The following is a 115,343-nucleotide window of genomic DNA, read 5'->3' as shown; positions in this document are numbered from 1 at the left end:
AATGGCAGGCTTTGTAATCTCATGAAAAACAATACGTTTCGTATTCTCATCCTTAAGACCTAACGTTTCGTATAAGTGCCATGAAATAGCCTCTCCCTCGCGGTCCTCATCGGATGCTAACCATACTGTCTCTGCAGATTTCGCTAACTTTTTCAATTCACTGACAATCGCCTTCTTATCGGCAGGTACTTCGTACTTCTGCTTAAAGTTGTTTTCCGTATCAATTGCATCATCAGTCTTTACCAGATCTCTGATATGACCATAGCTGGACTTCACAAGAAAATCCTTCCCTAAATACCCTTCAATTGTTTTTGCTTTTGCCGGAGACTCGACTATCAATAGATTTTTCGCCATTTAATTTTAATAGATTTCATGCAAAGAAAATGATTTCAAAATGGAATGCAAATTAAATTTTATGTGCATTTCCTAAAAAGTGAGCAATATCATGCCTTATATAAAGGCGATATCCAGTAAGTAAAAGACCATAAAAACCACTGAGGCAATACCATTAGTGGTCATAAAAGCACGGTCTACCCTACTTAAATCTGTCGGGCTCACAATTCGATGTTGGTAGATCAATAAACTACCATAAAAAAGTAATCCTATATAATAGAACCAGCCTGTAGGCATAAAGAATACAGGCAGACTAACGAATATAAAAGACAAAACGTGTAGGACTTCCGAAATACGCAATGCTTTCGGACCGCCAAAATTAGCGGGAATTGAATTCAGTCCATTCGCGCGGTCGAATTCTTCATCTTGTAACGCGTAGATGATATCAAAGCCACTGACCCAAGTCAACACAGCCAAACCGTAAAAGATGGGAACAATACTGAACGCTCCGGTCACGGCTAAATAGGCTCCGACAGGTGCCAAACCCAATCCCAGCCCTAATACCAAGTGGCATAATGGCGATATCCGCTTCATGTATGAATAGAATAATACGACGAACAAGGCCACAGGCGCCAATACCAAACACATAGCATTGATAAAATAGCAGGCAACCATAAAAACAATACAATTGATGATGGTAAAAGTCAATGCTTGCTTTGGCGATATTCTTCCCGCAGGAATGTCACGGACAGCTGTACGTGGATTTAAAGCGTCGATATCACGATCTAAGTATCTATTAAAGGCCATTGCGGCATTTCTTGCAGTGACCATACAGACCAGCATTAAAACAAATAACTTCCAATCGAATTGGAAGCCTGTTGTTTTGATTGCCAAGAAAAATCCGATTATAGCGAAAGGTAGTGCGAAAATACTGTGTGCAAATAGCACCAACGACATATACTTCTTCATGGATTACTCGATCGGCGCCTCAAATTGTTGGTTAATAGCATCAATGTTCTCTAACACTTGTTCGCAGCCTAATTTCGTTTCAGACGATGTTAGGAAATGTACGGGTAGCTCCTCAAACCATTTTTTCATCGCTCGGCGGAACTTCGCAATATTCTGGTCGGACTTCACGCCCGATTGTTTGTCCGCTTTGGTAAAGATCATCTGAAAGGGTATTCCCTGCTCGCCCAACCAACAAACAAAATCCAAATCAATTTTCTGAGGCTCTAATCTGCTGTCAATCAACACAAATACACATTGCAGGTTAACGCGATTGATTAGGTAGGCGCGAATAAATTTCTCCCAAGTACTTCTATTCTTCTTAGATGTCTGTGCGAATCCATAACCAGGCAAATCCACCAAATACCAAGTTTTGTTAATCAGGAAATGGTTGATTAGTTGTGTTTTACCAGGCTTTTGAGAAGTCTTAGCCAAACCCTTTCTACCGGTCATCGCATTGATTAACGAGGACTTACCCACATTAGAGCGGCCTATAAAGGCATATTCAGGTAGATTGGCAATAGGCAGCTTGTCAATTTCCGTATTGCTGCAAATAAATTCTGCGTCTTTTACGATCATGGCACAAAGGTACGATTTCTAAAAACTTTTTCCTCTTTTCTCAATTTTTAAGATTTTGTTTCATGTTAACGGCATTTTAATTAATTTAACCACAAAAAACCGAACTTATGCTAGATATTCGTAACATCGTCAAGCAGTATGCAAACCATCGTGCTTTAGACGATGTGTCCATATTTATTCCTAAAGGCAAGATATTCGGGCTCTTAGGCCCAAATGGTGCCGGGAAGACATCCCTAATCCGTATTATCAATCAAATTACCGCGCCCGACGCTGGTGAGATATATTTTGATGGCGAACTGCTATCTCCAAAACATGTAGAACGAATTGGTTACCTGCCGGAAGAACGTGGCCTATATAAGAAGATGCAAATTGGAGATCAGATGATCTACTTAGCACAATTAAAAGGATTATCGAAAAACGAAGCCAAGCAACGCCTAAAGTACTGGTTCGAAAAGCTACAGATAGAATCCTGGTGGGATAAAAAAGTTGAAGACCTCAGTAAAGGGATGCAACAGAAAGTACAGTTTGTAGCTACCGTACTCCACGAACCCGACTTAATCATCTTGGACGAGCCATTCTCTGGATTCGACCCGGTTAATGCACAGATCATTCAAGACGAAATATTAGAATTAAATAAAAAGGGCGCTACGATCATCTATTCTACTCACCGCATGGAGTCTGTAGAAGCTCTATGCGATAATATCGCCCTCATTCACAAGTCGCGCAAAATATTAGATGGCTCTGTTCGGGAAATCAAGAATGAGTATAGAAATCAAACCTATACTATTTCCTACGCTTCCCTCAGCAACGATCCTATTCATCAAGAAGAATTATACCAGGTCCTTAACCACGAACAACAGGACGAAGAACAAAAGCTAACGATACAGATTGCCGATAATCGCAGTCTGAATGATGTATTGACGGTTCTTATTCCTAAAGTCGAGATACATCAGATCTTCGAAATCATCCCATCGATGAATGATATTTTTATTACTCGAGTTAAACAACACAACTAACATAGATCTATATATATGAACAAGATATTATTAATCGTACAAAGGGAATATTTAAGTCGGGTAAAGAAGAAATCCTTCTTACTTACCACTTTCCTTGTTCCCTTATTCTTCATTGGTCTCTATGTTGGAACCTTTTTATTAACGCAAAAGAGCTTTGAGGACTCGAAGGCCCTGGTATATGTCCTGGATCAAACAGACTCAGTACAGCAACAGTTAACAACAAACGAGCGCATTACCTATGCGAAATCCAATACCGAGCTGCAAGAACAGCTAAAAGAGGTTAAGGAAAAGGGCGACAAAACCAGTTTATTGATTATTCCAGAGGATTTCTTTCAAACTCGAAAGATAGAATTCCTATCCTCAGGAAAGCCTAATATTAAGATTCAATCGGAAATCGAAAATGAGTTAGAGAAAATCTTATTGGCTCATGCCTATAAGGAGCTCAATATAGATGCAGATAAAATTAAGAACATCAATACGCAGGTTTCCACCTCAGCTAAGGAGATTACCGAATCCGGCGATACAAAGGACAGTGATACCCGAATTGCAATGGGTATTGCTATGGGTTTATCCATTTTGATTTACCTATCCTTGTTCCTCTACGGAGCACAAGTAATGCGCGGAATTATTGAAGAGAAATCCAGCCGTATTGTCGAAGTCATTATTTCATCGGTGAAACCATTTCAGTTGATGATGGGTAAGATTATCGGCATTGGATTAGTAGGAATCACGCAATTCGTACTATGGATTGTCCTATCGTTTACCCTTTTTACCGTAGCCACCAATACGTTGATCAACAAGGAAGATCTTCAGAACCAAATGCTTGAACAGGCGAATGTAGAAAATGCAGAGCTCTCAAGCTCCAGTGCATTAGCAATGGATATACAGACGGCTTTGAACGGCGTGAATGTCGCAGAATTATTGATCTGCTTCTTCCTATTTTTCCTTTTAGGCTATATGCTTTACAGCGCTCTATTTGCGGCTGTAGGCTCAGCTGTAGATTCTGAGACAGAAGCGAACCAGTTCACTATGCCGATTACGATGCCTCTGCTACTCGCCTACTTACTATCCTTTGGCGTATTGATCAATGATCCGCACGGCAGTATTGCAACCTGGCTGAGTTTTATCCCATTAACTTCGCCGATTGCGATGTTGGTCAGAATTCCTTTTGGCGTGCCAACCTGGCAAATCATCGTCTCCTTCTTACTCTTGGTAGGCGGATTTCTGGTTACCACATGGGCAGCAGCAAGAATCTATCGTGTCGGAATCCTGATGTACGGTAAAAAAGCAAGCTTCAAAGAACTTATCAAATGGTTCAATTATAAAGATTAAGAATTAAATCAAGACATTAAGGCTAGGCCGTTAAATCGCATTAAAATGAGCAGTTTAACGGCCTAGCTTCATTCTGAGCGGTAAATTTAAGACAGGTTTGTTACCCTAATCATATGGGTTTTTGCCTAGCAATCCCTTTCTTTTTTATATATTTACCCCTTTATTTTTCACATTCCATACGAACTATTATTCAAAAAATAATGGCAAATCTGATTAATCTAACGGTTTTCAAAAGGTTCCTTTCGTCGAACTATGCAGGAGGTATCCTCCTATTTTCATGTGTTATCATTTCCTTGATTATTGCGAACTCCCCATTTGCCGAAGGTTTTAATCAATTTTTCCAACAGGTCATTGGCTACGAAAGTGAAAGCATACAATTAAAATACTCGGTCAAACTATGGATCGATGACGGTTTAATGGCGCTATTCTTCCTTTTGGTGGGTCTGGAGATCAAACGCGAGCTTGTCGAAGGCGAGCTTTCATCGCCAAAGAAAGCCGCTTTGCCTATTGTGGCTGCAATCGGCGGTGCCCTGGTACCGGCAGGAATCTACATCGCGTTAAACTTTAGCGAGCCTACTCATCATGGTTGGGGTATCCCTATGGCTACCGATATTGCTTTCGCATTGGCGATTATCACCCTTCTAGGTAAGAAGGTTCCAGCGAGCTTAAAAATATTCTTAGCTGCCTTAGCGATTGTAGACGATTTATTGGCCATCCTAGTAATCGCCATCTTCTACTCTTCAGACATGCACCTTACCTACCTGATGTATGCCGGCGGAATCATGTTGCTTCTTATTGCCTTTAACCGCTTCGGCGTTAAAAATATCTGGGCCTATTTAATTCCTGGCGTTTTCATCTGGTATTTTGTTCACCATTCCGGAATCCACGCCACAATTGCGGGTGTATTGGTCGCTATGACACTTCCTACGACACCAGACGCTACGGAATCTCCATTAGAGAAATTAGAGCATGCCCTCGTAAATCCTGTAAACTTCTTTATTATCCCATTATTTGCATTAGCAAATACCAATATCACGCTTCACGAAGAAATGATCAGTGGGTTAACCTCTCCACTCGGATTAGGAATTATCTTAGGCTTATTCCTTGGAAAAACCATCGGAATCTTCCTGACCTCCTATATCTGCGTAAAGACAAAGCTTGCTAACCTTCCGGAAGAAGCAGGCTGGAAACATATGATCGGTGTAGGGATGCTGGGTGGTATCGGATTTACCATGTCAATCTTCATCTCCATGCTCTCCTTCAAAGATCCGCTATTCATCGAAGAAGCTAAATTCGCAGTCCTAATCGGATCTTTGATCTCTGGACTTTGCGGATACTTCTTCCTAAGCTCCTTGGCGAAGAAGGCTTAATAGATTTTAGATATTAGACATAAGATATTAGAGTATGGCGGCTAGAGATGGTCGTCATATTATTTTTTAGATGTCAGACATTAGACATAAGATATTAGAGTATGGCGGCTAGAAATGGTCGCCATATTTTTTTTTAGATATTAGACATTAGACATTAGACATTAGACATAAGATATTAGAGTGTAGCGGCTAGAAATGGTCGCCATATTTTTTTTTGATAGTGAAGATTGTTTCGTTTTATGAAGTTTGTTTTGAACCAGGAAAAAAAGGATTTAAGGATGGGCAGGATCCTGTATATCCTTGCATCCTTCCTTTTCTGGTTCAAAGACAAAACATCCTGCCCATCCTTGTATCCTTCCTTTCCTGGTTCAAAGACAAAAAATCCTGTTTATCCTTGCATCCTTCCTTTCCTGGTTCAAAGACAAAAAATCCTGTTTATCCTTGCATCCTTCCTTTCCTGGTTCAAAGACAAAACTTCCTGCCCATCCTTGCATCCTTCCTTTCCTGGTTCAAAGACAGTGCATTTTTTCTTTCAACAGGATCCTGCCAATCCTTGTATCCTTCCTTTCCTGGTTCAGAAATAGTATCTAGTAGTTAGTAATGCGAATTAAGGGTTGAAATATATTGGAAAAAGCTTCTTAAAAAGAAGGGTGAAAACTTGCATAAAAGCCTTATTATCAGTATATTTATAATGTTCCTTACGCATTATTAAACAACATGATCAATCAGGCCAAGGCTCTAAAATTAATAAAATTATACCAGTATGTTTGTGATAAATATGACAGTGAACTGCAATATTACTGTCAGCGATTTTCAAACAATAACAAACCTGACTTTACTGATCAGGAGGTTTTGACCATCTATTTATTCAGTGTGCACGAGGAACAGCGGCTAAGGATCAAGCAGATTCATAAATTCGCCTCGGATTATCTGATGGATTGGTTTCCCAAGCTAACTTCATACGTAGCATTCAACACCCGTATCAACCGCCTTTTTGATGTTTTGAGATCTCTTTGTCAGTCAGTTATAGAGGACTTTGCACCAGAGGAGTGCTCCAGAGAATTTTCCCTACTGGACTCTATGCCCATCATAACCTGCAGTGGGACTAGAAGGGCAAAGGTAGCTCTGGAGATAACGGATAAAAGTTTCTGCTCAACGAAGAGGCTTTGGTATTTTGGATTAAAGCTTCATGCGCTCAACAGCTATAACAAATCCACGCTGCCTCGTCCGGAAAGCATTGTAATAAGCAAGGCATCTGAAAGTGACCTGAACATATTTAAGGAGAATTGGGCATCCATCGCAGGTAGGACGTTCTTTGGTGACAAGATATACCGTGACGCCCCGTTCTTCGAGTGGTTTTATAAAGAAAAAAAATCAATTATGTATACTCCGATAAGGGAAACCCAAGGAAAACCAGATTGTTTAAAAAACAGGGATCGTGCTTATAATGACCTGTTTTCAAGAGCAGTATCTAAGGTAAGACAACCAATCGAATCCTTTTTTAATTGGATAAATGAAAAAACACAGATACAAAACGCAAGTAAGGTCAGATCTACCAAAGGACTATTAGTACATGTGTTCGGTAAATTAACAGCCTGTTTCATAAAGCCTATTTTCAACCCTTAATTCGCATTAGTACTTAGTATTAAGACCTAAGGCTAAACATCCTACCCATCCTTGTATCCTTCCTTTCCTGGTTCAAGACAAATCATCCTGCCAATCCTTAAATCCTTTCTTTCCTGGTTCAAAACAAATTGCCCTTTCTAAACCAAAGGATTAAACAAACTATCCTGCCAATCCTATAATCGTTCCTTCTCTGATTCAGAAAATTGCTTCCGAATCACAATCCGCCCTACTCTAATGTCTAATATCTAATCTCTTATATCTAGATTACATCCTTCTTTGGGTTTCAGTTCATTCACCCCCACTTCAAACCCCAATCAAACCCAATCTGAATTGGGTTTGATTGGGTTATGTATTGGGTTTGAAAGGGCTTAGTAAGGGTTATAACTTGAACTTGTCCGCATGCGGACTCGGACTGCTCTATTTTTTAACTGACACCTACGATTTCTTAATATTGAACATCCTTTAGCGCTATTAGATAACAATTTCTTTCAAATAAGTTAATACAGAAAAACTAATATTGCTAGTATGGGGCCATATTTATTACTTGTAACTGCGCAGATTGTCGTTTTTTGCTTTTTCTTTTCGAAGACATTGAAACGAAAGGAGAATAAAGACCAGATACTGTTCATTATTTTATTTTGCTGTAGCTTAGGGCTGCTCTCCAAATTGATTATTCAGTTTTCAAATTTACCGGTCAATTTTGAGTATGGCATTTCTTCAACCATCGGCTTTTCTACTTTTGCCTTTCTCTATATCAAGCATATTTTCTCGGAGAAACCCATCCGACGAATTGAGCTTATTCTTTTCTCTATTCCTTTTTTTAGTACTGCAATTATATTTCTCATTGAATTGCTCTTCAATAAGCACATTGCCAATCATCCAGGATTGGCTAGACTTATCGATATGTATGTGCTCAATTTCCGCAGATTTACGATTGTGGCATGTTTTCTAGGCGATATCTATTTGCTGGTTAGATATTGGGATAGCGTAAAAAAGCGTATTCGCTCAAACGAAATTGGCTTGGCATTAAGCTTCATCTGCTATAATTTTCTGCTCTGCTTTCTTATTTCAAGTTCCTTGCTATTTAAGCCTTTCGATTATCAGGTCATTCTCTATCTAGGATTGGCAAGCTCTTCGATAATCGTCCTACTGATTGTGTATTTTAATTTTATCAATACCTATAAAGATTATTTGGGTTTATCTATGCAGTCTGCAGGCAAACTTAGTCGTGTTCTTACGAAAACCAACGATGAAAAGTATCAGAAGAATAGTGCTAAGATCGAGGGATTAAAACCTCTGGTGGCTCAAATTGATGAGCTGATGAAAAGAGATAAACCTTTTCTCAATCCTGAGTATGCGCTCTCCGATCTTGCAAATAGTTTAGCCATCAGCAATCATGATCTCTCGATTATCCTTAATAATTTAATGAACACTACTTTTTATCAGTATATCAATTCAAGACGAGTATCCTATTTCATTGCTCACTCGCAACGCATTGTTCAAGAAGATCAGAATATTTTAAATCTTGCCTACGAGTCGGGATTCCATTCCAAGAGTACCTTCAATAAATATTTTAAGATGGAGACCGGTCAATCGCCGAGTGAGTTTCTTAAAGAAAAGATCAAGCAGATTTCCTAATAATTTGTTAAAGGAAACTTAACAACAATTAAAACCCTGATTATCAATATTTTATACGTTCGCGGACGTGCACAAAGTTTCTCCTAATTAGCGCGGTCGATAACATTTCAGATTTCCTATCTCTTTGTGGCATCAAATCAACATGTGATGAAAAGAATTTTTTACTTCTTATTTTTTCTTGTATTCCTAAGCTGGCATACTGCTTTTTCACAACAGCAATACAGCATCACGGGAAGAATTATTGACGGGAAAGCAGCACTTCCCGGGGTTACTATTAAAACAAAAGACAACAGTATTGCTACGCAAAGCAATCTGGATGGAACATTCCGGATCACCGGCATCAAGCAGGGTAACTATGAACTGGTGTTCAGCTATCTGGGTTATGAGCCGATTGAGAAAACAGTGAGCGTTTCGGAGAAACCATTCAACGTTTATCTCGGCGATCTATCCTTTAGTGGAAATGATGCTCAAGACATCGATGAGGTTGTCGTACAGGGTATTATGGCTAATACCCAGGCCAAAGCTTTAAGCATTCAGAAAAGTAGCCCTGCAATTATGAACGTTATCGCTTCGGATTTGATTGGCAAGTTGCCCGATCGCAATGCTGCCGAAGCTGTTCAACGTATTCAGGGTATTGCTATCGAGCGTGATCACGGCGAGGGTCGCTATGCGAGTGTGCGCGGAACGCCTATGCAATGGAACTCGACCTTGGTGAACGGTAATAGAATGCCAACTTCGGAAGGTACGTCTGACAATACTTCGGGCAGCAGAACTTCGCCTTTGGACATCTTTCCTTCTGAAATGATCGAGTTTGTACAAGTTTCGAAAGCTATTACGCCAGACATGGAGGGCGATGCGATAGGCGGTTCTATTAACTTCGTCACCCGTACAGCTCCTGTGAGCAAAACCTTAAAGGCTTCTTTAGGGACCGGTTATAACGGACAGGCGCAAAAGGGAATTTACAGTGGTAGTTTTATGTATGGAGACCATTTCTTCAATAAAAAATTAAGTCTAATTATTGGTGGATCCTATTGGAAAAGAAATTGGGCTACGGATAATACCGAAGCTGTTTATAATCAAGAGGATTTTGCTATGGAGAGCTTCGAGCTACGAGATTATAAAGGTGTTCGTACGACAATGGGATTAAATGCCGGATTAGCATATCATATCAACCCAAGCCATAAAATCTTCTTTCGAGGCATCCGGACAGACTTCCAAGATCAGGAGACAGCGCTAGAACATACCTTTTCTTATACAGGGAAAACTTTGACACAGCGTCGTCGTGAAGGCGTTATCGGTATTGGATTGCTTGGTGCTGAAATTGGCGGTACGCATAATACCTTGGGCGAAAAGCTGAATATACATTGGAAGCTAAGCAACTACGAAACTGATATGGAGACAAGGAAGCCGTCTCATGCCGACAATCCTAAAAACACCTATAAGTTGAGCATGTTTGCTAGCAAAGTAGACTTTGCGAACCGTGCAGCCGACGGTAAGATGTATTTGGATATGGATGCACCGGCTGGATTTCAAAGTTCGAATTATCAATCATTCGTACCGCAATTAAAGTCTGCAGTTAAGACTTCTGACTTAAGATTAACGCAATTGATCGAATTGCAGACGCAGAGCTTTGAACGCGATAGAATCGCAGAATTAGACCTGAAATATCAATTGAACAATAACATCTATTTTAAAGCCGGTGGTAAGTTTAAGGGCAAATACCTGCGTCGTGGTAGTCCGATGGATATTTACGTCAATAGAGGCGCCAATATCACCGTAGAAAGCCTAGCGACAGAAGCCTATGATTATAATGGTGGCTTTATGAAAGAAACAGGAGCTGATTACCATTCGGTATTGCTTGACGGAATTACATTAACGCAGGTAGACCAATTGTTAACGGATAGCTATATCAATGAAAATAAATTGATGCATATCGCTAGAGGTGAATCAAGCCCTGATGCTGCTTCCTCATTCTATACCGGAAATGAAGATGTATATGCAGGCTACGGTATGTTTGACATGAAGCTATCCGACAAACTACAATTGATTGCCGGAGCGCGATACGAGCACACTGCTTTAACCTACTACGGTAATGAAGTAATCCGCAAAAACGTTGATGGGAAACCTACTGCTGATATCAATAAAGTGGAAAACAGCAGCAAGTTTGGTTCTTTATTACCAATGGCTCACTTGAAATATCAACCCATCGAAGCGATGAATATCCGCTTAGCCTATACGAGAACATTTGCGAGAGCTAATTTTTCGGATCTTAATCCAACAGAGAATATCAACTTGATCTTCACGCCTCCGGTTATTTCTCGCGGAAATATTGCTTTAAAGCCTACTTTCGCACATAATTTTGATTTCATGTCGGAGTATTATTTTGACGATATCGGGGTTGCCAGTTTCGGTGTATTCTATAAGAAACTGAGCAATGTAATCTATTCCTCGCAATCCTTCCAACAAATCGATGGCACTACTTACCGTATTACGCAGCCTGAGAATTCGGAGAATGGATGGTTAGCGGGATTTGAAGCTGGAATATCGAAACGTCTTTCTTTCCTTCCGGGTTTTTGGAGCGGATTTGGTATCGAGGCGAACTACACGATGACGACTTCGGAAATGGAGGTGCCACGCTTCAGTTTGGACGAAAAGGGTCAGGTAACAAAGACTATTGCCAAGGAAGTACTACCAAATCAATCAAAACATCTTTTTAATACGGCAATTTTCTACGAAAAAGGTAAGTTTATGGCACGCATTGCCGGCAATTACAAGGGATCGGCGTTAGCGATTGTTCAAGGCAACCCGGAGAATTATCGTTGGTATGGTGAAAACTTCACCATGGATTTCTCAGCCAACTATAGATTTAACAAGAAGGTTTCTGTTTTTGCCGAACTGAACAACTTAACGAATGCGCCATTACGCTATTACCATGGTGATTCTCGCCGTTTGGAACAGCTGGAATATTATTCATTAAGAGGACTAGTTGGAATCAATTATCAAATATTTTAATCAAATTATCATGAATATCAATAAATATATCGCATTTACATCCATTCTTATGCTTGGATCATTAAACATCATAGCACAAACTCCAAAGGTTAGCAGAACATTGGAGGAAGCTTTAAGAGCCGATCGCGTAAATAGTACATCTTATAGAATTTACGCAGGACAGAATATGCAAGGGAATTATTTTATCGGCAAGACCGTAGAGACAATCGACTATAGCAAACCTTTCAGCTTAGCAAAGGATAGCATTGTAGCTGTTGAGGAGAATGAGCGCTTATATTTTGCTTCGATTCTGGCTGGCGACACCATTCTTATTTCCGAACGCCTAATTCCTCTAGAAGGTCCTAGCAACTTCCGCGATATTGGCGGCGTAAAGACCAAAGATGGCAAACAAGTAAAATGGGGTCAGTTTTATCGTGCCGATGCTTTAGGAAGCATTCAGGAAGATGAGTTTCCATATATCGAGAGCTTAAAAATTAGTAAAGTATATGACTTGAGAAGCGATGAGGAAATTGCCACATCAAAAGATAACTTGCCTGCGAGCATCCGTTGGATACACCACCCGATCTTTAATGGTGATAATTCTGCACAAATGAATGCCGTAATGCAGAAGATTAAAAGCGGGGATATGACTGCCGAAGATTCCAGAAACTTGTTGATTACGGCCAATAAGGAATTTATCAATTCGAATTTGGATGCTTTCAAGGTATTAGTTCGCGAACTACTGGATAATGAAGAACCATCTTTGTTCCACTGTACTGCGGGTAAGGATCGAACAGGTTTGACTTCTGCCCTTCTACTATCTGTATTGGGTGTTGACAAAGAAACAGTAATCAATGAGTATCTGATGACGAATTATTACACCCTACCAAAAATGGCGCGTAAGAAAGACCCTAAGATGGCCGCTGCATTTGCTAACATCGATCCACAAGTTATGTTGCCATTAATGTCTGTAGATCGTAGCTACCTCGAAGCAGCATTTACCGAGATCGAAAAGCAATATGGTGATATGGATAAATTTATTCGAGAAGGATTGGAAATATCGGATGCGGAAAGGATGGCATATCAAATGAAGTATACGTATTAGGATTTGGGTCTGAATATTTGATTTTTTCACCAGGACGCCAGTCAATGGCCAGTTCATATTAGCTGACCAGTATGTCGGGAGCCCTTTAGTGAAAGGGCTCTACGCATTGGCGTCATATATGGCGCCAATAAATTCCAATCAAACTGTGCAGGCGTTAACTAGGACGAACTGCGTAGAGCCCTTTCACTAAAGGGCTCAAACTATGTAGGCTCAAATTATTTAGACTCTATTAATGCAAGGATCTCATTTACGTTAATTTTCCGATGTCCAGTATTTCGGGAGCCCTTTAGTGAAAGGGCTCTACGCATTGGCGTCATATATTGCGCCAATAAATTCCAATCAAACTGTACAGGCATTAACTAGGACGTACTGCGTAGAGCCCTTTCACTAAAGGGCTCAAACTATATAGGCTCATAATTGCTAAATCTTTATAGCACAAAACAAAACAGGTTTTTTATTTGTCAAAAACCAAGAATATTCCTATTTTGTTTACTAATTAAGATCTAACGCATAAACCTATCCATAACCTGTTTCTTTATGAAAAGATATTTGCTTACTTCGATTCTTCTATTTACTCTAATTATTGCGAAAGCCGAAATCGTCCTGTATGTTTCCCCGAATGGGAATGATCAACATGCGGGCACTCTGGAGCAACCACTACAGACCTTGGAAACTGCGCTTGCCAAAGCTAAGGAGATGAAGCAAAGGCAACCGCAGGACGGCATAAAGATTTATTTGCGAGGGGGTGAATATCCTTTTAATCGGGCGGCAAGAATTGACCGAACACTTTCTGGAACAGCGGGCAAACCGACGATTATTGCTGCTTATGAAAACGAGGAAGTCGTGTTCACTGGAGCTATCAAGATTAAAGGGTCGGATTTTACTCCAGTTAAGGATCGAAAAGAACGTAGTTTCTTGCATAAGACCGCTGTAAACAAGATTTTAGTAGCTGATGTGAATGCTTCGGGTGCTTCTTTAGACGAAGGACTCTTCCCGCACGGCTTCGGTTACAGCATTGAGGAGTTGGTTCCTTCAAGCAGTATGTTGTTTATCGATAATGAAGCTTATGATTTAGGTCGTTGGCCAAATGATGGCGAACCTATTGTCAAGATTGCAGACGTACTGAATAAAGGTTCCATCGCTCGTTACGGCAAAGTAGATAATCCGTATGGGGCACAGTTTAAATATCTCGGTGATATTAAGAATTGGAAACAAAAAGATAATATCTGGATTTATGGATACTTTGCCTACGGTTATGCGGATGATAATGTAATGATTCAGTCTATAGATACCAAGAAGAAGACGATCAACACAGCACATCCCCATATCTATGGATTTCATTCCAGTGCTGACACCTCAGATTGGGGTTTGAAGCATTCTCATAAGATTCGTGGTTTTCATTTCTATAATATTCTAGAGGAGGTCGATCAGCCCGGCGAGTATTTTTTCGATCGGGATGCGAATCGACTTTTTGTGTACCCGAACAATACCATTGCGGGCGATACGGATGTTCGATTGACTCAGTTTGCTGAGCCTTTCCTGATGCTCGAGGGGGTAAATTACTTGAACATAGAAAATATAGACTTTAAATTTGCACGTGGACTGGGTGTTTATTTGGGATATGTTAGTCATGTGAACATTCGGGACTGCCGTTTTGAGAATCTCGGAGGACGCGCGATTTCGATGGGTGACACTTATCCTACTGATCTGAAGACAGAAATCGATAATCAGAATTTGAATAGTTTCGTACGAATCGAGAATTGCTATATCAACAATATGGGATCTGGTGGGATTTATATCAACGGTGGTGACAACAGAACGCTGACTCCCGGAAATAATTTGGTTCAAAACTGTGAGATTTCCAACTTCAACCTATTCAATAAGACCTATGCGCCAGCGGTACGGGTAACCGGTGTTGGGCATACGGTAAGACATTGCTATGTGCATTCGGCCCCGCATATGGCGATCGGCTTTCAAGGGAATAACCTGCTTTTTGAGTACAACAAGATTGCCAATGTTTGTCAAAATGCTTCTGATATGGGTGCCATGTATACCGGTAGAAACCAAGCAGAGCAAAACAATACGATCCGCTATAACTATTTTGAGAACGTTTATAAGGATGATGAGAATCGCGTTTGTGCGGTATATCTAGACGATGGTACGGTTGGCCATTACGTTTATGGCAATATTTTCAATCGATGCGGTAACCCAACGGATAAAGGTTCATTCGGCGCGGTGCATGTCAATGGCGGCTATAACAACTATTTCACAAACAATATCTTCATCAACTGCAAGCAAGCTCTAGGCAATAGCCCATGGACTATCGAAAAGTGGAAAACCGACCTCATGGCGGCCGATCTTCAGAATAAACTGACAGAGCGCGTCGATATTCGTTCGGATGCTTACAAAGATGCTTACCCTCAATTGCATACTATTCTAGATACAGCTGTTGTGCCGATGCGGTACAACTTCTCTGATAATAATATCGCTTTCCTATGCGGTAATTTTGCTTCCGGTAACTACGTAAATTCTAATATGTTATTCCTGAAAGATAGCGAGAAAAGCGATCCATTCGTTGATTACAAAAACAAGAACTTCAATCTAAAAGATAGCGTCAGGATAAAAGAGGTGCTGCCGAAGTTTCAGGCAATTCCTTATGATAGGATTGGATTAATTTTGAGAGATTAGATTTTAGATGTCTTTGAACCAGGAAAGGAAGGATTTTAGGATGATCAGGATCTTTGCAGTGCGCTATTTTTACCCCTATTTTTCTTTCTGATCATGGTCATCCTTTCATTGTTTTTTTGCTGTCTTTGAACCAGGAAAGGAAGGATTTTAGGATGATCAGGATCTTTGCAGGGCGTTATTTTCACCGCTATTTTTCTTTCTGATCATGGTCATCCTTTCATCCTTTTTTTCCTGGTTCAAGACAACCTTCATTTTTACTCACTTCCATTTTTTATCCGCAAAGTTCAAATAACAGTACCAATCGTATGAGTTTACATCGTGGATTCCGGCGCGGATGTGGTATCCAATGTCATTGTAAATTGGTTGATGTAGATTTGGATGGATTTCGCTGGGGAGTCCTTTCTTTTTGTATAAGGCGTAGACTGGGCCGGCATGATATGCCGCGAGGTATTCTCCTTTTGGGTCCGCCCAACGATCTTGTTCGGCACTCGCGACATAGACCGCTCGCGGCGCAATCAAGGCAATGAGCATATGCTGGTCGAATGGCATCTCATCGATTTTATGGTGATAGGCGTTGAGGTTTTTGGCAAACCAGGCGGGCTTAATGTTGCAGACAATCTGTAAGGTTTCGCCGTAATTTCTGCGGGCGAGTGCTGCGCCACCTTCACCGGAGTTGTTGGAGATAACGATACTGAACCTAGGGTCTTGTGCGCCTGCCCAGAGTGCGGCTTTCCCCTGACGGGAATGTCCAAGTAAGGCAAATTTGTTTTTATCTATTTCGGGTATGGTTTCCAGGTAATCGACGATTCTTGAGGATCCCCATGCCCATCCACCAATGGCTTCCCAGTTATCCCCTTGCTCCTTTCGAGATTCGTAATCGGAGAATAAAGCCGCAATGCTGTAGTCTTTAAAACCATCTTTATCAGGGAAGATATCATGATAGCACATAGTTGCTACACCGTATCCTCTTTCTATGATTTGTTTGTAGTCCCAGCGCTGTGCTTGAACGCCACGCTTCCAATCCAAATGATCAGGCTCACGAACGAGCTTAAAGTTGTCACTGTATAGAATTGTGGAGTCGTTTATCGTGCTATGATTGCCTTTAAAGTTATAGCCTACAATCATGGGAATCTTCTTTTTGACATGGTTGGGTAGCATCAATAATAGCAGGGCATTTACCGTTTTACCGTTCTTGGAGAAGGTCATCTTGACTTGCCGCATGGTCGCTTTTCCATCCAAAGCCTGCTTATTTTCGGTAAGAAGTTGGTAGCTGACAGGGATGTCTTCGGTCGGAGTTCTGCCGTAGACGAGATTGCTGTACATCTCTAAAATCTCTGGGCGTCTGATTTGCTCCCATTTTTGTTTATTGTTGACTTTGAGTCCTGAGTTTGAAGTCAGAAGATCAGGGAGTGTGTAAGCTGTAACGAGGGATTCGTCGTAGTTAACTTTCTGACAAAGTCCTTTATAGGGAACAAGACTTATGAAGATAATTAAATATAATATAGTTTTCATCGTTTTTTCTATAAAGGTTTAGGAGTTTGATTGTTTTCTGAACCAGGATAACCGATATTTTGATTGATTATTCCTTTCGTGTTTGCATTAATTGCGGCGGCCGGAATTGGCCAAAGGATGTGATGGTTACTAATTTTATATTCAGCCCATCTATGCTTTACACCTTTGTTATAAAAATTGTTCTTTTCATTGACCCAATCGAAATAAAAATTGTAGCCGGATTGTTTATTATAAGACGACCCAGCCGGTCCTGATATTGTCTCTAATTTGTAAGTTCTACCAAAATATTCACAATTTTTACCAGTTTTGGCGTATATAAAAGCAATTCGGCTTAATTCTAAATGTCTATTTTCTTCGAAATATAACTCTCTCGCTCTCTCGTCGACAATTGAACCAATGTTTATGTCTGAACTTGAAAGTAAATTAGCATTTGATCTTGCTCGAACAACATTTAACATCTCAGCTGCTCCAGCTAAATTGTTCATCCAATAATATGCTTCAGCTATAAGTAAATATACCTCAGCCGATCTGTATATATACATCGGTGTTTCGCCACCCCAATTCCAGTCTCCCGATAATGGATCAGGAACAAATGTTTTATAATGCGGCCATTGGTACCAACTTCGTATAGAATCCTCAACAGACATCGCCGGGTTTTTAACCAGATTTTTTCCATAATAAATATTTCCACTATTTTTTAAATTGGGATCATTATATTTTAAATCTGCTGGACTTACCCAACTATCTCTGTTATGAACTCCTCTAATGTCGTTCTTTTCTTTAGATGTCCAAATCGTATATTGATAATAATTTGTCAAACGTGCTCGCCCTATACCTCGGCCGTATTTGTTATTAATATCCAAAGCTGGTTCTACTGATTTATCAAAAGCTACTCCTGTTTTACCATCGGGTGTAGTCACGCCCACAATCCGTGGAATTAATTGACGACCGAGTTGAGATCGAATTGATCCCAAAACATTGGGATAAGACATAACATATAAAATTCCTTCAGTGTTACTTAAATCAATTTTTGCCGCTACGCTATGTAAATCATGCATCAAATTTGTATTGGCTTTAGATTGATTTGGGGTAAAACGGTTCGTCATTAGTGGGTGTGCACTTACAACCTGTTTTCCTATATCAACAGCTTTCTGAAATTCTCCTATTGATAAGTATATTTTTACCAATAACGTACCAACTGCTCCCTTGTTAACCCGCCCTCTATTTGTTGATTGTGGAACATCTTGATATGCAGTTTCCAATTCAGACTTCAATCTATTTAATATATCCCAGCGACTGTTTGTAAAATAATCGGTTCGAGGTTCGTTTATTTCGTGTTCAATATATGGTACATCTCCGAATTGGTGAACTAATTTATAATACCAATAAGCTCTATGAAAATATGCTTGTCCAATAATTCGTTTCTTTTCAACCGGGTCTTTGAACTCTAGATCAGAAACTCTAGAAAGAATTATATTTGCATATTGAATCGCTTTATACGCGTTTTCCCAATACCAGCCAACTTTCGTGAAGTCTATATGATTTAAATTAGCATCTGGAAGTAAGGTAATGTCGATATCCATTTGTGGTCCGGCTTTATCAGTGGTTCCTTCGACAGCAATATCAGACAAAATCATTTCAGTCAATTGAGGCATCCCGTCACCATTAAATTCAGACCGCATAATATTTTCGCAAGCAGCTAATGCCGCGTCAAAGCCACCTTCCTTATCGAATGTATTTTCTGGTGTATAAAATGAGAGTGGTTTCGGGTCTAACCATGATTTCTTGCAGCTGGCATTAAGCACAACGACGAAAATTATAATCTGTATTGTAATATTAAATCGTTTCATAATATTTAGATTTTAGTTAGAGTGTGAGATTAATTCCAAAATTTAGAGTCCGAGGAGTTACAGTTTCACTTTCCGGATCCCAAAAGGACCATTTTTTTGCCATGACAGCGACATTTTGCATTGTAAGATTGAGTCTTAAATTCTGGATTTCTAACTTGTTTAAAATGGATTTTGGCACATTATAGGAAAGGGTGATATTTTCCAATCTTACGAAAGATTTGCTTACCCAATTCGTTCCGATATTTTTCGATCCTATTCTAGCATAATCATCGATTGGATTTTCTTTCGTCCATCTTGGAAAATCGTAATCTGATGTCCGATCTGGAAAGGAATAAGTGTTTGCTGCACGTTGAAATGCGCCATAATATTTTAAATAGGAATAAAGAACAAAGGAGAGATCGAAATTTCTGTAATTCAATTCGTTTCTTAGGGACCACCGTATTCTTGGCGTTCTATATCCTTGAAATATTTTATCCTTGTTATTCATTACGCCATCTTCATTTTGGTCTACATATTTAAAATCACCAGGCTGTAGTCCATATGTTTTAGCTATTTCAGATTCATCATATTGCCAAACACCTCGACGCTCATACGCCCATACACGATCTGGATCCTGTCCAATAAACCATTGGTTAGCCTCATCATCGGCTTCTCTTGATTCAATCACATTACCGTTTTCATCTACAACTGAAATTATGTCGCCATAGAGCGACTCGATTTTTCTTCGGTTAGAAGAAAGATTTCCAGAAAGCATCCAAGAAAACGTTTCATTTTTGATCATCGTTCCATTAAGCGTCAATTCGATTCCACGGTTACTCAACTTTCCAAGATTTGACATGACGTCGCTAAACCCTGTGATATTGGGCAGTGACCGCTCCATTAGAAGATCAGTTGTCGTGGCAAGATATCCTTCTAGCGAGCCAGTAAGTCTATTGTTTAGCAACCCGAAATCTAAACCAACATTGTAAGTTCCTGTCCTCTCCCACTTTAGATTATAGTTGGCCATTGTTGTTACATATATCTGTGATGTTGTAAAGAAATTTCCGCCCGTGTTTAAATATGGGAACAAACTAGACTGCATTTGTGACAAAGCAGCATATTGGCCAATTTCGCGATTCCCATTTTCACCCCAAGAAAATCTAAGCTTACCATAATTGAAGACTCCAGATTTATTAAAAAAATTTTCTTCAGAAAATACCCAGCCTAACGCTACAGCACTAAATAAAGACCGCGGGTTCTTTTTACCAAAAGCAGAATATCCATCTCGACGTATCGACGTCGTTAGCAAATATCTATCTTTGAAAGTATAGAATAATCTTCCCATTAGGGCATCCGCGGTCTTATAAGTATCATTACTTTTTACGGTCGCAGTTGCTCCGGCATTCATAAAATGGTAGCCTAAATGGTCGTTTGGTGTAAATCCGTAAGCATAGGTGGAAGTTGACCAATACTGTCCTTTTTCTGCATTTGCCAAAAGAGTTATTTCAACCTTATGATCATCGTGAAATTGCTTATTCCATCGCAGTATGTTATCAACCTGCCAATTATATGTTTTAGAATGATTCCGATCAGCGGATCCTCCTAGAGCACTCCAATTTTCTCCTTGAGACGAATAATGGTTATAATAATTATACCAATTGAGGTATGGTGTAAAGTTTATATTATATTCAATTCCGAACGGAAGCTTAACTTTTGCATACACAATTGCGTTTATATTCTGATTTAATTGTTCCCTATCAGTAAACGCATTATCATAGAATGGATTGATTGGATCCAATCCTGTTGGTCTCCTTTGATATTTACTTGTAGGATCCCCTATATTATTCGATCCGTATGGCGATATCATTGTCATTTGACTCCAATTTGCTTTTAAATAGCCTTCATCCCTCGACGCAAATTGAACATTGAGTCCAGTAGTTAAATAAGACGTAATTTTAGATTCAACATTGACACGAGCACGTAAGTTCTTATACCGATCGCCGACAATTACTCCTTCTCTACCCGTGTATCCGGCTGATATATACTGTGATACATATTCGGAAGAATTCGATACGCTTAAATTGTAATCTTGCTGAAACGCATTTTGAAAAACTAACTCGTCCCAACGTGTGATATTATTTGCGAAATAGTTCTCGATTTCTGGCGTAGTAAAATTGAGTCGAGAAAGCCATTTCGTCGTTAATTCTTCTTGAGTGACATTTGAAACAGGGCTTGCTTGATCGTAATTATACCAAGTAAGAACATCTACTTTACTTAATTTTGTCGGGTCGACAAACATTTCCGGATATTTAGCTAGGTATTCGTCCATTACGCGTCCTTCGTTATAATCTTTACGAAACAAGAGAAAGCCCGCAGGATCTAATATTTTCGGCTGATTTGCGGACTTAGCAAAACCATTGTTCGCTGTCAAATTAATTAGTGGCTTACCGACTTTTCCTCGCTTTGTTGTAATAACAATAACTCCGTTTGCAGACCTTGAACCATATACAGCGGCAGAACTAGCATCTTTCAGCACATCAATGGTTGCAATGTCATTTGGGTTGATATCAGCCATCGCGCCGTCATAAATCACATTATCTAAAACGATTAGGGGGTTATTGCTAGCGGTCAGTGATCCATCCCCACGGATTCCGACAGACGCTTCGGCCTTTGCATCAGTTCCAATTCCAACTTGTAATCCTGAAGCATTTGACCTCAAAAGGTCTTGGACGTTTCTAGGAGCTTGGGCACTTAAGGTTTCAGCTTTGATACTGCTAATAGCGCCGGTGAGATCTTTTTTCTTCGCAGTGCCGTAACCAATTACTACCACCTCGTCAAGGTCCGATTCAACTGGTTGTAGCCTAATTAATAGGGAATTATTATTGTTCTCTGACACAATAAAATCGCTAATTAATTCTTCCTTAAATCCCAGATGTATAACTCTGATAAGATAACTATTGGTGGAGGATAGATTATTTAGAGTAAATATTCCGGATTCGTCTGCCACAACTTTTTGTATAGCTCCGGTCTTTACATCCTTAATCTCAATGGTCGAGCCTGCAATGGGCTCACCATCAATTGTGATTATTCGCCCTTTGGTTGTTATTTGTCCCTGAGCTGAGACATTCAGCATCAAACTGACGAAAATAACATACATCAAAAAATGAAGTGTTTTTCTCATAATTGTAGGTATTTAAATGGTTTTAGATAGAGTTTAGATTATTTCAATTAGATGGATTCTTAGGTAGGCTCCGCTTCCATCTGCGATATCGTAATAACATTTTTATCAATCGTATAATGTATGTTCATCAAGACAGCAAGGTTTCGTAAGAGTTTCTCCAAATTATCGGTTCGATATATTCGACCGGTAAAACTATTAAGCAAGACTCTATCCGACTGTACAAATATCCTCACGTCGAACAATTGTTCTATTATATTGAATACTTCCTGAACCTCTATCTTATGAAATGAGACGTTATCATTTGTCCATTGGAGATCTGTGGAATTATTGATAAACGATTCTGACGCTTCATTTGGCCAGTCAGGTAAAATGTTCCTTTTGTTTTGGCTGTGGATTATCGTTTGGAATTCCTTGTCGAAAACAATAAACTGGCCAGGTTTCAAATAAAATTTTAAGTTTTGTTTATTGCTCTTGTCAACTACCCTCACACTACCCTCATGTAATAATACTTTAGCTCGATAATCTTGCCCAGCTTCGACTGTAAAAATCGTTCCTATTGCTGTTGTTAAAATATTGTTCATTTCAACAACAAATGGCGATTTAGAATTATGTAAAACATAATAAGTTGCTGTTCCTCTTTCTTGGCGTATTCTTCTTGCTACCTTAAAATTTGTAGGAAATGTAATGCTGGTATTCGGCATTAATATTAGGTGTGATGAATCTGGAAGAATTGCGTAAGACTCGTCTTCTCCAGGATTAAAATAGGTTGTGGTCCTTGATAGCGTAAAGTGTCCTTCATCTATTTTTATCGCACCACTAGTTAATGCGAAGAATATAATTGCTACTGAAGCAATCCGTGCCAATGGAAGAAGGGATTTAAATTTTCTATGAGGGAAGTATTCTAGTTGAAGTCGTTTTTTGAATATTAAATCTGCGTGGTTATAGTCGTCGTAAGTAAGATTATCAAAAAGATCAATGTCGTCAATCGATGTTCTATTTTTTAGAATATCATTTATAATCAGTTTAGCTTCTTCAAAGGAGCATTGATTATTCAGAAACTTTTCAATATTAGGCTTTTTCAAGTGTTAGACGTTTCTATTAAGTTCGTCTGCAGGGCCAAAAGTACTCACTCGAAAAAAAAATTATTGAAAATTCTGATAAATCATTATAAGACATAAGATTTTTCTAAGTTTTTTCAATGATCTATATAAATGATTTTCAGCAGTTCGAACAGAAATGTTCAATTCTGACGCAATATCTTTGGTTTTAAATCCATCTATATATGCCATTTTAAACACTTTTTGTCCCACGTCGGGAAGTTGTTGAATGGCCATTTCCAATTGATCTCTCAGCTCAAAATTTAATTGGTTCAAAATGGTAAATTCTTCGAGATGAAGATCCTTTTTTCGTTCTCTCAGATATGCTTCGTGTCGTAACCAGTCTATATAGACAAATTTTGCCTTTCGTAGTAGTTGGATTCGAATCGGAATATCAAGATCTACCGATGCTCGATATGTCCAAAGCTTTATAAAAGTTATTTGGGTAAGATCTTGACTGGTCTCATGCGATTTTGTTTTGCGGAAAAACCCCGCATATATTAAGTCAAAATATTCGTCGAATGCTATCTCGAAAAGTTGTTTGCTAAGACCACTCATTGTGCCGGGTATTGATTAAATAGGTTAATTTAGGTTTTAAGGGTATTAAATTACATTCTAATTTAACGAAGATTTTCGTATTTTCCCGACATAAAGCAATATCTATGATCAAATTACTACGTTCCTTTAATCTCCATTATGGCGAGGAGTCTAGAGAGGTTGTGTTGGAGAATGTGAAATCGAATATTTCCTTTAAGGGGGCTAATCTATGGATTTTAGCATGTGCTATTGTCGTTGCATCGGTTGGATTAAATGTGAATTCTACGGCGGTAATCATTGGTGCGATGTTAATTTCCCCACTAATGGGGCCTATTGTTGGGGCTGGATTTGCATTAGGAACTTATGATTTTGATCTGTTGAAGAAGTCGGCAAAAAACTTAGGCGTTGCTACATTGGTAAGTTTGTTTGTATCTTTTCTATACTTTTTGCTCAGTCCATTCAAAGAGGCACAGTCGGAATTGTTAGCCCGGACTGCTCCGAATATCTATGATGTATTGATTGCATTTTTTGGAGGTTTGGTTGGCGGAATTGCGATTACGCGAAAAGAAAAAGGCAATCCGATTCCAGGCGTGGCAATTGCAACAGCATTAATGCCGCCGCTATGTACAGCAGGCTATGGACTGGCAATCGGTAACTTTGCATATTTCTCAGGGGCAATTTATTTGTACACGATCAACTGTTTCTTCATCTGTATTTCTACACTTTTCATCGTAAAGCTATTAAAGTATCCAAAGATCAAATTTGTGGATGCACAACGCGAGAAACGTATTACAAGAACGATTACAGTTCTCTTGATTATTATGTTAGTGCCAAGTTTCTATTTAGCGTACAGTCTATTGCAGGAAAGAAAGTTCACTCAAAATGTCTCTACTTTTATCCAAAATGAGTTTGCGGCTAAGGGATACACTGTGATTTATGAACGCACGCAATTTAACAGCAGAGAGAAAAGAATTGAATTAGCATTCCTTGCGAAGCGTTTCTCGGATAGTGAGCTTAAAGATTTAAATGATCGATTAGGAAATTATAATTTGGATAATACGAAATTACTGATCCGTCAAGATAGCGTGGATCTTAAGAAAGATATCCTCGCAGAGATCAATAAACAATCGCAGCACGTATCTGAAAAAGATATTACCATACAGAACCTTCGGAATGAGCTTGCAGCTTATACATTCAACGATAAGGCTCTCATTGAGGAGATTACAACCTTATTTCCGCAAGTATCCCCGTTTTCTATTGGTAAACAAAACGTCTATGTCAATAAGGATAGTTCCCATCTGCAAACGATTTTAATGATCGATGGAAAGAACAAGTTAAATGAGGGCGATCTAAATCGATTGGAGAGCTGGCTGAAGGTAAAATTGAAAACTGACGCGGTTTCTGTAATTACAAGAGACAACTAATATAAAATTTGGCTTTTGTCGTTCAGAATGCTTATATTATAGGAAAGGAACGCTTCCAAGGCGTTCCGTTAAAACCATATTTATTTTAACTCTTATGTCCTATGAGAAAGTCCATATTAGTACCGATTGATTTTTCTAATAATGCATTTATCGCTGCGCAGTATGCCCGAGCATTTGCAAAAAAATACGGATATGATTTACATTTTGTTCATGTCTATCAAGCATTTAAATCGGCCTTTCAGAGTCGTTCTACAAATGAAAAAGACAGCGAACAAGCGAGCAGCAGTTCACAAGCCAAATTGGATGCCTTCGAATCCAAATTAGGTATCCCCTCCACGGAAGCAACCTTTTGTTGTGTTCAAGGCACGTTCATCAGCAGTATCCAAAATTACATTAACGAACATCAAATTTCCTTAGTCATCATGGGGACACACGGAGAAACTGGAGCTAGAAAAAATGTCTTGGGTAGTAATACCTACGACGTGGCTAAGGATATTAATTGTTCTTTATTGATCGTCCCAGAACGTTCTCATGATTTTCAACTGTCGCACGCAGTGTTGTTTACAGATTATCAAAAAGGAGATGAAAATACGCTGAAATCTTTTATGGAGGTTGTTTCGGACGACAAATTGAAATACAGCATTGTCCATATGCATCCAGAAGTTAAGGACCCTACTGTGTATGAAGAATTGAAACTGGAAGAACATCGTTATCATCTACAGAATAATTTGGGAATAGAACAGCTTGAAATGCAATTGATCCGCAGCAAAGAGAGTTCGAATTTGGTTAGGGAGGTCGTGGAGGAATTGCAGGCTGACGTACTCCTGCTTACTTGGAATAGTGATAAGAATTTCTTCGAAAAACTCTTTAGCAAAAGTTTAGCAAAAGCAATTATCATGAACCCAATGGTTCCAGTATTTCTGAGTGGTAGATAGAAAAACTATTTATAGCAAAATAAGCTGCGATAGGGATAGCGCAGCTTATTTATTATTTCTCTCCCCTACTGATCAATAGCTGATTTAGGAACGCAGGACTTAACTTGATTTTCTTACTAGCAAGATATTCTACATATTCCTTGCCTAATCGCGTATTGATATGTGTGCCTAAGACTTGCTTATTGATTTCTATAAATTTATAAAGTTCAAAGGCATCAAATTGGTATTTATCTTGAATTCGAGGACTGTGTATAGTTGTGTTACTAAAAATAGTTCCTAAAGTTGCTTTATAGTCACAACGAACTTGTTTTAACTTGTTCACATTGGGCGCAAATTTGGAGTGATCTAGATAGAGTTCTCCTTGAAGCTCGCCCTGTTCCCCAAACTCGAAACGTGAGATACTTGAGTTTCTCACTTTAATTTGCATAGGTACAGCGTCGGCTTTGAGCTGCAAGTCACGCGATTTAATAAATTCAATTTCGATAAATGCCGAGTGTTCATCGACATCAATATCGTCGCTTCCTACAAAAGAGAAGTGGTAGGGATTATTTGAATTGATCAAATTCTTTCCATCAAGTAAATCTACTCGATCGATTCTTACCTGTACATTGGGTTGGAAAAAATAGCTATCAAAACTACCTTTCTTGTCCACATAAAACCCTTGTGGCTTCAGTAGCTGAAATCCTTTAACTCCGGATACTGCCCCCCGACAAAACACATTGCTGAACTCAATATAGCTTGGAAAGGCTACGCGTTCTCCATGGTCCATTTTCGCGAATTTCGGAAAGTTGATGAGCTGAATTTCCGCCTTAGGATTCATAGAGGTACTATCTATTTGAATGTTCTGAACAATAATAGTTCGTCCCAATACGATTGGATAGTGATAATTGAAATTGGAAGGGCTCATTTCTAACAAATTGGCGGATGATGGAAATGACGGTTTAAAATGAACGTTTTCAATGCGAATATCGCCATCCCACTTCGAACCAAAGTCTTGTCGGAAATTAATAATGTTTCTTCCTTCAATGACGCAATCTCTAACTGTTAAATCACCACCGCCGGTAACAGATATACCGCGATGGCCAATATGGGTATTGTGGATACGAAGATTCCAACAGTGAAAATGAACATCCACACGGTTTAATCGGCATAGTTCAATCGTGAAATTCTTGTTCATATTCGTGCCGAAAACGCCCCAATGTACCTTTCCCCCTTCTGCGGTAACATTTCGAAAGGTTCCATTTAAGATGCGATCTCCCGAAATTCCGTAGGTTCCTGCCGGAACATCATGTTCTGTACCTTCTCGATCTTGCTCGTAAGGGATAAGTTTGATATCCTCTAATCGAACCTCGTAGACTTTATGAAAATTATAAAAACCGGTGCGCGCATTTGGCGCTATGTCAACTGCTCCTTGGGCCAACCGAACAACCTGTTTCGAGATAATCGTTCTGCTGCGGCGTATTGCAATCCCGTTTTTGGTATATCCTTTTCCTGAACTATTTCCAGATAGGGCAAAACATCCGCCACTGATCGTAAGGTAAGTATCATCCACTGGTATAATTTCGAAACTAGTGAAATCTTTAAAAGTATATGCGATATCGCCGATCACCTTTCCATGATCTTCCACAAAAAAGAGTTCCTGCTTCGCCCAGGACTGCCCATCGAAACGCGCTCCTGCACGATAACCAATGCGATCATTCTTATCCTCCACATAAATAAGATTACCGCGGAATTGATTTAATGCCGCAAGTTCAGTAACACCCGGAACTAGATGCTCGACTAAGCTGGACTTGTCATTGGCATCCAACCGATGATCTTTAATTGCTCTTCTTGAGGTAATATTAAACTTGAACGCTTTTGGAGTATTAAATTGCTCATCAATATGAAATACTGTTGCACCCCATTCGACAGAAGTTTGAATGTTGATGTCATTGGTTGCTTTTATCCAGAACTCGCCATGCCTATTGATTACCGGGATGTTATATTTGTTTGCATATTCATGTGCTGATTCTATGGCCATACCATCATCAAATTCTCCATCGGATTTCGTGCCGAACATTTGATAATTTACCGAATTGCTTTCCAAGAGTTCCGCGACCAACCCATTCTTTAAAATTATTGCACCAGGTGATTCTTGACCTTTCTTTGTAATTAGGTAGAGAGCTCCCCCAGCGTCATGCTCGTGATAATAGCCCAATGTTTTAAATATCTCTCCTTCAACGGCCCCCTTTTCTAAGATTAGCTCCTGCGTGCTCGCAATAATCTTGATCGCACGCGCTACTAATCGCTTACCCTTTTCCTCTGCATTTGCGATTCCCTGTATCCCAGCTACAAGAACGCCCGCTCCTAAGCCCTTTAATAGATTTCTTCTAGAATTCATAAGAATTAATGAGGTTGATTTTTGGCAATCTGTGCTTTTAACCAAGCGTATGTCTTATCCACTTGTTCGGGATAAATCTTATGCACTCCTTCTGGGATAATAAAAAGCTTTTTCTCTCCCTTGATCATATTGTATGCGGAATAAAACGATGTGGGTGGAGTAGTGACATCATTGAAGCCCCAAGAGAATTGCATAGGCACCTTTATATTTCTCGCGAAATTGACAACATCGTAATACGGAAGCGTTTCTATCATTTTAGTTCTAGTATCCTCATCCAATGCATCGTTTAGGAAATAGTGGGGCCAACCTCCGGCTCGTCCATGCAGATAGCCGGTATAATCGCTCATCGCAGGGCATAATGCCACAGCATATTTAATTCGCGGCTCTAACGAAGTCGTTATGATCGACAGCGCACCTCCTTGACTAGAGCCCCAAGCAACTACATTTTCCCCATCAAATTGCGGAAGAGAATACACTAGATCCAACGAACGAACACAACCTAGAATCACATTTTTATAGTAAGAGGAATCTCTATTAGTTGTTCCCTTGAATTGGTAATCTTTCAATTCATTTTCTTGAAGATCCTTATAATAGGCTAAGTCTTTATTTACGGGTTTTCCATGGATATAAAGGCTTAAACTAATGTATCCTTGCTCAGCAGTCTTTATGTCTCCATTTAATGGTACCCAGCCAGCTCCAGGAAACCGAATGATTGCAGGGTACTTTCCTGCCTTCTTCGGAATGCATATTACACCATAGAATTTTCTATCGCCTTTATTATTGAATTGATACTCAACCTGAAAAACATCAACTACTTCCGATCCTTGGTTATCCATTGGTGTGAGCTTAGTATTTAAAGCTGTTTTCTTAGAATCAATGATAGCTTTTCCCCAAAAGCTGTTGAAGTCTTCCGGGTTAGCTATTGTTGGCAAAATCTTCTCTGGAGCTATGCCGGCCGTCGCAGTTGCGGTATGTTGTTTCCCATCCTCATCAATGTTTACTGTACAGCGGATAAATCCAGGGGCACTGAAGCTTCCCGCCGGAATGCGCAGTTTTCCGTTGCTGATTTTCAATTTTCCGGATTTCATCGGCTTCATGCGCTCTAAACCATAAGCGTAGGATACTTCAATGGGTTCCTTTTGAGTACCATTGTACTGCACTTCAAATACTACGTCTTCTCCAGTATTGTACATCCAATTTTTATGGTCTAAGCCAATGGTTAAAATCTGCTGTCCCTTACTAAGCGTTGCTCCTGGGTCTTGAACATCGATCCCCATGGTGCTGATCTGCGCAATGTTGGATTCGAGAAAGCCACATTGTAGGCACGCGAGCAGTACGAGGATTTTTGCTAAGCGATTTACTATCATTATTCTTCTATGGTTAGGTTAATTTCTTTGATGAGTTTTTTCTCGCCATTTATCGAGGTGTTCATTGCTTCGAATACCACTTTATAAGTGCCTGCTTTGTCGAAAACATATTGGAAATCGTCGATTCTCGCGTCGGAATAGGCTTTGATTGTAATTGGCTTATCTGGCCCATTATCAACCGATAGCCCTGCTGGATAACCTTTGCTTACAAAGTATTCCTCGGTATATGTTGTGTTTGTATAGGTAATTCCCTCAACAGTTGCATTTGCATTGTTCCACATCACTAGGTTTGTAGAGCGATTATCAGATCGATAAGGATTTTTGTCCTTGCTGACTGCTGCATACAATGGAAAATCATTCAATAACGATGAACTTAATGTTTGTTTTCCATTCTCTGTGGTACTAGTAACTAGTACGGTATTAATCCACATGACCGAACCGGCACTACCTTTTTTTGGATCGAATATATATTTAAATGCAAAATGTAGAGGTTTGCCTTCAACGACCAGGTCTGACACATTTACGATTCCCGAACTAATATAGGCATCCTCTCGTTTTATAATACAACGATCGGTAATATCAGTCCAAGTCGCTGCATTTACGTCAGCCAATGAAGTCCTTTCTCCTTCGAAATCGGAAGAGGCTAGCACTGCAAACTCGCTACCAGTTCTGGTCGGATAATTATACCGGAGATTAAAAGAGAACTCAATTTCGCCAGGCGACACAATGCGACCCGAGATGGAATCGTAATCATTTCCAAACTGTCCCGAATAAAAGTTAATGAGTTTTGGATTGCCTGTTATTGTAAATGGGATTTGCTCTCCAACCTTAAATACACTTTTTGTTGTTGATACAGAGAAATCTTCGACTTCTTCTGCATCCAAAACGTCTTTACAGGAGCTTAAGCAAATCAATATGCTGAAAAGATAAATTAAGTTTTTCATAACGTCTAATTAGTTTACCAACCTGGATTTTGTACCATTGCTTTGTTCATTGTCATCTCTATTGAAGGGATCGGCCATAACAGATGTTTTTCATCTTGAGCATTAACAAACCGTTCCTTTGCATAAAGATTTGCTGCATTTGGATTAACCACGTTCATTCGATCGACCACCGAACGCATTTCAAGAAGGAAAGTTCCCCATCGGATTAAATCAAACTTTCTAAGTTGCTCAAATGCAAACTCGCGCATGCGTTCGTCTCTCAAAGTGGTTTCAAACTCAGAAGCGTCTATTTGCAGACTAATATCATGCTCTGCTACATTTTCCGCTTCAGGTTTGAGCTTTCCGTGCGCTCTTCTTCGAACTTGGTTTAAGTATTCAATCGCCGTTGCAGTTACGGTTTTATTTGAAGCATAGAAGTCTGCTTCCGCATACATAAGGAGTATATCAGAAAAACGTAACAGAGGGAAATTTTGCGGTGTTTGCCCAGTTGCTTTGGGTTTCAATGTTTCAAATTCTCGACGCCATTTTGCGGCCTCACGATTGTATATTGCTCCCTCGGCAGTTGAGGTTAGCATATTTTTATTCCCTTCCGGTCCAGAGTTAACATAGGTAAAATTGGCAATAGTCCAATCGCGACGTTCATCGTCTGGAAGGTATTTGAAGTAGAGTTTTGCAGTAACTTTAACACCACCAAAACCGTTGCCAGTCAATGCATTGCTGGTGATTGGTCCATTCGCAAATCCTACAAACCCTGTCTCCGTATAAGTATCTGTTCTATTTCCCCAAAATTCTACTTCCCAAATACTTTCACCAATATCATATTGGTCTCTCGCATAGTTTTTAAATACTTCTGTAAAATCAGGGTTCAATTTATGTGCTGCAGACACGTCGTCTATCACTTTTGCAGCCCATTCTTTTGCTTCAGCATATTTGGCAACATCCTTTAAAGGTTCACCAGCCATATATAGACAAACCCGAGCCAGCATTCCCCTTACAGCTGATTTGGTGATGCGCCCTCCATGTTTGACACTACTTATATCAGCCACCAAGCTTTCTGCAGCCTTGAAATCTATAAGAACTTGGTCATAAATCTCTTTTGCAGAAGTGCGAGGAATGTCCATATTTTCATTTGAGTCCTTGGTTGCCTGTAGAATTAGAGGAACTCCACCGAACTGTTGCACAAGCATAAAGTAGAAGTGAGCTCGCAAGGCATAAGCTTCTCCCCTTATTCTATTTCTAAAATCTTCATTGATGCTTGTGTTTTTATCAATATTCTCCAAAAGAAAATTAGCACGGAAGATCCCTTCGTAGAGCGTTCTCCAAATTACAGCTACATCATTATGAGAAGCTGAAAAATTAAAGTTTTGGGGGCCTTGAGGTAAATTATTACGTGCATAATAACCTTCATCAGCCTCTAGTCCTAAACGGTAGAGCCATACCGATCCGTATATGCCTGCAAGACGATCATATACGCCTGCAATTCCTGCCGTAAGTTCTTTTTCTGTTTCATAGTAGCCAACTGGAGAAAGGTCATACGGTGTTTTCTCCAGAAACTTTTTACATGATAGCGCACTTGTACAAATCAACGCTGCCAGTATATATTTTATTGATTCTCTCATGATAATCTGGAATTAAAAAGTTGCTTTCAATGTTCCAACAATAGTCCGCGCCATAGGATAAGCTGAATAGTCAAAGCCTGGCATCAATGTCGTATTACGTGTGGAAACTTCAGGGTCCATACCACTATATTTTGTCCATGTGACTAAATTTTGTCCCGCAACACCTATTGCCAGTCCTTTAAGTTTAACGGCTTTGATGTATCTAGCTGGGATGTTATAATCAATCGCTACAGTTTTTAGACGCAGATAAGATCCGTCTTCGAGGACTCTAGAGGAATGCCATCCAATAACTCCCTGCCCGTTAGCTCTGAATATATCTGAATCAGGATTTTCTGGCGACCAACGATTTTCATACGATGCGTATTGATTCAAGTTGGTTCGAACATTCCCGTTTCCTTCATAATGAAGTCTGTTAGCATTGTAGATATCATTTCCGAAAGACCACTGAAAGAATACAGCCAATGACAAACCTTTATAAGTAAATTGGTTATTCAGACCTCCAATATGTATTGGGAGTCCACGTCCGATAATGGTTAAGTCCTTACCGTCGATCGTCAAGTCGCCGTTGATATCTTTATATTTGATATCCCCTGGCGCTACATTGGCATTTCCGTTATTCGGTATATTATTTTTAAGCGTGTATACTCCTTCGGAAGGATTGTTAAAGTCATCGTATTTATAGGTCCCTTCCCACACTAATCCGTAAATCATTCCGACAGGTCGCCCTACTTCAGATATATATAATGGATTCGTGCCATACTGTGAAATGAAGCTTGGGAAACTTAAAATCTTATCCTGATCACCATTAAGAGCAAGGATTTTACTTCGGTTAAAACTAATATTAAAGTCTGTAGTCCATGAAAAGTCTTTTTTATCGATATTTTTCGAACTAATTGTAAACTCTAATCCATCATTCCTTACTGAGCCGACATTCTTCATCGCGAACGAAAACCCTTGACTAGTCGGTATTTGGGTATTCATAAGTAAGTCGTGGGTATTTTTACGATATAAGTCGACAATTAATTCCAATCTACCTTTTAAAAAACTGAGATCCATTCCGACATCGATATTTTCGGTTGTTTCCCACTTAATTTCTTGTGATGGCAAAGCGGTCATAATTGCACCGAGCGTCGGTGATTCATTACCCCATGAATATGCGCCACCAATTGGCAATGATAACATTGGGAAACGCGTGTATTCACCAATCCTATTATTTCCATTCATACCGTAGCTTACGCGTAACTTAGCGGTATTAAGAACCTTTTGCTGCTTAAACCATTCTTCATTAGTCGCATTCCAGGCCAAAGCTCCTGCAGGGAAATAACCCCAACGGTTGGCCGGAGAAAATTTTGATGAACCATCTGCACGCAGGGTTCCTGTAAGGATGTATTTAGACTTATAGCTGTAATCTAAACGCCCGAAGAAAGAGAATAGCGAATAATCGGCCCAAGTTGAGCGAATATCAAGTGGAATTCCTTGTTTTACCCCTGCCATGCCTAATCGTTCATTCGGCAACTGTTGTACTGAGAATCCATATGATTTGACATTCGATGTTTGGATTTCCAATCCAGCTAGCGCATATAATTTGTGATGTTTATTGTATGTTTTTGTGAAGTTTAGCGTGTTGTTCGTAGAAAAGGTGTTACGACCACCCGTATTAACGCTCGCATTTACACCTTTACTATTGAAATAGCTAATCAAAGTTCCTTGAGGGGTTTTTGAATTATAGAAATCGTCGAATTGATATTGATTACTACTGTAAATCAGGGTACTCTTAAATTTCAATTCCGGTAGGATTTGATAATCAATATAGCCGTTTGTTATAAGATCGGTGTAGTATTTCATGTTGTAGGAATTTTCCTGTGTAACAACTGGGTTGAATCGAGCATCGTATTGATTCTCTGCATCAGCATCCATATCTTCTTCTAATAGATTGGATCCAGAACCAGTTACTGGACGATATGCCCAAACACGGCTTAACAGGTGAGAGGTAATTGTGACACCCTCTCCTTCCCGAATGACACCTCCGAAGGTCTTTCTTTTCGTGTAATTTGCCGTAAGGCCAACTTTTAGCTTCTTGCCGATATTCTGATCTATTGCCATCCGACCTTGATATCGCTGATATCCAGTATAAATAATAATACCGTTCTGATCATTCACAGAGCCTGAAATCGAGAACTTAGTTTGCGAATTCCCACCACGAATACCTAAATTATGTATCCTATTTAAAGAGCTTCTAAAGATTTGATCTTGCCAATCGACACCTGCTATCCCGCGATAATCTTCAACTGTTCGATTCATGGAATCTAAATACATCGAATTTGCATTTCCTAAGTGTAATTCTTTTTGATATTTAACAAATTCATAGGGGTCCATCATATCGATAGTTTTTTGAACTTGCTGCACTCCAATTGAATTATTAAATGTAATCACAGGTGCACCGGCACGCCCTTTTTTAGTTTCTATTAATACCACTCCATTGGCTCCTCTTGCACCATAAATACTGGTTGACGAGGCGTCTTTCAATATGCTAATTGAAGCAATGTCATCTGGGTTAATACTTGAACTTGCAAAGTCCTCCATTGGAAATCCATCAACGACATACAATGGGGAATTGTCTTGAGTCAGCGAATTACCTCCTCGTATGACAATATTTAATCCTTCCCCCGGTTGACCATCTGTTCCGGACACTTGAACGCCCGCGACGCGTCCTTGAAGTGCCTGATCGATATTAGGAACAGGAGCCTTTTCAATATCTTTCATTTTTACTTGAGCTACCGCTCCTGTGAGGTCTTGTTTACTAATCTGTTGCCCATATCCCATTACAACCACCTCTTCCATCTTCTCTTCTACTGGTTGCAAGGTAATGTTGTATTGCCTTGCAGCAGAAATGGTGACAGTTTTACGAACATAGCCGATAAAACTTATCTCAAGCACATCCCCGGATTTAGCTTGAATTTGAAATTTCCCCAATTCGGCGGTACTGCTGCTTTTGTTGGTTGATCGCACTTTTACGAGTGCTCCAACTAACGGTCGTTTCGTTGTTTCGTCGATAATTGTCCCGTTGATAGTTCGCTCAGCCTGCGCAAAAAGTAGGAAGGGAAAGAAACTATACAGAATAATAATTAACAACGATTTCGATAAAGAATACTTAGTCGATTTCATAATTTTTCATTGGTTTAACGATTTTGGGAGGTATTTGAGAATCCTCCTTTTGATTGATTGGCATGTCACAATATTCAACTGTGTACGTACACGAATGTAAAGTAAAAAAAATATACTACGGCGATTTCTTCATAATCTGACTTATTTTGGTAATGCGTAAGAATTGGTTAATTGACATGAAGATAAAATTAATCTTTCCTTAACCCAAATATTTTTTCATAAAAATACTGACAGGTAATTTTCTAACTAATAGATAATTCAGAAAATTATACTGTATCATCCGACACAAATCAGGCTCTATTTCAACAATTCCAGAACTTTCTCAATTGGTCTACCAATTATTGCTGTTCCATCTCTCACGACGATTGGGCGTTCGATCAAAATAGGATTTTGTATCATAATATCAATCCATTGCTCATCATCTAATTCCATATCTTCATAATTCTGCTTAAATACTTCTTCATTCTTACGAATGAGATCGATTGGTCTTATACCGAGCATTTTTACAATCCCTTCTAACTCCTCTTTCGAAGGAACTTGATTCAGATATTCCGTCACTACAAACTCCTCTCCTCTTTCTTCTAATAGACTCAACGCAGCGCGGCTTTTACTGCACATTTGATTATGATATATTTTGATCATGTTTAAATGGTATTAGCTAAGTTATGCGAAAATACAAAATTGCAATTCTATCCATCTCATTGAGCATAAACAAACGCCATTAGCGGCTTTAGAACATTATTGAATGAAGAAAGTAATGATAGTAACAGTGAACTTAAAACGTTATATCGCCGGTTGCCATTAATTGGATAAGCAATTTTGCAAATGCCATGTTATAGCGCACTTGTATGGTTTCACTTTCAGCATTCAGGAGGTTTGCTCGGGAAGTATTCAGGTCGTATATGCTTATTTTTCCAGCGTCAAAACTCTTCTGGCTGATATCAAAAGCCAATCGAGTATTATCTAGCGCCTCATTGCTTAAAGCAAGTTGGTTCTCGTAGTTTTTATAATCCAAAAGATAACCTTGCATCTCTTGATTAAATTGCTGCTTTCCAAGCGCTAGTTGTTCCGCATTTTGCTGAATTACAATCTTATTTTTCTGAAGATTATACTTTACACTATTCCGATTATAAATTGGAACATTTAGTGAAAGTGTTACTTGCTGAGAAAAGTTATTTTGAATCTGTTCCATGTAAGGGAGCTTTCCGAACCCCTGAGTCAGATTATTGAAGTAAAAACTCCCGACATTTACACTCAAGTCGATACTCGGATAAAGACTGGAACGAATGATTTTATTTTCAGCAATGACAGATTCATTCAAATACTGATACTTCTTGATTAGCGGATGTTCATTCCAGATCATATTTGAATATAAATCAACCTTTACATCGTTCCGGGAGAGCTCCTCGACAAACGAAATCTTATCATCAATACGGATTTCTTGATCCTCCTGCATGTTCATGGCATACTTAAGTGCCAAAATAGCCTTATCGATTTGTTGATTAGCAGCAGCTTTTTTCTGCACATCGCGACTGTAATTCGCTTTTGCTTCATATAAGACAGATAAGGCAGTAACACCTAAGTCTGTGGATCGTTGTATCTTCTGCAACTGCAAGCTGGAGAAAATAGCGCTAGAATCTATCAATCGAGCCATTTCTTTCTGTAGAAGCACTTGTAAGTAAGCTTGGGCAACCTGCATGCGCGTATTGCGCCTAGCGAGCTCAACATCCTCTTTTGAAGCATTGACCAAGGCTTCAGTTTTGATTACACTGTTCTTAATACGTCCGAAGTTAAGGAGAGAAACAGAACTTGATAGCCCAATGCTATTACTAAAATTGTCGTTCCTAGCATTGTTTCCAAAGATATCTTGTGACTGTCCGAAATTACTAGAGATATTACTGAACGCATTTAAGTTAGGTAGCTTTTCGCGCTTCGCAATCTGAATATCGATTGATTTATTTTCAACATCCAACTTGGATAGGGCCACGTTCCTATTTTGTTGTACAGCATAGTCCATACATTCTTTCAGAGACCACTCTTCCTGCGCAAAAACACGGTTCGCTAACGACAGGATAAATAACGCACAGAAAGCAGCTAATAATTTTTGTTGCATATGCTAATCGTTATTCTGGTACTTTAATACACTTCGCAACTGGTCAAGAATCCTTTGTGCAAGCGTTAGTTCTTCCGTTACGATGTCTGCATTGCCGGTAAGTTCCTGATCAAAGCTCAACTGCTTGTCGTATGAGGTGTTAAGGCCATTCGGCAGTGCCACCTCAACATAGTACTTCCCGTCTTTGTCCGGTGTCAGCGAGAGCGATTGAATACGTCCCGTAACGATGCCAAATTCCTGGTATTTGTAGTTGTCAAGCTTAATTAATACGCGTTGATCTTTCTGTATCTTCCCTTGATTCTGTGCAGCAATCAGCATTTGACCAATAATGATGTCCCGATTCGCAGGTAGAATACTCAGCAAATTTGAGCCAGCCTTGACAAACTGATTTTCTCCCAAAAACTGTAAATAGCTAACTTTCCCGTCGATGGATGCCCGAATAAGAAAGCTTCTCTCCCACTGTGTGATCGATTTTCGAAGTCGCTCTAACATTAAAATACTACCGCTAGCGTAATTCGATTCATCCTTAGTCTTATTAATCTGAACACCCGCTTGTATCTTCCTAAAATTTAGCACACTCTCCTCTAACTGCGCAAGCGATAATTGCGTATTTTTAAAGTTCTTTCGTTGCTCTAGCAATCTTATTTTTTCGTTTTCCAAATCTAAAGCCGAGATCACGCCCTGTTGCTGCAGCTGTTCCGAACGTTGGTAGTTCTTTTCCGTGAGCTCCATTTTAGCCTCTTCGATCGTGTATTGCTGCTTCATGTTGGCAATTCGATTCTCGTAGTCATTAATATTCTTACCTGCTGTTAATCCCTCAGTATCATAAGGTTTCAGCTTGGCAAATAGCAACTCATCCTGTACAGCTTTGGCAAAAGCCGTATAATCTTCCTGTACTTCGCCCAGTCGAAAAGTGGATGTCAATGCGATCGGAAATTGAGCTAGGGAATTTGATTTGACGCTATCTAGCAACTGCTTTAAGCGAAGAATATCCTCGTAGTTCGCATTCGACTGTAATACTAAAATAGGTTCCCCTTTCTTCACCGTTTTCTGATCGGCAACAAATATTTTTTCAATCCTCGAGTTTACTGTTGCTTCAATCTTCTCCGGCGGATTCTGCGAACTGATGACGATCGATCCCTGAATAAACTCAGGGTATTTGATGATACAGGCAAGCGTAAAAAATAAAACAATCACCAAACAGATCACCGTACTTCCCCAACGAATCAGCCAATGCGGTGGATTCTCCAACACATCGTTCACCTGCTCTGAACGAAGATGGATATTATCTAATGTATTTCTATTAGTTTCCAAGTTCCAACTGATTTTTAACTAAACGATAGTATTCTCCTCTTCTAGCAACTAACTCGGCATGGCTACCCTCTTCCACGATTCGGCCACGATCCAACACCACAATCTTATCTGCATTTTTCACGGTAGATAAGCGGTGAGCTATGATCACCGCTGTTTTACCTTTCAAAAAGTGGTTCAAGTTGTCTGTAATAATCTTTTCAGTATTCGCATCCAAAGCACTCGTAGCCTCATCAAAAAACACAAACTTAGGTTCTTTATATACCGCCCTTGCGATGAGCATCCTTTGTGTTTGTCCGCCACTAAGGCCTAAGCCTTCATACCCTATTTTTGTATTATAGCTTAAAGGCAAGCTTTCGATAAATTCTTTAATATTCGCCACTTCCACTGCTTGACCCAATTTCATTTTATCTACACTATCATCCCCTAAAGCAATATTATGAGCAATACTTTCATTAAAGATGTATCCATCTTGCATAACAATGCCACAGTTCGCCCTCCAAGTATGAACAGAAATATTCTTCAACTCCGTAGGGCCAATTTTTACGGTTCCCTGATCAGCATCGTAAAACTTCGCCAATATCTTCATCAAGGTCGTTTTGCCACTTCCGCTCGCACCTACAATTGCAGTTGTCTTTTCGAAAGGAATGGTTAAGTTGAGCCCTTCGAATACCGATGTTTTTGAGCCGGTATAACGGAAAGAGACATTATTAAGTTGAATATCGCCTTCCGGTAGGTCTGTAAGTTTTGCTTGATCAAGCTGTTCTTCATCGTCTTTCTCATGAATCTCATTCAGACGTTCCAAAGCAATTTTCGCATCTTGAAATTGACGAATAAAGCTAACGAGCTGAATCAAGGGCGTATTTAATTGCCCGATAATGTACTGCACGGACAACATCATCCCCAAAGTCAATTTCCCTTCAACAACCAAACTAGCAGCAATAAAGCTGATCAATACATCTTTAAGTTGACTAATGATATTACCGCCGATCGTTTGCACTTGCTCTAATTTCAAAGCCTTGATCTTAATGCGGAACACTTTGATCTGAGTGCCCTCCCATTGCCAGCGTTTGTAGTTCTCGGCATTGTTCATCTTGATCTCCTGCATACCATTGATCAGTTCCATTACCTGGCCCTGTTCTTCCGATAGCTGGGAAAACTGCTTATAGTCCAATTCTCGACGCTTCTTTAAGAAAAAGGTTATCCATAACACATAGGCAATAGCACCGAAAAAGAAAACGAGGAAAAGCTTATAATTATAGATCAACAGCACCATCCCGAAAATGATGAAATTGATAAGCGAGAACAGCGTTTGCAATGAGCTATTGGTCAACAATTGCTCGATTCTGGAATGGTCTCCAATTCGCTGCATAATATCAGCTGTTACGCGTGTATCGAAGAACTTAATAGGCAATCGCATCAGCTTGATAAAGAAGTCCGATACAATGGAAATGTTAATTCTTGAGGATAAGTGCAGCAGTATCCACGCCCGAATCATCTCAATGCTCATCTGCCCCAAATACAACATAATTTGTGCAAATAGCACTAAATAAATGAAATTGAGATCCTGATTTTGGATACCGATATCAACGATACTTTGCGTCAGAAACGGGAGTACTAAGGCGAGCAAGCTTCCACCGATAAGTCCGATTGCTAGCTGAACAATATATTTCCTATATTTTGAGAGATAGTGTTTAAGGTATTTATAGATAGAAAATTTCTTATCCGTGTTCTCTTCCACTTCATCAAAACGCGGCGTAGTCTCCAGCACCAAAACGATGCCTTCTTCGGTCGTTTCATTGGCGCCTTTCCCAATCCAAGCTTCCAGAAACTCTTCTTTCCTGTAGGTTATCAATCCATAGCTGGGATCGGAAATATAAATTTTATAATCATTAGCAGATTTCTCGACTTTATAAACGACCACAAAGTGCTGCTTTCTCCAAAAAACAACACAAGGCATCGGCACATCTTCAAAAAGCGTATTAAAGTCGATCTTTACCGCTAGTGTTTTGAATCCGATCGCTTCCGCGGCGCGGCTAAGTCCCATAAGACTGGACCCCTCTCGTGTTGTTTCTGAAAGATCGCGCAACATCTGTAGAGAAAGCGACTTCCCGTAATGTTTGCTGATAATTCGCAAACATGTCGGTCCACAGTCCTTGGCATCGGGTTGTTTATAAAACGGAAACTTTGCCATCCTACGCTTTATCGATTAAATCTTCCATTTGATAGAAAGAGATGGCGTCTTGTTTCAACGGATTCTGCGACCAATCTTCCCATGAATTATTGTAGGGGTCATAACCACATTTCAATGGTTTTGATCTATCGCGTCCATCCTTGTCGACATGCGTTCGTTCTGTGAAAGCTCTACAATCCGTGCAGACATGACGGAATTCGCAATCTTTGCAGACCTCAATACTGTCTTTATTGATGAACCAATCCTTCCTAAAGCCGGGATCTGCAAGGATGTCTGCTAAAGACGTATCTAAGAAATGACCATAGTTTTCTTTCATCGATGGGCAGTTCTTTATGAAGCCATCCTTGTCTATTGACAATTTCCTATTTAGACAAGTATTGTGAAGTTGGCTTTCGGAAAACAACTCTATGCTCGTGCTGAAATAAGAAGGTTGAATAACCCCACATTGCAGGTTTGAGTTCAGACTACTTTGACTGTAGACAATTGACGCGGAATCTCTGAACAACTTAACTTGCTTTGTTTTCGGTGCTCCATGAAGTACAACCGTATTGAGCCTGTAATCTGTCTCCATTAAATCTTTTATCCGCTTTTCTGAATATTCCTTGGACCAAGCGGTAATCAATTTGATAGACAAGATCTTGCTATATTTAAATAAGGAAAGTAGCTGAACTGTTTCGGAAAAAGGAATCGGCTCGTAGCTTCTTAATTCAACCGCCGATAAGTTCAGCGAAAGTAAATCCTGAATAAAAGCGACATCATAACTCGTTCCTGGCTTAAACTCGAGAATAACATTGGTAATTTCAGAGAAAGCATCCCACTCTAACGACAAAGGTACCAGCTCTTTGATAATGTTGTCATCCAGAAGACCCATGTCCATTTTCAACACAAAATTGATATAGGACTGTATTGTCCCCTTGTTTTCAACTCCAAAAGTCTCTATTGCTTCTTCCACCGAATGGTCTGCTAGAAATACCAGCACTTCAGCCATGTCGTTTGGAATTTGATAGTATTTTCTAAGCTGTAAATCGCAAAGCAGCGACATGCTAGCCCCTTTGACAAGCTTACAATTTGCGAAGATATTCAGATAGCGCATAACTAAAGTTTTGAAACCGGTTTGTAATAACTAATCACCCTATAGCCTTTGGAATTGATATCTTTGGCTTCTTCTAATTTATAGGGCGTCTTGTCCGAATCCATTTGATCCCTCTCCAGAAAATAGATTGAAAGAGGAAGACCCTCCATCTTTTTGAGTTTTTTGATAAACCTATGCTTCATTGGAAATCTTCTCTTTAAATATTAATGCCATTTCTCGTTCTAAAAAGTAATTACAAGGATGAGAAACCATACCAAATTGACCTTCTGGATTAATCTCTAAGAAAACGTAATCGCCTTCCGGCGTAAGAATAAGGTCGATCGAGCCTGTATTGAATCCTAAGCCTTTCATCAGGGCATCCAGCTTGCGCTCTAACCCTTGCGGTAATTTATAAGGAACTGTTCTATTTGGGCGTTGATGATCGTAGTTACGGAAATCGGTTTTGGTGTTTTTATTATTTTGCGAATAGATTGCCATCGAATAGAATCGACCATAAAGGTAGAATGCCCTGATCTCCATCTTCTTTTCAATCGCTTGCTGTACTAAAGATGGAAAGAATTGCTGAGGAACATATTTCAACGTCTTCTCATCGATAACCTTCGACAACATATTGAAGTGCATATCCCCCTCATCTTGTAAGAAAATCACTTCGCTGAGTGGTTTAAGAATAAGCTTCTTGTAGGTAGCAAGAAACCCCACGAGAGCAGTCTTGCTGGTCATCACCTCCGTCTTTGGAATCAGAATACCCTGTTCTTCAGCAGCCTGCAATACATGTAGCTTATTAATCCTATTGAATACAAAGGGATTGTTCACCCATTTATTCAGGTCGATCTTCTCAAGAATATAGAAGAATAAGGCTCTAAATTCCGTGTTTAGGAAGTCACGAAGCGTTCTATCGTTCTCAAAATGCTCTTCTCTGAAACTATATCCGACATTCGGGAACTTATGAATACGTCGTCTATACCATACCACGGCATAGTCATCATTTTGCGGCAATTCGGATAAACTGTTTATCATAAACAGATCCTCTCCATTTAAGCGTTTATACGGAGTAGCATAATACCCTAACCACTTACAGAGGTAGTCTGTAGAGGTCTCAAAACTAGCCTGGCTTAAGATTAATACTTTGCTCATTCTTCCTTCATTAGTATGATCACCTTCAGCTCTTTCTGCAGGAATCGCTTTACTGTGTGAAAATAGAATAATAGCAATTCAAAAAAACCGGGGTTAAATAAGCTGCTAACCATCAATCAATATTCGTAGGCTTTGAAAGTATATTCGTAAAGCGGGTTGTAGTATTTAGTAGTTAGTATTTAGTAGTTAGACCTATGACGGCTTGGATATACTTTTTGAGATTTGTTTAAAGCTTCTTGATATTATACCAAAACGAAAACCCATGCATACCCATATCAAAGCCCTTTCCGAGCGGTTTTGAAAGGGTTCATAAAGGGCTTATCATTGGGTTTGAAAGGGCTTTAAGCCGAGGAAGTCTATATTGATTTGTATTGAGGTATTGGTGGACTGAACGATTAAGGTAAACTTGTTTTGAACCAGGAAAGGAAGGATTCAAGGATTGTCAGGATCATGTTGAAAGAAAAAAAGTTTTTCTGAACCAGGAAAGGAAGGATGCAAGGATGGGCAGGATCTTTTTGAAAATAAAAAGGTTTTCTGAACCAGGAAAGGAAGGATGCAAGGATGGGCAGGATCATGTTGAAAGAAATAAGGGGTTTCTGAACCAGGAAGGAAGGATGCAAGGATGGGCAGGATCATGTTGAAAGAAATAAGGGGTTTCTGAACCTTTGGTTTAAACAGAGAGTAATTGATGAATAAATACTTAATAGAAGATATAAGGTATTACCTAACGGAAGCGTTAGGATGAATAAGGCAGGTTGAACATTATTTTGAAGTAGTCGTTAAGGACTTTTCCTGGTATCTGTGCCTACCTTATTCATTGCCTAAGGCCAAACTAGAATAGTTTTATTATCAAAGGTACTTCAAAGGTACTAGGTAACGGGCAATTTTTCAATCATTTACATTAAAAAGTTTAGATCATGAAAAAAGATCGTATTACCTTAGGTGTCGACGTTTCTAAGAAGACATTGGACATCTGCCATTGGGGCACACATGATTTCATTAAGATCGAGAACAACAGTTCGGGATTTAAGCAATTGGCAAAGTGGATGCGAGGGAAAGGTTTTGTATCAAGCCAAGTCTTCTTTATCATGGAATATACTGGTGGATATGAATATAGATTCCTGCAGTATTGCGAGTCAAAAGGTCTTTCGTATACACGCAAATCTGGTCTAGAGATCAAGAAGTCGATGGGCATGGTCCGTGGCAAGAGCGATAAGCAAGACTCCTTTAGGATTGCCCAGTATGGGGAAGAAAAGGCTTATATGCTCGAACCAAGCGGTAAATTGAATTCTACAATATTTGATCTTAAGCAGCTGATCTCCTTTCGTAAACGTCTAGTGAGAGAGATGGCCGGTTACAAAGCGAGCAGCTCTGAGCGCAAGGCGATGTACGGGAAAGACGCAGGGAAGGTGATCCTGAAGGTCAGTAAAACAATGATAGATGTTTATAAGAAAGAGATCTACAGAGTAGAACGAGAAATCTTACAGCTCATCGAAAGCGATGAATCGCTCAACAGGAACTATCAGATCCTCAAAAGCGTCAAAGGGATAGGCCCGGTCAATGCCTGGATGACGATCGTTTATACGGAGAATTTCAAGGCTTTTACCGATCCCCGAAAATACGCTGTCTATGCCGGTGTGATACCATTTGAGCACACTTCTGGGACCAGTATTCGCGGTCGAAAGCGAGTCTCGCATATGGCCAACAAGGCCATAAAGCAGGAGTTGAACCAAGCGGCAAAGATTGCCATTACACATGACAAGACGCTCCGAGAATATGCGCAACGGAACCTCACAACCAAAGCTTACCCGTTGGTCTTGAACAATGTGAAATTCAAGCTGATTTTGATCATGTTTTCCTTGATCGGACGACAGGAGATGTATCGGGAAGATTATCATTATGCAGCGTGATAGAAAAAATATTAAAGAAAATTTGCATATGTCAAAAACCTAGAATACCAGGAAAGGAAGGATGCAAAGATTTACAGGATCATGTTGAAAGAAAAAATGGTTTTCAGAACCAGGAAAGGAAGGATGCAAAGATTTACAGGATCCTGCTAATCCTAAAATCCTTCCTTTCCTGGTTCAAGACAAACTATCCTTCAAAGACAAAACATCCTGCTAATCCTAAAATCCTTCCTTTCCTGGTTCAAAACAATACCCTTTTAAATAAACTGTACACGATCCTGCTAATCCTAAAATCCTTCCTTTCCTGGTTCAAGACAAACTATCCTTCAAAGACAAAATATCCTTCAAAGACAAAACATCCTGTAAAACCTTAAATCCCTCCTTTCATGCTGCAGACACAATTCTTGATCTAGCAAAAAAATAAAGGAGCTGCCCTCGATGGACAGCTCCTTTAAATTAGCTGATTACAAATACTTAATTGTTATCAGGAGCATGGTCACAAGTGTAGTGCTCTACTAAGCGACCTTTTGTCGGTCTGTGCTCTGTTGTTGGAACTGATCCTCCGTCTACTACATCTACTGAGAAGTCAACGAAGATGCCTGCGCCACCTTTAACTTGCTCAGTATTTGCAAGTTTGTTTGCGTTTAGTTTTTCTAACTTTTTCATAAGGTATTAATTTATAAGTGTATGTATTTAGTTTATTCGTTTTAATTACGGTCTTGTGCAACCATCGTCAATGTGGTCTGCAACTGTAGTGTCTCCAAATAGTTCGTTTGAACTACTCATTGTCGGAAGAACCCCATTGTCGATGCCATTTGTTAAACCGCGTCCGCCAAGAATGCCACCTTTAACTTGGTTTGTATTAACCAATTTGTTTTGTTTCAATTTCTCTAATTTTTTCATGGTTTTATTAGTATTAATGTGTGTGTGTGTGTGTACTTCTGTTATAAATCGATATAGTCTCTCCAGTTATCTGCCACTACATAGCCCGTGCTTTTATTGCAGGTCGGATCAACGCCGCCAGTGACAATACCTGTATCATTACTAAAGCTTGATTGGAGTCCGATCGAGCCACCTTTAATATTCGCTGTCGCTAATATTTCTTTGGTTTCAATTTTCTCTAATTTTTTCATCTCTGACTTGTTTGTTGATTTAAATATCAAGGAATATTTTTAAGTTTTTTGATAGAATGAAGATTGATATAGGTATCAATCAATAAGCGTCAAGTATTAGAGAATATTCGAAGTGGCGACGATTGGCAAGCTATAGAAAGGACTCGTCTAAAATCAAAAAACGCACTGAAAAGTGCGTTTAAACAACTAAAAATTAAAATCAAGAGTTAGGTAAGTCTTTCAATAAACTGCATGATCGCTTCTCGTTTTCTATTAGAGACAGGGATTTTTTTTCCATCTCTCATTTCCAATTGTCCGTCTTTATAGTATTTATGAATAAAGTGCGAATTGATTAGATAGGATTGATGACAACGGATAAATTGTTCTGGTGGCAACATCGCTTCAAAATGCTTTATTACCTTAGACACCATCAAGTTTACACCATCTTTGAGGTTGAAGGTGGTATAGCCCTTATCGCTATAACAATACAGAATGTCTTCCACATTCACGATCTGCGTAAATTCAAAGGTCCGTAGGGCAATCTTTTTGGGTATAGACGGATGCTTCAGATGATTTTCAGCAATCTTAAGCTGTAGCTGATTGAATTTAAATTCCGATGTTTTTTTATAGCACTGCTCGATCTTCTCGACAAGGAGATTTGGGTCTATCGGCTTTGTTAGGTAGCCTATAGCGCCGAGGTTCAAGGCCTCCATCGCATATTGATTGAATGCTGTGATGAAGATAATATGTGTGTCTAGATTTAGATTTGCGAGCAATTCCAAACTGATTCCATCTTTCAGTTGAATATCCGAGAGAATAAGGTCGGGTAATTCCCGAGGGATTTCTATTTGCGCCTTTTTAATAGAAGCTGCGGATCCCACTACAGCGACATATGGAATTTCGTCAAGAATAGTACGGATGTAGCGAAGTATGTTTTCCTCATCTTCAAGTATATAGATCTTCAGCATAATTTAATCAAAAAATAAAGTTAGTGGTATGTATATTTCGACTTTATACCCTGAGCCATCGGCTCTAAAATTTGGGAAAGTCTTTAGTCCTGCGGTCTTAGTATCGTTTCCATAAAGCAATTCTATGCGTTCCTGCGTAATTACATGGGAAAGAGATTCTTTTTCAAAACTTTTGACAGATTCTTCCGTCGCCCCTTTTCCGTTGTCGGTAATCTCGATATGTAAGGTTGCTTCATTCTGATAGAACTTTACCTGTAAACATCCCTTGCGATCGAGATTCATTAACCCATGTTCAATTGCATTTTCAACAAATGGCTGAATTAGCATCGGTGGAATAAGGATATTGTCAAGATCTAAATCAACCGATTCTACTTTGAAATCGAAGGAATGACTAAAGCGCATCTGCTGCAGATTGACGTAGTTCTGTAAACTTCTGATTTCCTTTTCTAAAGGGATAAAGTCCTTTCTATTCAGCTCGAGCATATCTCTGATTACTCTCGTCAATGTGATCAAATATTGATTGGCTTCCTGCTTTTGATTGGTACTGATGAGCCCTTGTAGGTTGGCGATGGAGTTATATATAAAATGAGGATTTAATTGATTCTGTCTATTCTTTTGCTCTAAAAGAAGCTGTTTATTTTCTAACAGCAATTTATCATGCTGTGCTTTAAAGAGCTTCTGTTTGTAAGAATTGAACAAAAAGAAGCCTAACAAGGCGAGCAAGGCGATTGATATACTGAAGGTCCAGCGCTGCTGTAGAATTAATTTATCGCTCAATTCATTGTTGGTTTGAAGCGATTGTATGGCTTCGTCTTTCTTTTCCGCATCATAACGGGCAGTCAGTTCCGCAATTTCAGTCTTCTGAATAATTTCGTTGGCTTCTTTGTAAGCCTGATTTTCTTTTTTGCTGTATTCGAATGCTCGCTTAAAATCACCTTTCATAGCGTATGATTCACTATATACTATAGTAAGTCCCTGCCAGATCCTTAGTATCATTTTTCTGAATCGAATCCAGTTTAACACCTTGGTTCAAATAAAAAATTGCTGAGTCAGGCTGACTATTGGCGAGAAATAATTCTGCGAAGTTAAGATAACGCTTTAAAGCATTATATCTTTTTGTCTCATTCGCAAATTGAAAATACACCCTTGCCTTTTCGACAGCCTCTTTCGTCCTTCCCGTTCGCTTCAGCCATTGCGCTTCGAAATCGTAAGATCGCATCAGCGCAAGCGTGTCGTTTAATGCAATCGCCAAGGATTGGCAGCTATCTAAAAACTCTTTCGTTTTTATCTTGTCTTTGAAATTTAGCGAAAGCATGAAACGTATATCGTAATACATTTGCCTAAATCTAGGATGGTCGGCATAAAGATAATTACGCTTCATCCACTCGACATGTGTCAACGAATTCTCGGTATCGCGATTCGAATAATAGGACATCGCTAAAAGATTATCTAGCTCATATAGATAGATGGAATTGAGCTTTTCTGCTTCTGCACGGACTTCGATCAACTGTTTTAATACGGCTGAAGGATTAATGTCTCGATCGTTGGATTTACTTTTTAATAATATTATTTGTTTAAGAACCCATTCCTCGGGTTTCGATTTAGGTATGTCAATGGCGTCCACGATATTGACGAGCGTATCATTTTTGAAACCATAATTCAATTTCCCTACTTTTGTCGTCCAATAATATATGTTTTTTCTAAAACCATCTGTTCGCTCATAGGCTTTCAACAAAGTGTCCGCGTCAGCATCTCTAGGTTCGGAGGCAAGCGTAAAATATTTTAAAAATTCACGCTTGGCGATGCTATCCAATCGCTGTTGCTCGCTTGAAGATAAGCTGCTGCTTTGATCTGTTTGACAACTGAAGACCATTAGAAGAATGCTCAAGGAGAGAGCAATCCATAGGATGTTTGAGCGTAAGAGAAAGTTGCGAACAATCAGATTTTGGTTCATAAACATAAAAATGATTTATTAAAACATACTAATTGGAGTTAATTCGATATTCGTCAGTCCTTGGTCCATATTCGACAATGCAGCAGCCATATTTCATAGAATATGTTACTCAGGTATCCTAATTATAAAGAATGCGATAGCTTCAAGAAGAGCTAGATAGAGGTTTGCCCCGTTAGTGTGTTCTCAAATATATTGAAAATATATAAATCTAGTTTGATAGAAATTTCGTTGCAAGTACCCACCAAGCGCATTGAATAATCGAGAACCGCGATATTTTAATTAACTTTGCAGCTACACATTCATTAAAAAAATCAACAGTGTCTTTAGATAAATTAAAACTTAGCAAGCGTCTTTATTCGAACATGAACGAATTAGGTTATTTTACTGCGAAGGAATTCCAGTTAAAAACCCTTTCCAGAATTGTTGGAGGTCATAGTCTAATTGGTATTGCTCCTGAAGGCGCCGGCAAAACGACAACGTATATTTTAGGAGTGTTGATGCGTTTAAAATACACTGATGATGAGGCTCCTAAAGTTTTAGTTTTAGCGCCAAATGAGGAGCGGATCGAAGAAATTGTTGAAGCATTTTATGCCATTAGCAAAAATAAGAACTTGGCTATAATGGGCTTAAAGTCTTCGGGAAGTATGGAAGAGGAAATCGAAGATCTTGTTCGTGGTGTGGATATCGTTGTTGCTACTCCTACTCGCGCGCGCGCGGTTTATCTGAAATTAGGATTGAACCTGAATCGTATACAAACGTTTATTGTGGATGATGCGGAAGAAATTGTAAAACAAGGCATGTCGAATACCGTGCGAGAACTTGCTCAAAGCTGTGGAAAGGTGCAGTACCTAGCATTTAGCACCGTGGAGCATGAAAAGCTTCACGCGATGATCGATGTTTTCATGCCATTTGCTACATTGATTGAAGTTGAAGATTTGGGCGATCATACGCATGATACGCATGAGCTTTTGCTGTATCAAGTTCCTAACTTTACGACGAAGATCAATTTGTTGAATGATTTGATGCGCGACGAAGAGGTTTTTGATAAGGTGATTGTGTTTGTTAATACTGTACATACAGCTCGCAAATTACTCGAAAGACTTCACGTCAAGAAAGGCGTTGCAGCATTATATCAGGGTGTCAATCCACAAGATTATAATATTGATGATGTCAACATCTTTAAACAGTTGCCGGAATGCCGAATACTTCTTGTTGCAAATGAAAACACTTCGGATGTTGATTTGAGCGGCATCCCTTTTATTTTCCATTTCGAAATTCCTGAGGAGATTGAACGCTTTGTGAAACACGTTTTAAAATCTTCTAATGAGGATGCTATCGCAATCAGCTTTGCTACAGACATCGAATTGCCGGAAGTAAAGAAGATTGAACAATCATTGGGTAAGAAAATTCCTGTAGAACCCTTGCCGAAAGATCTGTTGATCTACACCCCTTCTGATGCCCCAAAAGAGAAGCCGGTTATTGACGAAAGTCAGGGCGGTGCTTTCCATAAAAAGAAGGAAAGTAATAGCAAAACCTACAATTATGGAGGTGGCGCCAAGGCGAAAATGACAATGAAGAATAAAAGAAAATAGTCTTAGATAAGGAAAGGGGGAATTGTTGATTCTCCCTTTTTTTATTTAATGCTGTGTTGGAATACCTTCATTATTCCTTGAGAGGTAAATATTCCAACAAATTCTTACATTTGATGCGCTTTAGCATTTTTGATAAAAAGAGTTTGCTGAAGCTAAAGTAACTATACCAAACTAATCCATTTTAACCATGAATTTTAATAAATCAATTTGGTTTATCTCAGCGGCTTGTGCTGCCCTAATCGCACAATCTTGTAACTATGCAAAGTCTAACCAACAAGTTGTGGTATCTAGCGACTGCGGTATGACCTGGAAGAAAATTGAGGCGGGAGATGCTGTCCCGAAAGCCGGTCTGAATATGTGCTACATGAAGGTCGTTATTCCTAATTTTCCAATGCAGGGTGAAGCTCGCTTTATCTCCAATTTAAAAGATAAGGTAAGGGCGAATATTCATATTGATTATGATTATTCGATTACCGATGCGTTGTCGTTTATTAAGCAAGCTAAATTCTTAGGGAAAGCGAATGTGGATGCGGATAATGAAGATGCGTTGGGTAAATCCTTCGAAATGGCAGAGAATATGGTGATCGATAAACGGATAAAGGATGTAGCAAAACGGATATTCGTAAATGAGGATATCGTGGAATTGGACCAATCGGATATCGAGAATCATTTGCTTGAGGAAAGTAATAGAGAACTGGAAAAGCTTGGTGTAAAGTTGAATTTTATCACGCTAGCTTTTGATCTGGATGAGCAAACAAGACAGGCTATCGATGTGTCAACGGCAATGAAGATCTATGAGAGCAAAGGTCTTCAGGATGTTGGGAAAGCCGTGATGATCGAGCGCGCTGGTGCTACGAAGATTAGTGTTAAGAATCAATTGCCGACTTTGCAGAGTGGAGAGTAAGGAAGGAGGCGTTAGGGAAAAAAGAAAGCAGTGGAGTCTTGTCTGGACTCCACTGCTTTCTTTTTTTGGGGGGTGCTATTTTATTGAGATATCTGCCCCCATGACTGTTTTGTTATTTCTTGAAAGGTTATTCTGGTCGAGAATTAAATAATCGGGTTTTATGGCTGGTAAATTAATTCCGAGTATCTGTAGTTGCAATGCTGTCATACCATCGGTAGTTGCGGGCGAAGAACCTTTTAAAGGGATTGTCTCACCGTAGCCACCATTTTTTCCGAACGTACTGAAAGCTGTTGTTGGATCGAAGGCTTTTGTGCTTACTTTTCCGTCATAATCATATACTTGAGTCGACAATATAGAAGATTTAATACTATATGATGCAAATGTTTGTCCCCCAAGCTCTAAACTACCCGTGCCTATATTTCCAGAAATGATGGAATTATATATGAACAAACTATTGTTACCAGCGGAAGCATTTTGAACGGCAAAACCACCAACTGCAGCATTATTCATTCCTCCTTGATTTCCCGATACTGTCGAATTGATTAAGTTCATCTGTGTACCTCCATACAACGCGATGCCGCCTCCAAAACCGTTTCCACCGGCCTTGTTTCCATAGATTGTTGAATTGATCACATAGAACAATGATTTTTCACGTGCATAAATACCGCCCCCAACAGCGTTGGATCCTAAAGCACCAGCAACATTGTTTGCTATGGTGACGTTGTAAAGAATATTCACGCTTTCGACTGAAGAGTTGAGACTATACAATCCTGCTCCAACTCCCCCTGTCCTATTACCAAGAATCTCTGAATCAATCAGCTGTAATTTCGAACCGTCATTCCAAATACCCCCTCCGTTAGAAGCCGCAATTGTCGAGTAGTTATTTGTTATACTCACGTTCTTCATAAGAACGTCAGCCGCAGCTGTGATATAGATCCCTGGATTGTGATTAAATGAACTATTATCGGTAACTTTCATATTCTTCATCTCGACGACAGACCCTGCAATTAGGATACCCGCTCCGTGCTGACGACTTATATTTATACCATTTACTGCAACTGAGCCTGTACCACCAGCTTTACCTTTAGTAATCGTAAATCCGTCTAATTCTACTTTATGACCGTTACTTTTTGGAGCGACAATTGTTAGTACATGGGTCGCGCGGTCGTCGCCGTTCAATTCAGTTTTGTTGTTGGCATTAGCAGCTGCACCTGTAGTAGCCTGAGCGGGATAACCACCAATTAGTTTCACATTCTGTGCGATTTCGAATGTGATATCCCCCGCTTGTGAGGCACCTGATAAATTAACCGCAGGTTTATAAACACCTGCTGCTACATGAATAACATCACCATTCTGCGCATCTTTTAGGGCCATATCTAGAGTTGTCGCCTTCTCCCATGACAAACCATCAGAATTTGAACTTGCACTTGATTTCACGTAAAAATGCTTTACTTCAGTCGATACCTCTCCAGCCTTTTGAACAATCGTTAAGCTAGTTTTTACGTCATCAGTGATATAAGCTTCAACCATGCCAGTACGTTCGCTGAGTTCTCGGTTTCTTGCCACTATAATTTGTACTGTACCGGATTCCAAACTGTTCGCTTTAATAAAACTAATCCAACTGCTGGCCGTTTTTAATCTAAATGGTAGATTCGACTGGACTGCTATTTCGATTGTATCGAGTTGACTTGAAACCTCTAAATTGTTCTTTTCGAAAGAAATAGTCCCATTTTCTGGGGCAAAACTTTTAAGATCAAGCTTTTGACAAGAGGTCAAGCAAATTAGTAACACGATTAACAACTGCGTTAATTTATAGACTTTCATTGACTTATTTTTTGATAATTAATATACCATTGGCGACAGCGCGCTCCATTCCACCGTTATCCGATGGCCAATTTCTAATTTCAAATCTATCATCCGTAAAGTTTGGAGTGTTACGGACGAAAAATGTGCTTGAGCCACCGCCATCCAAGTTTATGGCGTCGTAAGCACCCATGGCCTTTAAACATTTACCAAGTTCATCATAAGCCATTCCGTTTGAATAATGGAAGCGGCGTCCGTCAACAACCAAAATATAAACTTTGCTGCCATCTTGAGAAACACCAATAGCAGTACGAGGCTCTAATGTTGCGTTTGTCTGTGTTGCTAGTATCCCATTATTGATAAGAGTTACCCTTCCCCCAACTGCTTCCTGAATTTCTCCTTTCACATTCTCATAGTCGTCTTGATCACCTACAAAGGCCTTGCCGTCTTTAAGGATAGCAAAAAACGTATTAATTCCATCCGTGACGCTAGTTTTAATTGCTATTCCCTCCTTATATAAAATTCCCTGAGGCGTCCCATTCGAAGTATTAAAGAAATCAGCGTTGATCCCCGCCCAAACTTCGTGTCCTTCAGAATCTTCAAAAGTTGCCTGCTTTGTCATTTGTTGCATGCCGTACTGCGGAGAGTTGTTCGGCGTAGATACCTCCATTCCAATATTTGGCTTAGTCAAGTCTACTTCAAATGTGAATATTGTTTTTGCTAGGCCGGTATGCGATATATAGGATATCTCAGATGCTGTAATTCCTTCTTGAACCGTGTAAGACGTATCCTTCTTAATATGTACAAAAAGATTTGTTCCGCTAACTAACTTCTTCGCAACATCCGTCGTAGGATTCAAGCTGAACTGATCCTCGACCTTGATAAATTCGTCTTTATTGCTGCATGCACCTAATAAGGGTACAATAAGTAGCGATAAATATATTGATTTTAACTTATTCATGATTTGATAATTAGTATCCAGGATTTGGTGTTAAATTAGTGTTTCTTTGTAATTCGCTTCCCGGTATTGGTAGTAAAGTTTGATAGTTTAAGATGCCCAGAGTGCTTACAGCTTTACCTGTCCGCACCAGATCGTAGAAACGAAAGTTCTCCCCTAGCAGTTCCATTTGCCGTTCTTTCAATACAGCATCTAAAAAATCTGCTTCTGATGATGGGTTAATGCTTGGCAGCCCTCTGTAGTTTCTAAGTTGGTTTAGACGAGTTAATCCATTTTGAAGCCCCTGCGCTTCTGCAGAAATCAAATACATCTCTGCAATTCTCGAAATAATAACTGGATCACGACCAGTTTGTCCACTTGGATATTTGTTAACACATTCAGTACCCGCTATATTTATTATTGTCATTGTACGACGTTTATCTGAAGTGGCAAATAAATTCACCGTTTTTTCCGTGATTCGATAATTACCTTGTCCTTTGTTAGGATGGGCGTATGAATAAAACAAATCAGAAATATTAATGGAAGACTCTTCCGAGAGATTCTCAAAGGCGAAGATAATTTCATTATTCGCTTGCTTTCGGAATATCTTCTCAAAACTATCCAAAGCGTACTTTCCAGAGGTTATTAATTTCTCAGCAGCTTGTGCAGCCTCTGCCTTTTTGCCCTGCGCCAAATATACACGGGCTTGCAATGCGGTAATAGCATCTGCAGAAACATAATAATACGAGTCGGCAACGCTGAGTAGATTTGAAGATTCTTTCAAATTTTGCTCTATAAACGCCCAAACATCAGCCTGTGCAGTACGAAACGGCTTGTCAAGCGTATTTTCATATAGTAGAGGTACATCTCCCCAACGCGTTACTAGATTGTAATAATTTAATGCTCGGAAGTAATATGCTTCGCCCAAAGTTTTATTCCTTACGGCGCTTGCTTCTTGCTTATTACAAATGTCAATAACATTATTCACTTGATAAAGCGAACTGTAATATCCGTTCCAGCCACGTGAGATTACAGAGTTTAACGGCGATAAAGTGCTAGTAATTAAGTTTAAAGGTGACGCGTTTGCCCCGGTTTGCAGGTCGCCACCTAACAAATCAAAAAGAATAAAATTATGTACACCGGGATCATTCTGCATGTTGTTATACATACCAATACGCAGCGCCGGTATATCACTTTCTTTCACAGCATCAGGCGACATCGCCGAATGTGAATATAAATCAAGCTGATTTCCACAAGAGCTTGCAAACATCAACAGCGTCGAAAGGGCTATATATTTAAATTTTAAAGATTTCATAAACTTATAAATTAACATTTAAACCAAAACTGAATGTTCGAGGTTGGGGCACGCCGAATAAATCAACGCCATAATATCTTGGATCCAAATTATTATTGACCTCTGGGTCCCATCCTGAATAGCGAGTAAGTAAAAATAGATTGTCTGCAGTAGCAAAAACGCGTAGACCTTTTAACTTCATCTGTTCCACAAGTGATTTATCAAAATTGTAACCTAAGGTCAGAGCACGAAGCCTTATAAAAGATCCATCCTCCAAAAAGCGAGTTGAATTTTTTGTATTGTGGCCCAGCCCAATTAACGCTCTGGGATATACATTTGTAGTTCCAGGCCCAGTCCAAGCATTCTCAACATAGGTTAGATCTTTAGCATAATTGGATCCTAGGTTGGCCATACCAGTTGATTTCCATTGCGCATAAATATCTGTACCGTACATGAAGGTAAACATCATATCCAATTGAAAACCTTTATAGGAGAAACTGTTGTTCCATCCACCGGTTAATTTAGGGTTAGAATCTCCTGTAACTATTCTATCATTGTCATTGATGATATTATTGCCATCCATATCTCTCCAACGAACATCACCGGCTCGAACTCCTAAATCAAATTGTTCTTGCGGAACTTCTCCGTCGTATTGGTAGAGTCCATCCCAGTCAAAGATGTAATATGCACCAATACTCTTTCCCACTTGAAGAGCGCGGTTATCACCAATTGCAATTGGTAGTTCGTCATCTAAAAGGGATAAGATTTTATTTTTGTTATGCGCGATATTGAAATCCGATTTCCACACGACCTGTCCGATCGGTACATTCGTATTGATGCTCAATTCTAAACCTTTGTTCTCCATTGTACCGATATTACTTACAATGCTTGTTACACCGGTGGTCGCATGAATCGGCCTACTATATAATAAGTCGAAGGTCTTCTTGTAATAGGCATCAAAGGATATATTTAACCTTCTCTTAAAGAACGAAATGTCAAAACCTGCATCATACTGATTCGCTCGTTCCCATCTTAAATCCTTGTTTCCGAACGATGATACCGATATTCCACTTATATTTCCATAGTTCTGTCCTCCAGACATTAATGCTTGATACGCATATTGTCCAATTCCTTCTTGGTTACCTGTAATACCGTAACTTGCGCGAATCTTCAGATCGTTGGTATTATCACCCATAAACTCCTCGCGTGAGACATTCCAACCAAAGGAAATGGACGGAAAGTATCCCCAACGATTATCACGGTGAAATTTAGAAGAACCGTCAGCGCGAAACGTCGCAGTCATTAGATATTTATCTTGGAAGGAAAAAGTACCGCGTCCGAAATAAGATTCTAAAGCATATTCTCCAATTGACCCACTGGCATCAAAGATCTCAGACGCAACAGAAATTACCTGCATTGACGGAGTTGGAAAACCGCGACCATCGATCATCGATGATCTCGACATTTGTTTTTGGAACGAATGCCCTAACATGGCGGAAACTGTTAAATCACCGAAGCTATTATTATAGTTTAATACATTATCAAATACTAAGTTTTGGATTAAACGATTATAATCGATAATTCTACCGACTCCTGTACCATAGGGATGTTTATCATTATAGTAGGTATAATCGTAGGTATATCCAATATCCGCTGAGAATGATGTCCGGAAGGAGAAATGGTCAAGAAAGCTGGCTTGCCCATAATAAGTTCCTAAATAACGATAATTATCTACATAGGCATCCTGTTCGTTTAAAATTTGTAAAGGATTATGCCGAGTTAATTCATCCGTACCTCCAACATAATAATCGCCATTGGGTTTAAACGGTCTATCAAATGGTCGCTGTTCAATTGCACGAGCAATAATTGTAGAACCTAAATTGGCACCCGGAACTTGATTATTCTTTATAAAATTCCCCATATTATTTGCTCCAATTTCCAACCAATCACTGAATTTATGACTGATTTTTGAGTTTAAGTTGTACTTACGAATCGCATTATTTTTGATCACACCTGATTGATCGGTTAAACCTAAACCGAAATAATAGTTTGTCTTCGTATTACCCCCAGAAAAAGATGCATCATAGTTCTGGAAATAACCTTTTTGTACAATTAACCCTAACCAATCTGTATCCGGTAGTCCTTCATAAGGATTTGAAATACGAATCTTATAATCCGACTGGCCGACAGCTAAACCAAATTGCTTATTGTAGTTATCCACTCCCGCATTATAGCTATTTACGTACTGTTGCGAGCTTGTCAATTTAATTTTATTTCGATTCGCAAATTCGCTGAAACCAGTCGTTATGTTCACGCGTACGTCGTTTCTTCCAGCCTTTCCTGACTTCGTGGTGATGAGGACAACCCCATTAGATGCTCTGGAGCCATAAATTGCTGCAGAAGCAGCATCCTTAAGTATTTCGATAGATTCGATATCTGCATGATTAAATGCCGCCAATGGGCTATAGTTCTCGCCAAATGAGAATAACGACATATCTGAAGTATTGATCGGTACTCCGTCAACGACGTAAAGTGGATTATTTCCGGCACTGATGGAGGACGTTCCGCGAATGGAAATGCGTTCACCCGAAGCCAAGTTTCCCGACCCCATGGAAACATTGACCCCTGCAATTCTCCCTTCCAATAAGCGTGTGGGGCTTGCCACTTGACGCATGTTGGAGTCATCAACCTTTAAACTCCCAACAGCGCTAGTCACCAACGCTTTCTTTTGAACACCATAACCAACAACAATTGTTTCATCCAGTATATTTTGGCGTGCATTTAAAATGATGCGTGGAGCCTCTTGCTGCTTCAGGATTACAGTTTTGGTTTCATAGCCCGTGTAGCTAATTCGTACAGAAACGGTCTCCGCTGAAATCGCTAGATTGAAATAACCCTTAGCATCTGTCATCACCGTTTTAGAGCCATCTGCCAATTGCACTGTTGCCCCGCCTAGTGCTTCACCCGTCTCGTTAACCACAAATCCTGAAACAAATTCCTGGATATGAGTTAATGAGCTCCTTGTCTGACTATCTTTTGTTTTCTCTCGAACGACGATGACTCCCTTATCATAGTCATACCCAAAAGGTTGATTTTGGAAAATTAGCGGCAAGAGCTCTCTAAGTTCCATGGAATTAGCTTTTAGCGTAATTGACTTCGCAATTGGAGTAAATTTGCCATCGAACAAATAAGAAACGTTACTCTGTTCTTTGATTTGCTTAAAGACATCGACGAGTCTTTCATTCCGAACATCAATACTGATCTTTTGAACCGATTCCGCTCGAGCAGGAGCCTGAGAACAAAGAAAACCCATTCCGGCATAAAGCAAGAAATTGAGGTTTTTGGTTTTAAAAAAATTCATGAATTTGATCTAGTTGAATAATATCTATTTATGTTGATTTTTCTTTTCTACTACTTTTAGTTTACTATTTACGACTGAAATGGTTACACCTGAAGTGGTTTCTATTAGTGCTAACACATCTTTCAAAAGGAGATTACGCGGAATTAATCCATTTATTCTGTTGTTGGGAATTGATGTTTCGTCTACTTCTATACTATACCATCGACCAAGCATCCGTAAGACCTCAGTCATCGGATAATTATCAAAATAGAAATCGCCAGACCGCCATGCCGCATAGTCGCCTGCCTGATCAACTTTCTCGTAACGAATACTCGCACCAATTTTAGCTTGGTATCCGGGCGTCATGATCAGTTTCTCATGTTTCAATGAACGCGCCTCCACGGAACCCTCGATTAATGTTACTAAATCTGACTCTTGCCCTGCATATGCGTTAATGTTGAATTTGGTGCCTAAGACTTTGGTAGTTTGATGCGCAGACTTTACATAGAAAGGTGCGGAGGAATTGTGCTTAATCTCGAAATAGCCCTCCCCGCTTAAGAATACTTCTCTCTTGTGTTCGTCAAATCTCGAAGGAAAACGAATCGTACTAGCCGCATTCAACCATACTAAACTACTGTCTGGGAGAATCAACTGATAAAAAGCTCCTTTTGGGGTTTGAATTTCATGCATCACAATGGTTTCCCCCTCTTCGCTCACGTCTTCATAGAGGCCCTCGGCTTGCAACTTCGTTAAATCGACAGCAGAACTTAACGAATAGGACTTGCCAGAAGTAGTAATAAGATTTGCAGTAAAATTGCCCGGTTCACTTAATAATAGATCCTCATCGGAGGACATATTCAATTTGGCGAAATATAGGCCAGTGATCAGTAATGGTATGATTAGGATTGCCGCCCATTTTAAGTAACTAGTTTTCGAAATCACAGTATGCTGCTTCGTTTGTATGCTGGATTGAATTCGCTCAAACATCCGTGTTTCTAGATTATCCTTTTCTTCACTGGAAAACTTATCAAACTCGAACTCATCAGATTTTAAAGAATCATATAGTTGATTCACTATTTCGTTTTCTGTAGAACTAGTCCGCCCTTTTAAATATTTATTTATTATTTTTCTCAATTCATTCTTCATATTAGTCTGAGCCGCAAATGCATAAATTGATAATCCCCCATTGCCCTCTATACCAATGACAGATAAGAGCGTAGAAAGCCCAGCGAGAAAGTGAAAAAAAATAAAATAAATTAGAGAATAAGGGGAAAAGGAGTAGTGTTTTCTTGTATTAAATAAAAACAGCCGTTGAGACTGCCAAGAAAAGTTTCAATATGTTTCGAAGCGTTACTATTGCTCTACCTAAATGATTTCTTACGGTTTTTACGGATAAACCTAGTTCCTGTGCTATCTCTACCGTTGATCGATTTTCTTCATAACGTAACTTAAAAATCGAGCGCTGTTTTGGTGGCAGATGTTTAAGCTTCGTATTAAATATCGCTCCAGCCTCTTTAAATTGGAGCTGATAGGCCGGAGAGATATCCGTTGACATTTCAAGTTCATGTTCAGCAAGCAAAGCGGGACGCTTTTTTAGGATGTAATTCAGCGTTTTATGCTTGCAAAGGCGGTAGAGAAAGGCGGGAATATTTTGGATATCTTGCTTTCCACGCTGTTCCCATAATGTGATGAAGACATCTTGTGTGATATTTTCGGCATCTTCCTTATTTTTTAATCGAGAGTAGGCATCAGAAAATACCTTAGACCAACATGCGCTGTAGATCTTTTTAAAAGCATCTTCGTCCCCCTGGTTGAACGCATGGAGAGGACCATTGATAGATGAATCAAGTCGCGTCACAATATAATTTTTTAAATCGGAAGCTAAATTGGCTTGTTTTTATTTATAAGTAGTTAGATAAATATTAATAAATTATTAAGCATTTCAAAATGAAATGATGAAAATTTGTGCGAATTAGGAGATTCGAAAAAATAAAAGGATCATAATTCTAGTTAATGACGAAGAAATTTACCGCCTAATCTAAAAGTTCACTTAATTAAACCATACCAATATTCGCCACCATAAGTGATGGTTTATTGTAAATGCACCTAATCCCGGTAAGACCTCATGGAGTCCGTTGAACTTCTTAGTGACTGCCTTATCCAATCTACCTCCTTACCCTCTCAACACAGCATCCGTCAAATGCGATCCAACGTCCCAACTCCACCCTACCGCAAAAAAAAATGTGGCAGAAGATTTTCATCTTCGCCACATTTTAATAACATACTTACAAGTTTGTTATGCGATACGCACGTTTGTAGCGCTTAATCCTTTTGGAGTTTTTTCTACATCAAAAGTTACAGTATCATTTTCTCTGATATTGTCTCTAAGTCCTGTTGTGTGTACAAAGATATCTGCACTACCATCATTAGGTGTAATAAATCCGAATCCTTTGGTGTTGTTAAAGAATTTTACTTTTCCTTCTTGCATTGTTTTATGTATTTAATGAAATATTCTGTTTTGGCAAAAAGCCTTTTCGTTATAGCCCTTGGGCTACAAATAATCTTCTGTTAGCAAGCAATGATGTGTATTAAAAGAATCTGAAGGAATACAAATTCGAATAGTTTCTGCACCGTTGACTGGAGAACAAATAAGCAACTGAAATAGCGAAACTAAAATGGATGAGTAAACTGATCTGTTTCAGAGAAGCAAAGGCAGAGCCTGATTATCATATCAAAGATAGGATAATTAATTGTTAATAATTTTTTAAATTTCGTTAAATATAAAGAATATGCGATTCACTCCATTAAACGCATATTTTATATCTTGCAGCAAGCAAAATAACCGAATATGAACGTAACAATACGACAAGAAAGACCTAGCGACTACGATGCAATAAGAGAACTTGTGAGAAAATCATTTGAAAATGCTGAGTTTACAGATGGCGATGAGCATCATCTAGTCGATAGATTGCGAGCGTCGGATGCGTACATTCCGGAATTAGCATTGGTTGCTGAGAATGAGGAACAGTTGGTTGGATTTATCCTATGTACTAAAATTACGATTGAAAATGGAGAAAATCGCTATGAGTCTCTAGCATTGGCGCCAGTAGCGGTGGATCCTCGCTTTCAGAATTTGGGTATTGGAGGAAAGTTAATAAATGGCATGCATGAACTTGCAAAGAAATTAGGTTTTGGTTCGATTATATTGTTGGGACACGCAGAATACTACCCGCGTTTTGGGTACAGGCCAACTTATACGTTTGATATTCATTTACCCTTTGAGGTGCCAAAGGAAAATAGCATGGCTATTGAATTAAGTGATGGCGCATTGAAGGGAATACAAGGCACGGTACGCTATCCGGAAGCCTTCGGAATATAAAAAACTTTTATTTATCTTCGCGCTATGACGCTAGCAGAACTAAGAGCCGCATTATTGGGGAAGTCATTTACCGAACCCGTTCAGATCAATTCCTCTTCCACCGTATCGGAACCGGATAAATTTTTAGCAATTCAATTTGCTGATTGCGAGCGTTGGTCAAGGGAAATAGAGAAGTGCCCGGCTTATATTCGATTAGTACAGTTTTACGAGGCTACAAAGTAAAGAGATCGTTGCGGGAGCATCCTATCCCCTCACCATTTCCAACTCCTCATCAGAGAAGCGCAACATATCTGTTAATACCAACACGCCAGTATCTTCTTCATCGATTTCTTCGAGGTAATACCACAAATCGCCTTTTACCTTCACAGGACCGCCACGTTGCAATACGTGATACCCTTGTTCGATCAAGTCTTCAACTTCATTTCGTTTCATAACTTTAAAACGTATGGAATTTAAAATAGTTTTTGAGCTTACTGTAAATATAGAAAAACAGAAGCCAGATCGGGATCTGGCTCTGGAAAATTATTAATGCAATTGAGTTTTCTGACTTTAGTTACAGCGCACGGTCTTCCTTCCGTAGCCTCGCCCGATGATGACTGTCGCTCCGGCAACTGTTTGTGAAACTTCGACCGTATTGCTGCCTGTTTTGTTCCAGTCGACCTTATTGAAAGTCCTATCGCCCTTTAACCTAAGCGGGAATAGTGGCCCGTTGCTTACTTTGCTACCGAACATTTGTACTTCGCCCGTTTTACTGATGACGATTCTTATGATTGGATTTGCGTTTGTTCCTTTCAAAAGATAAATCATGTCGACCTGATCACCGTATTGTGAACCATCTTGAAATTCAATATTCGTGAATTGTCCCTCTGTCGTGCTAAAGGTTTCAAATTGTATTTGATCTGTGGCTGCGCTTCGGTAAATATATTTTCCATTCACTTTCATATTGAATGCATTGTCAAGTTCTCGGATATCAAATTGAAAGCCGTAATTAGCCTCCGGAGCTGTGAAGGTATTGGTGATCGTCTCTCCATTTTGATAATACCTACGTTCATCAGTTTTATAAATACCATATAGGGTCTGACTACCTGATCTCCAGCTTGTTTCGGGATAGTTCCAATCTAATGGTGCAGAAGTTACCTCTTGAAGACATGAGCGAATCTTAATCTTCATGTTATAACGATGACCTGGGGTTATCTTAATGTTCGGAATACTGATATTAGTTTTTGTTTCTGAATCGATAACCATAGAAGCTATTGTTAGATTAGAAGAAATTGTGGTTGGACTAATGATAAAGGTAGGCTCGCTTGTTATCGTACGACCGCCAAATGCCGACAAAGGATAAACTATATTCGCCGAAGCATTTTCAGTCGGAAATTCTAAAGTGCCGTCTGCGAAATTCAACGTTCCATTCGCTTTTGTAGGATTAAATGCAGCGCCGCTAATCGATTCGATAACACCAGTCATCGTATCGTCCATTTCGAAACTTGTTGTTATCTGGCTAAACTGATGCTGAAGCACAGCATCTAAATTGTTCATTCCTAACTGTATTTCCATCGTTCTTTTGAAAAACATAAGATCCGCATTGATATTGCTGAGTTTAGCAGTACTTAAATTCGCTCTACCATCAATGTCCGGAATGGATTCAGTGCTATTGATTGAATATACAATGAATGTGTAAGTTGCTCCCGCCTGAACGGCGATCGAAGTGTTGGGTGGCGTAATACCGTATTGATAGTCTTGGCTAGTCACATAATTATTGGAGGCATCATAGACCACCATGCGATACATTGTGCCATAAGCCAATGCCCTTATGATACTTGCTCCTTCTGCCTTCGGAGCCCCTGTAGCATTTGAATTGCTCGAGTTGATCGTCTTGCCCTGCTCGGTAACCGAGACTTCAAGCGTCATTCCTCCATCTAAATAAACGTTCGAACGTTGTATATTTTGAACGTTTTTTCGCGCAGAGCGATTTCCGGCAAAAGTTACCTTCTCTTCCGTGGGCTCGCCTACCGATAAGTTGACAAACACCGATGCGTTTGCTTTTGCTGTAGGTTCATCTTTTGATTTTTGACAGCCTCCGAGAACAGAGAAGCTGAACAGCGCAATAAACGCCAATATGTTATTTGTTTTTAACTTCATAATTCTAGTAAACATGTTTTTTTCTTTGTGTTCCTTGAGGATGTTAAAAGTTCCAATCGAATTCTTTGTTCTGATCTTCTTCCTGATGCCATTCCTCGCTGATCGTGTTCATCTCATCCTGAGGTCGCGTATTAGCTGATGTTGCAGCGATGCCCTCTTCCATCTGAATTTCATCCATCCAGACTGTTGGTTTTAAGTATTGTTTTTTCATTTTCTCCTGTTGATGTTTTACCCAAGTTTTTCCACCAGAATTTGCGGTCCGCAAAACCGATACGAAATGATTCAACAAAATTATTTAGTTAATATATTGTCTTATTAGTAATATTTAGTAAGGCGTTTCTTTTGGAAATATTTGTAGAATTGAGTCTACAAAGCTAACTAATATCAATAATTGACAATTTATGTATATTCAGGAAACGTAATATTAACTTTTACGATACATCACGATTGTAAATAGTTGAATCGTAAATACATGCGAATTTTGACTAGTTCAAGAATTTAGTCGATATCTGGGAGAATGATGGATTGTGAAAAAAAACCTAGTATTTAGTCGTTGATTATCAAGTCATTAACTAATATTTAGAAAGGATTCGTGGACTTCGGTAAGCGGTTTTGAGAGGGCAAATTAAAATTCTTCTTAAGATCGTTGATATGTGGGAATGGAGAGATTTGAAGTTAATATAGTGTGCTAGATTTCACACCCTAATTTACATATGCTTAAGTTAAGCTCTGAAAAATAAATATAAGAGTATTCTCATAACTCCTGAAAATTGACATTTAAAATGTGTTCACGCTTTTTTTAAAATTTCCGACTAGGCAATTTCTTTATTATATTTATAAGAACCAACTTATAAACAGAATGAAAAAATTAATCTATTCTATTTTTATTATTGTCGTACTAGGGTCTTGTTCTAAAAATGAAAATCACATTGACAGCAAATCTCAAATACTAGGAGAATGGGATTTAATTTACGCTGCGCCGATTTTACATTTGAAGAAGAAGTCATTCAATTTTGGAAAATCAGAGCTAGCGATTACTGGGATAAGATTGGATACGAAATGGGGTGGAGCTATTACAGCCTGGGATGATGAGGCTGCAGTAAAATTTAAGTATTCGTTATCTGAAGATAACAAAACATTGACGATAATATACGAAGGTAATGCTATTTTGGATTTTGATATTTTAAAGTTAGATGAGACAACATTGATGATTCAATCAAGATTCGGAGAACAAGAACCGTATCCCCTTCATTTTATGAGACCCAAATAACCTGCCAACAGACCACCGAGCGGAATAAAGAAAGTGCTGTAGCATTGATTAAGGAAATGTAGGATATAAGATTATGGGAAAACAGAAATACTGTAAATACCTAGTCGTGCTTGATAGCTACACAATCGAAGTATCTGTAAATGGTTTGGGGCGAATAGCTATTGGTAAAATAGATTAAAAAATTATATGCAGGTTTTCGGACCTGCTTTTTTCTTAATCCGCTTCTCCAATCTTCGGGAATTATCCTATCCTAAAAACGTGTAAAGCACTAGGAAAATCGAAAAAACATTTATGATATATCCAGTTACCCTCAACGTTTTATCATCCCTTCTCGATAAGATTATCCCAACTGACATTAAGCATAACGCTAAAATTACGTTTAACATGGTTAAGTTTTTAGTTAGTTAGCCGAAAGTTCAAGAGGCATTAAGAAAGTAGAAAATGGGAGCTAGTATCGAGAGGATCTAACACGATTATTACTATAATCCCAAATCCAATATGCTATAGCCCCAAGGAGGTTAAATACTAGAAATGCAACAATCCACAACAATTTCTCATTTGCATTAATATTCCTTGATACAACTAACCTGTAAAAAGAGTATAGGTAAAAAATTGTTGGAATCAACATCGACAATAAGATGACTTCCTGTATTCCAATATTTAAAAATAGCAGATTCATAAAGTTAGTTTATAATCAAATGTAGCAATAACAATTAGAAATAAGAACAATATATTAGATAGTAGGGAATAAAAAATTGGAAACCAAGTTTAGTTGAACGAAAGCATACTTAAGGTTTTAGTAGTTAAAACCGAAAACGTGGTGTTAGAGGGTTATGCCCATTGATAGATTTAGCTAAACTTCAACCCATCCCTTTGTCAGAAGAGGTGATGTTGGAGTGTGGGTTTGCCGATTAAATTGGTACTAGGTATTTCACTTGTAAAAAAAGCAAGTTTTACAATCAACTTGGACGGACATATTGGTTACAGGACCTGTATTTGGTCGAATGAAAAGATCAAATACCTACATCAACTACAGAATATTTATTTGAAATAAGTAAAGTCCTTGATTAGTGCTGCTTGTCTCAAATAATATGATTAGAAATCTTGTATTCCGCCATCTACTGGAATCGAATTGAGCTGCAAATGTCGTGCATCAGGGCTCATAAGAAAAGGTTTAAAATTAGATTTGATATGCATATACATCTTTGCTATTTCAGTTATCGTAAGACTCGAAGCGTTTTTGAGATTAAACGAACCATAATAACAAGTTCCGTCACTTTTTAACCAATAATGAAATCTGATCCAATCGTTATTAGCTTTTAATTGGCTAATTCTGGAAGCTGAATGAGTCTCTTTTGCATATTTAAACCAACCATCGTCACGGTTGACTATTATCCCTTCGATTAATATTTCAGTTGGAATACCATTTACTGTTATAGGATTATCAGGTTGAAGAACCAGATCTCTTGGTATTACGACAGTATCCGTGTTATTTGCTATCTTATCTACCTTATACACTACCCCATTTACGTTAAATACCCCAACTTGCAGCGATTGAGCGGAACCGATTTTGCAAAAGAGTATTATAAGAAAACAAACAGAAAGTATAAATCTCTTTTCTCGCATATAACTAATATAACTTTTAATCGTTGAGAAGTCGACTAAACTATGATGAAAAATTATGTCTTTAGCTCCACGTTAATTCCAAAACGGCATTTGTCTTGTCGCGCCTCTTGAATTTGATCTTGCCTAATTTTTGTTTTAATTGCTCGATATCTATATAATCCAAAGGACATAACAGGTTATTATCTATCTGTATTAAATTCTTCTTACAATTCCCTCCGACCCTTACAACTACCAAATAAGCTATAAAACAAGTGCTTTCGTGAAAAAGTGTGTGAAGTGGTTACTTCCCGATACAAAACTTACTAAATATATTCTCCAGCAAATCGTCCGTAGTAACCGTCCCGGTAATCTCACCCAAATGATGTAGCGCTTGCCTTATATCCATCGCTAGGAAATCCGATGTAATCGGATTATCAATCCCGAACAACACCTTCTCCAGAGCCTCTCGAGTATGCTGCAAAGCTTCCAGATGACGAATATTCGTCACAATCGTATCATCCGTATTAATCTGCGACAGATTCACCTGATTCAGCAACTCGTCTTTCAGCCCTTCGATACCCTGCTGTTGTTTTGCGGAAATATAAATTGGGTTTAGCACTGCATATTCAGCGCGTTGATCTTCGGAGAGAAGATCGCTTTTATTAATAATCGTCACAAATGGAATATTGAGAACTTCCACTTCCTTAATCTGCTGCTGTACGGCAGCAATATGATCCTGCGTAGGGTCAAAAAGATAGATAATCAAGCGTGCCTGCTTCATCTTCTCCATTGTCCGCTCCACTCCTTTCGCTTCAATCAAATCTTCCGTCTGGCGAATCCCGGCCGTATCTATAAAACGGAAAGTAACGCCATGTATATTGATCTCATCTTCAATCGTATCACGTGTCGTACCAGCAATATCCGATACAATAGCACGTTCCTCATTCAATAAAGCATTCAACAGTGTCGATTTCCCCACATTTGGCTTTCCAGCAATAACCACCGGCACACCGTTCTTCAACACATTCCCCTGCTCAAACGATTGAATCAAACGCCCGATCACCTGATAGATCTTCTCGATCAGAATCCGCAATTGATCGCGATTAGCGAACTCCACATCCTCTTCCGCGAAATCCAATTCCAGCTCGATCAAAGACGCAAAGTGCACCAGATCCTCACGCAGCTGCTTCAACTGATTTGAGAAACCACCACGCATCTGCTGCATAGCAATCTGATGCGATGCTGCAGAATTCGAAGCAATCAGATCCGCCACTGCTTCCGCCTGCGACAAATCCAATCCGCCATTCAAGAAAGCACGAAGAGTAAACTCCCCCGCCTTCGCCGCCCTCGCCCCTTTCTTCATCAGCAACGTCAAGATACGCTCGATAATATACTTCGAGTTATGCGTAGAAATCTCCACAACATTCTCCTTCGTATACGAGTGTGGCGCAATAAATAAAGAAACAAGAACCTCATCAATCACCTGATCCCCATCACGAATAGTTCCAAAGTGGATCGTATGCGAAGCCTGCTTGCTCAAATCCTTCCCCTTAAAAACAGAGTCCGTAATAGCCACTGCCTCCGGACCCGACAAACGAATCACAGCAATAGCACCATTAACCCCTGGAGAAGTCGCCAGCGCGACAATTGTATCTTGAGAATGCGTAAATGACATGGGGGCAAAGATAGCAAATTAGATTTTAGATATTAGATTTGAGACATTAGAGTCTTTGAACTGACAAAGGAAGGAAAAGTTTGCATTGAACCAAGAAAGGAAGGAAAAGTTTGTATTGAAGCAGGAAAGGAAGCGAAAATTTGTCTTGAACCAGGAAAGGAAGGGTTTAGGGAGAAACAGGATCCTACTCATCTTATCCTCCTTTCTTCGTCCAGACTAGATGTTAGATATCAGACATAAGATGATATACCTGATCTTATCCATCCCTAAATCCTTCCTTTCCTGATTCAAGACAAACTCATTTTCTGTCTATCCCAATCGTTCAAACTCAAATAACCTAACGTCTAAAATCTTACGTCTAAAATCTAATGTCTCAGATCTAATATCTAAAAACAACCCTATTAGCAACCTCAATCTCATCCGAGACAATCGTATGCGGCATTCCCGCATAAATCTTTTCAGTTACTTCGGCGCCCATTTCTTCCAGCAGCTTTGTACTTTCTTGCACACGGCTTACGGGGACATGGAAGTCGGGGTCGCTGGTTCCGATAAAGATTGGTGTTCCGGCGAAATCTCCTTGGTAGTTCTCCTTATAGATTTCATCGCCGATCAGGCCACCGGTGAAGGCTACAGCTCCGCCGTAACGTTGAGCATTGCGTGCTACATACTCTAGGGTCAAACAGGCGCCTTGCGAGAAGCCTAGGAAATAGATGTTCTCCGCTCGTATACCCTGAGCTTCCGCTTCCTTAACCGTTTCGGCCACCAACGCCAAAGCTGAATCCAGATAAGGCTGATTCGAAGCAACCTCCGCCATAAAAGAATGCGGATACCAAGTATGGTTTGTCGCTTGTGGTGCCAACAACAGGTAATCCGCGACGTTCAGATGCTCGGCAAGGGATAAAATATCCTGTGCCGAACCTCCTCTACCATGTAGCATTATCAAAGCTTTCTTTGCATTGCTAGTATTCCCTGCCTGTAATATATTTCTTTGATGCATATCGTTTTCCTTTTCTAATTATCCTTCCAATTGTGGCAATACTTTTTCGATCTCTGTGCGGCTGCCTTCATATTGTCTAGGCAATTTCAACGCAGATCCTAAAGAATCTAGCGGCTCATCTACATCAAAGCCCGGATTCTCTGTCGCAATTTCAAATAACACACCTCCTGGTTCGCGGAAATAAAGCGAATGGAAGTAGTCACGGTCAATCTGCGGAGTTATTTGTAAGCCGGCTCTCATGATTCTTTCACGCAACTCCAATTGATCCTCATCGTTCTTAACGCGAAAAGCAATATGATGATTGGTCCCGGCCGTATTGATTGCCCGGCCAGCATTCGGATCAATCAAAATATCAATGATATTTGCGGAATCTACCGTGTCTGTAGCAAAGCGATAGCGATTGCCCTCTTCAGCCACTTGCTGATAACCCAATAAATCAGTTAAGACCTTTGCTGTTGGTTCCAGTTCTCTCAAAGTTAAAGTCGTATTATGAAAGCCTTTGCTTGCTACCTCCTGTGTCACTTCCTTCGTGGTCCAGCCCGTTCTCGTGTCGCCAGCTTTTGGAACTACTAAGGATAAATTCAATCCATCCGGATCTAAGAATGGATAGTATAATTCACCGAAACGCTCAACAACCTCTCCTGTCAACACATTGTTTTCACCGAAACGTTCAGTCCAAAAGTCCAAACTGCCTTCAGGAACAGAATATGCAATCTCTGTCGCCATACCAACCCCATTGCGACCGCGTCCGATACCCTCCCAAGGGAAAAAGGTCAGTATGGTTCCTGCTGAACCCTTCTCATCTCCATAGTAAAAATGATAGGTGCCGGGATCATCAAAATTGACGGTTTTTTTCACCATCCTTAAACCCAATACCTTGGTATAAAAATCATAATTACGCTGCGCAAGATTTGCGATAGCCGTGATGTGATGTAACCCTAATACTTTATTTTCCATGATAACTCCTTTTCTATTTAAACAACTTATTATTCTATTGTTGTGATTTGTTATACAAAAATGCGCAGAATTGCGAACCTGTAAATTGATGTATGATAAGAAGTAATCCTAGCCAACGTCGGCAGCAATACTCTACTCAACATACTACTTAGCTACTACATGCGATTACATTCGGTATTATTATTAATAAAATTAACTGTAGATTAATTATATTTGATTAACCCTGAAACCCACCTATCGGGGTTGGAGCCAATTATAGATAACCAAGAAAAATGAAACAGCAAATCTTTACATTGCTGGGCTCCATCTTTTTCCTGTATTCAGGACAGGCGAATGCCCAACCAAATGAGACTTCTCCATTCAGGGAATCCTATCAAATGACCTTTGTCGATGATACGAACAAAATTATCCAGCCGCTAAGAAAATCTTACCATCGACCATTTGAAATAGCGCCATGATAGCCTCCTTGTTCAAGAAGATCTTAATTGCAATAATGCTGTTCTTATCCAAACAAATCACTGCACAAACCGAAAATATAGACGGCTATATCCTTTCGGACGGTAAACCTATACCCTCGGTTTATATAAGGCTTACCTCAGGCTCTAAGGTACTTGCTTATAGCAATAGCGACAATAGCGGTTATTTTATTATCAAAATTCCAGAAAACATCAATATAAGTCAGCTTCATTTGGAAACTAGCCACTTATCTTTTCAACCGACTAAAACACGGCTATCGGAAGATAAGACAACGTATAAATTTATCCTCCAACCTAAATCTACCGAAATTCAAGCCCTGGATATCAAACGATCGCAAAGGTTAAGAGCGAATGGCGATACTTTGGTATTTAAAGTTGATTCATTTGCCAGAAATGAAGATCGTACGATCGAAGATGTTCTGGCACGTATGCCCGGCATGCATGTGGCAGAGTCTGGGAAAATAAGCTTTAATGGAAAGGAGATTACCGCCATCTATCTCGATGGAAGCAACCTGTTAGACGAAAAGTATGAATTCGGAAGCAAGACCATCCCCAATAAAATTATTGAAAATATCGAAGTGTTACAACGTCACATACACCACAAAGTGCTTCAAGACAATACATTGAGCGATGATATCGCCATCAACCTGGTGTTAAAAGACGAGGCGACCCTAAAAGTCATGGGACGCTCAACTCTGGGTTTAGGCCTTCCCGAACAATATGATCTGGAACTGTCAGCAATGCTTTTAAACAAGAATATTAAAAGCCTAAATGGTATACATGGAAATAATTTGGGAAAAGACCTATCCAGCATGTTTATCGGCCATACAGATTTTAAGCGAAATAGCCGAATCGTAGATCCATTACCAAAAAATCTGCTGCGACAAGAGACCATTACCTCGGCAACGGGACATCCTTATATCAACAACACCGCGAAAAGTCGATTTCTAGCGTCAAACAATTATTTCCGAATACGCCAGAACGGATCACTACGGCTTATAGCACAACAACATTTGGGGCGAAGAGAGCCCTTAGTATTTTCATATAATGATAACTTCGCAAGCCTAGACAGCATCCGCTTTATAGAAGACCCAAACAGCACGCCGGTGCTACGAGGAACTGTATTGGCAGCGCAATTCGAAATCAACAGCCCCACTTACTTTCTCAGCAACAATGCCTATATGGAGATTGACCGAAGGAAGGAAACTTCGGATCTGCTAGGAAATTCAATGCAATTGAACCATCCATATCGACATAAGCTCCTACAATGGAGCAATCATTTCCGTTACAGCCCAAAACTAAAAAACGGAGACATTGTCGATATACAATGGACTATAGAACATAAAGATTCCGAAGAACGTCTGCAGGTAGAACAATTTACCGCAGACCCATTCACCACGAACAAAAAAGAAGATATCGCACGCCAACAGTTAGAACTCCCCATTTTTGCCAATCTAATTCGAGCATCTTATAAGTTCAACAAAGGAGTCTTAAAACACAGCTATCTTCTAGGACTTTTGAACGAACGTCAAAAATTTAACAGCGAGCTGGACTTATCAGGTTCAGAATATCAGTTTTCCGAACTCGGCCTCCGTGAACAAATAAACAACCTCGACTGGCACAACAACGAATTCTACTTTGTACCCATGCTAGAAACAAAAGTAAAACAGTGGGAATTTTCTGTCGCTTTGCCGGTCATTGCCCAACATATACACTATTTGGACCCCACGAATGATTTGGATAAGAGCAGAGATAAGGTCTATTTTAACCCTTTGTTCAATAGCAAATTCTTCCTCAATTCGCAAGACTATCTACAGCTGCGCTTCCAACATCATCGATCGATAGGCAATATGGCTAATTTTTTCTGCAAACCAATATTAAAAACCTACCGTAGTTTAGCCAATAACATGGTCGACCTGCGCGAGAAAAAGAAGAATGAACTTACTTTGAAATACAATATACAGCGTCCATTAAAACTATTCTTCGGGAATATCACCGCAAAATATGCTTCCGTCAGGTATCCGGATCTGCTAGCAACATTAGTCACCGACAATTTGCTGTCTAAAATCGTGGTCCCAGGTGCTCACAAATCGCAAGAATATGGATTGATCTTGTTTGCTACACAATATATAAACGCACTCCGCGGCCCTCTGCAGCTCCACGCGAGTTGGACAAACCTTAAGGATGATATGGCCGTGCAAAGACAAGCAACCAAGCTGGATCAATCGGCTGTAGTAATCAACCCGTCAATTGACATGCAATTTCATAAGAAATTCAGCGTAAATTATGGACTCCACTATTCCTGGTTTAAAAGTGAGATCGTCGCTTTTCATGTTCCAAGCGACCGTATTATGAGCAGCAATTTAATTCAGTCTATCAAATTAGCCTATACCCCGATTAAACCGCTCTTTGTAGAATATAGCTTCAATCATCAGCATAATAAACAGGGCATCTTTACAAACAATCACCTGTTTATGGATCTTTTCGCTCGTATTAGCCTACCAAAAAGGAAAGTTGATCTAGAAGTAGAACTCAAAAACATCGCAAACATCAAAAACTACCACCATCAAGTATTAACCTCCGACGAACTCTATAGCACAGTTTACCATCTAAGAGGACGTATGCTCAACGCACAAGTATCTTTAATTTCTAAAACTTGAAACTACAAATACAAACGAACGAACTAACCCAAAAATAAACAGGCGCCAAAAAAGCGCCAATCCAAATCTTATATCTAACGTCTAAAATCTAATATCTAAACAAACGCCGCAATCATCATATGCGGACTCAATGCCAGCAAATGCTCATCATTTTCCGTAATCTCGGTAATCAAATCCAGATTCTTTCTCTTCTTAGCATTTAACATACTCTCAAAATAGTGCTTGTCCAGCCAGGTAATACCCTCCACGGCGTATAATTTATCAAACCTCAATCCCGCCGCTTCAAACTCCGCCTTTAGCTGTGCAGGCTTATGGTAAAACGATTCCGCCATCACCCAAGGCAAGTCCGAAGGCGCATTATGAATGCCCGTTGTCAGTTCCGACTTGCACATATCCAAAAAAGAAGGACCATGAATCAAACCATTCAACAAACCCACAATAGTAGACGCCGTATAATTAATTGCAAATCCCAATACCACTCCACCAGGCTTCAGCACACGCTTCGCCTCCGAAATAGCGCGCAACCTCGCCTCCTCACTTTGCAGATGATACAACGGACCATGCATTATCACCACATCCGCAAACCCGTCCTTAAAATCCAAACGCTGCGCCTCCCCTTTAATCACCTCAAAAGGCCTTTTAGCCTTTTCCGAACGCTTTTGAGCAATCTTGAGATGCTTATCCAAAGGTTCAACCATATGAACATCATGCCCCTCCTTGGCTAGCCATTCTGCATACTTACCAGTACCACCACCAACATCAATGACCACCCCCAACTTCGGCAAATACCTAGAAATTAATGCTTTGATCCTTTCAAATTCAAATATCCCCAAACCCTTGCTGAGTCTATCCTCCTCCGAAGCCTGATTGTAGAAATCCTCAATCTTCGCGCTAACCAATTTCTTGCTGTTCATACGACAAATATAATGCTTTGGAAGAATTCGGAAGCAGATTTTAGACATCAGACATTAGGTATTAGACCCGATTCTGCCAATCCTTGCATCCTTCCTTTCTTGGTTCAAGAAAAAAAATTCAATACAACCTTTTCAACGAAAACATCGTGATTGTCTTGAACCAGGAAAGGAAGGATTTAGGGATTATCAGGATCGAGTGGAAAGAAAAAAAATGGATGACGATTTTTTCTTGAACCAGGAAAGGAAGGATGCAAGGATGATCAGGATTAACGAACACATTTTCTAGGCGGTTGCCATGACGAACTGCGTAGAGACGTTTCACTAAACGTCTCCAAAAATGTACTCGACCCAGCCTTTCATACCTCCCAATACCCGATCCTGCCAATCTTTGCATCCTTCCTTTCCTGGTTCAAAACAAATTTTCCTTCCTTTCTTACTCCAAGACAATCCCCGATCCTGCCAATCCTTGCATCCTTCCCTTCCTGGTTCAAAGACAAAATCCCCATCATTTCCCCCTCCCTTTCTAAGCTCAAAACAAGCCAACCCTTCCCATGAAAAAGGCGCCTAATCGGCGCCCTACTCTAATGTCTAAAATCTAATATCTATAATCTAATCTCAATCTTTCATAGCGCTAATATCACCCTTTGGTTTCGGGAGATTCAACGCTTTGATTTCCGCTTTACATTTATCGACCATAGCTTGCGTCATACGGTAATCATACTTGCCGTAATCATCCATTTCGAACTCGCCGACATAGAAGAACCCATACTGATCAAAGAAATCAGTTAAATCTTCCTTTGCAACCTCACAAGCGGTTTTCACAAAGTTCAGCTGATGAACCGCAGGATTTCTGTCACGATTCCAAGGATTCTCTTTCGATTCTTGCTGACGGAAAGTCTCAAACAAATTTGGATAGAAATCCGCCTTTTTACCTGGCCCAGCATAGTAAAGTTGCAATTGCCAGAAAGGTACCAAGCGGTTGAACACATCCGGATCCTGTAGGTAGGAAATTTTCTTATCAATGATGGAAGCACGCGCTTTAGCATAGTTTCCTTGCTCAGAAATTCTCGATTTATTACCGAAAGAAGTCGTCACATAAAGCGAGTAAATATTATTGCTCACCTCGCCTAATCCGCCCCAACTCAACTTCGGTCTTGTTTGGTGCACATGGCCAACTTCATGGCTGAAGCCCCAGCAGGGGTCGCCACTAATAACACGTGCAGGATCTAAGACCATCGCCATCGCATAACCGCTCTTGCCGCCCATGTAGGCAACTCCATCGCCATCTCTGAACATATAGTAGTTATAGTTAACACGAGATAAGATCTTATTTTCCGGTACACGATTATATTTGATCAGTCCCATAATGCGGTGTTGACGGTGTACAAGAGAGTCGTAGTTGTTGATCAATTCCACACCCTTACCTCCAGCATATTTCTTTAAATCAGCAACCGGATAAGCTGTTTGAATGTATTTCCCTTTCGCATCGACAACGCCATAAACTGCTTTATCCAATAACTTATCCCAATCTGCATTGTTCTGCTTCTGGCTATCGAAGTAACCATTCACCTGCCCTGTCAAAAAGTGAACACGAATAGGCTTCTCCTCTTTCGGATTTTCCGAGAAATAATAGATATATGCTAAACTGCCGAAATCCTTCAGATCAATAATATTAACGCCATTTTGGAGTTCGAAGACCTCTTTTTCTATACCCCATCCCTTCGGATCCTTTGTCGGCTCCTTCGGATCAGGTGCCTGTCTTAACCAGTTCGGAACAATTAGTTTAATATCCTTCCCTCTTTCAATTCCTTCAGCAAGCACGATATGTTTTCCAACCGGTAAATATACGCCCGTTATATTCTGATACTTACTATATCCATCTCCTATGCTCAGTTGATGACCCAGGGTCGTAGGTGACAGGATCGCATGATAATCTGCCAGTTTATAGTCAGACTTATAGTTGCCCGCCAAAACGTTTAAGGCATGCTTACGGATATGCTCATCCTCTATTTTGTTGATGATTTTTTTAGAAGTCCCTTTTTTAAGCGTCAGCGCTAAAGGATCTTCAAAAACAGATAATTGCTGATATGTATGTTTAACTTCCTTAGCACTCTGAGCATAACCCATCGACGCCATTAAACATGCTACCGCAAGAGTTAAAATGGTTCTTTTCATAAAATATTTAAGTCGTAATAGTTCCCGAAAATACAGGAATTATCAACTAAAAAAAGCCCAGCGAATTAGCCATAGGCCTCCATTACGCTTAAATGCAATCGCAATCGTTTGAGTAATTTTTTCAATTCCTTGCCTAAACCAAGAAAAAAGGATTTAAAGATTGGGATTTTGTCTTGAACTAGGAAAGGAAGGAAAATTTGTCTTGAACCAGGAAAGGAAGGAAAATTTGTCTTGAACCAGGAAAGGAAGGATGCAAGGATGATCAGGATCGTGTAGAAAGGAAGAAAATGGAATTTTTCATGAACATATGATTTAAACAAAAAAGGAAAATTTGTCTTGAACCAGGAAAGTAAGGATGCAAGGATTTACAGGTTCGTGTAAAAAGGAAGAAAAATGGATGGAGAGTTTGTCCTGAACCAAGAAAGAAAGGATGGAACGATTTACAGTCTCTCCTGGTCATCTCAAAATCCTTCCTTTCTTGGTTCAAAACAGTACAATCAATTAAACCAAAGGATAATACAGCATCTGCTCACTAGCCAATCACTCCCACTTCACTCCCATTTCACTCCCCTATCATAACCCTTTCGAAGCGGCTTTGATTGGGTTATGAAAAGGCTTTGAAAGGGTTATATAATGGTTTTAAGTCAATGTAGAGTTGAAGTTGCATAATGCTAGTGTCCCCCGATCCTGATCATCCTCACATCCTTCCGTTCCCGGTTCAAAACAAACTACTCCAAAACAAGAAAGCTAGCATACATAGAAACATTCCACAATAAAAAAGGCGCCCAATCGGCGCCAATACTCTAATATCTAATGTCTTATATCTAAAATCTAATCCCAATCATAGGTCTAAATACTAACTACTAAATACTAACTACTACTTACCCATTAATCTTAATATCCCCAAGTTCAGGAACTTGTTTCAGATCGTATGGCGTTTCTTGGTATACATAATAGTTCAGCCAGTTGTTGAACAATAAGTTAGCATGTCCTGCCCAGCGTACTACGGGACCAAGCTCCGGTTTGTCGTCTTGGTAGTAATTTACAGGGACGTCAATCTCAAGTCCTTTTTCGATATCACGTGTGTACTCTTCATGCAACGTTAATGGTGCGTATTCAGAGTGCCCTGTTAAATACAATTCCCGGCCACCACGGGTCGAGAGAATTGCTAATCCGGCTTCTTTCGAAGCAGATAATACGGTTATGTCTTTTTTCGCTTCCACGTCTTCAGCGAGAATGGTCGTGTGGCGACTGTGTGGAATATAAAATTCATCATCAAAACCACGGAACAGCGGGTCTTTCTTGTCCCAAGCCGTATGTTTGAACACTCCGAATAGTTTGCTATCCAGAGGTTTCTTTTCTACCCCATAAAAATGGTAAAGTGCAGCCTGAGAAGCCCAACAGATATATAAGGTAGAGAAAACATGTTTCCTTGCCCAGTCGAAGATTTTGGTTACTTCCGGCCAGTAGGTCACTTGTTCAAAAGGCATCATCTCTACCGGTGCGCCGGTGATGATCATACCATCGTAGGTATTCTCTTTAATATCTTCAAAGTTCTTGTAGAACAGCTCCAGATGCTCTTCAGGCGTATTCTTAGGATTATGAGTTGCGAGGCGCAAGAAATCCAACTCCACCTGTAAAGGGTTATTCGACAACAGGCGGATAAAATCAGTTTCTGTAGAAATCTTTAGAGGCATTAAGTTCAGCACAAGCAATTTCATCGGTCGGATGTCCTGAGTATCCGCACGTAAATCACTCATCACAAAGATGTTCTCCTTTTTAAGGAGTTCTATCGCAGGTAAATTATCTGGTATCTTAACTGGCATAAAAATTCTCTTCTTTTCAATCTAAGTTGACAAATGTACAAATTGAAAAACTAAATTCTCAATTAGGAATGAGATTTTGACGCACGTAAAACATGAAAACAATTTTTGTATAAAATTGGCTTTTAATATTAATTTTCGCTAATATTGCGATACATTAAATAAAATATCACTAATAAATGTCCCTAAACCTTAAGAATTTTATCAAGAACGTCGAGCTTCGTAATCCGAACGAGCCAGAATTCCTACAGGCGGTAACCGAGGTAATTGAAGATTTGATCCCTTACATTAATGAGCATAGACCTGACTTTGCGGATCTTCGGATCCTAGAGCGTATGGTTGAACCCGAGCGCGCACTCTCTTTTCGTGTTGCTTGGATGGATGACAAGAATCAAATCCAAATCAATAGAGGCTATCGCGTGCAGATGAATTCGGCAATTGGTCCTTATAAAGGCGGTTTGCGCTTTGCGCCGGATGTAAACTTGAGCATCTTAAAATTCTTAGCATTTGAACAGGTATTTAAAAACAGCTTGACCAGCCTACCAATCGGTGGTGGTAAAGGCGGATCGGACTTCGACCCGAAAGGCAAGTCGGACAATGAAATCATGCGCTTTTGCCAAAGCTTTATGACCGAGCTATACCGTCATATCGGTGCCGAAACGGATGTTCCTGCGGGCGATATCGGTGTTGGATCGAGAGAGATCGGTTATTTATTCGGACAATATAAGCGTATTCAAAATAACTTTACAGGCGTTTTGACCGGCAAGGGCCCACAATGGGGCGGTTCTTACATCCGTCCGGAAGCAACGGGCTATGGCCTACTCTACTTCGTTCAATGTGTATTAGACTATAATAACGAATCGATCGAAGGAAAAGTGATTTCGATCTCGGGTGCTGGAAATGTGGCTTACTATGCTGCAGAAAAGGGTATTCAACTTGGTGCAAAGGTTATTACGCTGTCAAATAGCACCGGAACCTTGTACGATAAAGAAGGCTTGACTTTAGAGAAATTAGCTTATATCGCTACGCTTGGACGCGATTTGGCGAAATTCACGAAGAAGTATCCTTCTGCAACCTTCCATGCAAAGGAGAACCCATGGCAGTTTAAATGTGATATTGCATTGCCATGTGCGACACAGAATGAGATCAATGAAGCGGATGCGAAGAAGTTGGTGAAAAATGGCTGTACCATCGTGGCCGAGGGCGCGAATATGCCGTCAACTGCTGGTGCTATCAAGGTCTACGATTCTGCGAAGATTCATTTCGGTCCTGGTAAAGCGGCGAATGCGGGTGGTGTAGCGGTATCCGGATTAGAGATGTCGCAAAATGCAATCGGCCAGCAATGGAACCACGAGAAAGTGGATCATCGCTTAAAATTGATTATGGAAAATATCCATAAAACATGTGTTCGTTACGGCAAGGAGCCTAACGGTTATGTCAATTACCTGAAGGGCGCAAATATCGGTGGCTTTATCAAAGTTGCTGAAGCCATGAAGGCACAAGGAGTGGTTTAAACCTAATTTATTTATATCTATATTTGTAAGGTTCCGGCATTCGTCGGAACTTTTTTATTTGTGACTTAATTCTATTTAGCATGCGCGTATTAGCCGAATTACCACATCCAGATTGTAAGATTACGATCTTCGGGATGAACCAGAAGTTTATCGTCAAGTTTGAACAAGGGACGTTAGAACAATCTTATAAGTTAGCAGAAGCTGATGTAGTCGGTGGTGTTAATGGGGTGTTTGAGATGCTCGATGAAGAGTTTATTCAGCAGGTTATTGGGTTATTTGCTGAGATGAGGAAGGCGATAATCGGGACATACAATAAATATTAATAAACCATTTATTTAAAATACGTAACAAGCTGATAAATAGTTGTTTAAAATCTTAAAACCTCTAATACAGAATTATATTCCGTGTTAGAGGTTTTTTTTTTGATTTCAAGCTTTGCTTTAATATAAACAAAAGATTAAACAAAAATGACATTATAACTTGTTTTACAATAACTTATGTAATGGAACAAAATATTATTTGCCAATGATTTCCGCCAAATAAACAACACCTTTACTCGCTGACTCCGCAATTTTATGAACGTTCGCAGGAATGGCCACCTGCTTCGCATTTGGGTCGATCAGTATGATTTGACAACCGGGTTTACAATCGAATAATAAGTTGGCTGCCGGGTAAACCTGCAAGGACGTTCCTATGATAATGAACACATCGGCATCACGAACCAGACGAGACGCTTCTACCATATTGGGTACCGCCTCGCCGAACCATACCACATGTGGCCGCAATGTCGAGCCGAGTTCGCAAGTCGCATCCATCGCAATCTCATCGCCTTCGATATCGTAAACCAAATTGGGGTTCTTGGAGGATTGTGATTTTCTGATCTGTCCGTGCAGATGTAAAACCTTGCTGCTACCAGCGCGCTCATGCAGATCATCGATATTTTGTGTGATAATCTGTACATCAAAATCCTTTTCCATATTCGCTAAATAGCGATGCGCGGCGTTAGGTTCTACACGGATACAATCCTTTCGGCGCATATTATAAAACCGTTGCACCAACTCAGGATTGCGCTGCCAAGCCTCTGGTGTGGCGACTTCTTCAATTCTATAACCTTCCCACAGTCCGTCCGCACCTCGAAAAGTAGGCAGTCCGCTTTCTACAGAAATACCAGCGCCGGTAAAAACTACTATCTTCTTCATAAATATGTATGAGGGTTTAAAATCCTTGGTTGTTTCCGCTGAAACACCAAGAGAAATGAATTTCTTGTTGACCTTTGAATTCAAGCACTATAAGCAAAAATAAGAAAAGGCATCTAACAAATTAGATGCCTTGACTTGGTTGTAATTAAATCGTTCTATTTTACGAAATAGCGATGTTCAATAACGGTTGCCTCAGGTTCTTTCGACTCCACCGAGTCTTTGATTGGGCAATATCCTGTAACACCACGATAAATCAGCGCACCGCCGAGAGTAATTCCAGAAAATGCTGTCATCGGATGTTTTACAATAGATTTAATTCCTCTTCCTAACAAGAATCCGCCCGCGACTACAGATAATATACGTTCCGATGTCCCTACATTCCCATCATGACAACTCGCATCGAGTTTGTTCTTTAGTGCATCAAAGGCATAGTTTAATATTCCGCTCATGTTGTTCAAATTTATAATCCTATCTATAAAACGAATAAATTCGATTTTTGTTTCTGATTAGGTATAAATTTTGATTGCCTTCGCTATTATTCGTATTTTCATCCACATTTAAACTATTAACTATGCTGGTAAAGAAGTATTCGGGCGAACTTGTTCCCTTTGATGAATCAAGCTTAAGACGATCCTTGATGCGCTCAGGCGCCTCGGACGGGGAAGTTCAAATGGTATATGCGTCCATCAAAAATAAGTTATACGATGGCATCAGCACCCGAGAGCTTTATGAAATGGCTTTCGACGCGTTAAAATCAAAGAAAAACTCCTATGCTGCTCGCTATAGTTTAAAGCGTGCGCTTCGCGAGTTGGGACCTGAAGGCTTCTATTTTGAGAAATGGGTAGCTCGCTTATTTCAGGAAGACGGTTATGAGGCCATAACCGGACAGACAGTGCAAGGTCATGCCGTAACGCATGAAATTGATGTTGTCGCTGCTAAGGGCGATGTGATGCTCGCTGTGGAATGTAAATTTCGTAATGATGAGGATGCCAAGATTTCCGTAACCACGCCGATGTACTTTAAATCTAGAGTGACGGATGTGACAGGTATAGAATATCCATTTTTTAATGCGCATCGTCAGTTCACGGATGGCTGGTTAGTCACGAATGCATACCTCACGACAGACTCGATAAAGTTTGGAGAATATTATAAAATGAATTTGTTGTCCTGGGATTACCCGAACGGACAAAGCATAAAAGCGCGTGTAGACAATACTGGTGAATACCCGATTACTTGCTTAACTAACTTAACTACACAGGATAAGGCGATGTTATTAAAGAATCAATGCATCTGCGTAAAGGATCTTTTAAAGGATCCGAAAATATTAAGCCATATCCAGATTCCGGCCGACAAGCAAAAACATATTATGCAGGAGGCAGAGGAATTAATCAATAGTCCGATAGAACATGAGTAATAAATTTGTAAGGGAAGAGATCAGTTTCCTGAAAGGCGCCAGAGGGCGTTGGAACGAACTTAAATATGTAATCGGTGTATTCTTTCAATTCATGAAAGGGTTTAGAACCCTGCACTTTGTTGGCCCCTGCGTGACGGTTTTTGGATCTGCACGATTTGGTGAAGACCATGTTTACTACAAACAAGCGCGCAGCGTTTCAGGCAAGCTTGCTGAACAGGGCTTTACAATTATGACAGGCGGAGGCCCCGGTATTATGGAGGCCGCAAACCGCGGTGCGAAAGATGTTGGCGGTGCTTCGGTGGGTTGTAATATTGTATTGCCGCATGAGCAAATGCATAACCCATACATGGATAAATTCGTTAATATCGAGTACTTCTTTGTGCGCAAAGAACTGCTGCGTAAATATTCCTTCGCTTTTATCATTATGCCCGGAGGATTCGGTACGCTAGATGAATTTTTCGAAACCCTCACCTTGATACAGACGAAGAAATTATCGCAGTTCCCCATTGTTGTGATGGGTCTAGAATATCATAAAGGCATTATTGATCATGTGAATGAGATGATTGAAGCAAAGACCATTAGTCCGGAAGATCAAGACTTACTGCTATTTACAGATGATATTGACGAAGCAGTCGAACATATAAAACAGTATGCAGACACCAACCGAATCATTAATCTGCAAGAGCAAAAGCCGAATTGGATATTGGGCGAGAAGAAAGCAGTTTAACTAGATTTTAGATGTTAGATATTAGATTTTAGACCCTGATAGGTAGGATAATTGGGGTTGAGCTCTTGAGGATGTGGTTGGAAGAGATTCGGGAGTATTCGGATTGATTTCTTGAGGATGTGGTTGGAAGAGGAATTGGGTAATTGCTCTATAATAAATACAATTTTGAATAAAAACATTCGATTAATACCATGCTAAAGTTTGCGAACGCGAAAATAAATATAGGCTTACATATCACGGAGCGTCGTTCGGATGGCTATCATAATTTGGAGACTATTTTTTATCCGGTTAAAATATATGATGCTGTGGAGACGCAGCTTTCTGATAAATTAGAGCTTGAGATTCACGGGGCAGATTTGAAGGCTGATGACGATAACCTTTGTTTGAAGGCGTATCGCTTATTGGCGGCTGATTACGATCTTCCGCCTCTGAAAATACATTTGCTGAAGCGTATCCCCATCGGGGCGGGCTTGGGCGGGGGTTCTTCCGACGCGAGTGCAACCCTGCAATTACTAAATGAGCAATTTGAATTAGGCATTTCTGATAGAGAATTAGAACAGTATGCTGCGCAATTAGGTGCCGACTGCCCTTTCTTTATCCAGAATAAATCCACCTATGCCGAGGATATCGGCACCAAGCTCTCCGAAATTGAATTGGACCTCTCCGACTATTATATAGTGATATTAAAGCCGAATATCCATATCTCCACCGCCGAAGCCTATAAGAACGTCACTCCATTGACTCCACACATAGATTTAAGACGCGCGGTGCAATTACCGATACAAGAGTGGAAACTTCATATTAAGAATGACTTTGAGGCCGGCCTGTTCGAATTGTATCCGCAAATCGGAGAAATTAAACGAAGATTCTATGAACTTGGCGCTGTCTACTCTTCCATGACAGGCTCAGGTTCCGCTGTATTCGGCATCTTCGAACAAGAAACAGACGTTTCCGAAATGACTAGCTTAGGAAAAATATTCCTTCCAATGGATCTATAAAGAAATATATAGGGGCAAAAATACAAATGCCCCTATCTATTTTCATTGCACTACAGATAACCTTTCACTACCTCAACTCCTTCTCCTATCTCACAAATAACATCGAATCTCCATCTAAGCAATTGTAGAAATATTCGACGCTCCGCTCTAATGTCTAATATCTCACATCTAACATCTAAATAGTATATTTGTCTTATGCCCTTGAGGACTTTAATATTCTTTATTGCTTCTATTTTTACTATCGCTTTCGCTTTTGGACAAAATATTCCAAGGGTCGGATCGCCGTATGTAAAGCAGTATAACAAGTCCACCTACCAAGCAGGGAATCAGAACTGGGGTATCGCAGTCAGCAACGAAGGCTTTATTTATGTAGCCAATACGGAAGGTCTTCTAAGTTTTGACGGTCAGGAATGGCGCCTTCACAAAGCAAAAAATCAACGTAGTCTGCGGAGTGTGAACATCGATAAGGAAGGTCGCATTCTGGTTGGTGGGTCTGGAGAATTTGGTGTTTGGGAACGTGGGAAGTTTGGTAAGATGAAGTACCGCAGTCTTTCCCCCTTAGTTAAGGATCAGACTGGATTGAAGAATGACGAGATCTGGCGTATCAACACGGTCGGTAACCGTATCTTCTTCCACAGCTTCTCGAAATGCTACATCTATGAAAATAACGAGATCAAAACATTAACCGCCGATGGCGAGCCTTTTCTCTTTAGTCATCAGGTAAATAATAGGATGTTCTTTGAACAACTTCCTTCGGGCTTATTTGAATTGGTCAATAATAGTTTGGCGCAAGTAAGGGGCGCGGCTGTCCTGCGCGGTATGAATATCCTTAGCATGCTACCCTTCGATAAGGATAAAATATTAATTGCCACTTCTAACCATGGCCTCTTTATCATGGAGAACGATGGAAGTATTTCACCTTGGCAAAACCAAGTGCAACAACAACTTATCCGCTATCAGGTCAACAATGGCGTTAAGTTATATGGAGATCAATTTGCGTTCGGAACCATACAGAATGGCGTGTACATTCTGAATAGCAAGGGTGAACTTGTTCAGCAGATCAATAAAAACAACGGCCTCCAGAACAACACCGTCCTTAGCATGACGGTCGACAAGCAAGCTAACCTGTGGGTGGGTTTGGATAATGGTGTAGACCGTATTGATATCAACAGTCCGCTATATTATTATGCTGATCTAACCGGAAAGATCGGAACAGTCTATGCCGCTATCATCTTTCAGAATAAGGTTTACCTTGGAACTAACCAGGGGCTATTCGTAAGTGATTGGAATGGTGTAAATGATTTCCAGAGTCTGGACTTCAGTATTGTCCCAAACTCGCATGGGCAAGTATGGCAATTGGTCAATATGAACGGACAACTGCTGTGCGGACATAATAACGGGACGTTCTTAGTAGAAGGCAATGCTATGCGGAAGATCTCCTCTGTTACGGGTGCATGGAATTTTACAGCGATTAGCGGCAGCAATCGTTGGTTGCAGGGAAATTATACCGGAATCGGACTGATGCAAGGCGGCCCAGCTCCTAGCTTTATCAAACAGTTCCAACAAATTAAAGTACCCATCCGCAGTATCCTTCAACGTAGCGATTCCGAATTCTGGGCGACAAATCAGCAGAATGTTTACAGCATGAAGCTCAATTTAGGTAAGGATGATGCGCAATCTATAAATGCTGTAAAAGCCGATCTACCGAGCAATACCCAGCTGCATGGCGTCTATAACCTGGCAAACAATATCGTCTTTGCTACCGACTCTGGCTTCTATCAATATGACAACATCCTGGGCTCCTTTAAACCATATGTTGAACTGAATGAACAGTTGAAATCCTTTCATACGGCCAATAAGATTATCCCTATAAAACAAAACGAATATTGGTTTGTAAAGAAGTCGCATATAGCTAAAGTAGAACTCTTACCTGAAGGAAAAGTTAAGATAGATTCATCGTCGTGGAATTCCCTTCGCGGTAAGATGATGAACGACTACGAACAGATATTTAATTTGGATGACCAGACATCCATCATCGGGATGGACAATGGATTTGCGATATATTTTAATGAGCTGAGTGCAAAAGCTAATCTTCCAAAGCCATACATTACACAAGTTTGGAACACGAGCAATGGGACTCCCCCTCTTTATGATGATTTGTCGATTGCCTATGGCGAGAACAACTTACGCTTTGCCTATGCGAGTCCTTGGTATTCTTCGTCGAATCTAAAATATTCGTATTGGCTGGAAGGATATACAGATAATTGGTCCGATTGGGAGGAAGTAGCTTTTAAGGATTTTACTAATCTTCCCGATGGCAACTACATTTTTCACGTCCGATCGATGGCGCCAAATGGTACACAATCAGAGATTACGAGTTTGGAGATAACCATTCGCCCACCATGGTATAGGCATTGGTTGGCTATCGTTATCTATTTGCTTATTCTTACCGCACTATTCATAATCGGCAAACGCTATTATGAGCAGCATCTGAAGAAAGAGCAGCAAAAACTGAAAGCGAAGATGTTGGCTGATCAAGAAGCACGATTAGCGAAGGAGGCGGAGCTCAATGAACGTAAATTGATGGCGCTGAAGAACGACCAATTAGAGCAGGAATTGGAAATCAAGAACCGTGAGCTCGCTAATGCTGCCATGAATATTGTTTATAAAAACGAGATGCTCAATAACCTACATCATGAGTTGACCAATCTTAATGATTCAAACGGTAACAAATTGAGTTCAGACCAATTACGGAAAGTAAGTAAACTAATTGATGAAGCGCATTCCGACGATCGCGATTGGGATCTATTCGAGAAAAGCTTTAACGAAGCGCATGAGAATTTCTTCAAGAAGCTAAAGTCAGATTATCCGGCGCTGGTTCCGAACGACTTAAAGTTATGTGCTTATCTGCGTTTAAATATGTCAAGTAAGGAGATTGCGTCTCTATTGAACATCAGTACCCGCGGCGTGGAAATTAGACGCTACAGGCTCCGTAAAAAGCTTAACCTCCCAACAGAAAAGAACCTGACAGAGTTTTTATTAGAGCTTTAATTGCATAAATTGTATTCAGAGCAATACATCATCCCCTCACAGCAATCAATGTGTACATGTTACACGTTATAAACTTTTTGTTGTAGACCCATTCGCTAGTAAAGTACAGGTATTCAAATTACTACACCATATCTCAACGGCCGTTGAGCAGGTATTTTGACGTTGTAGTAGTAATGAGCACGGCTAATATTTTCATTTCAAACTAATAGATGACATCTTTGTTTATAGTGAACCTGTAGATAACATTCAGGAATACTAGTTATGAAAATACCTCCTAAACAAGGGAGGGCCAATATCCACGAATAGCATATGACGATAAAAGCACTAACCTTCTCTGGTATCATACTGATGGCACTGAATTTTGAATCTTGCCAAATTAAGAATAACAATAATGATAACGATCGCAATGACATGAAAGATAGTCTCGCGATTGCTAACGACTCTTTGTTGACTAAGATCCAGAGCCAAACTTTCCAATATTTCTGGGAGGGAGCTGAGCCCATTACAGGTCTAGCTCGCGAGCGCATCCATATTGACGGTGAATATCCACAAAACGACCGCAATGTGATCACTATTGGTGGTAGCGGATTTGGATTGATGAGTTTGATTGTAGGGATGGAACGCGGCTTTATCAGCAAGAGCGAAGGGGAAGAACGCCTTCATCGCATCATGGATTATTTGACACGCATCCCACGTTTTCAAGGGGCATGGGCACATTGGTACCATGGCAATGTTGGAGAAGTAAAAGCCTTTAGTGAAAAGGATAATGGTGGCGACATTGTCGAAACGGCATTTCTAGCGCAGGGACTTCTAGTAGTACGGGAGTACTTCAAAGAAGGCACTGAAATACAACGAGAAATTGCCAAGAAAGCCGATAACCTATGGAGAGGAATCAATTGGAAGCATTATACAAACGGTAAGAATGTATTATTCTGGCACTGGAGCCCTGTCCACGAGTTCGGGATGAACCATGCTATTCAAGGTTATGATGAGTGCTTAATAAGTTATGTCTTAGCTGCTTCTTCACCTACCCATGCGATAGACTCTACGGTCTATTATCAAGGATGGGCTAGAAATGGTAAAATCAAATCAGATATCAAGAAGTTTGACATCCCGACAGAAGTTAAGCATAACTCACGTGAGGGCGAAGTGGGTCCATTATTTTGGGCACACTATTCTTTCTTAGGCTTAGACCCAAGAGGATTGTCCGACAAATATGTTTCTTATGAGGATGCCGTAGTGAATCATGCTAAGATCAATATTGCTTATGCCGAAGCCAATCCACAGAACTTTGTTGGTTATGGAGCGGACAAAGCTTGGGGATGGACGGCAAGCTATTCAATCAATGGATATGATGCTCATCATCCGGACAATGATAAATCGGTCGTATCTCCTACTGCGGCACTGGCATCCATGCCATATACGCCCAATGAAAGCATCGCATTTGCAAAATACCTATTCAACAATCTTAATGATAAGGTATGGGGCAAATATGGTTTCTATGATGCTTTCAGCGAAACAAACAATTGGTATCCACAGCGATACTTAGCGATCGATCAAGGCCCCATTGTCGTAATGATCGAAAACTATAGAACCGGCCTTATTTGGGACTTATTTATGAATGCTCCGGAAGTAAGGTTAGGATTAAGAAAATTAGGCTTCAAAAGCCCACACTTAAAGTAATGAATCAATGAATATCCGTAAAGGCATATTATCCTGCAGTTTAATCGCATTTTCATTCCTTGTAAATGCGCAAGATAATAATAAAATGAACCAATTTATCGACGGTCTGCTGTCGAAGATGACTATTGAAGAAAAGATCGGGCAGCTTAATCTAGTAACAGGTGGCGAAGCCACGACAGGTTCTGTTGTTTCAACTGACGTCGAAGGGAAAATCAAAGCCGGTAATATTGGAGGCATATTTTCGATGAGCTCACCTGCTAAGATTCGAAAGGCACAGGAATTAGCCGTGAAAGAGTCTCGATTGGGAATCCCAATTATCTTCGGCATGGATGTTATCCATGGTTATAAAACTGCATTTCCAATACCTCTTGGTCTCGCAGCCACATGGGATATGCCGTTGATTCGCCAAACGGCACGTATCTCTGCTGTAGAGGCAACGGCTGACGGTATCAACTGGACTTTCTCTCCAATGGTCGATATCTCGAGAGATCCGCGTTGGGGAAGAATATCTGAAGGCAGTGGCGAAGATACCTACCTGACTTCCCGCATTGCGAAAGAAATGGTTTTAGGCTATCAGGGCGACGATGTTAGCAAAAACAACACCTTGCTTGCCTGTGTTAAACATTTTGCATTATATGGCGCCGGAGAAGCCGGTAGAGACTATCATAGCACCGACATGAGTCTACATCGGATCTACAATGAATATCTGCCTCCATACAAGGCTGCTCTTGAAGCTGGAGCGATGTCCGTCATGACTTCCTTCAATGATATCAACGGATTACCAGCAACAGCTAACCGTTGGTTGCTGACTGACTTACTTCGCAATGAATGGGGATTTAAAGGTCTTGTAGTGACGGACTATACAGCAGTAAATGAGTTAATCGACCATGGATTAGGCGATTTGCAGCAAGTATCTGCCCTTTCCTTACAAGCAGGTGTAGACATGGATATGGTCGGTGAAGGCTTTTTGACCACGCTGAAAAAGTCGTTAGAGGAAAAGCGAGTTACTGAAGTGGATATTAATCGAGCGGTTCGGTATGTATTGGAAGCGAAGTATAGATTAGGACTGTTTGAAGACCCCTATCGCTATTGCGATGAGCAGCGCGCTAAAAAAGAAATCTCTAAAAAGGAGCACTTAGTCTTTGCGCGTGAAGCGGCTGCAAAGTCTTTTGTCTTGCTAAAGAATGACCAGATTCTGCCATTGAAAAAGACAGGAACCGTTGCAGTAATTGGTCCGCTTGCGAATACAGGAGCAAACATGCCAGGCACATGGAGCGTGAGTGCAGACCATGCTAACACGCAGAGCCTTGTTGAAGGAATGCGTGAAGCATTGGGAAGTAAGGTTAAGATTACGACGCATTTAGGATCTAACCTAACGGATGACAAAGCTCTACAAGAGCGAGCTACCATGTTTGGTCGTACAATCCCTAGAGACGAGCGCGATCCAGAACTCATTATCGCCGAAGCTTTGAAGACTGCAGAAAGCGCAGATGTCATCGTTGCGGCATTGGGTGAAAGCTCGGAGATGTCGGGAGAAAGTTCTAGCCGTACGGATCTTAATATTCCGGCAAGTCAAAGACGACTACTAGAGGCGCTTTTGAATACAGGCAAGCCGGTAGTCTTGGTCCTATTTACCGGTCGCCCATTGACGCTTACTTGGGAGCATGAACATGTTCCAGCGATATTAAACGTATGGTTTGGCGGTACAGAAGCCGGAAAAGCGATAGCGGACGTTTTATTTGGCGATATTAACCCAAGTGGCAAGCTACCTGCGACATTCCCACAGAATGTCGGACAGATCCCTTTGTACTATAGCCATAAAAACACAGGGCGTCCTTTAGCCGAAGGCGCTTGGTTTCAAAAGTTCCGCTCCAACTACTTGGATGTTAGCAACGAGCCCCTATACCCTTTCGGATATGGGTTGAGTTACAGTACATTCGAATATGGCGATATCATTCTCGACAAAAAAGCGATTAAAATGAATGAAACCCTAAAAGTTTCCATAGATCTAAAGAATACCGGCAACTACGATGGAGAAGAAGTTGTGCAGCTTTATATCCGTGATATGGTTGGCAGCATCACACGTCCTGTTAAAGAACTTAAAAACTTCCAAAAAGTCTTTTTGAAAAAAGGCGAATCGAAAAGAATAGATTTCACGATATCGGAAGAAGATCTAAAATTCTACGACCTACAGCTTAAGCATATTGCAGAACCTGGTGCTTTCAAAGTATTTATTGGCGGAAACTCCCGAGACGTTAAGGAAGCGGATTTCGAATTGACAGATTAAAAATATTCACAAGTATGTTTATATTTACCTTATGGTAAAAATGCTCTACTTCGTGGCTTTCTGGCTAACTCAAATCGTTTCCAGTATTATCTTTAAATATGGAGGTATCAATCCGAAATTTCAATGGCCTGCATTGATTATTGGAAACATCATTATTCTTTCAGCAAGCTGGTTTTTAGTACAGCTGTTCAAAAACTTCTCACAGCCTATCGTAATTGCGGTATGTTCCGGAGGAACTTTCTTAACAGTACAGCTGGCGATGGCCTTATGGTTTAAAGAATCGTTGAACTGGATACAGGTATTAGGATGCTTAGTCATTGTGTTCGGGATGGCCATGATTACCTTCGGTGGTAAACAGAGCGTAACTCCTTAACTATGGAAAATCAACAAAACCTAGAAGTCTGGATGCGAGGGCCAATTGAAGGCATCTCCGTAATACTACAACCCGCCGCGCATGCATTACTGCAAGTCAAAGAAGACATCCCCAAGTTATTGAATAGCGAAGATGATCAATACATCTGGATCAAACCCTTTGGTATGGCATCATCTGCCTTTCATGTATTGCATATTATTGGTGTGATTGATCGAATGTTCACCTATGCAGCAGGCAAATCCCTTTCAGAAGAGCAATTCGAGTATTTGGACAAAGAAAATAGTCCGAATCAAGATATCTCGGTGGATGAGATGCTTGATAATCTGAATCATGCTGTGGAGCGAGCGACAAATGATTTAAAAGAGATTGACGATATCACGCTAACCGAAGAACGCTTCATCGGCCGAAAGATGATTCCTACAACACAATTGGGGTTACTATTTCATGCGGCAGAACATGCGCAGCGTCACTATGGCCAACTTCTCGTGACGATAAAAACTGTACGCGGGTTATTTCAACAAGGCTCGATACACTACCTAAGGAAGCTCCAACACAGATTGGTCTACGATGGCATATACCTTAGTCAAGCTTGTCTTAGGAAGAATATGCAAACCGGTAAACTTTCCGAATGCCGGTAAAGTCAGCACTCTATTTTCTAGATGGAAACAAGGGAGCCGAAAGCTCTGTCGACCTGCTAAAAACACCTGGCAGCCCGGGTGTATGTGGCCAACCACATTGATGATATGACTATCAAGACCTAGCAGCGGTTCGTGAGACAATACCAGCCCTTCTTCCAAGAGCAAATGGTCAACGATGCGGAGTGCGGATCTTTCCAAATGCGCATCCTCCAAAATATCATGATTACCTTTGGTCAAAGTGAAGGTAATATGCGGCTTAGCTTTCGTATATATACAGAACTGCTCCCAGTCCGAATTCAATTTGGAATGAAAGAGATCACCTAAGAACACGACCTGCTTGACCTCTAATTCATTAAGTAATATATCTAGCCTACCTAATTCCTCCGTAACATTCGGAGCTGGAACAAAGAAGCCCTCTTTTCTAAAATGCTTCAACTTACCCAAGTGCCAATCCGAAACAACAAGCAACTGATACTTTGCGATATACATGGCTTTTTGCGGCAACAAAAAACAATCCAATCCATTCAACACAAGCTTCTTAGCCATCTATCAACTGCATTTTAATTTTTTCCAATTTGCTTTGCCAATCCTCATTGCTATATCGCTCGCGAAACGACTCGGAGAAAATAGGAAATGCAAAGGGTGTTAGTTTCTCCGGCTTCCGAAAGATTATCCGGTGACTATCAATACGCTCGAATGCTTTAATCATCCTGCCCTCTTCGAGCTGAAAATCAAAGACCTCATCGTAAGATTCACGCAAAAGTAAGTTGTTTGGCTCATATTCTGAAAATACTGAAAAGAAAAGACCCGCATTAGCTTGTAGATGCTTGCTCTTCATCTGTTTTCCGGGGAAACCTTGAAAAACTAATCCTGCAATCCCTGCAATATCCCTAAACCTTCGTCTTGCCATCTCCTGCACATTGATTCCGGAATTGATATCCGCATGCAGTTTATGGGGTGAAAAGATCTGTTTCAATATATCCTCATTGAGCTCGTATGCCGTATCACTCAATAACTCAATCCCATATTCATTCGTAGCGATACTGAATGTTGCCGGACTAATCTGCCCAAGCCTATAAGCGATAACCTGAGCCATTCCTTCATGAACCAGCTTACCATCAAACGGATACAAAAATAAATGAAAGCCATATCTCGTTTCTGTGTATTCCACCAATAGCTCATCTTCTTTCGGGAGACCCGATACGCGCTCCTGTTCCTTGAATAGTGGCTGGAGAAACTTAATCTCCGGAGACTGTCCAGACTTCTTGTGAATACTGCTGAAGCTATGTCGGATTGCAATTCCCAAATCTGGTGATATCGCAAAACGACCACCCATCCAGGAAGGCACGACTCCTTTTTTCTTTTGCGAAGGTTTGACGATCGCATCATTAGCGATTACCTGAATCAATTCCAACTGACGACCAGAAAACCAAAATACATCGCCAACATTCAATTTAGAAATAAACGACTCTTCTATCGATCCCAAGTGTTTCCCCGATAAGAACTTTACGCGCATCATCAAATCCGATACAATAGCTCCAATGGACAGTCGATGTCGCATGGCAAGTTTCCTGGACGTCACTTTGTAAAGACCGTCGACTAATTCCAAACGGTGGAAATCATCGTATGCCTTCAAGCTACTACCGCCATGCAATAGCAAACTCATACATTGATCGAACTCTTCCTGGCTGACCGACTCGAAGCAATGGGTATTTGTGATCTCTTGATAAATCTGCTGAGGGTCAAATCCATCGCCAACTGCTAATGTCATCAAGTATTGGGTCAACACATCAAATGAGCGTATATAGGGGATTCGCTGTTCGACAATCTTTTCTTTTACAGCGAATTTAAGGGAATCTCCTTCAATTATCTCCAACGAGTTTGTTGGAACATAGTAAATAATGGACGTTGCATCCGGACGGTGTCCGGAGCGCCCTGCGCGCTGCAAAAACCTAGCTACCCCTTTGGGCGACCCAATCTGAATTACGCAGTCTACGGGCCTAAAATCAACGCCTAAATCCAAACTACTTGTACATACCACTGCCTTGAGCCTTCCGGCATGCAAAGCCTCTTCCACCCACATACGTACTTCATCGCTCAAAGATCCATGATGAATTGCCAGCAAGCCCGCAAACTCCGGATAATTCGAGATAATCTGCTGATACCAAATCTCAGCTTGCGAACGCGTATTGGTAAAAATAAGCGTGGTTCCGTATTGATTGACAACATCGACCACTTTATCCAACAGCCGAATACCTAAATGCCCCGCCCAAGGGAATTTCTCCAAGCTGTCCGGGAGGATTGTCTGTATATCGATCTTCTTATTGATCTGCGCCTTCACCATTACGCCGCTGTTCGATGCCCCTAATAGAATATCCTTAGCTTGCTCAAGATTCCCAATAGTAGCCGAAATGCCCCAGATCTTTAAATTCGGATTAATGCTCTTCAGTCTGCTCAACGCTAGTTCGATCAACACGCCTCTTTTAGATCCTAGAAGCTCGTGCCATTCATCAACCACGATAAATTCCAGTTGCTTAAAGAAGTCCTGACCCTGTTTCGTCGCTAAGATTAAGTGAACACTCTCAGGTGTAGTAATCAATGCTTTCGGCGGATTCTTTCGTTGTTTCTGCCGAATAGCAGTGCTCGTGTCACCCGTGCGAAGCTCTATTTGATAGTCCAAATCCAGATCCAAAGAAACCCCTTCCGTTACCCGATGTATCTCTTTCGACAAAGCCCGCAATGGAGTAATCCACAACGCATGCAGCCCTCGCTTACGCTGTTTTTCTAATTTTGCCTGATAGGCATCCGAATAATAATGCTGTATAACGCCAAACCAGATGGCAAAGGTCTTACCATATCCGGTAGGGGCATTTAAAATCCCCGAACGATTTGCTGCAATCTCCTTCCAACACTGTTTTTGAAAATCATGAGGTTCCCAACCCTGATTATAAAACCAAACGTCCGCAAGTTCGTTCTTCATAGACCAATTTATTGTTTCAAATTACAAAGAATATCATCCACTATACAACATTTTACTCGATTATTTGTTAGCACAAGTAAAGAGATATTATTATGGAAAAGATACAAGTTGGCTTATTTGTCGGAAGTTTAAGAAAAGAATCATTCAACAAAAAGATCGCAAATCACTTGATTAGCATAGCGCCGGAGGGATATGAATATAAAATCATCGAAATCGGACAGTTGCCATTTTATAATGAAGATTTAGAGGGTGATAAACTGCCGGATAGCTACAAGTCGTTCCGTGCAGAGGTGGAAGCCCTCGACGCTGTGATTTTTGTGACGCCAGAATACAATCGTTCGGTGCCTGCGGTACTGAAAAACGCAATCGACGTCGCATCACGCCCTTACGGAAAAGGCAAATGGGGTAAAAAACCAGGTGCCGTGATCAGTTCATCCATTGGAGCAATCGGTGGATTTGGAGCAAACCATCATCTACGTCAATCCTTAGTCTTTGTCGATATCCCTGCGATGGCGCAGCCTGAAGCTTACATTGGAAATGCTGCTAAACTCTTCGACGAGCAAGGTAAATTGACGAATGAAGACACTGCAAAATTCCTAAAGGACTATGTCGCGGCCTTCAGCGAATGGGTTGAAAAATCCGTAAAGAAATAAGATTATTTGAAAGTTACTTCACCGAAATACTGTGGCAAATGGAAATTCGGCGTCGGGTTATCAATATCGTTCCAAGCTATAAAATGTGGATTTGGTAAAGCATCTCCACATTTGTAGAAATTTGCATATGCCTTTTTGCCTTGTAATTCCTCAGCATTAGCCTTGAAAATATGAAAAGGAATCTGCAGAATTTGCTGCCAACTCTTTTTACCGGCCACTGTTCGAACGGAAGAGTATGCGTTTATCTGAAGAATCTCTTCCGCACTTAATCGATTTCTATTCGATTTGATAGAAGTTCCATAGCCCACGAGCCCCACCCCTAACACATTGAATTCTACGTTATAGTAGGTTTCTCTATTGTCAAAAGACACAAAAAACTCAACACAGCTATCCTCCCAAACATTTTCATTCGGACGGATATATTGACCTTTGACAAACTCCTCCTCAACGGAATAGTGAAGTAGAATATCCTGATCGCTATAGCCAACTTGAAATTGCACTTTCGGAATGTAAGGGAATTCTGATTTCCACGGCGCGGCAGCGATGTCATGCCATGCTAAAGAATTCATATTCTTGGCTAACGACGCGTAATCGCCTGCCGATTCCTGAAAGTCTACTTTCTCAATCTCAAGGGTCTTCATACTAGTTCGAATTTAAGTTCGCTGCTAATATATCAGTTAAAACTTTATGATTTGCTTCTAATTCCTGAACTAATTTCAATTGCGCTTTCGTACGCACTAAATTATGTTCCGGATATCCGATTTTATAGTATGTATCGCCATCTATATAATCCGTTAAAAAACGAACGGCCTGCATGTATGGCAATAAATGAACGCCATGTATCAATGACTCCACTTCAATTTCGCTTAAAAACTCCTTAGCTTCAGACAGGTAACCCGCCGTGAAAGCCTCAAATAACGGAACATTTAACACGATTTTTGAAACATCCGCTTCATCCTCTGCCGCCGAATTGATAATTGTGCGAATGGCATCGCCAAAATCATAAGCCACATAGCCTGGCATCACCGTATCTAGGTCGATAACGCATTGCACCTGATCGTTGCTGTCCAACAAAACATTGTTGAATTTCGTGTCGTTATGCGTGATACGAAGCGGTAATTTATTTGCGCGTCCTAATTCAAGTATCGTACGCATTTTGTCTTCACGCTCGAAGATGTAATCCAATAAGTCTTGAACCTCCGCAACTCGACCTGCACGATCGTTAGCAATCGCTTCGCGAAGGTTGTTCATGCGGAATTCAATATTATGAAAGTTAGGAAGTACTTCAACAATGGTTGTAGGATCCAAATCGCTCAACTGCTTCTGAAATTGGCCAAAAGCCATACCGCCAGAAAACGCTTGATCCGTAGTCTCCAAAATATCATAACTGCGCGTATCTGGAATCAAGATAAACACACGCCAGAAATCACCGTTCTCGTCTTTATAGTAATGCTGTCCATCCCAAGTCGGGATTAAAGTCATGGTACGCTTAGCAACTTCTTCCTGCCCTAAATGCGCAAGTTTCTGTTTCAAATGGAGACATACCTTCTCGATATTATCCATCAATCCATCGACATTGCGAAAAACGTGGTGATTGATGCGTTGAAGTAAGTATTGTTCGTTTATATCGGAATCAGTAACGATCTTGAAGGTATCATTAATATGTCCTGAACCAAAAGGCACCGAGGATACAATATTTCCTTGGATCTTAAATTTTTCTGCTGATAAAATGCTGTTTTCTATAGTATTGGTTGACATTACTTCACTTTTCATTTCATAATTTCTGTGTAAGTGTTCGCAATATCTACATAACTAACCAATATTAAAAATATTTTTTTCAATCAAACGGTTGCACTATTTTATTTGTTAATAACACGTAAATCAGTAATTAACATATCTATATTTATTCTTAACAAATGGCTTTTAAAACGAGATAATGTATATATTTTTTGTATTTTAGGACATCAAAGCGAATTTGCCTTTATATGGTCACGGAAATAGTCATTATCCTAATCTTAATCATCCTAAACGGAATCCTGTCAGCATCAGAAATTGCCATTGTATCCAGCCGAAAGGCGCGCTTACAAGCGGCTAGCGAAAAAAATGCAGGTGCTAAAAAAGCATTGGAATTAAAAGATAATCCAAACAACTTCTTATCAACGGTACAGATCGGGATTACCTTAATTGGTATCTTGACAGGTTTTTTTAGTGGGGGCTCGATCTCCACCTTCCTTGCTGAGCAAATGAACCAAGTATCTTTCTTGGCGCCTTACAGCTCGCAGATTGCCGTTATTGTCGTCGTATTAACCATCACTTATCTATCGCTGGTTATCGGAGAATTAGTACCCAAGCGAATTGGTATGGCCATTCCGGAGAAGTACGCTTCTTTTATTGCTCTTCCCATGAACTTACTAAGTAAGATCGTGAAGCCCTTTGTTTGGTTATTGAGCGTCTCTACGGATTTTATTGTCAAACTATTCAACATCAAATCGAATCAGAATGCAGTAACCGAAGAAGAGATTAAGGCATTAGTGGATGAAGGAGTCGATAGCGGGGCTATTGAGGGCATTGAACATGATATGGTAGACCGCGTACTCAGTCTTGGAGATAAACGTGCTATCAATCTAATGGTACACCGATCTAAGATCACATACCTGGATATACAAAAGTCCTTCGAGGAGAACAAAGCCTATATTCTTGCAGACGAACATACAGAATACCCGGTATGTAATGGTAATTTCGACCATGTTATCGGCGTTGTGCATATCAAAACGTTATTTAAAGAGTATTTAACGAGTGATGAGCCAGAACTCACAAACCTACTGCAGCCTATCCCGTTCATCAATGAAAATACTTATGCATACAATGTCATGCAGTCTATGAAGACATCAGGCGTTATGCAAGCCGTAGTAGTTGATGAATACGGAAGTCCGCAAGGTATCATCACGATGGCTGATCTTGTCGGCTCATTAGTCGGCGGATTTGACTCGCCAGAGGATGACGAAAAGAAAACAATCCGACAACGCGAAGATGGTTCTTACGTAATCGACGGCAGTTACCAACTAGACGATTTCATCGAACTCTTCAAAATCGACCTCACCGAAGATGACGAAGACGAAATCGGAAACCTAACGACAGTCGCAGGATTAGTATTCCTCCTACTCGACCATATCCCAGAAGAAGGTGAACAAGTAGTTTACAAAAACCTCGAATTTGAAGTACTCGATATGGATGGTCACCGAATCGATAAGCTAATCGTTAATGTCCAGGGCGAAACAAGCGATGAGACGGCAAATATTGACTAGTAGTTAGTATTTAGTAATGCGAATTAAGGGTTGAAATATATTGGAAAAATCTTCTTAAAAAGAGGGGTGAAAACTTTCATAAAAGCCTGATTATCAGTATATTTATAATGTTCCTTAAGCATTATAAAACAACATGATCAATCAGGCCAAGGCTCTAAAATTAATAAAATTATACCAGTATGTGTGTGATAAATATGACAGTGAACTGCAATATTACTGTCAGCGATTTTCAAACAATAACAAACCTGACTTTACTGATCAGGAGGTTTTGACCATCTATTTATTCAGTGTGCACGAGGAACAGCGGCTAAGGATCAAGCAGATTCATAAATTCGCCTCGGATTATCTGATGGATTGGTTTCCCAAGCTAACTTCGTACGTAGCATTCAACACCCGTATCAACCGCCTTTTTGATGTTTTGAGATCTCTCTGTCAGTCAGTTATAGAGGACTTTGCTCCAGAAGAGTGCTCCAGAGAATTTTCCCTACTGGACTCTATGCCCATCATAACCTGCAGTGGGACTAGAAGAGCAAAGGTAGCTCTGGAGATAACGGATAAAAGCTTCTGCTCAACGAAGAGGCTTTGGTATTTTGGATTAAAACTTCATGCGCTCAACAGCTATAACAAATCCACGCTGCCTCGTCCGGAAAGCATTGTAATAAGCAAGGCATCTGAAAGTGACCTGAACATATTTAAGGAGAATTGGGCATCCATCGCAGGTAGGACGTTCTTTGGTGACAAGATATACCGTGACGCCCCATTCTTCGAGTGGTTTTATAAAGAAAAGAAATCAATTATGTATACCCCGATAAGGGAAACCCAAGGAAAGCCGGATTGTTTAAAAAACAGGGATCGTGCTTATAATGATCTGTTTTCAAGAGCAGTATCTAGGGTAAGACAACCAATCGAATCCTTTTTTAATTGGATAAATGAAAAAACACAGATACAAAACGCAAGTAAGGTCAGATCTACCAAAGGACTATTAGTACATGTGTTCGGTAAATTAACAGCCTGTTTCATAAAGCCTATTTTCAACCCTTAATTCGCATTAGTAGTTAGTATTTAGACCTATGGCTGCTATATAGACATTAGATATGAGATTTTAGACATTAGAGCAGGGCGCCTTATCGGCGCCTTTTTTTGTGCAGATTATAGGGGTTATTTTTAGAAAGGGTACTTTTTCTGAACGAGGAAAGGAAGGATTCAAGGATTAGCAGGATGTATTGTTTAGCCGGATGTTTTGTTTTGAACCAGGAAAAAAAGGATTTAAGGATTAGCAGGATCCTGTCAATCCTTAAATCCTTCCTTTCCTGGTTCAAGACAATAGTGCCCTCATTCAATGCCCTGCCCAATCTTGTCAATCATTGCATCCTTCCTTTCCTGGTTCAAGACAATTGTGCCCTCATTCAACGAATACCCAATCCTGTCAATCATTGCATCCTTCCTTTCCTGGTTCAAGACAACGTATCCTGCAAATCCTTAAATCATTCCTTTCCTGGTTCAAGACCAACTTTCTTGTTTAAACCAATGGTCAAAGACCAACTTTCCTCACACTCCCACCATCTATAATCAATCCTCAAACCTTCATTTACTTAAAACCCTTTCAAAGCCCTTTCACTCCCCTTTAATAACCCAATCAAAGCCGCTCTGAAAGGGCTATGATATGGGAGTGAATAGGCTAAAATATGGGATATTTCAAAAGCAGTCCTGACCAACCTAAATCGGAATAAGTAGCAGACCATAGGCCTAAATACTAACTACTAAATACTAACTACCAATTAAATACTAGCGAAGATTGCGGATCAATTTCACCAGCTCGCTTCGTTGTAGCAAACCGCTTTGTCGCCACACCTGTTCGCCATTTTTGTAAAGAATTAATGTGGGTACTCCTTGAATTTGGAATTTTGCCGCTAAGGCCTGGTTTCTATCCACGTCAATTTTGATGATGCTGAGGGAATCACCAATTTCTTCCTTTACTTCCTTCAATATCGGTGCTAGCGTCTGGCAAGGACCACACCATGCTGCCGAAAAATCAACTAGTACTACTTTATTACCTTGAATTAATTCATTAAAACTTGCCATTTGTTTAGATTTTAGACATTAGATTTTAGATATAAGAACTAGCAAAATGCTAGAATAGTTTTTTATTAGATTTAAGACATTAGAGTTTAGATATAAGAACTAGCAAACTGTTAACATTGTTTTATCTATTATTTTAATATAACAAATACTTAGAAGCATAGGTTCGAAACTACGCTCTAATGTCTAAAATCTAATCCCTACACAGTTCTTCAAGATCTTCGATCGTGCCGGTAAACATATTTAGATCGACTGGGCCTTTTATTCCTCTAACAGATCCTTTTTCCGAAAACTGCCAGAAGTTCCAGTGCTTCTCTGGTCGTTCTACCCAGAAGTTATAGTTAGCAATCCACAGGGTATAATCTTCGAATTCCTTTTCTAGGAAGTCGGCGAAATACTTATCTCCGGAATATAAAATTGGTTTTATGTCATAATGATTTTCTACGAGCGTCAGCCAGCGCTTTAGACCTACTTTCAGACTGTCCATCGACTGGTTTCTCGGCATTTCTTCAATATCCAACACCGGTGGAAGGTCTCCCGACTCTAGTTTCACTGTTTTAATGAAGTTATTAGCCTGCTTGGTTGAGTTTTCATTGGGGCGGAAGTAATGATATGCCCCGCGAAGCTTATTCCTTTTTTTTATCGCTTTCCAGTTTTCTTTAAATGCGCGATCTTTCGCACGCTCGCCCATCGTCGCGCGGACAAAGATAAAATCAACCGGGAATTCGTCATGTATCGTCAATACTTCGTCCCAGGAAATATCACCTTGATATTGGGAGACATCAATGCCGTAAATCTTATCGTCATAGCGCCGCATGAGCTCTTTATTACGGATATCGTATTTCGATAAGTCCTCTCTTTCTATCTTTCCTTTCTCAAACCATTTCACAAAAAGATAAGATATACCGGCGCGATGCTGGATAGCAAAAATTAGGAACACTAAAGCGAGTGGAATGGCAATGCTCCAAATCAACAACTTACGTTGAACCTGTTTATCTGTTTGCACTTTTTTCTTGCCAGATTTCCTGCTTTTTGACATATTGCGTGAAATTAGGCTATTTCTGCCGCATAGTCAAAAAATATTTATTCATGATTGTTTATAACCCCAAGGACTGGTTTAAGACCATTAGTTATCTTCACAATAGCAAAATATTCAAACGTCTTTTACCCTATCTTATCATCTCTATATTTGTTTCCTGGGGGCTGGCATATCTAGAGCTAGAGTATCTGAAACTTTCTGATCGGAGCTGGATCAAGAATATTACTACCGTGCATAACCTATTGGGCTTTGTCCTGTCGTTGCTTTTAGTTTTTCGAACGAATACCGCTTATGACCGCTGGTGGGAAGCGCGCAAACAATGGGGCGCATTGACGAATACCAGCCGCACGCTTGCCATCAAGATGAATGCTTTTCTCGACCCACAAGATAAAGTAAACCGTAGCTTTTATAGAAAGTCGATTGCTTTGTTTGCCGAAACCTTGTACACCTACCTGCGTTCGGATTACACGAAGTTTATGCTGGATGAAGTGGAGCACCCGGAACTAAATGCATTGGATGAAAAGAAGCACGGCCCGAATCAGGTTGCTGCATTAATCTACAAGAAGACCAATATATTGTATAAAGATGGGAAACTTTCAGGAGATCAATTTATCCTGATCAATAAAGAATTGACAGCACTCACCGAAGTAACGGGTGCATGCGAACGCATAAAAAATACACCAATACCTTTAGGTTATAGCGCATTTATCAAAACCTTTATCGTTTTATATACAGCGACTCTACCTATTGGACTGGTATTTTCCATGGGCTATTTTGTTACTGCAGCCGTTCCATTCATATTTTATGTTCTTGCCACCTTGGAAATGATCGGCGAATCGATTGAAGACCCGTTTGGTTCAGATTCTGATGACCTCCCAATCGAGAAAATCTCGGCTAACATTAAGAAGCATACCCAGGAAGTACTTCTCCCCTAGTTTGAGCTTTTTTTAAGAATAGTAAGCGTATTCAGTAAATAATGAAAAAGTAGGGCAACCGTTTTTACGACGGTTGCCCTTTAGTTTTACGCGATGTTTTGATCAAAATAAACGATAAACTGGGTTGGATTAAGCCCCCGATGATCTTTAATTGATTTCGCAAATTTTCCGTAGGATGAAAAACCGCAGTAAGCCGCTAAATAAGCTAGTTTAAAGCTTCGTGCCTGTTCGGTTTTACGCAGGTAGTCTTCCAAAAAGCAAATTCGCAGAATATTCACGTAATTTGGAAAATCACTTCCTTTGTTCTTGTTTACGACATAAGAAAGATACTTGGAATTACAGCCGATTTCTCGAGCTGCCGATGTAATGGAACAAGCTGGATTAAGGAAGTAGCGTTCTTGTTCCCATTCGTTTAGTGCATTCAAAAGTTTGCCCTCTGTTTCATGGCTCATGTAAGCCTTCGTGTTAGAAGATTCGTTTTTTGCAATCATACAATTTGGTTGTTTTACTATTAATATTTAATTCGCAGATTTAATTTATTTGTGTTTCGCAGATTATAGTTTTAAAGGCTTCGCAGCGCCTTGTTGTTTATTATTTAATGAATTATCTAATTTAAGTCCAGGTAATATCCTAGATTATTCTCTTTGCCATCGACCATATCTTCGATAGCCCCATTCTTATCTTTTGCCTCCTGATGAAGTTCCTCATAGTCCTTCGTGTATAATGCATTCGGGACCACATTCACATCAAATATCAGCTCTTCTTTGTCGGTCGTTGCAAAATTGCCGTAAAGCTCAATATAATGCTTCGCATAGCCCACGTTTTTTGCACTATTGAATCGCAGACTGATGATTCCCTCTTCACCGGGAGGAACATTCTTCGTTGTGATTTTATTAACGACCAGACAGCCACAAGATGTAATAATGTCCGTGAGCAGCAGGGGAACATCTCCTGTGTTCTTAAATTTATAGACAACATCTAACTCTTGGCCCGTAAGAATCGGGTAATAATGACGATCATTATCGATGATCTCAATCTTTGTCTTTTTTCCTTTGAAATCAGTACAAGAGGAAAAAATGATCAACAGTATGTAACAACTATATACTAATTTACTCATTTTACTAAAATTTTTAATTAAAAACTTGAACTTCATCCAAACCTAGTCTCGATAGTTGTGGATTACTTGTACTGATTTTTATTTCACAGATGGTATTTGCTTCAAATTTTTCCACCGGAATAGTTAGCGTGTAGACCGAATCTCCTTCGTTAGTATCGACGATATCGGTGCGGAAGATAACCTTTCCTCCCTGCAGCACCTCTACTTTTGTTGGTGCTCCATATTGATGACGCGTGTTTTTTAGAAATCTAAGCTTCATCTCTTTCATCTGTTCGAATGCTCCTTCCTCGAGAATAAGCGTCATGGTTTTGCTTGCGGTTACCCATCCTTGGTGAAAGTCGTTGTTAAAACCAAGTATGCCATCTGCCAAAAGCGTTTTGTCTAAGACATCGTTTTCATTGCTGACCACGCTTAGTAGCTTCGTAGACTTTAGTTGATTTGGTTTCTGCAATTTTCCTGCGTAAGCGTTCCATTGCGCTAGATATTCGCCCAAATCGCCATTAGATTCCTTGAAGACCTTTAATTTTCCATCGTCTACATCCTTTTTCAACTGCTTCATCAACGTATTTGCAAATCGATTTGGACGGACATAATGATCCACAACTTCGAAAGCTCCTCCTTTATTCAAGCCGTTGCTGTAAGCAATTTGCAAACGTGTATATCGGAACGCCGCCAATAGCTTTTCCAATGCCTCTCGTTCATAACCCTTCGTTTTCGGTAAAACTTTTTGAAGCGACTCGTTAAGGCTCAAGAAATTACTCGCGTTAAAATATGATGATTTCACTTCTGGAAAGCCTGCGTACAGCGAGTACGGTTTAGCCTTTGTAGCAAAATCGTCTTCCAATTGTAAATAACAGTCAGCGAGCAGCTGATGTGATTTTGGGTAGAACTTTTTAAGGTATGCTTTTGTCAGTTTATCTATCTCCAGTTCTGTATTTATCATTAACGCAGCGGCAACATATGTCTTAAGATCATCGAAGCTACTATAATCATATCCAGCGGCATTTAAGAATATACCTTCGACCCCTTCTTCCTTAAAACCTTGAAGCTGTGCTTTCAGGACGTTTAGGGATGGTAAGGGTGTTAAGTAGTCGTCAAAATTCGATGAATAATCCCATAGATAAATGGTCTTCGTTTTCGATTTCCAAGCCTCAATTTCATCAATAAACGATTGAAACTTCGAATTGTCCTTGAAATTGGTAATTTTTGGTAATTCAATGGTACTAAAAAAGAGTCCTGCATTATCTTCGAACGCATAAGCAGGCGGCTCATTTACCGAATGATATCGGATCGTGAAGAATTGATGCTGGCGAAATTGCTTAGCCAATTTATTGATCAATAGTACAACTGCAGGCGCGGCATTTTTATCTGTATTTCCTGCAGCTTGACAACGGTCGCAAGTACATGACAGCAAATTATCATTTGGAGCAATCATAAACTTCATGCCTTCTTCAGGCTTATCGCTAAAATTGTCCTGAATATATTCTTTTAGTTGATTGTACAAGGTATCACCACTAAAGCAATACTGTTCTTGTGTAATCTTGCCATTTACTTCGGCCCATACGCCCGGAGCATCTTGTATGATGCGGGTAATGTTATGTCCCCAGATCCCCCATTCGGTATCTAAATTGTTTGTCCCTAATAATGCTGCATATTCTACGTTAGTATTTGGCGCGTAATGTGGTTCACGATAAGTAAAATCGAAATCCTTGCATTGATTAGTAAATGTGAGATAGGCAGGCGGCAGGTCCTCTGTTTTTATTTCCTTTTTGACCTGTCCCAGGCTTTCGATCAGTTGATAGCTCATCCAAGTGGCAATCGCTTTCGTCTTTACGCGTATATGCAGTTTATCTTTGGTATGCTGAATACAGTAGTCGTTATTCAAATCTGCTGCTATCTCTACATGTATTTGCTTATGGTTTGCAGGGATGTTCTCATTGTCTTCAGCTCGACTGAATAGATCTTTCTTTGAAGTCCGCTTGCTCAGATGATTGAATAGATATTCCTGCCATTGTTCGCTGGCCGCGTCTTGTTCTGCGGTCAAAACATAAGCATTCGCATCTAATCCATAGAAATCTGATTCACAAGAGGTAAACAACATGATAAAGCAACTGAAGATGATATTAAAAAGCAACATTGACTTGCAAAAATAAGTTATATAAATTACGGTACTGTTCAGGATTTGGGCTTGTTTGAAAATTATACCAAGTCCCCATTACACTTGCTGATACGTTTTTAGTTAACAAGCGTCCGACGCCTGCTCCTACCATGCTATTCATCACCGAAAGGGTATTGAGCCTTTGGTAATCAAGAATATCAACGTCGGGTGTTGACCCCATATTTGCCAACGCTAGAACATAATTTTTAGGATTATCAAAACTATATCGTGCTTGCGCTGCTACATTATAGACCCACTTCTCCTGCAATCCTGCCTGTGTGAACTTGGCTTGCAGCCTGAACTGGTTGAAGTCTTTCCCAACGCCCACAACTGCGGAACTCAACTTTTCATCGTTATAAAGTTTCCTATGGCCAACGCCCAATTCTAATTCCCAGTCCTTCGGAAATGTTCGAATAATAGCACCGTGAACGGCAAATTTAGAGAAATATTTGTTAGACACGCTAAAATCTACTCGAGATGCCCAATGGCTACTCCAATTTCTGCCCCATTCCAACTGTCCTTGAACCCCCTTGCCTTCTTCTCTACCTGAATAGAAAACACGGGCCGTATAGTTGTTTTTAGCACACATACGCATGTATTCTAAGGCGGAAATGGTCTGGATCGAATAATAGTCGCCATAACGAGATCGCATATGACTGATTGCGAATTCGTTCTGATACATTTTGTAGTTCAAGTATTTTAAATTTGCTTTGAACTCGTCCAGCTCCAATAAACTCGGCTCATAGAATGACTGATAATAAAAGGCGGAGTCGTATTGCTTTAATTTCTCGTAAGCAAGGCCTTTGAGGTACTTCAGCTCCTTGTTCGCCGGCTTATACTGCAATCCCTTATCGGCAACTAAAAGGGCTTCATTTTCAGCCTTTTCAGACAACAATTGAGCTGCATGATCATGTGAGGCTTGCACATAGGCATTTACAACTTCATTATGATAAGGGTTTCGGATGACTTCTTCTCCCATTAGTGCCCAAATATCTTTGGTCGGAGCACCATTCAATTGCATCGCCGATGCTAAGCGAACTTTAAATATGCTTTCATCTGGAAATGCTTCATTAGCACGCTTCGCAAAAGTTAGCATTTGCCCTTTATCTTGCATTTGATGGGATAGGTTAACTGCATAAAGCAACGCTTGCTGATTTTTCGGAGAAACGTCCAACCAACGGTTTACCCAATTCATGGCATCTCGATAACGCTGTGCCTCTGTACTTTCTTTTACTACCTGAGCCATCATATCGTTAAAACCAGATAGGTAATAGAATTGCTGATCAGGTTTTAAACTCGCTAATAGACCTTCATAGCTGCTTACAGCCTTATCATACTGCTGAAGGCGCATATATATGCTCGACTTTTTATTGCTAAGTTGGCATCACTTGGGTTTGCACGATGCATTTCTTCGAGAATCTGTAGTGCATCGGAGAACTTCCCTTGTTGATAATAAGCGTTAAGCAGACCATTGTTGATAAAGTCGCGATACTCGGCATTTGCATGCGGAATCAACTGGCGAAGCTTAGTTTCTGCCAAGTTCCACTCTTCTGCAGCTAGATGATCTTTAATTTCTGAGCTAATGACCCTCACATAGCCATCTTTTAAATCGCTATCATTAGGATAGTTCAAGAACATGGTTTTTGTCAATTGATTTACCTTAGACTGGTCATTCTTTAAACGGTATAATTCTAGTTCCTTTGCTGAGAGCGTCTTCGAGTTACCTTTGATGCGCATAAAGCTGTGTAAACGATGTAGCGCTTCGTCATATTGCTGTTGCGCTACTAAGCTATTGAATACAACTTGGAATGCCTCATCATTGCCTGGAGTCGCGTCGAGGATCTTGCCATAAAGCACTGCCGGATCGTTCTGTTTGGCCGATCGCCCCGCTTCTAATAGAAAGTACTGGTATTGCCCGCCATTGATAGCGGAAGGGTCATTCTTGATAAAGGCAAGGATCTCATCGTAGCGTTTATTTTGTTCTAACAAGGCGACTTTCTTTTGCCTCAAGGCGCTGTTGGTTGGAAAGGCATTTAAACCCCGCTCAGTTGTTACCAAAGCGCTATTATAATCACCCGCCTTTATATAGCCATTGATTAGGTCCATGTAGACTTCGATATTCTTTGGCTTTTCCTGCAGCAGTAATTTATTCACTTCGATGGCATCGTCGATACGTCCCGACTTACGCTTGCTATTCGCAGTCAATTCCATTTGATAATTGAGGTCGTCCTGAATCTGTCCATCCTCTGGAAAGATTTGAGAAATACGCTTTAAGAGACGGTTGGCTTCCACTTCATTACCCTGAAGTCTATAAAGCTCTATCTTTTTGCGCCAAAGTCCCTTCCAATAGGGATTAACCTCTAATAGTTCATTGACATAGCAAATAGCACTTGAATACCGTTTGGTTTCAGTTTCTACTGTTACTAGAAGATGTCGGGAATCAACATTGCCAGGATTGAATTCCAGAGATTTATTCAATTCGAAACGTGCCTTATCATATTGCTTGGTCAATACATAGTATTTTCCCAACAACATTTTAAGATCAGAATCCTTAGGGGATTTCTTCAAGTTTATTTCTGTCAATTGCTTTCCATCTTGTAGTTTCCCTGCTTGATATAGGCTGTTGATTTTCTTAACAACATCGCCCTTGTCGCTTATGCTGACTTTTTGCTGGCCATAAAGCCTATTGCCGGAGAAATCGACCATGCTGCCAGTGCATAGCAAGAGCATGAACATTCCCGTGCGAAGATATGTATATTTGCGGTTCATTAAATTTTAAGCTAACGGTTTATTGACATGTTTAAGCTGCTTTTGACTCGGTATTCGATTGAAATCCTTGGCGGGTCATAGTTCCCCATTTGAATTTTTTCTTAGTCAGGAATTGCCAGTATCCTCTCAAAGAGAAAAACACTACAAAAGGGTGATAGAAAAACGCTTCGAACGATGAAAAGAGAATTAGCTTTAAATACTCTGCAAATGTTTTATACTGTTTTTTAATGGACAAGTCGAATACAATTGTTAGGGTCGAGATACTTACTCCAATCAGATAAACGTAGAGCAGCATTAACCAAAAGGTGTTGAAGTTAATCTGTTCGGTATAGAGTTGAAAGATTAGGAAGAACACACCGGTCGTCTCAATTATCGGTGCTAATAACTCAAAGAATAAGGCATAAGGCATAATTACGAGTCCCATGCGCCCATAGCGCTTATTGAATAGAAAGCGACGATGTACGAAGAAGATTTGTAATAAGCCCCTTCCCCATCTCGTTCTTTGACGAGCTAAGACATTGAGGTTTGGCGGACCTTCAGTCCAACAACATGTGAATGGTGTCTGGACAATACGATAAGGTTCTTTATGCTCGCGTTTGTAAGCGATCATTCGCAATGTCATGTCCATATCTTCCGCATGTGAATTTGTATCAAATCCACCGCAGTCGATCACTGTTTGCTTCTCAAACAATCCAAACCCTCCAGACACATTCGGTATGGAATTGATAGCAGACCAACCCATCTTTGCCACCAAATACGAACGTAGGTATTCGGTTTCCTGAAAGGTCGGTATCACCTGTCTCGGAGGTCTTACACGCGTAATCTTCCCTTCCTGTACCTCGCATCCATTCGCCATACGCATCGTAGCACCTACAGCAATAACCGGGATATCCGAATCTAAAACCGGTAGAATAACTTTGGTAAGCGTATCTGGCGCAAGAATACAATCTACGTCTGTATTGATGAAATAGTCGTACTTCGCCACGTTTACACCGGCGTTCATCGCGTCAGCTTTCGTCCCTCCATTGACTTTATCTACAACAATGACTTTGTCATACAATGGGTTAAACGATTTGAATACACGCTTCATCGGCCTACACTCAACTTTGTTGATATAAGCATAAGGCACTTCGACCATTTCAAAATTTGAGATCAGCAGATCCAATGTGTTATCCGTACTCCCATCATTCACAATGATGATCTCGTAGTTCGGGTAGTTTAGACTTAGTAAGGATTTTACGCTGTCAATAACAATTACCTCTTCATTATAAGCTGGCGCTACAATGGATATACCAGGTGCTGCTTCAGGATATTCGACCAAAATACGCTCCTCTCGGACAGTATATCTTGTTTTATGACGCCAAATATTAAAGTAGCCCATTACCGCAAGCGACAAATATATGAGCGTAATCGATGTGGCATAAAAGAATATGCCATACCCATAGATAGAAAATAATATATCTAACATCTGTTTTGTCCCTTATGGTTAAAGACCTGATTGATAATTCACCTGGTCAAAGATTTTCTTTCCAAACTCGTTGCTCTTAGCTGATAATTCTCTCAATGCGGTACTACCTTCTTCGCCGTATTGCTGAATAGCATATGCCACTTCAATTTTAAGCTCATTGTCGAAAATCCGGTTATAGCTATAGCAGAGAAAGCCTAGTCCTTCCGCAGTTTTGAAGTGGGTAATAGCTTTGATAATAGCGCGTGGTACATCTTTACTAGTCATCGGGAATAGCTTGAAAAGATTAGGTTCAACCTCCTGATGTCCCAATTTCCCAAGGGTCTCGATGATAGATATTTTTAAGATGCTAGAACTTTCAGTTTCCAACATGCTGGCAAGAATTGGCGTAGCTTCTGTTTGCTTGAAGAATCCGATTTCTTTAATCATAAAAGCTTTAAATGCCTCATTCTCGGAAGTCCTTACCCAACGAGTTAGTAAGGGAAGAGGTCCGCTCTTAGCTCTGCTCGTCAAGAAATGATGTATCAGGATTTCATCTAAAGCATTGAAGTCAGAATCAAAGCTATCCTCTAAGAACTTGAACGGATCGTTAGTATCATACTGCAACGCTGCAGCACGCGCATGCTTCCTTAGCCCTTTATCCTTGTGATAAGCTGATCGCATTATTATTGCTCCTGCGCAACCATTGCCTAGGTCGTCAAGCTTACGTAATGCATTACGACGACGGCTCGAGCTGCTTGACAAAAGTTCTTTTTCCCAAAAACATGGAATTGCGTATGCATTTAACAATGCTCGAACATTCTGTTGGTTGACTTTGTTCTTTTTCCCAGACCCGATCTGGATGAGATCAATGATGATATCAGTAAACACCATCTTATCTTGTTTATTCTTCACTAATCGGATGGAATCAGCAAGCTGAAAAGCAACATGCTCTTCCGATAGATTTCTTTCCTCAAAAATAATTGCATTGATACGATCCCCCATCTTCGTTTCAATGCGATTCTTTCTGCGCTCGATAGCTTTATGATATAGATTAATAGCTAAAAAGCGAATTAAGCTAAAAATGTATACTAGCACCAGAATCGATACAAGTAGTACCGTTAGACGGATGATCAGCGGATACCCGAAGAACTTGCTCTCCAGATATAGCGCATAATATTGAATGTAATAGGTAATATCCATAATGTTTTAAAATAAGGTAAACGATTTAGTAATGCTGATTTGTGTTCTTTTTGTTCCTGTTTGTTGTTAATTCAAAATTAGAATCAACACAAAAGAAAATTATCTCATTTTTGTAGGTTTTTGACCACTTGGGAAAATAAGACATAGTGATACACTTTTTAAAATATTAGTTTTCAACACATTATAAAACATCCACCCATAGCTTTCCCTCCTATCCATTTTCTGAATTCGGAAAAAAAATTGGTAAAAATTCGGAAATTGGACAGAGAAAAAACCGGTGGACATTTCCTGTTTTCTGCATGTTTATATCAAAATCAGTATAATTTGAAAAGATGATTTGAGGAAACAATGATTTTTATCACAAAAGTCTACTGATTTTGAGATACCGATCGAGAAGGATTTATAAAATATTGACGAATTTGAGAATTTTCTCAGAAGAATTGTAAAAGATAGGTACTGTCTCAAACTAAAATGAGCCAATAATTAAGGAATGTCCCCTATTTTTCAAGAAGTTAAGTTGATATTAAAGTTAAATACTGACTTCGCTACGGATTTCTTCGATATACTGGGACGGAGTTTTACCCATGACCGATTTAAATGCGGTAGTAAACTTACTGTGTGAGGAAAAGCCGCTAAGTTCTGCCAAATATGCCAGTTTATAATCTAATAAAGTGTGATCTGTATTGATCTTCTCCAAGAGGTAATTGATCTTCTTATGTTGTAGGTAATCATTAAAATCAAGATTCCTATATTTTTTAATGATATGAGAAACGTATTTCTGGTTGGAGCTTAGCCGACTAGCAAGTTTGTTAAGTGTTAAATCCCGCTCTAAAAAGAAATTCTCATGTTCTAAAGCCGAAAGTTCTCTGATTAGTCTTGTTTCCGTTTCTAATGCTATGTTTAATTCCGAATCAGTACCACTGCTTTCTGTACTACTGCGATTCTCCTGCGCGAGATGGTTAGACAACTCTTGCTTCTTTGGTTCTTCCCTATAGTTCAGGTTCGTTGTGACTATCACTCTATTAAAACGGCTAAATCGTATTTGATATACTAATAACAGAATCACAATGACAGAGGTAACAGAAATGCACCACCAAAATAGCAGCTTATATTTACGATTCTCCAAATCCTCTTTGCGCAATTCCATAATAATTCGAGAAGAAATCTCCTGCCCAATCAAATATCTGTCGGCATCCAAGACCTGTTGTTTTTGCAAAAATTCATTTGCCATCTTATCATTTCCAGATAACATATAATACTTTGCACTAGTAGCCGTGTATAATTCTTTCAGCCTTAGCCGTCCAGGCTTTATGATATATGCACTCGTATAGTCCAGATAATGCTTACAAGAATCTAGATTGGATAATTTCAGATGAAGCTCCGCTAATCCACGATAAACAAACGGAATAATATTTCGATCAACTTCACTTAAAAAACTCAAGGAAGTATGCATGAGTTCATAGGATAAATCGGCATTACCAAGTTCTAGCTCACAGATACCCTGCAAATGATAATTTGCCGCTTTTTTTAGTCTTAAGGTACTATTTGATTCTGAATCAAGTGCAATAAGTCGTTTTGCGCTATCCAGCAATTCAAGTGCGACGCGATAGCTACGGGTATTCATCTTATAGAGCGCTTTTTCCTGAAAGAGCTCTATCTGAATATCAGCCCTTACATCTGCATCATCTAGCAGATCACACATACGTTCTGCAGTTGCCAAATATGCTCGCGACTGTTCGTATAAGCCCGGTTCGCGAAAATTGGTGGCCAGTATTTTGGAAAACACGGCTCTCCATCGGTTATAACCTGTCAACTGGGCTAAGCGATCACCAATCGTCGCGTATTTGATAGCACCTTGTATATTCCCCAAGCTTTGCTGAATGTTGCTGTTTAGTATATAACTTTTGATCTTTTGTTCATCAGTTTTTGCAGCCTCGAAAACAGAATCTCCAATCGCTGCCGCCCCTTCTACGTCTGATTCCATATATTGTTTATGACAGTCATTATAAAGGCTGTCGAAATTACTCGATTGCCCCAACGCAATAAAAACAATGCTGAAATAAAAGAATATGGAAAGAATATGCCTATACATACTAATGATTACTTCATTACCGACTTCTCACGGAATTCGATTGGAGAACAGCCCATCTCCTGATTAAAATTTCTATAGAAGGAAGCTCGAGAATTAAATCCACAATGCAAGGCCAGTTCCTCGATATTCATATCAAAGCTTCATCACTTAGGTATATGCAAGCTTCCTTGATACGCAAGGCATTAATTACTTTCAGAAAACTATCGTTAAAATGCAGTTTAAAAAACTGTTGTATTACCGGTTTTGACACGTTCAGCAGCTTTGACATCTTATCGATGCTAAACTC

At 40.0% G+C, this 115,343-nt stretch carries 95 protein-coding genes (2 of these 95 cut by a window edge); 34 read left to right on the top strand and 61 right to left on the bottom strand.

Annotated elements, in window-relative coordinates; translation table 11 throughout:
* The 3 genes from topA to yihA all read right to left on the bottom strand — a co-directional run.
* Positions 1 to 354 carry the 5' end (the start) of a type I DNA topoisomerase gene (gene topA / locus DSM08_RS09575; RefSeq protein WP_149525944.1) on the bottom strand. Its footprint begins 2,034 nt before the window's first position, so the window shows 354 of its 2,388 coding nt (coding positions 1–354); its start codon is at positions 352 to 354; its stop codon lies beyond the left edge, outside the window.
* 96 nt (positions 355 to 450) lie between these two features.
* Positions 451 to 1,302: a UbiA-like polyprenyltransferase gene (locus DSM08_RS09570; RefSeq protein ID WP_149525943.1), complete on the bottom strand. Its 852-nt coding sequence runs from the start codon at positions 1,300 to 1,302 to the stop codon at positions 451 to 453.
* 3 nt (positions 1,303 to 1,305) lie between these two features.
* Complete coding sequence (yihA, locus tag DSM08_RS09565) at positions 1,306 to 1,917, bottom strand: ribosome biogenesis GTP-binding protein YihA/YsxC (RefSeq protein WP_149525942.1); 612 nt, start codon at positions 1,915 to 1,917, stop codon at positions 1,306 to 1,308.
* 107 nt (positions 1,918 to 2,024) lie between these two features.
* Here yihA and DSM08_RS09560 point away from each other — a divergent pair, with 107 nt between their 5' ends.
* The 8 genes from DSM08_RS09560 (at position 2,025) to DSM08_RS09525 (ending at position 15,683) form a co-directional block, all read left to right on the top strand.
* The gene (locus tag DSM08_RS09560; protein ID WP_149525941.1) at positions 2,025 to 2,933 is read left to right on the top strand and encodes an ABC transporter ATP-binding protein; all 909 of its coding nucleotides are present in this window, start codon (positions 2,025 to 2,027) and stop codon (positions 2,931 to 2,933) included.
* 15 nt (positions 2,934 to 2,948) lie between these two features.
* Complete coding sequence (locus DSM08_RS09555) at positions 2,949 to 4,265, top strand: ABC transporter permease (protein ID WP_149525940.1); 1,317 nt, start codon at positions 2,949 to 2,951, stop codon at positions 4,263 to 4,265.
* A 200-nt stretch (positions 4,266 to 4,465) separates the two neighbouring features.
* A complete protein-coding gene (gene nhaA, locus DSM08_RS09550) occupies positions 4,466 to 5,635 on the top strand; it encodes a Na+/H+ antiporter NhaA (RefSeq protein WP_149525939.1) in 1,170 nt (389 codons plus the stop codon).
* A gap of 717 nt (positions 5,636 to 6,352) precedes the next feature.
* On the top strand, positions 6,353 to 7,261 hold the full coding sequence (locus DSM08_RS09545; protein ID WP_149524546.1) for a transposase: 909 nt from the start codon (positions 6,353 to 6,355) through the stop codon (positions 7,259 to 7,261).
* 525 nt (positions 7,262 to 7,786) lie between these two features.
* Positions 7,787 to 8,899: a helix-turn-helix domain-containing protein gene (locus DSM08_RS09540; protein WP_149525938.1), complete on the top strand. Its 1,113-nt coding sequence runs from the start codon at positions 7,787 to 7,789 to the stop codon at positions 8,897 to 8,899.
* 147 nt (positions 8,900 to 9,046) lie between these two features.
* Positions 9,047 to 11,911 carry a TonB-dependent receptor gene (locus DSM08_RS09535; protein WP_149525937.1) on the top strand — a complete coding sequence of 955 codons (2,865 nt, stop codon included), beginning with the start codon at positions 9,047 to 9,049 and terminating at the stop codon, positions 11,909 to 11,911.
* 10 nt (positions 11,912 to 11,921) lie between these two features.
* The gene (locus tag DSM08_RS09530) at positions 11,922 to 12,995 is read left to right on the top strand and encodes a tyrosine-protein phosphatase (RefSeq protein ID WP_149525936.1); all 1,074 of its coding nucleotides are present in this window, start codon (positions 11,922 to 11,924) and stop codon (positions 12,993 to 12,995) included.
* A 537-nt stretch (positions 12,996 to 13,532) separates the two neighbouring features.
* Positions 13,533 to 15,683, top strand: coding sequence for a right-handed parallel beta-helix repeat-containing protein (locus DSM08_RS09525; protein WP_149525935.1), 2,151 nt, complete (start codon positions 13,533 to 13,535; stop codon positions 15,681 to 15,683).
* A gap of 258 nt (positions 15,684 to 15,941) precedes the next feature.
* Here the strand turns inward: DSM08_RS09525 and DSM08_RS09520 are convergent, their stop codons facing one another.
* Genes DSM08_RS09520 through DSM08_RS09500 form a run of 5 tightly spaced genes read right to left on the bottom strand, consistent with a single transcriptional unit; the run spans position 15,942 to position 23,860 of the window.
* Positions 15,942 to 17,195 carry a glucuronyl esterase domain-containing protein gene (locus DSM08_RS09520; protein WP_149525934.1) on the bottom strand — a complete coding sequence of 418 codons (1,254 nt, stop codon included), beginning with the start codon at positions 17,193 to 17,195 and terminating at the stop codon, positions 15,942 to 15,944.
* A gap of 8 nt (positions 17,196 to 17,203) precedes the next feature.
* On the bottom strand, positions 17,204 to 19,045 hold the full coding sequence (locus DSM08_RS09515) for a RagB/SusD family nutrient uptake outer membrane protein (protein ID WP_149525933.1): 1,842 nt from the start codon (positions 19,043 to 19,045) through the stop codon (positions 17,204 to 17,206).
* A gap of 16 nt (positions 19,046 to 19,061) precedes the next feature.
* Entirely contained in the window at positions 19,062 to 22,205 is a 3,144-nt protein-coding gene (locus tag DSM08_RS09510) for a SusC/RagA family TonB-linked outer membrane protein (protein ID WP_149525932.1), read from the bottom strand.
* Between the two features lie 59 nt (positions 22,206 to 22,264).
* Positions 22,265 to 23,287: a FecR family protein gene (locus DSM08_RS09505; protein ID WP_149525931.1), complete on the bottom strand. Its 1,023-nt coding sequence runs from the start codon at positions 23,285 to 23,287 to the stop codon at positions 22,265 to 22,267.
* Between the two features lie 60 nt (positions 23,288 to 23,347).
* Complete coding sequence (locus DSM08_RS09500; protein ID WP_149525930.1) at positions 23,348 to 23,860, bottom strand: RNA polymerase sigma factor; 513 nt, start codon at positions 23,858 to 23,860, stop codon at positions 23,348 to 23,350.
* A 104-nt stretch (positions 23,861 to 23,964) separates the two neighbouring features.
* Between DSM08_RS09500 and DSM08_RS09495 the strand changes: the two genes are divergently transcribed.
* Together DSM08_RS09495 and DSM08_RS09490 are read left to right on the top strand one after the other, a co-directional pair.
* Positions 23,965 to 25,263 (top strand): DUF389 domain-containing protein, encoded by a 1,299-nt coding sequence (locus DSM08_RS09495; RefSeq protein WP_149525929.1) that lies wholly within the window; start codon positions 23,965 to 23,967, stop codon positions 25,261 to 25,263.
* 101 nt (positions 25,264 to 25,364) lie between these two features.
* Positions 25,365 to 26,198, top strand: a complete 834-nt coding sequence (locus tag DSM08_RS09490; RefSeq protein ID WP_149525928.1) for a universal stress protein — start codon at positions 25,365 to 25,367, stop codon at positions 26,196 to 26,198.
* Between the two features lie 52 nt (positions 26,199 to 26,250).
* On the opposite strand, the gene DSM08_RS09485 is transcribed toward DSM08_RS09490, so the two are convergent.
* From DSM08_RS09485 to gwsG, 11 genes are all read right to left on the bottom strand, one after another.
* Entirely contained in the window at positions 26,251 to 28,578 is a 2,328-nt protein-coding gene (locus DSM08_RS09485) for a hypothetical protein (RefSeq protein WP_149525927.1), read from the bottom strand.
* A gap of 5 nt (positions 28,579 to 28,583) precedes the next feature.
* Entirely contained in the window at positions 28,584 to 29,945 is a 1,362-nt protein-coding gene (locus DSM08_RS09480) for an acetylxylan esterase (RefSeq protein WP_149525926.1), read from the bottom strand.
* Positions 29,945 to 30,889: a DUF5017 domain-containing protein gene (locus tag DSM08_RS09475; RefSeq protein WP_149525925.1), complete on the bottom strand. Its 945-nt coding sequence runs from the start codon at positions 30,887 to 30,889 to the stop codon at positions 29,945 to 29,947. The genes DSM08_RS09480 and DSM08_RS09475 overlap by 1 nt, the downstream gene beginning before the upstream one ends.
* Before the next feature lie 14 nt (positions 30,890 to 30,903).
* Complete coding sequence (locus DSM08_RS09470) at positions 30,904 to 32,508, bottom strand: RagB/SusD family nutrient uptake outer membrane protein (protein WP_149525924.1); 1,605 nt, start codon at positions 32,506 to 32,508, stop codon at positions 30,904 to 30,906.
* Positions 32,509 to 32,520: 12 nt separating this feature from the next.
* Positions 32,521 to 35,673 carry a SusC/RagA family TonB-linked outer membrane protein gene (locus tag DSM08_RS09465; protein WP_149525923.1) on the bottom strand — a complete coding sequence of 1,051 codons (3,153 nt, stop codon included), beginning with the start codon at positions 35,671 to 35,673 and terminating at the stop codon, positions 32,521 to 32,523.
* A gap of 297 nt (positions 35,674 to 35,970) precedes the next feature.
* Positions 35,971 to 36,315 (bottom strand): arsenate reductase (glutaredoxin), encoded by a 345-nt coding sequence (gene arsC / locus DSM08_RS09460; RefSeq protein ID WP_149525922.1) that lies wholly within the window; start codon positions 36,313 to 36,315, stop codon positions 35,971 to 35,973.
* A 133-nt stretch (positions 36,316 to 36,448) separates the two neighbouring features.
* Positions 36,449 to 37,786 carry a TolC family protein gene (locus tag DSM08_RS09455; protein ID WP_149525921.1) on the bottom strand — a complete coding sequence of 446 codons (1,338 nt, stop codon included), beginning with the start codon at positions 37,784 to 37,786 and terminating at the stop codon, positions 36,449 to 36,451.
* A 3-nt stretch (positions 37,787 to 37,789) separates the two neighbouring features.
* Positions 37,790 to 39,100 carry an HlyD family efflux transporter periplasmic adaptor subunit gene (locus tag DSM08_RS09450; RefSeq protein ID WP_149525920.1) on the bottom strand — a complete coding sequence of 437 codons (1,311 nt, stop codon included), beginning with the start codon at positions 39,098 to 39,100 and terminating at the stop codon, positions 37,790 to 37,792.
* The gene (locus DSM08_RS09445) at positions 39,090 to 41,291 is read right to left on the bottom strand and encodes a peptidase domain-containing ABC transporter (protein ID WP_149525919.1); all 2,202 of its coding nucleotides are present in this window, start codon (positions 41,289 to 41,291) and stop codon (positions 39,090 to 39,092) included. The genes DSM08_RS09450 and DSM08_RS09445 overlap by 11 nt, the downstream gene beginning before the upstream one ends.
* A 1-nt stretch (position 41,292) precedes the next feature.
* The gene (gene gwsS / locus DSM08_RS09440) at positions 41,293 to 42,384 is read right to left on the bottom strand and encodes a grasp-with-spasm system SPASM domain peptide maturase (protein ID WP_149525918.1); all 1,092 of its coding nucleotides are present in this window, start codon (positions 42,382 to 42,384) and stop codon (positions 41,293 to 41,295) included.
* A gap of 171 nt (positions 42,385 to 42,555) precedes the next feature.
* Positions 42,556 to 43,518 (bottom strand): grasp-with-spasm system ATP-grasp peptide maturase, encoded by a 963-nt coding sequence (gwsG, locus tag DSM08_RS09435; RefSeq protein WP_149525917.1) that lies wholly within the window; start codon positions 43,516 to 43,518, stop codon positions 42,556 to 42,558.
* 917 nt (positions 43,519 to 44,435) lie between these two features.
* Here gwsG and DSM08_RS09430 point away from each other — a divergent pair.
* Both DSM08_RS09430 and DSM08_RS09425 read left to right on the top strand, forming a co-directional pair.
* Positions 44,436 to 45,428, top strand: a complete 993-nt coding sequence (locus DSM08_RS09430; protein ID WP_149525916.1) for a transposase — start codon at positions 44,436 to 44,438, stop codon at positions 45,426 to 45,428.
* Complete coding sequence (locus DSM08_RS09425; protein WP_149525915.1) at positions 45,425 to 45,799, top strand: hypothetical protein; 375 nt, start codon at positions 45,425 to 45,427, stop codon at positions 45,797 to 45,799. The genes DSM08_RS09430 and DSM08_RS09425 overlap by 4 nt, the downstream gene beginning before the upstream one ends.
* 100 nt (positions 45,800 to 45,899) lie before the next feature.
* Here DSM08_RS09425 and DSM08_RS09420 read toward each other — a convergent pair whose 3' ends face one another.
* The 6 genes from DSM08_RS09420 to DSM08_RS09395 form a co-directional block, all read right to left on the bottom strand.
* Positions 45,900 to 46,091 (bottom strand): hypothetical protein, encoded by a 192-nt coding sequence (locus tag DSM08_RS09420; protein ID WP_149525914.1) that lies wholly within the window; start codon positions 46,089 to 46,091, stop codon positions 45,900 to 45,902.
* Between the two features lie 45 nt (positions 46,092 to 46,136).
* On the bottom strand, positions 46,137 to 46,328 hold the full coding sequence (locus DSM08_RS09415) for a hypothetical protein (RefSeq protein ID WP_149525913.1): 192 nt from the start codon (positions 46,326 to 46,328) through the stop codon (positions 46,137 to 46,139).
* A 41-nt stretch (positions 46,329 to 46,369) separates the two neighbouring features.
* Positions 46,370 to 46,558 (bottom strand): hypothetical protein, encoded by a 189-nt coding sequence (locus DSM08_RS09410; RefSeq protein ID WP_149525912.1) that lies wholly within the window; start codon positions 46,556 to 46,558, stop codon positions 46,370 to 46,372.
* A 206-nt stretch (positions 46,559 to 46,764) separates the two neighbouring features.
* Complete coding sequence (locus tag DSM08_RS09405) at positions 46,765 to 47,505, bottom strand: LytR/AlgR family response regulator transcription factor (RefSeq protein WP_187773824.1); 741 nt, start codon at positions 47,503 to 47,505, stop codon at positions 46,765 to 46,767.
* A gap of 3 nt (positions 47,506 to 47,508) precedes the next feature.
* On the bottom strand, positions 47,509 to 48,447 hold the full coding sequence (locus DSM08_RS09400) for a sensor histidine kinase (protein ID WP_187773823.1): 939 nt from the start codon (positions 48,445 to 48,447) through the stop codon (positions 47,509 to 47,511).
* A gap of 13 nt (positions 48,448 to 48,460) precedes the next feature.
* On the bottom strand, positions 48,461 to 49,459 hold the full coding sequence (locus tag DSM08_RS09395; protein WP_149525910.1) for a hypothetical protein: 999 nt from the start codon (positions 49,457 to 49,459) through the stop codon (positions 48,461 to 48,463).
* Between the two features lie 317 nt (positions 49,460 to 49,776).
* On the opposite strand from DSM08_RS09395, the gene DSM08_RS09390 reads away from it, so the two are divergent.
* Both DSM08_RS09390 and DSM08_RS09385 read left to right on the top strand, forming a co-directional pair.
* A complete protein-coding gene (locus DSM08_RS09390) occupies positions 49,777 to 51,051 on the top strand; it encodes a DEAD/DEAH box helicase (protein ID WP_149525909.1) in 1,275 nt (424 codons plus the stop codon).
* A 187-nt stretch (positions 51,052 to 51,238) separates the two neighbouring features.
* Positions 51,239 to 51,955: an SPFH domain-containing protein gene (locus tag DSM08_RS09385; protein ID WP_149525908.1), complete on the top strand. Its 717-nt coding sequence runs from the start codon at positions 51,239 to 51,241 to the stop codon at positions 51,953 to 51,955.
* A 75-nt stretch (positions 51,956 to 52,030) separates the two neighbouring features.
* On the opposite strand, the gene DSM08_RS09380 is transcribed toward DSM08_RS09385, so the two are convergent.
* The 7 genes from DSM08_RS09380 to DSM08_RS09350 form a co-directional block, all read right to left on the bottom strand.
* Positions 52,031 to 53,521 carry a right-handed parallel beta-helix repeat-containing protein gene (locus DSM08_RS09380; RefSeq protein ID WP_223110794.1) on the bottom strand — a complete coding sequence of 497 codons (1,491 nt, stop codon included), beginning with the start codon at positions 53,519 to 53,521 and terminating at the stop codon, positions 52,031 to 52,033.
* 262 nt (positions 53,522 to 53,783) lie between these two features.
* Positions 53,784 to 54,719 carry a phosphodiester glycosidase family protein gene (locus DSM08_RS09375; protein ID WP_149525906.1) on the bottom strand — a complete coding sequence of 312 codons (936 nt, stop codon included), beginning with the start codon at positions 54,717 to 54,719 and terminating at the stop codon, positions 53,784 to 53,786.
* A 10-nt stretch (positions 54,720 to 54,729) separates the two neighbouring features.
* Positions 54,730 to 56,010: a RagB/SusD family nutrient uptake outer membrane protein gene (locus DSM08_RS09370; RefSeq protein ID WP_149525905.1), complete on the bottom strand. Its 1,281-nt coding sequence runs from the start codon at positions 56,008 to 56,010 to the stop codon at positions 54,730 to 54,732.
* Positions 56,011 to 56,014: 4 nt separating this feature from the next.
* The gene (locus tag DSM08_RS09365) at positions 56,015 to 59,350 is read right to left on the bottom strand and encodes a SusC/RagA family TonB-linked outer membrane protein (RefSeq protein WP_223110793.1); all 3,336 of its coding nucleotides are present in this window, start codon (positions 59,348 to 59,350) and stop codon (positions 56,015 to 56,017) included.
* Between the two features lie 24 nt (positions 59,351 to 59,374).
* The gene (locus tag DSM08_RS09360; RefSeq protein ID WP_187774027.1) at positions 59,375 to 60,403 is read right to left on the bottom strand and encodes a FecR family protein; all 1,029 of its coding nucleotides are present in this window, start codon (positions 60,401 to 60,403) and stop codon (positions 59,375 to 59,377) included.
* Between the two features lie 220 nt (positions 60,404 to 60,623).
* Positions 60,624 to 61,187, bottom strand: coding sequence for an RNA polymerase sigma factor (locus tag DSM08_RS09355; protein ID WP_187774026.1), 564 nt, complete (start codon positions 61,185 to 61,187; stop codon positions 60,624 to 60,626).
* 438 nt (positions 61,188 to 61,625) lie between these two features.
* Positions 61,626 to 61,817 (bottom strand): cold-shock protein, encoded by a 192-nt coding sequence (locus tag DSM08_RS09350; RefSeq protein WP_149525902.1) that lies wholly within the window; start codon positions 61,815 to 61,817, stop codon positions 61,626 to 61,628.
* Positions 61,818 to 62,177: 360 nt separating this feature from the next.
* Between DSM08_RS09350 and DSM08_RS09345 the strand changes: the two genes are divergently transcribed.
* Positions 62,178 to 62,708, top strand: coding sequence for a GNAT family N-acetyltransferase (locus DSM08_RS09345; protein WP_149525901.1), 531 nt, complete (start codon positions 62,178 to 62,180; stop codon positions 62,706 to 62,708).
* A gap of 24 nt (positions 62,709 to 62,732) precedes the next feature.
* The gene (locus DSM08_RS09340; protein ID WP_149525900.1) at positions 62,733 to 62,930 is read left to right on the top strand and encodes a DUF6965 family protein; all 198 of its coding nucleotides are present in this window, start codon (positions 62,733 to 62,735) and stop codon (positions 62,928 to 62,930) included.
* A gap of 21 nt (positions 62,931 to 62,951) precedes the next feature.
* Here DSM08_RS09340 and DSM08_RS09335 read toward each other — a convergent pair whose 3' ends face one another.
* The 3 genes from DSM08_RS09335 to DSM08_RS09325 all read right to left on the bottom strand — a co-directional run bounded on the left by DSM08_RS09335 (position 62,952) and on the right by DSM08_RS09325 (position 65,058).
* Positions 62,952 to 63,140, bottom strand: a complete 189-nt coding sequence (locus DSM08_RS09335; RefSeq protein WP_149525899.1) for a hypothetical protein — start codon at positions 63,138 to 63,140, stop codon at positions 62,952 to 62,954.
* Positions 63,141 to 63,257: 117 nt separating this feature from the next.
* A complete protein-coding gene (locus DSM08_RS09330; protein WP_149525898.1) occupies positions 63,258 to 64,847 on the bottom strand; it encodes a fimbrillin family protein in 1,590 nt (529 codons plus the stop codon).
* Positions 64,848 to 64,890: 43 nt separating this feature from the next.
* Entirely contained in the window at positions 64,891 to 65,058 is a 168-nt protein-coding gene (locus DSM08_RS09325; protein WP_187774025.1) for a hypothetical protein, read from the bottom strand.
* A 648-nt stretch (positions 65,059 to 65,706) separates the two neighbouring features.
* Between DSM08_RS09325 and DSM08_RS09320 the strand changes: the two genes are divergently transcribed.
* Positions 65,707 to 66,117: a hypothetical protein gene (locus DSM08_RS09320; RefSeq protein WP_149525896.1), complete on the top strand. Its 411-nt coding sequence runs from the start codon at positions 65,707 to 65,709 to the stop codon at positions 66,115 to 66,117.
* Between the two features lie 448 nt (positions 66,118 to 66,565).
* On the opposite strand, the gene DSM08_RS19440 is transcribed toward DSM08_RS09320, so the two are convergent.
* The 5 genes from DSM08_RS19440 to DSM08_RS09295 all read right to left on the bottom strand — a co-directional run bounded on the left by DSM08_RS19440 (position 66,566) and on the right by DSM08_RS09295 (position 71,351).
* Positions 66,566 to 66,745, bottom strand: a complete 180-nt coding sequence (locus tag DSM08_RS19440; RefSeq protein WP_394344166.1) for a PLDc N-terminal domain-containing protein — start codon at positions 66,743 to 66,745, stop codon at positions 66,566 to 66,568.
* Between the two features lie 467 nt (positions 66,746 to 67,212).
* The gene (locus DSM08_RS09310) at positions 67,213 to 67,743 is read right to left on the bottom strand and encodes a hypothetical protein (RefSeq protein ID WP_149525894.1); all 531 of its coding nucleotides are present in this window, start codon (positions 67,741 to 67,743) and stop codon (positions 67,213 to 67,215) included.
* A gap of 280 nt (positions 67,744 to 68,023) precedes the next feature.
* A complete protein-coding gene (gene mnmE, locus DSM08_RS09305; RefSeq protein WP_149525893.1) occupies positions 68,024 to 69,397 on the bottom strand; it encodes a tRNA uridine-5-carboxymethylaminomethyl(34) synthesis GTPase MnmE in 1,374 nt (457 codons plus the stop codon).
* A 379-nt stretch (positions 69,398 to 69,776) separates the two neighbouring features.
* Entirely contained in the window at positions 69,777 to 70,394 is a 618-nt protein-coding gene (locus DSM08_RS09300) for an alpha/beta hydrolase (protein ID WP_149525892.1), read from the bottom strand.
* An 18-nt stretch (positions 70,395 to 70,412) separates the two neighbouring features.
* Positions 70,413 to 71,351 carry a ring-cleaving dioxygenase gene (locus tag DSM08_RS09295; protein ID WP_149525891.1) on the bottom strand — a complete coding sequence of 313 codons (939 nt, stop codon included), beginning with the start codon at positions 71,349 to 71,351 and terminating at the stop codon, positions 70,413 to 70,415.
* A 272-nt stretch (positions 71,352 to 71,623) separates the two neighbouring features.
* On the opposite strand from DSM08_RS09295, the gene DSM08_RS09290 reads away from it, so the two are divergent.
* Entirely contained in the window at positions 71,624 to 71,809 is a 186-nt protein-coding gene (locus DSM08_RS09290) for a hypothetical protein (protein ID WP_149525890.1), read from the top strand.
* Positions 71,806 to 74,487, top strand: a complete 2,682-nt coding sequence (locus DSM08_RS09285; protein ID WP_149525889.1) for a Plug domain-containing protein — start codon at positions 71,806 to 71,808, stop codon at positions 74,485 to 74,487. Before DSM08_RS09290 ends, DSM08_RS09285 begins: the two co-directional genes overlap by 4 nt.
* A gap of 95 nt (positions 74,488 to 74,582) precedes the next feature.
* On the opposite strand, the gene DSM08_RS09280 is transcribed toward DSM08_RS09285, so the two are convergent.
* From DSM08_RS09280 to metA, 3 genes are all read right to left on the bottom strand, one after another.
* The gene (locus DSM08_RS09280; RefSeq protein ID WP_149525888.1) at positions 74,583 to 75,401 is read right to left on the bottom strand and encodes a class I SAM-dependent methyltransferase; all 819 of its coding nucleotides are present in this window, start codon (positions 75,399 to 75,401) and stop codon (positions 74,583 to 74,585) included.
* Between the two features lie 615 nt (positions 75,402 to 76,016).
* Positions 76,017 to 77,576, bottom strand: a complete 1,560-nt coding sequence (locus DSM08_RS09275) for a M60 family metallopeptidase (RefSeq protein ID WP_149525887.1) — start codon at positions 77,574 to 77,576, stop codon at positions 76,017 to 76,019.
* Between the two features lie 881 nt (positions 77,577 to 78,457).
* Positions 78,458 to 79,402, bottom strand: coding sequence for a homoserine O-acetyltransferase MetA (gene metA, locus DSM08_RS09270; protein WP_149525886.1), 945 nt, complete (start codon positions 79,400 to 79,402; stop codon positions 78,458 to 78,460).
* A gap of 176 nt (positions 79,403 to 79,578) precedes the next feature.
* On the opposite strand from metA, the gene gdhA reads away from it, so the two are divergent.
* Positions 79,579 to 80,913: an NADP-specific glutamate dehydrogenase gene (gdhA, locus tag DSM08_RS09265; RefSeq protein ID WP_149525885.1), complete on the top strand. Its 1,335-nt coding sequence runs from the start codon at positions 79,579 to 79,581 to the stop codon at positions 80,911 to 80,913.
* Between the two features lie 80 nt (positions 80,914 to 80,993).
* Positions 80,994 to 81,236, top strand: a complete 243-nt coding sequence (locus DSM08_RS09260) for a hypothetical protein (RefSeq protein WP_149525884.1) — start codon at positions 80,994 to 80,996, stop codon at positions 81,234 to 81,236.
* Between the two features lie 192 nt (positions 81,237 to 81,428).
* On the opposite strand, the gene DSM08_RS09255 is transcribed toward DSM08_RS09260, so the two are convergent.
* Both DSM08_RS09255 and DSM08_RS09250 read right to left on the bottom strand, forming a co-directional pair.
* Positions 81,429 to 82,112: an SIR2 family NAD-dependent protein deacylase gene (locus DSM08_RS09255; RefSeq protein ID WP_149525883.1), complete on the bottom strand. Its 684-nt coding sequence runs from the start codon at positions 82,110 to 82,112 to the stop codon at positions 81,429 to 81,431.
* Positions 82,113 to 82,267: 155 nt separating this feature from the next.
* The gene (locus DSM08_RS09250) at positions 82,268 to 82,561 is read right to left on the bottom strand and encodes a YgaP family membrane protein (protein ID WP_149525882.1); all 294 of its coding nucleotides are present in this window, start codon (positions 82,559 to 82,561) and stop codon (positions 82,268 to 82,270) included.
* Positions 82,562 to 82,683: 122 nt separating this feature from the next.
* Between DSM08_RS09250 and DSM08_RS09245 the strand changes: the two genes are divergently transcribed.
* The 8 genes from DSM08_RS09245 to DSM08_RS09210 all read left to right on the top strand — a co-directional run bounded on the left by DSM08_RS09245 (position 82,684) and on the right by DSM08_RS09210 (position 93,283).
* Positions 82,684 to 83,526, top strand: a complete 843-nt coding sequence (locus DSM08_RS09245; RefSeq protein WP_149525881.1) for an ATP cone domain-containing protein — start codon at positions 82,684 to 82,686, stop codon at positions 83,524 to 83,526.
* Complete coding sequence (locus tag DSM08_RS09240) at positions 83,519 to 84,253, top strand: LOG family protein (protein WP_149525880.1); 735 nt, start codon at positions 83,519 to 83,521, stop codon at positions 84,251 to 84,253. Before DSM08_RS09245 ends, DSM08_RS09240 begins: the two co-directional genes overlap by 8 nt.
* Positions 84,254 to 84,444: 191 nt before the next feature.
* On the top strand, positions 84,445 to 85,251 hold the full coding sequence (gene ispE / locus DSM08_RS09235; protein ID WP_149525879.1) for a 4-(cytidine 5'-diphospho)-2-C-methyl-D-erythritol kinase: 807 nt from the start codon (positions 84,445 to 84,447) through the stop codon (positions 85,249 to 85,251).
* A 201-nt stretch (positions 85,252 to 85,452) separates the two neighbouring features.
* Positions 85,453 to 88,302 (top strand): triple tyrosine motif-containing protein, encoded by a 2,850-nt coding sequence (locus tag DSM08_RS09230; protein WP_246172549.1) that lies wholly within the window; start codon positions 85,453 to 85,455, stop codon positions 88,300 to 88,302.
* A gap of 309 nt (positions 88,303 to 88,611) precedes the next feature.
* Complete coding sequence (locus DSM08_RS09225; RefSeq protein ID WP_246172548.1) at positions 88,612 to 89,985, top strand: glucoamylase family protein; 1,374 nt, start codon at positions 88,612 to 88,614, stop codon at positions 89,983 to 89,985.
* Positions 89,986 to 89,992: 7 nt separating this feature from the next.
* Positions 89,993 to 92,272 (top strand): beta-glucosidase BglX, encoded by a 2,280-nt coding sequence (bglX, locus tag DSM08_RS09220; RefSeq protein WP_149525877.1) that lies wholly within the window; start codon positions 89,993 to 89,995, stop codon positions 92,270 to 92,272.
* Positions 92,273 to 92,303: 31 nt separating this feature from the next.
* The gene (locus DSM08_RS09215; RefSeq protein ID WP_149525876.1) at positions 92,304 to 92,645 is read left to right on the top strand and encodes a hypothetical protein; all 342 of its coding nucleotides are present in this window, start codon (positions 92,304 to 92,306) and stop codon (positions 92,643 to 92,645) included.
* Positions 92,646 to 92,647: 2 nt separating this feature from the next.
* The gene (locus tag DSM08_RS09210; RefSeq protein WP_149525875.1) at positions 92,648 to 93,283 is read left to right on the top strand and encodes a DinB family protein; all 636 of its coding nucleotides are present in this window, start codon (positions 92,648 to 92,650) and stop codon (positions 93,281 to 93,283) included.
* Here DSM08_RS09210 and pdeM read toward each other — a convergent pair.
* Together pdeM and DSM08_RS09200 are read right to left on the bottom strand one after the other, a co-directional pair.
* The gene (gene pdeM, locus DSM08_RS09205) at positions 93,182 to 93,829 is read right to left on the bottom strand and encodes a ligase-associated DNA damage response endonuclease PdeM (RefSeq protein WP_149525874.1); all 648 of its coding nucleotides are present in this window, start codon (positions 93,827 to 93,829) and stop codon (positions 93,182 to 93,184) included. The genes DSM08_RS09210 and pdeM overlap by 102 nt on opposite strands.
* Positions 93,822 to 96,263 carry a ligase-associated DNA damage response DEXH box helicase gene (locus DSM08_RS09200; RefSeq protein ID WP_149525873.1) on the bottom strand — a complete coding sequence of 814 codons (2,442 nt, stop codon included), beginning with the start codon at positions 96,261 to 96,263 and terminating at the stop codon, positions 93,822 to 93,824. The genes pdeM and DSM08_RS09200 overlap by 8 nt, the downstream gene beginning before the upstream one ends.
* 92 nt (positions 96,264 to 96,355) lie before the next feature.
* Between DSM08_RS09200 and DSM08_RS09195 the strand changes: the two genes are divergently transcribed.
* Positions 96,356 to 96,916 carry an NADPH-dependent FMN reductase gene (locus DSM08_RS09195; RefSeq protein WP_149525872.1) on the top strand — a complete coding sequence of 187 codons (561 nt, stop codon included), beginning with the start codon at positions 96,356 to 96,358 and terminating at the stop codon, positions 96,914 to 96,916.
* Between the two features lie 2 nt (positions 96,917 to 96,918).
* Here DSM08_RS09195 and DSM08_RS09190 read toward each other — a convergent pair whose 3' ends face one another.
* Positions 96,919 to 97,557, bottom strand: coding sequence for a carbohydrate-binding family 9-like protein (locus tag DSM08_RS09190; protein ID WP_149525871.1), 639 nt, complete (start codon positions 97,555 to 97,557; stop codon positions 96,919 to 96,921).
* Between the two features lies 1 nt (position 97,558).
* Entirely contained in the window at positions 97,559 to 98,689 is a 1,131-nt protein-coding gene (locus DSM08_RS09185) for a phosphotransferase enzyme family protein (RefSeq protein ID WP_149525870.1), read from the bottom strand.
* A gap of 212 nt (positions 98,690 to 98,901) precedes the next feature.
* Between DSM08_RS09185 and DSM08_RS09180 the strand changes: the two genes are divergently transcribed.
* Both DSM08_RS09180 and DSM08_RS09175 read left to right on the top strand, forming a co-directional pair.
* Entirely contained in the window at positions 98,902 to 100,221 is a 1,320-nt protein-coding gene (locus tag DSM08_RS09180; protein ID WP_149525869.1) for a hemolysin family protein, read from the top strand.
* Between the two features lie 133 nt (positions 100,222 to 100,354).
* On the top strand, positions 100,355 to 101,263 hold the full coding sequence (locus DSM08_RS09175) for a transposase (RefSeq protein WP_149524797.1): 909 nt from the start codon (positions 100,355 to 100,357) through the stop codon (positions 101,261 to 101,263).
* A gap of 743 nt (positions 101,264 to 102,006) precedes the next feature.
* Here the strand turns inward: DSM08_RS09175 and trxA are convergent.
* Positions 102,007 to 102,303: a thioredoxin gene (trxA, locus tag DSM08_RS09170; protein ID WP_149525868.1), complete on the bottom strand. Its 297-nt coding sequence runs from the start codon at positions 102,301 to 102,303 to the stop codon at positions 102,007 to 102,009.
* Positions 102,304 to 102,493: 190 nt separating this feature from the next.
* Positions 102,494 to 103,306, bottom strand: coding sequence for a GH25 family lysozyme (locus DSM08_RS09165; protein ID WP_246172547.1), 813 nt, complete (start codon positions 103,304 to 103,306; stop codon positions 102,494 to 102,496).
* An 83-nt stretch (positions 103,307 to 103,389) separates the two neighbouring features.
* On the opposite strand from DSM08_RS09165, the gene DSM08_RS09160 reads away from it, so the two are divergent.
* Positions 103,390 to 104,274 carry a bestrophin family protein gene (locus DSM08_RS09160; RefSeq protein WP_149525866.1) on the top strand — a complete coding sequence of 295 codons (885 nt, stop codon included), beginning with the start codon at positions 103,390 to 103,392 and terminating at the stop codon, positions 104,272 to 104,274.
* Between the two features lie 86 nt (positions 104,275 to 104,360).
* Here the strand turns inward: DSM08_RS09160 and DSM08_RS09155 are convergent, their stop codons facing one another.
* The 8 genes from DSM08_RS09155 to DSM08_RS09120 all read right to left on the bottom strand — a co-directional run bounded on the left by DSM08_RS09155 (position 104,361) and on the right by DSM08_RS09120 (position 114,949).
* Positions 104,361 to 104,765, bottom strand: a complete 405-nt coding sequence (locus DSM08_RS09155; RefSeq protein WP_149525865.1) for a helix-turn-helix domain-containing protein — start codon at positions 104,763 to 104,765, stop codon at positions 104,361 to 104,363.
* A gap of 116 nt (positions 104,766 to 104,881) precedes the next feature.
* Complete coding sequence (locus DSM08_RS09150; protein ID WP_149525864.1) at positions 104,882 to 105,391, bottom strand: DUF1573 domain-containing protein; 510 nt, start codon at positions 105,389 to 105,391, stop codon at positions 104,882 to 104,884.
* Positions 105,392 to 105,404: 13 nt separating this feature from the next.
* Positions 105,405 to 107,528: a DUF4838 domain-containing protein gene (locus DSM08_RS09145; protein ID WP_149525863.1), complete on the bottom strand. Its 2,124-nt coding sequence runs from the start codon at positions 107,526 to 107,528 to the stop codon at positions 105,405 to 105,407.
* Positions 107,515 to 108,900 carry a YaiO family outer membrane beta-barrel protein gene (locus DSM08_RS09140; protein WP_149525862.1) on the bottom strand — a complete coding sequence of 462 codons (1,386 nt, stop codon included), beginning with the start codon at positions 108,898 to 108,900 and terminating at the stop codon, positions 107,515 to 107,517. Before DSM08_RS09140 ends, DSM08_RS09145 begins: the two co-directional genes overlap by 14 nt.
* The gene (locus tag DSM08_RS09135) at positions 108,870 to 110,318 is read right to left on the bottom strand and encodes a tetratricopeptide repeat protein (RefSeq protein ID WP_149525861.1); all 1,449 of its coding nucleotides are present in this window, start codon (positions 110,316 to 110,318) and stop codon (positions 108,870 to 108,872) included. Before DSM08_RS09135 ends, DSM08_RS09140 begins: the two co-directional genes overlap by 31 nt.
* Positions 110,319 to 110,349: 31 nt before the next feature.
* The gene (locus DSM08_RS09130; protein ID WP_149525860.1) at positions 110,350 to 111,786 is read right to left on the bottom strand and encodes a glycosyltransferase family 2 protein; all 1,437 of its coding nucleotides are present in this window, start codon (positions 111,784 to 111,786) and stop codon (positions 110,350 to 110,352) included.
* An 18-nt stretch (positions 111,787 to 111,804) separates the two neighbouring features.
* Positions 111,805 to 112,965, bottom strand: a complete 1,161-nt coding sequence (locus DSM08_RS09125; protein WP_149525859.1) for a HEAT repeat domain-containing protein — start codon at positions 112,963 to 112,965, stop codon at positions 111,805 to 111,807.
* Between the two features lie 529 nt (positions 112,966 to 113,494).
* The gene (locus DSM08_RS09120) at positions 113,495 to 114,949 is read right to left on the bottom strand and encodes a helix-turn-helix domain-containing protein (protein ID WP_187774024.1); all 1,455 of its coding nucleotides are present in this window, start codon (positions 114,947 to 114,949) and stop codon (positions 113,495 to 113,497) included.
* 9 nt (positions 114,950 to 114,958) lie between these two features.
* Here DSM08_RS09120 and DSM08_RS19030 point away from each other — a divergent pair, with 9 nt between their 5' ends.
* Positions 114,959 to 115,120: a hypothetical protein gene (locus DSM08_RS19030; RefSeq protein WP_187774042.1), complete on the top strand. Its 162-nt coding sequence runs from the start codon at positions 114,959 to 114,961 to the stop codon at positions 115,118 to 115,120.
* Here the strand turns inward: DSM08_RS19030 and DSM08_RS19435 are convergent.
* Positions 115,066 to 115,188 carry a helix-turn-helix domain-containing protein gene (locus DSM08_RS19435; protein ID WP_149525857.1) on the bottom strand — a complete coding sequence of 41 codons (123 nt, stop codon included), beginning with the start codon at positions 115,186 to 115,188 and terminating at the stop codon, positions 115,066 to 115,068. The genes DSM08_RS19030 and DSM08_RS19435 overlap by 55 nt on opposite strands.
* Positions 115,185 to 115,343: the end of a helix-turn-helix domain-containing protein gene (locus DSM08_RS09110; RefSeq protein ID WP_223110894.1), read on the bottom strand. It continues 714 nt past the right edge of the window; 159 of the gene's 873 nt are visible here — the last part of the coding sequence; its start codon lies beyond the right edge, outside the window — the gene reads right to left on this strand; it ends in the stop codon at positions 115,185 to 115,187. The genes DSM08_RS19435 and DSM08_RS09110 overlap by 4 nt, the downstream gene beginning before the upstream one ends.

The sequence above is a fragment of the Sphingobacterium hotanense genome, assembly GCF_008274825.1.
Lineage (GTDB): Bacteria > Bacteroidota > Bacteroidia > Sphingobacteriales > Sphingobacteriaceae > Sphingobacterium > Sphingobacterium hotanense.
The sequence above is the reverse complement of the archived record's forward strand: the minus strand, read 5'-3'. Positions and strand labels throughout refer to the sequence as shown.

Bases quoted from the DNA above. Each gene is read 5' to 3' on its own strand.
- DSM08_RS09200 (WP_149525873.1), bottom strand. From the start codon at position 96,263: ATGAAGAACGAACTTGCGGACGTTTGGTTTTATAATCAGGGTTGGGAA.
- DSM08_RS09135 (WP_149525861.1), bottom strand. From the start codon at position 110,318: ATGAACCGCAAATATACATATCTTCGCACGGGAATGTTCATGCTCTTG.
- DSM08_RS09480 (WP_149525926.1), bottom strand. From the start codon at position 29,945: ATGATAGTAAATCGCTTAGCAAAAATCCTCGTACTGCTCGCGTGCCTA.
- metA (WP_149525886.1), bottom strand. From the start codon at position 79,402: ATGCCAGTTAAGATACCAGATAATTTACCTGCGATAGAACTCCTTAAA.
- ispE (WP_149525879.1), top strand. From the start codon at position 84,445: ATGCTAAAGTTTGCGAACGCGAAAATAAATATAGGCTTACATATCACG.
- DSM08_RS09400 (WP_187773823.1), bottom strand. From the start codon at position 48,447: ATGAAAGGTGATTTTAAGCGAGCATTCGAATACAGCAAAAAAGAAAAT.
- DSM08_RS09190 (WP_149525871.1), bottom strand. From the start codon at position 97,557: ATGAAGACCCTTGAGATTGAGAAAGTAGACTTTCAGGAATCGGCAGGC.
- DSM08_RS09300 (WP_149525892.1), bottom strand. From the start codon at position 70,394: ATGCATCAAAGAAATATATTACAGGCAGGGAATACTAGCAATGCAAAG.
- DSM08_RS09290 (WP_149525890.1), top strand. From the start codon at position 71,624: ATGAAACAGCAAATCTTTACATTGCTGGGCTCCATCTTTTTCCTGTAT.
- DSM08_RS09455 (WP_149525921.1), bottom strand. From the start codon at position 37,786: ATGCAACAAAAATTATTAGCTGCTTTCTGTGCGTTATTTATCCTGTCG.
- DSM08_RS09365 (WP_223110793.1), bottom strand. From the start codon at position 59,350: ATGAATTTTTTTAAAACCAAAAACCTCAATTTCTTGCTTTATGCCGGA.
- DSM08_RS09405 (WP_187773824.1), bottom strand. From the start codon at position 47,505: ATGCTGAAGATCTATATACTTGAAGATGAGGAAAACATACTTCGCTAC.
- DSM08_RS09130 (WP_149525860.1), bottom strand. From the start codon at position 111,786: ATGTTAGATATATTATTTTCTATCTATGGGTATGGCATATTCTTTTAT.
- DSM08_RS09560 (WP_149525941.1), top strand. From the start codon at position 2,025: ATGCTAGATATTCGTAACATCGTCAAGCAGTATGCAAACCATCGTGCT.
- yihA (WP_149525942.1), bottom strand. From the start codon at position 1,917: ATGATCGTAAAAGACGCAGAATTTATTTGCAGCAATACGGAAATTGAC.
- DSM08_RS09335 (WP_149525899.1), bottom strand. From the start codon at position 63,140: ATGAAACGAAATGAAGTTGAAGACTTGATCGAACAAGGGTATCACGTA.
- arsC (WP_149525922.1), bottom strand. From the start codon at position 36,315: ATGATCAAAATATATCATAATCAAATGTGCAGTAAAAGCCGCGCTGCG.
- DSM08_RS09520 (WP_149525934.1), bottom strand. From the start codon at position 17,195: ATGAAAACTATATTATATTTAATTATCTTCATAAGTCTTGTTCCCTAT.
- DSM08_RS09210 (WP_149525875.1), top strand. From the start codon at position 92,648: ATGGAAAATCAACAAAACCTAGAAGTCTGGATGCGAGGGCCAATTGAA.
- DSM08_RS09500 (WP_149525930.1), bottom strand. From the start codon at position 23,860: ATGAGTGGTCTTAGCAAACAACTTTTCGAGATAGCATTCGACGAATAT.
- DSM08_RS09485 (WP_149525927.1), bottom strand. From the start codon at position 28,578: ATGAATTCTAGAAGAAATCTATTAAAGGGCTTAGGAGCGGGCGTTCTT.
- DSM08_RS09310 (WP_149525894.1), bottom strand. From the start codon at position 67,743: ATGCGAGAAAAGAGATTTATACTTTCTGTTTGTTTTCTTATAATACTC.
- DSM08_RS09325 (WP_187774025.1), bottom strand. From the start codon at position 65,058: ATGAAAAAACAATACTTAAAACCAACAGTCTGGATGGATGAAATTCAG.
- DSM08_RS09475 (WP_149525925.1), bottom strand. From the start codon at position 30,889: ATGAAAAACTTAATTTATCTTTTCAGCATATTGATTTGCTTAAGCTCC.
- DSM08_RS09470 (WP_149525924.1), bottom strand. From the start codon at position 32,508: ATGAGAGAATCAATAAAATATATACTGGCAGCGTTGATTTGTACAAGT.
- DSM08_RS09490 (WP_149525928.1), top strand. From the start codon at position 25,365: ATGAGAAAGTCCATATTAGTACCGATTGATTTTTCTAATAATGCATTT.
- DSM08_RS09155 (WP_149525865.1), bottom strand. From the start codon at position 104,765: ATGATTGCAAAAAACGAATCTTCTAACACGAAGGCTTACATGAGCCAT.
- DSM08_RS09570 (WP_149525943.1), bottom strand. From the start codon at position 1,302: ATGAAGAAGTATATGTCGTTGGTGCTATTTGCACACAGTATTTTCGCA.
- DSM08_RS09320 (WP_149525896.1), top strand. From the start codon at position 65,707: ATGAAAAAATTAATCTATTCTATTTTTATTATTGTCGTACTAGGGTCT.
- bglX (WP_149525877.1), top strand. From the start codon at position 89,993: ATGAATATCCGTAAAGGCATATTATCCTGCAGTTTAATCGCATTTTCA.
- DSM08_RS09515 (WP_149525933.1), bottom strand. From the start codon at position 19,045: ATGAAACGATTTAATATTACAATACAGATTATAATTTTCGTCGTTGTG.
- DSM08_RS09295 (WP_149525891.1), bottom strand. From the start codon at position 71,351: ATGGAAAATAAAGTATTAGGGTTACATCACATCACGGCTATCGCAAAT.
- trxA (WP_149525868.1), bottom strand. From the start codon at position 102,303: ATGGCAAGTTTTAATGAATTAATTCAAGGTAATAAAGTAGTACTAGTT.
- DSM08_RS09530 (WP_149525936.1), top strand. From the start codon at position 11,922: ATGAATATCAATAAATATATCGCATTTACATCCATTCTTATGCTTGGA.
- DSM08_RS09120 (WP_187774024.1), bottom strand. From the start codon at position 114,949: ATGGAATCAGACGTAGAAGGGGCGGCAGCGATTGGAGATTCTGTTTTC.
- DSM08_RS09375 (WP_149525906.1), bottom strand. From the start codon at position 54,719: ATGAATAAGTTAAAATCAATATATTTATCGCTACTTATTGTACCCTTA.
- DSM08_RS09275 (WP_149525887.1), bottom strand. From the start codon at position 77,576: ATGAAAAGAACCATTTTAACTCTTGCGGTAGCATGTTTAATGGCGTCG.
- DSM08_RS09540 (WP_149525938.1), top strand. From the start codon at position 7,787: ATGGGGCCATATTTATTACTTGTAACTGCGCAGATTGTCGTTTTTTGC.
- DSM08_RS09420 (WP_149525914.1), bottom strand. From the start codon at position 46,091: ATGAAAAAGTTAGAAAAACTAAACGCAAACAAACTTGCAAATACTGAG.
- DSM08_RS09370 (WP_149525905.1), bottom strand. From the start codon at position 56,010: ATGAAATCTTTAAAATTTAAATATATAGCCCTTTCGACGCTGTTGATG.
- DSM08_RS09185 (WP_149525870.1), bottom strand. From the start codon at position 98,689: ATGAAAAGTGAAGTAATGTCAACCAATACTATAGAAAACAGCATTTTA.
- pdeM (WP_149525874.1), bottom strand. From the start codon at position 93,829: ATGGCTAAGAAGCTTGTGTTGAATGGATTGGATTGTTTTTTGTTGCCG.
- DSM08_RS09385 (WP_149525908.1), top strand. From the start codon at position 51,239: ATGAATTTTAATAAATCAATTTGGTTTATCTCAGCGGCTTGTGCTGCC.
- DSM08_RS09245 (WP_149525881.1), top strand. From the start codon at position 82,684: ATGCTGGTAAAGAAGTATTCGGGCGAACTTGTTCCCTTTGATGAATCA.
- gwsG (WP_149525917.1), bottom strand. From the start codon at position 43,518: ATGAGCAAAGTATTAATCTTAAGCCAGGCTAGTTTTGAGACCTCTACA.
- DSM08_RS09535 (WP_149525937.1), top strand. From the start codon at position 9,047: ATGAAAAGAATTTTTTACTTCTTATTTTTTCTTGTATTCCTAAGCTGG.
- DSM08_RS09160 (WP_149525866.1), top strand. From the start codon at position 103,390: ATGATTGTTTATAACCCCAAGGACTGGTTTAAGACCATTAGTTATCTT.
- DSM08_RS09150 (WP_149525864.1), bottom strand. From the start codon at position 105,391: ATGAGTAAATTAGTATATAGTTGTTACATACTGTTGATCATTTTTTCC.
- DSM08_RS09395 (WP_149525910.1), bottom strand. From the start codon at position 49,459: ATGAACCAAAATCTGATTGTTCGCAACTTTCTCTTACGCTCAAACATC.
- DSM08_RS19440 (WP_394344166.1), bottom strand. From the start codon at position 66,745: ATGTTGATTCCAACAATTTTTTACCTATACTCTTTTTACAGGTTAGTT.
- DSM08_RS09195 (WP_149525872.1), top strand. From the start codon at position 96,356: ATGGAAAAGATACAAGTTGGCTTATTTGTCGGAAGTTTAAGAAAAGAA.
- DSM08_RS09250 (WP_149525882.1), bottom strand. From the start codon at position 82,561: ATGAGCGGAATATTAAACTATGCCTTTGATGCACTAAAGAACAAACTC.
- DSM08_RS09180 (WP_149525869.1), top strand. From the start codon at position 98,902: ATGGTCACGGAAATAGTCATTATCCTAATCTTAATCATCCTAAACGGA.
- DSM08_RS09140 (WP_149525862.1), bottom strand. From the start codon at position 108,900: ATGCGCCTTCAGCAGTATGATAAGGCTGTAAGCAGCTATGAAGGTCTA.
- DSM08_RS09415 (WP_149525913.1), bottom strand. From the start codon at position 46,328: ATGAAAAAATTAGAGAAATTGAAACAAAACAAATTGGTTAATACAAAC.
- DSM08_RS09330 (WP_149525898.1), bottom strand. From the start codon at position 64,847: ATGAAGTTAAAAACAAATAACATATTGGCGTTTATTGCGCTGTTCAGC.
- DSM08_RS09545 (WP_149524546.1), top strand. From the start codon at position 6,353: ATGATCAATCAGGCCAAGGCTCTAAAATTAATAAAATTATACCAGTAT.
- DSM08_RS09255 (WP_149525883.1), bottom strand. From the start codon at position 82,112: ATGAAGAAGATAGTAGTTTTTACCGGCGCTGGTATTTCTGTAGAAAGC.
- DSM08_RS09350 (WP_149525902.1), bottom strand. From the start codon at position 61,817: ATGCAAGAAGGAAAAGTAAAATTCTTTAACAACACCAAAGGATTCGGA.
- DSM08_RS09340 (WP_149525900.1), top strand. From the start codon at position 62,733: ATGACGCTAGCAGAACTAAGAGCCGCATTATTGGGGAAGTCATTTACC.
- DSM08_RS09465 (WP_149525923.1), bottom strand. From the start codon at position 35,673: ATGAAATCGACTAAGTATTCTTTATCGAAATCGTTGTTAATTATTATT.
- DSM08_RS09125 (WP_149525859.1), bottom strand. From the start codon at position 112,965: ATGGATATTACCTATTACATTCAATATTATGCGCTATATCTGGAGAGC.
- DSM08_RS09285 (WP_149525889.1), top strand. From the start codon at position 71,806: ATGATAGCCTCCTTGTTCAAGAAGATCTTAATTGCAATAATGCTGTTC.
- DSM08_RS09280 (WP_149525888.1), bottom strand. From the start codon at position 75,401: ATGAACAGCAAGAAATTGGTTAGCGCGAAGATTGAGGATTTCTACAAT.
- DSM08_RS09345 (WP_149525901.1), top strand. From the start codon at position 62,178: ATGAACGTAACAATACGACAAGAAAGACCTAGCGACTACGATGCAATA.
- DSM08_RS09510 (WP_149525932.1), bottom strand. From the start codon at position 22,205: ATGAGAAAAACACTTCATTTTTTGATGTATGTTATTTTCGTCAGTTTG.
- DSM08_RS09430 (WP_149525916.1), top strand. From the start codon at position 44,436: ATGAAAAAAGATCGTATTACCTTAGGTGTCGACGTTTCTAAGAAGACA.
- DSM08_RS09240 (WP_149525880.1), top strand. From the start codon at position 83,519: ATGAGTAATAAATTTGTAAGGGAAGAGATCAGTTTCCTGAAAGGCGCC.
- DSM08_RS19435 (WP_149525857.1), bottom strand. From the start codon at position 115,188: ATGAATATCGAGGAACTGGCCTTGCATTGTGGATTTAATTCTCGAGCT.
- gdhA (WP_149525885.1), top strand. From the start codon at position 79,579: ATGTCCCTAAACCTTAAGAATTTTATCAAGAACGTCGAGCTTCGTAAT.
- DSM08_RS09525 (WP_149525935.1), top strand. From the start codon at position 13,533: ATGAAAAGATATTTGCTTACTTCGATTCTTCTATTTACTCTAATTATT.
- gwsS (WP_149525918.1), bottom strand. From the start codon at position 42,384: ATGCGCTATCTGAATATCTTCGCAAATTGTAAGCTTGTCAAAGGGGCT.
- mnmE (WP_149525893.1), bottom strand. From the start codon at position 69,397: ATGTCATTTACGCATTCTCAAGATACAATTGTCGCGCTGGCGACTTCT.
- DSM08_RS09495 (WP_149525929.1), top strand. From the start codon at position 23,965: ATGATCAAATTACTACGTTCCTTTAATCTCCATTATGGCGAGGAGTCT.
- DSM08_RS09445 (WP_149525919.1), bottom strand. From the start codon at position 41,291: ATGGCAAAGTTTCCGTTTTATAAACAACCCGATGCCAAGGACTGTGGA.
- DSM08_RS09410 (WP_149525912.1), bottom strand. From the start codon at position 46,558: ATGAAAAAATTAGAGAAAATTGAAACCAAAGAAATATTAGCGACAGCG.
- DSM08_RS09175 (WP_149524797.1), top strand. From the start codon at position 100,355: ATGATCAATCAGGCCAAGGCTCTAAAATTAATAAAATTATACCAGTAT.
- nhaA (WP_149525939.1), top strand. From the start codon at position 4,466: ATGGCAAATCTGATTAATCTAACGGTTTTCAAAAGGTTCCTTTCGTCG.
- DSM08_RS09555 (WP_149525940.1), top strand. From the start codon at position 2,949: ATGAACAAGATATTATTAATCGTACAAAGGGAATATTTAAGTCGGGTA.
- DSM08_RS09260 (WP_149525884.1), top strand. From the start codon at position 80,994: ATGCGCGTATTAGCCGAATTACCACATCCAGATTGTAAGATTACGATC.
- DSM08_RS09215 (WP_149525876.1), top strand. From the start codon at position 92,304: ATGGTAAAAATGCTCTACTTCGTGGCTTTCTGGCTAACTCAAATCGTT.
- DSM08_RS09145 (WP_149525863.1), bottom strand. From the start codon at position 107,528: ATGTTGCTTTTTAATATCATCTTCAGTTGCTTTATCATGTTGTTTACC.
- DSM08_RS09225 (WP_246172548.1), top strand. From the start codon at position 88,612: ATGACGATAAAAGCACTAACCTTCTCTGGTATCATACTGATGGCACTG.
- DSM08_RS19030 (WP_187774042.1), top strand. From the start codon at position 114,959: ATGACAGTCATTATAAAGGCTGTCGAAATTACTCGATTGCCCCAACGC.